Annotated in this window: 116 protein-coding genes, 2 tRNA genes and 1 riboswitch (2 of these 119 running past the window's edge); of the genes, 67 read left to right on the top strand and 51 right to left on the bottom strand. The window is 54.6% G+C overall.

What is annotated here, in order from left to right; all coding sequences use genetic code 11:
- Both ACMZ66_RS12515 and ispH read right to left on the bottom strand, forming a co-directional pair.
- On the bottom strand, nucleotides 1-273 hold the 5' portion of the coding sequence (locus ACMZ66_RS12515; RefSeq protein WP_416937539.1) for a homoserine kinase. 696 nt of this gene lie to the left of the window's left edge; the window shows 273 of its 969 coding nt (coding positions 1-273); it begins with the start codon at nucleotides 271-273; its stop codon lies beyond the left edge, outside the window.
- A gap of 45 nt (nucleotides 274-318) precedes the next feature.
- Nucleotides 319-1,266, bottom strand: coding sequence for a 4-hydroxy-3-methylbut-2-enyl diphosphate reductase (gene ispH / locus ACMZ66_RS12520; RefSeq protein WP_416937540.1), 948 nt, complete (start codon nucleotides 1,264-1,266; stop codon nucleotides 319-321).
- Nucleotides 1,267-1,551: 285 nt separating this feature from the next.
- Between ispH and ACMZ66_RS12525 the strand changes: the two genes are divergently transcribed.
- The 7 genes from ACMZ66_RS12525 to ACMZ66_RS12555 all read left to right on the top strand — a co-directional run bounded on the left by ACMZ66_RS12525 (nucleotide 1,552) and on the right by ACMZ66_RS12555 (nucleotide 8,613).
- The gene (locus ACMZ66_RS12525; RefSeq protein WP_416937541.1) at nucleotides 1,552-2,109 is read left to right on the top strand and encodes a hypothetical protein; all 558 of its coding nucleotides are present in this window, start codon (nucleotides 1,552-1,554) and stop codon (nucleotides 2,107-2,109) included.
- An 89-nt stretch (nucleotides 2,110-2,198) separates the two neighbouring features.
- Nucleotides 2,199-2,299: riboswitch (glycine riboswitch) on the top strand.
- 118 nt (nucleotides 2,300-2,417) lie between these two features.
- Nucleotides 2,418-3,584 carry a glycine cleavage system aminomethyltransferase GcvT gene (gene gcvT, locus ACMZ66_RS12530; protein WP_416937542.1) on the top strand — a complete coding sequence of 389 codons (1,167 nt, stop codon included), beginning with the start codon at nucleotides 2,418-2,420 and terminating at the stop codon, nucleotides 3,582-3,584.
- Nucleotides 3,585-3,652: 68 nt separating this feature from the next.
- Nucleotides 3,653-4,024: a glycine cleavage system protein GcvH gene (gcvH, locus tag ACMZ66_RS12535; RefSeq protein ID WP_416937543.1), complete on the top strand. Its 372-nt coding sequence runs from the start codon at nucleotides 3,653-3,655 to the stop codon at nucleotides 4,022-4,024.
- A gap of 2 nt (nucleotides 4,025-4,026) precedes the next feature.
- On the top strand, nucleotides 4,027-5,382 hold the full coding sequence (gene gcvPA, locus ACMZ66_RS12540) for an aminomethyl-transferring glycine dehydrogenase subunit GcvPA (protein ID WP_416937544.1): 1,356 nt from the start codon (nucleotides 4,027-4,029) through the stop codon (nucleotides 5,380-5,382).
- Complete coding sequence (gene gcvPB, locus ACMZ66_RS12545) at nucleotides 5,379-6,875, top strand: aminomethyl-transferring glycine dehydrogenase subunit GcvPB (protein WP_416937545.1); 1,497 nt, start codon at nucleotides 5,379-5,381, stop codon at nucleotides 6,873-6,875. Before gcvPA ends, gcvPB begins: the two co-directional genes overlap by 4 nt.
- 270 nt (nucleotides 6,876-7,145) lie before the next feature.
- Entirely contained in the window at nucleotides 7,146-7,997 is an 852-nt protein-coding gene (locus ACMZ66_RS12550; RefSeq protein ID WP_416937546.1) for a protein phosphatase CheZ, read from the top strand.
- 211 nt (nucleotides 7,998-8,208) lie between these two features.
- Complete coding sequence (locus ACMZ66_RS12555) at nucleotides 8,209-8,613, top strand: hypothetical protein (protein WP_416937547.1); 405 nt, start codon at nucleotides 8,209-8,211, stop codon at nucleotides 8,611-8,613.
- An 88-nt stretch (nucleotides 8,614-8,701) separates the two neighbouring features.
- Here ACMZ66_RS12555 and ACMZ66_RS12560 read toward each other — a convergent pair whose 3' ends face one another.
- Both ACMZ66_RS12560 and ACMZ66_RS12565 read right to left on the bottom strand, forming a co-directional pair.
- Complete coding sequence (locus ACMZ66_RS12560) at nucleotides 8,702-9,181, bottom strand: peroxiredoxin (protein ID WP_416937548.1); 480 nt, start codon at nucleotides 9,179-9,181, stop codon at nucleotides 8,702-8,704.
- Between the two features lie 211 nt (nucleotides 9,182-9,392).
- Nucleotides 9,393-11,603 (bottom strand): protein-disulfide reductase DsbD family protein, encoded by a 2,211-nt coding sequence (locus ACMZ66_RS12565; protein WP_416937549.1) that lies wholly within the window; start codon nucleotides 11,601-11,603, stop codon nucleotides 9,393-9,395.
- A gap of 362 nt (nucleotides 11,604-11,965) precedes the next feature.
- On the opposite strand from ACMZ66_RS12565, the gene ACMZ66_RS12570 reads away from it, so the two are divergent.
- Nucleotides 11,966-12,544, top strand: a complete 579-nt coding sequence (locus tag ACMZ66_RS12570) for a YqgE/AlgH family protein (RefSeq protein WP_416937550.1) — start codon at nucleotides 11,966-11,968, stop codon at nucleotides 12,542-12,544.
- 67 nt (nucleotides 12,545-12,611) lie between these two features.
- On the opposite strand, the gene ACMZ66_RS12575 is transcribed toward ACMZ66_RS12570, so the two are convergent.
- Nucleotides 12,612-13,424: a hypothetical protein gene (locus ACMZ66_RS12575; protein WP_416937551.1), complete on the bottom strand. Its 813-nt coding sequence runs from the start codon at nucleotides 13,422-13,424 to the stop codon at nucleotides 12,612-12,614.
- A 170-nt stretch (nucleotides 13,425-13,594) separates the two neighbouring features.
- Nucleotides 13,595-13,792, bottom strand: coding sequence for a hypothetical protein (locus tag ACMZ66_RS12580; protein WP_416937552.1), 198 nt, complete (start codon nucleotides 13,790-13,792; stop codon nucleotides 13,595-13,597).
- Between the two features lie 435 nt (nucleotides 13,793-14,227).
- On the opposite strand from ACMZ66_RS12580, the gene coxB reads away from it, so the two are divergent.
- From coxB to ACMZ66_RS12655, 15 genes are all read left to right on the top strand, one after another.
- Nucleotides 14,228-15,079 (top strand): cytochrome c oxidase subunit II, encoded by an 852-nt coding sequence (gene coxB / locus ACMZ66_RS12585; protein WP_416937553.1) that lies wholly within the window; start codon nucleotides 14,228-14,230, stop codon nucleotides 15,077-15,079.
- 11 nt (nucleotides 15,080-15,090) lie between these two features.
- Nucleotides 15,091-16,674 carry a cytochrome c oxidase subunit I gene (gene ctaD, locus ACMZ66_RS12590; protein ID WP_416937554.1) on the top strand — a complete coding sequence of 528 codons (1,584 nt, stop codon included), beginning with the start codon at nucleotides 15,091-15,093 and terminating at the stop codon, nucleotides 16,672-16,674.
- A 79-nt stretch (nucleotides 16,675-16,753) separates the two neighbouring features.
- On the top strand, nucleotides 16,754-17,680 hold the full coding sequence (cyoE, locus tag ACMZ66_RS12595; protein WP_416937555.1) for a heme o synthase: 927 nt from the start codon (nucleotides 16,754-16,756) through the stop codon (nucleotides 17,678-17,680).
- On the top strand, nucleotides 17,677-17,817 hold the full coding sequence (locus ACMZ66_RS12600) for a hypothetical protein (protein ID WP_416937556.1): 141 nt from the start codon (nucleotides 17,677-17,679) through the stop codon (nucleotides 17,815-17,817). The genes cyoE and ACMZ66_RS12600 overlap by 4 nt, the downstream gene beginning before the upstream one ends.
- A gap of 6 nt (nucleotides 17,818-17,823) precedes the next feature.
- A complete protein-coding gene (locus ACMZ66_RS12605) occupies nucleotides 17,824-18,417 on the top strand; it encodes a cytochrome c oxidase assembly protein (RefSeq protein ID WP_416937557.1) in 594 nt (197 codons plus the stop codon).
- 82 nt (nucleotides 18,418-18,499) lie between these two features.
- The gene (locus ACMZ66_RS12610; RefSeq protein WP_416937558.1) at nucleotides 18,500-19,300 is read left to right on the top strand and encodes a cytochrome c oxidase subunit 3; all 801 of its coding nucleotides are present in this window, start codon (nucleotides 18,500-18,502) and stop codon (nucleotides 19,298-19,300) included.
- A gap of 36 nt (nucleotides 19,301-19,336) precedes the next feature.
- Nucleotides 19,337-19,702 (top strand): DUF983 domain-containing protein, encoded by a 366-nt coding sequence (locus ACMZ66_RS12615; RefSeq protein WP_416937559.1) that lies wholly within the window; start codon nucleotides 19,337-19,339, stop codon nucleotides 19,700-19,702.
- 9 nt (nucleotides 19,703-19,711) lie between these two features.
- Nucleotides 19,712-20,455: an SURF1 family protein gene (locus ACMZ66_RS12620; protein ID WP_416937560.1), complete on the top strand. Its 744-nt coding sequence runs from the start codon at nucleotides 19,712-19,714 to the stop codon at nucleotides 20,453-20,455.
- Nucleotides 20,456-20,559: 104 nt separating this feature from the next.
- Complete coding sequence (locus ACMZ66_RS12625; RefSeq protein WP_416937561.1) at nucleotides 20,560-22,047, top strand: carboxypeptidase M32; 1,488 nt, start codon at nucleotides 20,560-20,562, stop codon at nucleotides 22,045-22,047.
- A gap of 125 nt (nucleotides 22,048-22,172) precedes the next feature.
- Complete coding sequence (locus ACMZ66_RS12630) at nucleotides 22,173-22,592, top strand: cyclic nucleotide-binding domain-containing protein (protein WP_416937562.1); 420 nt, start codon at nucleotides 22,173-22,175, stop codon at nucleotides 22,590-22,592.
- A gap of 184 nt (nucleotides 22,593-22,776) precedes the next feature.
- Entirely contained in the window at nucleotides 22,777-24,174 is a 1,398-nt protein-coding gene (gene thrC, locus ACMZ66_RS12635; RefSeq protein WP_416937563.1) for a threonine synthase, read from the top strand.
- A 47-nt stretch (nucleotides 24,175-24,221) separates the two neighbouring features.
- Nucleotides 24,222-25,481 (top strand): M16 family metallopeptidase, encoded by a 1,260-nt coding sequence (locus ACMZ66_RS12640; RefSeq protein WP_416937564.1) that lies wholly within the window; start codon nucleotides 24,222-24,224, stop codon nucleotides 25,479-25,481.
- Nucleotides 25,482-25,602: 121 nt separating this feature from the next.
- Nucleotides 25,603-26,535, top strand: coding sequence for an ROK family protein (locus ACMZ66_RS12645; RefSeq protein ID WP_416937690.1), 933 nt, complete (start codon nucleotides 25,603-25,605; stop codon nucleotides 26,533-26,535).
- A gap of 1 nt (nucleotide 26,536) precedes the next feature.
- The gene (locus ACMZ66_RS12650) at nucleotides 26,537-27,235 is read left to right on the top strand and encodes a copper homeostasis protein CutC (RefSeq protein ID WP_416937565.1); all 699 of its coding nucleotides are present in this window, start codon (nucleotides 26,537-26,539) and stop codon (nucleotides 27,233-27,235) included.
- A 143-nt stretch (nucleotides 27,236-27,378) separates the two neighbouring features.
- On the top strand, nucleotides 27,379-28,803 hold the full coding sequence (locus ACMZ66_RS12655; protein ID WP_416937566.1) for a diguanylate cyclase: 1,425 nt from the start codon (nucleotides 27,379-27,381) through the stop codon (nucleotides 28,801-28,803).
- A gap of 20 nt (nucleotides 28,804-28,823) precedes the next feature.
- Here ACMZ66_RS12655 and ACMZ66_RS12660 read toward each other — a convergent pair whose 3' ends face one another.
- The 6 genes from ACMZ66_RS12660 to ACMZ66_RS12685 all read right to left on the bottom strand — a co-directional run bounded on the left by ACMZ66_RS12660 (nucleotide 28,824) and on the right by ACMZ66_RS12685 (nucleotide 36,360).
- Nucleotides 28,824-30,728 (bottom strand): ATP-binding protein, encoded by a 1,905-nt coding sequence (locus ACMZ66_RS12660; protein ID WP_416937567.1) that lies wholly within the window; start codon nucleotides 30,726-30,728, stop codon nucleotides 28,824-28,826.
- 215 nt (nucleotides 30,729-30,943) lie between these two features.
- Nucleotides 30,944-31,018: transfer RNA gene (locus ACMZ66_RS12665), tRNA-Gln, on the bottom strand.
- A 78-nt stretch (nucleotides 31,019-31,096) separates the two neighbouring features.
- Nucleotides 31,097-32,026, bottom strand: a complete 930-nt coding sequence (locus ACMZ66_RS12670) for a 4-(cytidine 5'-diphospho)-2-C-methyl-D-erythritol kinase (protein WP_416937568.1) — start codon at nucleotides 32,024-32,026, stop codon at nucleotides 31,097-31,099.
- Between the two features lie 21 nt (nucleotides 32,027-32,047).
- Complete coding sequence (locus ACMZ66_RS12675; RefSeq protein ID WP_416937569.1) at nucleotides 32,048-33,763, bottom strand: tetratricopeptide repeat protein; 1,716 nt, start codon at nucleotides 33,761-33,763, stop codon at nucleotides 32,048-32,050.
- A 196-nt stretch (nucleotides 33,764-33,959) separates the two neighbouring features.
- Nucleotides 33,960-34,583, bottom strand: coding sequence for a DJ-1/PfpI family protein (locus ACMZ66_RS12680; protein WP_416937570.1), 624 nt, complete (start codon nucleotides 34,581-34,583; stop codon nucleotides 33,960-33,962).
- A gap of 139 nt (nucleotides 34,584-34,722) precedes the next feature.
- Nucleotides 34,723-36,360, bottom strand: coding sequence for an electron transfer flavoprotein-ubiquinone oxidoreductase (locus tag ACMZ66_RS12685; RefSeq protein WP_416937571.1), 1,638 nt, complete (start codon nucleotides 36,358-36,360; stop codon nucleotides 34,723-34,725).
- A gap of 243 nt (nucleotides 36,361-36,603) precedes the next feature.
- On the opposite strand from ACMZ66_RS12685, the gene ACMZ66_RS12690 reads away from it, so the two are divergent.
- The 3 genes from ACMZ66_RS12690 to ACMZ66_RS12700 all read left to right on the top strand — a co-directional run bounded on the left by ACMZ66_RS12690 (nucleotide 36,604) and on the right by ACMZ66_RS12700 (nucleotide 39,879).
- On the top strand, nucleotides 36,604-37,503 hold the full coding sequence (locus ACMZ66_RS12690; protein ID WP_416937572.1) for a uracil-DNA glycosylase: 900 nt from the start codon (nucleotides 36,604-36,606) through the stop codon (nucleotides 37,501-37,503).
- Nucleotides 37,504-37,735: 232 nt separating this feature from the next.
- Complete coding sequence (locus ACMZ66_RS12695; RefSeq protein WP_416937573.1) at nucleotides 37,736-39,589, top strand: transglycosylase SLT domain-containing protein; 1,854 nt, start codon at nucleotides 37,736-37,738, stop codon at nucleotides 39,587-39,589.
- 17 nt (nucleotides 39,590-39,606) lie between these two features.
- Entirely contained in the window at nucleotides 39,607-39,879 is a 273-nt protein-coding gene (locus ACMZ66_RS12700; protein ID WP_416937574.1) for a hypothetical protein, read from the top strand.
- 30 nt (nucleotides 39,880-39,909) lie between these two features.
- Here the strand turns inward: ACMZ66_RS12700 and ACMZ66_RS12705 are convergent, their stop codons facing one another.
- From ACMZ66_RS12705 to ACMZ66_RS12750, 10 genes are all read right to left on the bottom strand, one after another.
- Nucleotides 39,910-40,626 carry a tetratricopeptide repeat protein gene (locus tag ACMZ66_RS12705; RefSeq protein ID WP_416937575.1) on the bottom strand — a complete coding sequence of 239 codons (717 nt, stop codon included), beginning with the start codon at nucleotides 40,624-40,626 and terminating at the stop codon, nucleotides 39,910-39,912.
- A gap of 46 nt (nucleotides 40,627-40,672) precedes the next feature.
- Nucleotides 40,673-41,173 carry a cytochrome c-type biogenesis protein gene (locus ACMZ66_RS12710; protein ID WP_416937576.1) on the bottom strand — a complete coding sequence of 167 codons (501 nt, stop codon included), beginning with the start codon at nucleotides 41,171-41,173 and terminating at the stop codon, nucleotides 40,673-40,675.
- Complete coding sequence (locus ACMZ66_RS12715) at nucleotides 41,170-41,706, bottom strand: DsbE family thiol:disulfide interchange protein (protein WP_416937577.1); 537 nt, start codon at nucleotides 41,704-41,706, stop codon at nucleotides 41,170-41,172. Before ACMZ66_RS12715 ends, ACMZ66_RS12710 begins: the two co-directional genes overlap by 4 nt.
- A complete protein-coding gene (locus ACMZ66_RS12720; RefSeq protein ID WP_416937578.1) occupies nucleotides 41,703-43,748 on the bottom strand; it encodes a heme lyase CcmF/NrfE family subunit in 2,046 nt (681 codons plus the stop codon). Before ACMZ66_RS12720 ends, ACMZ66_RS12715 begins: the two co-directional genes overlap by 4 nt.
- Before the next feature lie 133 nt (nucleotides 43,749-43,881).
- On the bottom strand, nucleotides 43,882-44,370 hold the full coding sequence (ccmE, locus tag ACMZ66_RS12725; RefSeq protein ID WP_416937579.1) for a cytochrome c maturation protein CcmE: 489 nt from the start codon (nucleotides 44,368-44,370) through the stop codon (nucleotides 43,882-43,884).
- 20 nt (nucleotides 44,371-44,390) lie between these two features.
- Nucleotides 44,391-44,582: a heme exporter protein CcmD gene (ccmD, locus tag ACMZ66_RS12730; RefSeq protein ID WP_416937580.1), complete on the bottom strand. Its 192-nt coding sequence runs from the start codon at nucleotides 44,580-44,582 to the stop codon at nucleotides 44,391-44,393.
- Nucleotides 44,579-45,367, bottom strand: a complete 789-nt coding sequence (locus ACMZ66_RS12735; RefSeq protein ID WP_416937581.1) for a heme ABC transporter permease — start codon at nucleotides 45,365-45,367, stop codon at nucleotides 44,579-44,581. The genes ccmD and ACMZ66_RS12735 overlap by 4 nt, the downstream gene beginning before the upstream one ends.
- A gap of 6 nt (nucleotides 45,368-45,373) precedes the next feature.
- Nucleotides 45,374-46,039: a heme exporter protein CcmB gene (gene ccmB, locus ACMZ66_RS12740; protein ID WP_416937582.1), complete on the bottom strand. Its 666-nt coding sequence runs from the start codon at nucleotides 46,037-46,039 to the stop codon at nucleotides 45,374-45,376.
- On the bottom strand, nucleotides 46,036-46,755 hold the full coding sequence (ccmA, locus tag ACMZ66_RS12745; RefSeq protein ID WP_416937583.1) for a heme ABC exporter ATP-binding protein CcmA: 720 nt from the start codon (nucleotides 46,753-46,755) through the stop codon (nucleotides 46,036-46,038). Before ccmA ends, ccmB begins: the two co-directional genes overlap by 4 nt.
- Nucleotides 46,756-46,966: 211 nt before the next feature.
- Complete coding sequence (locus ACMZ66_RS12750) at nucleotides 46,967-47,626, bottom strand: DUF1223 domain-containing protein (protein WP_416937584.1); 660 nt, start codon at nucleotides 47,624-47,626, stop codon at nucleotides 46,967-46,969.
- Between the two features lie 364 nt (nucleotides 47,627-47,990).
- On the opposite strand from ACMZ66_RS12750, the gene ACMZ66_RS12755 reads away from it, so the two are divergent.
- Entirely contained in the window at nucleotides 47,991-49,331 is a 1,341-nt protein-coding gene (locus tag ACMZ66_RS12755; protein ID WP_416937585.1) for a sodium-dependent transporter, read from the top strand.
- Nucleotides 49,332-49,409: 78 nt separating this feature from the next.
- Here ACMZ66_RS12755 and ACMZ66_RS12760 read toward each other — a convergent pair whose 3' ends face one another.
- Both ACMZ66_RS12760 and acnA read right to left on the bottom strand, forming a co-directional pair.
- A complete protein-coding gene (locus tag ACMZ66_RS12760) occupies nucleotides 49,410-51,956 on the bottom strand; it encodes an EAL domain-containing protein (protein WP_416937586.1) in 2,547 nt (848 codons plus the stop codon).
- 216 nt (nucleotides 51,957-52,172) lie between these two features.
- Nucleotides 52,173-54,860 carry an aconitate hydratase AcnA gene (acnA, locus tag ACMZ66_RS12765; RefSeq protein ID WP_416937587.1) on the bottom strand — a complete coding sequence of 896 codons (2,688 nt, stop codon included), beginning with the start codon at nucleotides 54,858-54,860 and terminating at the stop codon, nucleotides 52,173-52,175.
- 817 nt (nucleotides 54,861-55,677) lie between these two features.
- Between acnA and ACMZ66_RS12770 the strand changes: the two genes are divergently transcribed.
- From ACMZ66_RS12770 to ACMZ66_RS12850, 17 genes are all read left to right on the top strand, one after another.
- Complete coding sequence (locus ACMZ66_RS12770) at nucleotides 55,678-56,487, top strand: ABC transporter ATP-binding protein (RefSeq protein WP_416937588.1); 810 nt, start codon at nucleotides 55,678-55,680, stop codon at nucleotides 56,485-56,487.
- A gap of 2 nt (nucleotides 56,488-56,489) precedes the next feature.
- Nucleotides 56,490-58,439: a long-chain fatty acid--CoA ligase gene (locus ACMZ66_RS12775; RefSeq protein ID WP_416937589.1), complete on the top strand. Its 1,950-nt coding sequence runs from the start codon at nucleotides 56,490-56,492 to the stop codon at nucleotides 58,437-58,439.
- 62 nt (nucleotides 58,440-58,501) lie between these two features.
- Entirely contained in the window at nucleotides 58,502-59,395 is an 894-nt protein-coding gene (locus ACMZ66_RS12780) for a branched-chain amino acid ABC transporter permease (protein ID WP_416937590.1), read from the top strand.
- A gap of 18 nt (nucleotides 59,396-59,413) precedes the next feature.
- A complete protein-coding gene (locus ACMZ66_RS12785) occupies nucleotides 59,414-60,487 on the top strand; it encodes a branched-chain amino acid ABC transporter permease (RefSeq protein WP_416937591.1) in 1,074 nt (357 codons plus the stop codon).
- 106 nt (nucleotides 60,488-60,593) lie between these two features.
- Complete coding sequence (locus ACMZ66_RS12790; protein WP_416937592.1) at nucleotides 60,594-61,838, top strand: ABC transporter substrate-binding protein; 1,245 nt, start codon at nucleotides 60,594-60,596, stop codon at nucleotides 61,836-61,838.
- Between the two features lie 152 nt (nucleotides 61,839-61,990).
- Complete coding sequence (locus ACMZ66_RS12795; RefSeq protein WP_416937691.1) at nucleotides 61,991-62,773, top strand: ABC transporter ATP-binding protein; 783 nt, start codon at nucleotides 61,991-61,993, stop codon at nucleotides 62,771-62,773.
- Between the two features lie 48 nt (nucleotides 62,774-62,821).
- Nucleotides 62,822-64,057 carry a phenylacetate--CoA ligase family protein gene (locus tag ACMZ66_RS12800; RefSeq protein WP_416937692.1) on the top strand — a complete coding sequence of 412 codons (1,236 nt, stop codon included), beginning with the start codon at nucleotides 62,822-62,824 and terminating at the stop codon, nucleotides 64,055-64,057.
- Nucleotides 64,058-64,285: 228 nt separating this feature from the next.
- Nucleotides 64,286-65,449 carry a trans-sulfuration enzyme family protein gene (locus tag ACMZ66_RS12805; protein WP_416937593.1) on the top strand — a complete coding sequence of 388 codons (1,164 nt, stop codon included), beginning with the start codon at nucleotides 64,286-64,288 and terminating at the stop codon, nucleotides 65,447-65,449.
- Between the two features lie 74 nt (nucleotides 65,450-65,523).
- Nucleotides 65,524-66,732, top strand: a complete 1,209-nt coding sequence (locus ACMZ66_RS12810) for an MFS transporter (RefSeq protein WP_416937594.1) — start codon at nucleotides 65,524-65,526, stop codon at nucleotides 66,730-66,732.
- 447 nt (nucleotides 66,733-67,179) lie between these two features.
- Entirely contained in the window at nucleotides 67,180-70,053 is a 2,874-nt protein-coding gene (locus ACMZ66_RS12815) for a monovalent cation/H+ antiporter subunit A (RefSeq protein ID WP_416937595.1), read from the top strand.
- A gap of 1 nt (nucleotide 70,054) precedes the next feature.
- Complete coding sequence (locus ACMZ66_RS12820) at nucleotides 70,055-70,411, top strand: Na+/H+ antiporter subunit C (RefSeq protein ID WP_416937596.1); 357 nt, start codon at nucleotides 70,055-70,057, stop codon at nucleotides 70,409-70,411.
- The gene (locus tag ACMZ66_RS12825) at nucleotides 70,411-71,943 is read left to right on the top strand and encodes a monovalent cation/H+ antiporter subunit D (protein WP_416937597.1); all 1,533 of its coding nucleotides are present in this window, start codon (nucleotides 70,411-70,413) and stop codon (nucleotides 71,941-71,943) included. Before ACMZ66_RS12820 ends, ACMZ66_RS12825 begins: the two co-directional genes overlap by 1 nt.
- A 21-nt stretch (nucleotides 71,944-71,964) precedes the next feature.
- The gene (locus tag ACMZ66_RS12830; protein WP_416937598.1) at nucleotides 71,965-72,453 is read left to right on the top strand and encodes a Na+/H+ antiporter subunit E; all 489 of its coding nucleotides are present in this window, start codon (nucleotides 71,965-71,967) and stop codon (nucleotides 72,451-72,453) included.
- Nucleotides 72,450-72,719, top strand: coding sequence for a K+/H+ antiporter subunit F (locus ACMZ66_RS12835; protein ID WP_416937599.1), 270 nt, complete (start codon nucleotides 72,450-72,452; stop codon nucleotides 72,717-72,719). Before ACMZ66_RS12830 ends, ACMZ66_RS12835 begins: the two co-directional genes overlap by 4 nt.
- 12 nt (nucleotides 72,720-72,731) lie before the next feature.
- Nucleotides 72,732-73,136 carry a Na+/H+ antiporter subunit G gene (locus tag ACMZ66_RS12840; RefSeq protein ID WP_416937600.1) on the top strand — a complete coding sequence of 135 codons (405 nt, stop codon included), beginning with the start codon at nucleotides 72,732-72,734 and terminating at the stop codon, nucleotides 73,134-73,136.
- Nucleotides 73,137-73,229: 93 nt separating this feature from the next.
- A complete protein-coding gene (locus tag ACMZ66_RS12845; protein WP_416937601.1) occupies nucleotides 73,230-73,739 on the top strand; it encodes a GNAT family N-acetyltransferase in 510 nt (169 codons plus the stop codon).
- Nucleotides 73,740-73,798: 59 nt separating this feature from the next.
- On the top strand, nucleotides 73,799-74,422 hold the full coding sequence (locus ACMZ66_RS12850; RefSeq protein WP_416937602.1) for a ribonuclease HII: 624 nt from the start codon (nucleotides 73,799-73,801) through the stop codon (nucleotides 74,420-74,422).
- Between the two features lie 10 nt (nucleotides 74,423-74,432).
- Here the strand turns inward: ACMZ66_RS12850 and ACMZ66_RS12855 are convergent, their stop codons facing one another.
- Nucleotides 74,433-74,642 carry a hypothetical protein gene (locus ACMZ66_RS12855; protein WP_416937603.1) on the bottom strand — a complete coding sequence of 70 codons (210 nt, stop codon included), beginning with the start codon at nucleotides 74,640-74,642 and terminating at the stop codon, nucleotides 74,433-74,435.
- A gap of 10 nt (nucleotides 74,643-74,652) precedes the next feature.
- A complete protein-coding gene (locus tag ACMZ66_RS12860; protein WP_416937604.1) occupies nucleotides 74,653-75,180 on the bottom strand; it encodes an acyl-[acyl-carrier-protein] thioesterase in 528 nt (175 codons plus the stop codon).
- Nucleotides 75,181-75,340: 160 nt separating this feature from the next.
- Between ACMZ66_RS12860 and ACMZ66_RS12865 the strand changes: the two genes are divergently transcribed.
- Entirely contained in the window at nucleotides 75,341-75,952 is a 612-nt protein-coding gene (locus tag ACMZ66_RS12865; RefSeq protein WP_416937605.1) for a TetR/AcrR family transcriptional regulator, read from the top strand.
- Between the two features lie 37 nt (nucleotides 75,953-75,989).
- Here ACMZ66_RS12865 and arfB read toward each other — a convergent pair whose 3' ends face one another.
- The gene (gene arfB / locus ACMZ66_RS12870) at nucleotides 75,990-76,406 is read right to left on the bottom strand and encodes an alternative ribosome rescue aminoacyl-tRNA hydrolase ArfB (protein WP_416937606.1); all 417 of its coding nucleotides are present in this window, start codon (nucleotides 76,404-76,406) and stop codon (nucleotides 75,990-75,992) included.
- A gap of 147 nt (nucleotides 76,407-76,553) precedes the next feature.
- On the opposite strand from arfB, the gene ACMZ66_RS12875 reads away from it, so the two are divergent.
- Nucleotides 76,554-76,958: a YbaN family protein gene (locus tag ACMZ66_RS12875; protein ID WP_416937607.1), complete on the top strand. Its 405-nt coding sequence runs from the start codon at nucleotides 76,554-76,556 to the stop codon at nucleotides 76,956-76,958.
- Nucleotides 76,959-76,978: 20 nt separating this feature from the next.
- Here ACMZ66_RS12875 and ACMZ66_RS12880 read toward each other — a convergent pair whose 3' ends face one another.
- From ACMZ66_RS12880 to ACMZ66_RS12900, 5 genes are all read right to left on the bottom strand, one after another.
- Entirely contained in the window at nucleotides 76,979-77,362 is a 384-nt protein-coding gene (locus tag ACMZ66_RS12880; protein ID WP_416937608.1) for a MerR family transcriptional regulator, read from the bottom strand.
- Nucleotides 77,363-77,400: 38 nt separating this feature from the next.
- Nucleotides 77,401-79,023, bottom strand: a complete 1,623-nt coding sequence (locus tag ACMZ66_RS12885) for an ATP-binding protein (protein WP_416937609.1) — start codon at nucleotides 79,021-79,023, stop codon at nucleotides 77,401-77,403.
- Nucleotides 79,024-79,035: 12 nt separating this feature from the next.
- Entirely contained in the window at nucleotides 79,036-79,659 is a 624-nt protein-coding gene (locus ACMZ66_RS12890; protein ID WP_416937610.1) for a chemotaxis protein CheC, read from the bottom strand.
- Nucleotides 79,656-80,030 carry a response regulator transcription factor gene (locus ACMZ66_RS12895; protein WP_416937611.1) on the bottom strand — a complete coding sequence of 125 codons (375 nt, stop codon included), beginning with the start codon at nucleotides 80,028-80,030 and terminating at the stop codon, nucleotides 79,656-79,658. The genes ACMZ66_RS12890 and ACMZ66_RS12895 overlap by 4 nt, the downstream gene beginning before the upstream one ends.
- A 65-nt stretch (nucleotides 80,031-80,095) precedes the next feature.
- The gene (locus ACMZ66_RS12900) at nucleotides 80,096-82,567 is read right to left on the bottom strand and encodes an EAL domain-containing protein (protein WP_416937612.1); all 2,472 of its coding nucleotides are present in this window, start codon (nucleotides 82,565-82,567) and stop codon (nucleotides 80,096-80,098) included.
- A 324-nt stretch (nucleotides 82,568-82,891) separates the two neighbouring features.
- Here ACMZ66_RS12900 and fdxA point away from each other — a divergent pair, with 324 nt between their 5' ends.
- The 3 genes from fdxA to ACMZ66_RS12915 all read left to right on the top strand — a co-directional run bounded on the left by fdxA (nucleotide 82,892) and on the right by ACMZ66_RS12915 (nucleotide 84,933).
- Complete coding sequence (fdxA, locus tag ACMZ66_RS12905) at nucleotides 82,892-83,227, top strand: ferredoxin FdxA (RefSeq protein WP_416937613.1); 336 nt, start codon at nucleotides 82,892-82,894, stop codon at nucleotides 83,225-83,227.
- Between the two features lie 310 nt (nucleotides 83,228-83,537).
- On the top strand, nucleotides 83,538-84,038 hold the full coding sequence (locus tag ACMZ66_RS12910) for a CarD family transcriptional regulator (RefSeq protein WP_008889261.1): 501 nt from the start codon (nucleotides 83,538-83,540) through the stop codon (nucleotides 84,036-84,038).
- 91 nt (nucleotides 84,039-84,129) lie between these two features.
- Nucleotides 84,130-84,933: a hypothetical protein gene (locus tag ACMZ66_RS12915; RefSeq protein ID WP_416937614.1), complete on the top strand. Its 804-nt coding sequence runs from the start codon at nucleotides 84,130-84,132 to the stop codon at nucleotides 84,931-84,933.
- A gap of 82 nt (nucleotides 84,934-85,015) precedes the next feature.
- On the opposite strand, the gene ACMZ66_RS12920 is transcribed toward ACMZ66_RS12915, so the two are convergent.
- Nucleotides 85,016-86,494 (bottom strand): M48 family metalloprotease, encoded by a 1,479-nt coding sequence (locus ACMZ66_RS12920; protein WP_416937615.1) that lies wholly within the window; start codon nucleotides 86,492-86,494, stop codon nucleotides 85,016-85,018.
- Nucleotides 86,495-86,572: 78 nt separating this feature from the next.
- Here ACMZ66_RS12920 and ACMZ66_RS12925 point away from each other — a divergent pair, with 78 nt between their 5' ends.
- The 4 genes from ACMZ66_RS12925 (at nucleotide 86,573) to ACMZ66_RS12940 (ending at nucleotide 89,392) form a co-directional block, all read left to right on the top strand.
- On the top strand, nucleotides 86,573-87,490 hold the full coding sequence (locus ACMZ66_RS12925) for a hypothetical protein (protein WP_416937616.1): 918 nt from the start codon (nucleotides 86,573-86,575) through the stop codon (nucleotides 87,488-87,490).
- Nucleotides 87,491-87,585: 95 nt separating this feature from the next.
- A complete protein-coding gene (pip, locus tag ACMZ66_RS12930) occupies nucleotides 87,586-88,539 on the top strand; it encodes a prolyl aminopeptidase (RefSeq protein WP_416937617.1) in 954 nt (317 codons plus the stop codon).
- Between the two features lie 90 nt (nucleotides 88,540-88,629).
- Entirely contained in the window at nucleotides 88,630-89,154 is a 525-nt protein-coding gene (locus tag ACMZ66_RS12935; RefSeq protein ID WP_416937618.1) for an acyloxyacyl hydrolase, read from the top strand.
- Between the two features lie 161 nt (nucleotides 89,155-89,315).
- Nucleotides 89,316-89,392, top strand: a tRNA-Arg gene (locus tag ACMZ66_RS12940).
- A gap of 77 nt (nucleotides 89,393-89,469) precedes the next feature.
- Here ACMZ66_RS12940 and ACMZ66_RS12945 read toward each other — a convergent pair.
- The 17 genes from ACMZ66_RS12945 to ACMZ66_RS13025 form a co-directional block, all read right to left on the bottom strand.
- Complete coding sequence (locus ACMZ66_RS12945; RefSeq protein WP_416937619.1) at nucleotides 89,470-89,793, bottom strand: helix-turn-helix domain-containing protein; 324 nt, start codon at nucleotides 89,791-89,793, stop codon at nucleotides 89,470-89,472.
- On the bottom strand, nucleotides 89,790-91,526 hold the full coding sequence (locus tag ACMZ66_RS12950; protein ID WP_416937620.1) for a DNA cytosine methyltransferase: 1,737 nt from the start codon (nucleotides 91,524-91,526) through the stop codon (nucleotides 89,790-89,792). The genes ACMZ66_RS12945 and ACMZ66_RS12950 overlap by 4 nt, the downstream gene beginning before the upstream one ends.
- Entirely contained in the window at nucleotides 91,523-92,557 is a 1,035-nt protein-coding gene (locus ACMZ66_RS12955) for a phage Gp37/Gp68 family protein (protein ID WP_416937621.1), read from the bottom strand. Before ACMZ66_RS12955 ends, ACMZ66_RS12950 begins: the two co-directional genes overlap by 4 nt.
- Nucleotides 92,554-92,928: an ASCH domain-containing protein gene (locus tag ACMZ66_RS12960; protein WP_416937622.1), complete on the bottom strand. Its 375-nt coding sequence runs from the start codon at nucleotides 92,926-92,928 to the stop codon at nucleotides 92,554-92,556. Before ACMZ66_RS12960 ends, ACMZ66_RS12955 begins: the two co-directional genes overlap by 4 nt.
- Nucleotides 92,928-93,602: a hypothetical protein gene (locus tag ACMZ66_RS12965; RefSeq protein WP_416937623.1), complete on the bottom strand. Its 675-nt coding sequence runs from the start codon at nucleotides 93,600-93,602 to the stop codon at nucleotides 92,928-92,930. Before ACMZ66_RS12965 ends, ACMZ66_RS12960 begins: the two co-directional genes overlap by 1 nt.
- A gap of 114 nt (nucleotides 93,603-93,716) precedes the next feature.
- On the bottom strand, nucleotides 93,717-93,911 hold the full coding sequence (locus tag ACMZ66_RS12970) for a hypothetical protein (RefSeq protein ID WP_416937624.1): 195 nt from the start codon (nucleotides 93,909-93,911) through the stop codon (nucleotides 93,717-93,719).
- On the bottom strand, nucleotides 93,908-94,519 hold the full coding sequence (locus ACMZ66_RS12975) for a hypothetical protein (protein WP_416937625.1): 612 nt from the start codon (nucleotides 94,517-94,519) through the stop codon (nucleotides 93,908-93,910). The genes ACMZ66_RS12970 and ACMZ66_RS12975 overlap by 4 nt, the downstream gene beginning before the upstream one ends.
- Before the next feature lie 57 nt (nucleotides 94,520-94,576).
- Nucleotides 94,577-95,527 carry a DUF2303 family protein gene (locus tag ACMZ66_RS12980; protein ID WP_416937626.1) on the bottom strand — a complete coding sequence of 317 codons (951 nt, stop codon included), beginning with the start codon at nucleotides 95,525-95,527 and terminating at the stop codon, nucleotides 94,577-94,579.
- A 36-nt stretch (nucleotides 95,528-95,563) separates the two neighbouring features.
- Nucleotides 95,564-95,920: a hypothetical protein gene (locus tag ACMZ66_RS12985; protein ID WP_416937627.1), complete on the bottom strand. Its 357-nt coding sequence runs from the start codon at nucleotides 95,918-95,920 to the stop codon at nucleotides 95,564-95,566.
- 27 nt (nucleotides 95,921-95,947) lie between these two features.
- Entirely contained in the window at nucleotides 95,948-96,274 is a 327-nt protein-coding gene (locus ACMZ66_RS12990) for a hypothetical protein (RefSeq protein ID WP_416937628.1), read from the bottom strand.
- The gene (locus ACMZ66_RS12995) at nucleotides 96,271-96,630 is read right to left on the bottom strand and encodes a hypothetical protein (RefSeq protein WP_416937629.1); all 360 of its coding nucleotides are present in this window, start codon (nucleotides 96,628-96,630) and stop codon (nucleotides 96,271-96,273) included. Before ACMZ66_RS12995 ends, ACMZ66_RS12990 begins: the two co-directional genes overlap by 4 nt.
- The gene (locus tag ACMZ66_RS13000) at nucleotides 96,627-96,881 is read right to left on the bottom strand and encodes a hypothetical protein (protein WP_416937630.1); all 255 of its coding nucleotides are present in this window, start codon (nucleotides 96,879-96,881) and stop codon (nucleotides 96,627-96,629) included. The genes ACMZ66_RS12995 and ACMZ66_RS13000 overlap by 4 nt, the downstream gene beginning before the upstream one ends.
- A 158-nt stretch (nucleotides 96,882-97,039) precedes the next feature.
- Nucleotides 97,040-97,264, bottom strand: a complete 225-nt coding sequence (locus ACMZ66_RS13005; RefSeq protein ID WP_416937631.1) for a hypothetical protein — start codon at nucleotides 97,262-97,264, stop codon at nucleotides 97,040-97,042.
- A 110-nt stretch (nucleotides 97,265-97,374) separates the two neighbouring features.
- Nucleotides 97,375-97,611, bottom strand: a complete 237-nt coding sequence (locus tag ACMZ66_RS13010; protein ID WP_416937632.1) for a hypothetical protein — start codon at nucleotides 97,609-97,611, stop codon at nucleotides 97,375-97,377.
- A gap of 124 nt (nucleotides 97,612-97,735) precedes the next feature.
- Entirely contained in the window at nucleotides 97,736-98,020 is a 285-nt protein-coding gene (locus ACMZ66_RS13015) for a hypothetical protein (RefSeq protein ID WP_416937633.1), read from the bottom strand.
- A 253-nt stretch (nucleotides 98,021-98,273) separates the two neighbouring features.
- Complete coding sequence (locus ACMZ66_RS13020; protein WP_416937634.1) at nucleotides 98,274-98,936, bottom strand: helix-turn-helix domain-containing protein; 663 nt, start codon at nucleotides 98,934-98,936, stop codon at nucleotides 98,274-98,276.
- 315 nt (nucleotides 98,937-99,251) lie between these two features.
- Nucleotides 99,252-99,449: a hypothetical protein gene (locus ACMZ66_RS13025; protein ID WP_416937635.1), complete on the bottom strand. Its 198-nt coding sequence runs from the start codon at nucleotides 99,447-99,449 to the stop codon at nucleotides 99,252-99,254.
- An 81-nt stretch (nucleotides 99,450-99,530) separates the two neighbouring features.
- On the opposite strand from ACMZ66_RS13025, the gene ACMZ66_RS13030 reads away from it, so the two are divergent.
- The 5 genes from ACMZ66_RS13030 to ACMZ66_RS13050 are packed head-to-tail and all read left to right on the top strand — an operon-like array spanning nucleotide 99,531 to nucleotide 102,601.
- Complete coding sequence (locus ACMZ66_RS13030; RefSeq protein ID WP_416937636.1) at nucleotides 99,531-99,914, top strand: hypothetical protein; 384 nt, start codon at nucleotides 99,531-99,533, stop codon at nucleotides 99,912-99,914.
- Nucleotides 99,911-100,396 carry a hypothetical protein gene (locus tag ACMZ66_RS13035; RefSeq protein WP_416937637.1) on the top strand — a complete coding sequence of 162 codons (486 nt, stop codon included), beginning with the start codon at nucleotides 99,911-99,913 and terminating at the stop codon, nucleotides 100,394-100,396. Before ACMZ66_RS13030 ends, ACMZ66_RS13035 begins: the two co-directional genes overlap by 4 nt.
- A complete protein-coding gene (locus ACMZ66_RS13040) occupies nucleotides 100,393-100,773 on the top strand; it encodes a DUF1653 domain-containing protein (RefSeq protein WP_416937638.1) in 381 nt (126 codons plus the stop codon). The genes ACMZ66_RS13035 and ACMZ66_RS13040 overlap by 4 nt, the downstream gene beginning before the upstream one ends.
- Nucleotides 100,770-101,927 carry a CHC2 zinc finger domain-containing protein gene (locus tag ACMZ66_RS13045; protein WP_416937639.1) on the top strand — a complete coding sequence of 386 codons (1,158 nt, stop codon included), beginning with the start codon at nucleotides 100,770-100,772 and terminating at the stop codon, nucleotides 101,925-101,927. The genes ACMZ66_RS13040 and ACMZ66_RS13045 overlap by 4 nt, the downstream gene beginning before the upstream one ends.
- The gene (locus ACMZ66_RS13050; protein WP_416937640.1) at nucleotides 101,927-102,601 is read left to right on the top strand and encodes a hypothetical protein; all 675 of its coding nucleotides are present in this window, start codon (nucleotides 101,927-101,929) and stop codon (nucleotides 102,599-102,601) included. The genes ACMZ66_RS13045 and ACMZ66_RS13050 overlap by 1 nt, the downstream gene beginning before the upstream one ends.
- A gap of 2 nt (nucleotides 102,602-102,603) precedes the next feature.
- Here the strand turns inward: ACMZ66_RS13050 and ACMZ66_RS13055 are convergent, their stop codons facing one another.
- Nucleotides 102,604-102,939 carry an SWIM zinc finger family protein gene (locus tag ACMZ66_RS13055; RefSeq protein ID WP_416937641.1) on the bottom strand — a complete coding sequence of 112 codons (336 nt, stop codon included), beginning with the start codon at nucleotides 102,937-102,939 and terminating at the stop codon, nucleotides 102,604-102,606.
- A gap of 89 nt (nucleotides 102,940-103,028) precedes the next feature.
- On the opposite strand from ACMZ66_RS13055, the gene ACMZ66_RS13060 reads away from it, so the two are divergent.
- The 9 genes from ACMZ66_RS13060 to ACMZ66_RS13100 all read left to right on the top strand — a co-directional run.
- Nucleotides 103,029-103,244 (top strand): hypothetical protein, encoded by a 216-nt coding sequence (locus tag ACMZ66_RS13060; protein WP_416937642.1) that lies wholly within the window; start codon nucleotides 103,029-103,031, stop codon nucleotides 103,242-103,244.
- Nucleotides 103,245-103,246: 2 nt separating this feature from the next.
- Complete coding sequence (locus ACMZ66_RS13065; RefSeq protein WP_416937643.1) at nucleotides 103,247-104,716, top strand: primase-helicase family protein; 1,470 nt, start codon at nucleotides 103,247-103,249, stop codon at nucleotides 104,714-104,716.
- A gap of 341 nt (nucleotides 104,717-105,057) precedes the next feature.
- A complete protein-coding gene (locus tag ACMZ66_RS13070) occupies nucleotides 105,058-105,690 on the top strand; it encodes a hypothetical protein (protein ID WP_416937644.1) in 633 nt (210 codons plus the stop codon).
- A 364-nt stretch (nucleotides 105,691-106,054) separates the two neighbouring features.
- Nucleotides 106,055-106,255: a hypothetical protein gene (locus tag ACMZ66_RS13075; protein ID WP_416937645.1), complete on the top strand. Its 201-nt coding sequence runs from the start codon at nucleotides 106,055-106,057 to the stop codon at nucleotides 106,253-106,255.
- A 248-nt stretch (nucleotides 106,256-106,503) separates the two neighbouring features.
- Nucleotides 106,504-107,145 carry a hypothetical protein gene (locus tag ACMZ66_RS13080; RefSeq protein ID WP_416937646.1) on the top strand — a complete coding sequence of 214 codons (642 nt, stop codon included), beginning with the start codon at nucleotides 106,504-106,506 and terminating at the stop codon, nucleotides 107,143-107,145.
- 11 nt (nucleotides 107,146-107,156) lie between these two features.
- Nucleotides 107,157-109,118, top strand: coding sequence for a phage terminase large subunit family protein (locus ACMZ66_RS13085; RefSeq protein WP_416937647.1), 1,962 nt, complete (start codon nucleotides 107,157-107,159; stop codon nucleotides 109,116-109,118).
- Between the two features lie 3 nt (nucleotides 109,119-109,121).
- Entirely contained in the window at nucleotides 109,122-109,340 is a 219-nt protein-coding gene (locus ACMZ66_RS13090) for a hypothetical protein (protein WP_416937648.1), read from the top strand.
- Complete coding sequence (locus tag ACMZ66_RS13095) at nucleotides 109,337-110,968, top strand: phage portal protein (protein ID WP_416937649.1); 1,632 nt, start codon at nucleotides 109,337-109,339, stop codon at nucleotides 110,966-110,968. The genes ACMZ66_RS13090 and ACMZ66_RS13095 overlap by 4 nt, the downstream gene beginning before the upstream one ends.
- A gap of 1 nt (nucleotide 110,969) precedes the next feature.
- A protein-coding gene (locus ACMZ66_RS13100) for a S49 family peptidase (protein ID WP_416937650.1) crosses the window boundary here: on the top strand, nucleotides 110,970-112,217 show its 5' portion. The gene runs 69 nt beyond the window's last position; the window shows 1,248 of its 1,317 coding nt (coding positions 1-1,248); its start codon is at nucleotides 110,970-110,972; its stop codon lies off the right edge, out of view.

Raw genomic sequence — 112,217 nt, forward strand, 5'->3', positions numbered from 1 at the left:
CAGTGCCACACCATCGGTGCCATGGATCGGGGTCGGGCAATTAAGGCCCTTGGCCGACAGATGATCCATCAGACCCAGATAAAATGGCAGGTCGTCCGGGTTCACGCGCTTTTCATAAAGGGTCAGGATAAACGGGGCCTGGGTCGTATGAAGCAGGAAGTTGGTGTTTTCTACCCCTTCTGCGATGCCCTTGAAGGACACGACATCACCGATGTCATATTCGGCAACGAAACGGGCGATATCTTCGTCTGAAACGTCGGTATAGACGGCCATAGGCTTTATCTTGGTCCTGACTTGGAATTAAGCGGTTTCGTCTGGTTAGCTTGCCAACTGACGGGGCAGTTTGAAGGTCACGTTTTCTTCGGTCAGCGTGATGGTTTCGACCGTCACGTCATAACGTTCCCGGCAGGCATCAATCACTTCTTCGACCAGGATTTCCGGGGCAGATGCACCGGCTGTGATGCCAAGCGTGCTGACACCTTCAAGTTTCTGCCAGTCGATGTCTTTTGCACGTTCGACCAGAACCGAACGGTCGCAACCTTCGCGCTTGGCAACTTCGACCAGACGGTTCGAGTTTGACGAGTTCGGCGCACCCAGAACCAGAATCGCATCTGCACGTTCGGCAATCATTTTGACTGCATGTTGACGGTTGGTCGTGGCGTAGCAGATGTCTTCTTTTTTCGGGACCGAGATCGCCGGGAAGCGACGCTGCAGGATTTCGATGATCTTGGCGGTGTCATCAAGTGACAGCGTCGTCTGGGTCACGAATGCCAGATTTTCCGGATTGGTGACTTCGAGGCTTTCAGCGTCTTCTTCGGTCTCGATCAGCGTCATGCTGCCAACCGGTAGCTGGCCCATCGTGCCGACGACTTCTGGATGACCGGCATGGCCGATCAGAAGGATATGTTTGCCATCAGCGTAATGGCGTTCGGCGCCACGATGAACCTTTGAGACCAGCGGGCAGGTCGCATCAAGATATTCAAGCTTGCGCGTTTCGGCGGCTTCGGGAACCGATTTTGGCACACCATGAGCCGAGAAAATGACAGGAACCCCGTCAGGAACGGCATCAAGTTCGTCAACGAAAACAGCCCCCATGTCGCGCAGGCGGTCGACCACAAATTTGTTGTGGACGATTTCGTGGCGGACATAGACCGGCGCCCCGTATTTTTCGAGTGCCTTTTCAACGATCTCGATTGCGCGATCAACGCCAGCACAGAAGCCGCGCGGGTTGGCAAGAATGATCTGAAGGTTGGCTTTATCAGGCATGATACAGGTCCGGGTTTCCAAAACGCGCAAATGGTCGCCCCAAAAGGTCGCACCAGCGCAGTTATTCAAACGTTCTCGTTACATAACCTGCCTGATCTTGCGGCGCAATGTCTGAGCATGGATTGGTCAGGTGTGCAGCACGGTGGATTTCAGGTTTCGGTTTTATAACGAAGCGCCAAAGACTGTGCTTAGCGGGTTGTGCGAGCAACGGCGAAAGAATAGACTGCGCGCGGACCGTGCAATCATGGCACAGGTCAGAAAACAGTTGGTTTGATAGAGGCTTGGATGACGATCGGTAACGGACTGCGGCGCGTATGTGCATTGGGTGTTGTATCGCTTGGCGGCTTGTTGGCAGCCTGCAGCGGCGGCAATCCGTTCGAAGAACAGCCCGTCCCGGTATGCCCAGCGGCCTATCTGCCAAAAGACACCGCCAAACTGGTGCAGTTCAACGGTTCGGGCAAGGATTTGACTGACGTCGTCGTTGAAGCCGAATTTACCGGATATCTTGGTGATTGTGGCTATGACCTTGATGACAAGGTGCTTGATGTCATCATCAGCCCGATCATCACAGCCGAGCTTGGCCCGGCGGCACAGGCACGTACCGCCCAGTTCCAGTATTTCGTTGCCCTGCGCGATCCGAACGGCACGTTCGTTCAGAAATCGGTGTTTGACGTCACCATGCCATTTGCCGACAACCTGAACATGGCGCGTTTCCGCGATGAGCAGGTGACCCTTTCCGTGCCGCTGTCTGATGTTTGGACCGGGCCGGATTATGAAATCTATCTTGGTTTCCAGTTAAGTGCCGATCAGGTCGAATATAACCGCCGCTTTGGCACCGAATAGGCGTCTCGGTTGAAAAGCCCCTTCGACCAATGTCCAAAAATTTGGGCTGGTCGGCTGCGGGCGAAATACGTATAAGGACGCATACCCAAGTGATCCCCGTGGGAGAGTGCCGCGGCTCAGGACAGATTGCGCGGACGCCGAAGGAGCAACCACCCCGGAAACTCTCAGGCAAACGGACCGCGGGGAGATGGGACTCTGGAAAGAAGGCGGCATCAAAGCTTTGATGCGGATGTGCGCCTCGCCGAAGATGTAAGCAGATCGACTGCATAAGTCGTCTGTGATTTTTCAGGCTCCAAAGACAGAGGGGGATGTGGTTGGCTTATTGTCGGCTATGTTTCGCAACGACTGTCTCGGAGACCGGAAAAGTGGATCAACAATCCGAACTTCTTAAAACAGCCCTTTACGACCTGCATGTTGAGCTGGGTGCCAAAATGGTGCCGTTCGCAGGTTATGACATGCCGGTGCAATATCCGCTTGGTGTCAAAGGCGAGCATCTTCACACCCGTGCCAAAGCAGGCCTGTTTGACGTTTCGCACATGGGTCAGGTTCGCCTGACCGGTGAAAATCGCGTGGCCGAGCTTGAAAAGCTTGTTCCGGGCGATATCGCGATCCTCAAAGCCGGTCGCACGCGGTATTCCACCTTCACCAATGATGATGGCACCATCCTTGACGATCTTATGATCACCAATGCCGGTGAGAGCCTGTTTCTGGTGATCAATGCGGCCTGCAAGGATGACGATATCGTCCATATGCGCGCCAATCTTGGTGATGGTGTTGCCCTTGAAGAAATCGATGACCGTGCATTGATGGCGCTTCAGGGTCCGGAAGCCGCAAACGTTCTTGCGCGCTTTGCCCCGGCGGTTGCCGAGCTGAAATTCATGAGCTTTGCCGAGATCGAGATTGCCGGTATCGCCTGCTTTGTGACCCGTTCGGGTTACACTGGCGAAGACGGATATGAGATCTCTGTTCCCAATGACCGTGCTGAAGAACTTGCCCGCAAGCTTCTGGCAGAAGACGAAGTCGAGGCCATTGGTCTTGGCGCACGTGATTCGCTGCGTCTGGAAGCTGGTCTTTGCCTTTATGGCAATGACATCGACACCACCACGACCCCGGTTGAAGGTGATCTGAACTGGATCATCAACAAACGCCGTCGTGAAGAAGGTGGGTTCAAGGGCGCTGACGTCATCCTTGATCAGCTGGCAAATGGTGCAGATCGCAAACGTGTTGGCATCAAGCCCGAAGGCAAGGCACCAGCACGCGAACATACCCCGATCCTGAATGCTGACGGCGAAGAAATCGGTGAAATCACCTCGGGTGGTTTTGGTCCGACCGTCGATGGCCCGATTGCAATGGGATATGTGGCAATTGAATTTTCCGCGCCGGGTACCAAGGTCGATCTAATGGTACGTGGCAAGGCCCGTCCGGCAGAGGTTGTCGAACTTCCGTTCGCTCCCCATCGCTATTTCCGCGGCTAAGCGCCGTAACTCTTGAGAATGTGCGACTTCGGTCGTTCGTCAGACTACGATTAACAGGGACAAGTACAATGGCTAAAAAATTCTCGCAGGAACATGAGTGGATTGAGCTCGAAGACGGTGTCGCAACCGTCGGCATTACCGATTACGCACAGCAGTCGCTGGGCGACATCGTTTATGTCGAGCTGCCGGAAGTTGGCAAGAAACTGACCAAAGACGGCGATGCTGCTGTTGTTGAGTCGGTCAAAGCCGCAAGTGACGTTTACGCACCGCTTGATGGTGAAATCGTCGAAATCAACGAAGAACTCGATGCAAACCCGGCACTGGTGAACGAAGCACCTGAAACCGATGGCTGGTTCTTTAAAATGTCGCTGTCTGATGAGTCACAGCTTGATGAGCTGATGGACGAAGCAGCTTACAAAGATTTCGTCGAAGGCCTCTAAGCATGCGTTATCTTCCCCTAACCAGCGCTGATCGCGCGACGATGCTTGAAACCATCGGCGCGTCATCAGTCGAAGAGCTATACAGTGACGTGCCCGAGGGCGCATTGCTGTCCGAACCGGTCGATCTGCCGCACCATCTTGGTGAAATGCAGGTTGAACGCGATATGCTTGCCCTTGCCGGTAAGAACATGGGCGCGTCAAGCGTGCCGAGCTTCCTTGGTGCAGGTGCTTATCGCCACCATGTCCCGGCAACGGTTGATTACGTCATCCAGCGTGGTGAATTCCTGACGGCTTATACCCCGTATCAGCCGGAAATCGCCCAGGGTACGTTGCAGTATCTGTTCGAATTCCAGACCCAGGTCGCTTCGATCACCGGTATGGATGTTGCCAACGCATCAATGTGGGATGGTGCAACTTCCTGTGCCGAAGCCGTTCTGATGGCCTGCCGTGCGACCCGTCGCAAAAAGGCTGTTCTGTCCGGTGGTCTGCACCCGCATTACCGCGAAGTTACGGAAACCTATTGCCAGTACAGCGACACCGAAGTTGCCGGTCGTGACGGTAACCCGGAACAGCAGGCATCGGTTGATGAGCTTGATGAGCTGATCGACGATCAGACTGCTTGCGTTGTTGTTCAGTATCCGGACGTCTTTGGCCGCATTCAGGACCACACCAAGCTGGCAGAAGTTTGCCACGCCAAGGGTGCGCTTCTGGTTGTTGTCTTTACCGAGGCGGTTGCCTTTGGTGCGATCAAGTCACCGGGCAGCTTTGGCGCAGACATCGTTTGCGGCGAAGGCCAGTCGATCGGTAACGCCCTGAACTATGGCGGACCATATGTTGGCCTGTTTGCCACCACCCAGAAGCTGGTCCGTCAGATGCCGGGTCGTCTTTGTGGTGAAACGGTCGATCAGGATGGCAAGCGTGGCTTCGTTCTGACCCTTTCGACCCGTGAACAGCATATCCGTCGTGAAAAGGCGACCTCGAACATTTGTACCAACTCCGGTCTGTGTTCCTTGGCCTTTACGGTGCATATGAGCCTGCTTGGCGAAGATGGTTATCGTCGTCTGGCAGCCCTTAACCACGAATATGCGTGCAAAGCTGCGGATGCGATTGATGCGGTTGATGGTGCATCGGTCGTCAATGACAGCTTCTTTAACGAATTCACCGTGAAGCTTTCCAAGCCGGCGGCTGAAGTTGTTGAAACGCTGGTGGCCAAGGGCGTTCTTGGTGGTGTTCCGCTGTCGCGTCTGTATCCGAACCGTTCGGATCTCGACAATTATCTGTTGGTGGCGGTGACAGAAACCAACAGTGACGAGGATATCGCGGCGCTTGCGTCCGCATTGAAGGAGGCGCTGGCATGACGTTTACGACCCATACCGGCAACCGTGGACTTGTTCTTGAAGAAAAGCTGATCTTTGAACAGGGCCAGCCTGGACGTACTGGCGTTGACCTTCCCGAACCCAAGGGCGGCAAATCGCGCCTTGGCGGTCTTGATCGCGAGAGCGATGTTGGCCTTCCGGGTTTGTCCGAACCACAAGTCGTTCGCCACTTCACCCGTCTGTCGCAGAAAAACTTCGGCATTGATTCCGGCTTCTTCCCGCTGGGTTCATGCACCATGAAACATAACCCGCGTCTGAACGAAAAAGTCGCCCGTCTTCCGGGTCTTGCCGATCTGCATCCGATGCAGCCGGAAAGCACGGTTCAGGGTGCGCTTGAACTGATCGATCAGTGCGCGCATTGGCTACTTATGCTGACGGGTATGCCTGCTGTTTCCATGTCACCGGCTGCCGGTGCACAGGGCGAGCTTTGCGGCATGATGGCCATTCGTGCGGCCCTTGATGCGCGCGGTGAAAACCGTCGTCGTGTTCTGGTGCCGGAATCAGCCCACGGGACCAACCCGGCAACCGCAGCAGCCTGTGGCTTTACGGTTGACTCGATCCCTGCGACCGAAGATGGCCGTGTTGACCTTGCCGCATTCGAAGCCAAGCTCGGCGACGATGTGGCTGGCATCATGCTGACCAACCCGAATACCTGCGGTCTGTTTGAACGTGACGTACGCAAGATTGCTGATCTTGTTCATGCAGCGGGTGGCTACTTCTATTGCGATGGTGCGAACTTCAACGCCATTGTCGGTCGGGTTCGCCCGGCAGACCTTGGCATTGATGCGATGCATATCAACCTGCACAAGACCTTCTCGACCCCGCATGGCGGCGGTGGACCGGGTTCTGGTCCGGTTGTGTTTTCTGATGCACTCGCACCTTATGCGCCGATCCCGTATGTGGTTCGCAACGAAAACGGCTTCCATCTGGTTGAAACCGCAGACGAAAATGACGGCATGAAGCCGTTTGGTCGTCTGAAAGGCTTCCATGGTCAGATGGGCATGTTCATTCGTGCGCTGACCTATATGAAGAGCCACGGTGCGGATGGTCTGCGTCAGGCATCGGGTGATGCGGTTCTGAATGCGAACTATCTGCTTGCACGTCTTAAGGACAAGCTCAGCGTCGCATTCCCGGGCTATTGCATGCACGAAGCCCTGTTTGATGACAGCTTCCTGAAAGATACCGGTGTATCGACCCTTGATCTGGCCAAGGCAATCATCGACGAAGGGTTCCACCCGATGACGATGTATTTCCCGCTGGTGGTTCACGGGGCGTTGCTGATTGAGCCGACCGAGACCGAAACCAAGGAATTGATCGACCAGTTCTGTGACGCGGTTCTGTCACTTGTGGCCAAGGCCGAGTTCGGTGATTCAGAATTCTTCCAAAATGCGCCGTATCTGACACCACGTCGTCGTCTTGACGAAACGGCAGCGGCACGTAAGCCGGTCTTGCGCTGGATGCCGGAAACGGCTTGATAACCAACGCAACCCGCGATTTTCAAACACCCCGGTCTCTTGGCCGGGGTGTTCTTTTTCAAGGACTTGTACTTGAAACCCATTGGACTTGTCGCAATCTGCACCCTTATACTTGCCGCAAATGTAATGAACGATGCCAGAGAATGGTGTGTGTGGGGATTTTGTGATCGGACATCGTCCGTTCCGGAGGTTTGAATTCAGTCATGTCTCGTCGAGTGCAAAAAGTATTCACTGCCGAACGTCGGTTAAAAGAACGGACAGGTGGGGTTGTTGAAGATTGGTCCGAATTCATTCTTTGATCCATCTCTTGAAAGCGGAATAGGCGGTGGCGAAGCCATGCCTGCATCCCTTCCCGCGGCGAGTACTCCTGCCGATAATTCCGGTCTTAGTCAGGCAGTCCTTGACGAAATTCGCGCTTTGCGCGGCGAAGTATCGCAATTGCGTGCAGCGGTTGCTGCGGGCGGCACAGTCAGCGTTGACGCAGCTGTTGCGGCACCTGTGGCATCAAATGATGCGCCGATGGATGAATTACCCGATCCGGTTTCAAGCAACTTTACCCATTCAAACCGACCGGGCGCGTCCGAGCCTGATCGAGACGATCTGGAGCTGATCCGCACCCAGATTGAAGAAATGAACGAACATATTCACAAGGCAAAAATCCAGATCGCATCGCTGCGCCATCCAAAGGCACAGGACGACCGACTGGTCAGTGCTGCCTCTGAACTTGACGCTATCGTCAAGGATACCGAGATGGCGACGCACACCATTCTGGAATCAGCCGAGCAGATTGATGATATCGCGATGACGCTGAAAAACTCGGCACCGAGTGATTTTGTCGCCGATCACGTTGAACAGATTGCCTTTATCGTCACCAAAATCTTTGAGTCCTGCAACTTCCAGGACATCACCGGCCAGCGCATCAACAAGGTTGTCAGTACGCTCGAATTCGTTGAAGAGCGTGTCCACAACATGATCCTGATCTGGGGCGAGGATGCGTTTGCAGACCTTCCGGTTCCCGAAGGTGAGGAGAAAGCCGAGCCAGATGATTCCGATCTGTTGAACGGTCCGCAGCTCGAAGGCGAGGGTATCAGCCAGGACGATATCGACAAATTGTTCGAATAATGGTGAAAAAACTTGGTTTTTTGCCTATATTTAAGGTAGTAGCCGTACCCAACCCCTCCACAGAAGAGGGGTGAGGGCGTTTAGCAAGCGTCCAATATCAACTATTCGTTTACGTATGTTGGGGTAGGTTCTTTAACCTATAAGAATAAGAAGCTCTGTTGGGATGCGTGTGCACACGGTTGCACGTGTTTTAGCGTGCTTGGAGGATGCTATGGGATTTTGGTCTCTTGGGGCTATTCGCCAGCCTAAGGCGCAGGATATTAAGTGGCGAAAGAGCCCGCGTGGTGACTATTACCGTCTGTTCATGCTCGACGATATCAAAGATCTAGGCTTGAACGGAACGGGTGGGGTTTATCTGCTTTGGCATGGCGGTCTGAAACCGTCCTGGCTGGTTGCTGGTGCAACCGAGGATCTTGGACACAGCTTCCAGGAACTCGCACGTGATCCGGACATCCGCGAATATGATGGTCGCGGCGGTGTTTACATGAGCTGGTCGCCAATCAAAGGCAGCTTCCGGGAAGGTGTGGTGCATTTCATTGCCAAGCACACCAATCCGACCTTTGAATGTGATTATGACGAACGCGAAGATCCGATTCCGGTCCTTCTGCCGCGTTAATCTGTCACGTCACCATACAGAAGATTGACTAAAAAAGCTCCGCAGGTGCCTGCGGAGCTTTATGTGCTTCTGCATCAAATTGCGCAGATTAGAGCTGTTTCAAAACAGATTCTGCGCTGGAAACATCAAATGCACCCGGCTCTTCAACAGCGAGATGGGTGACTTTGCCGTCTTCGACGATCATGGCGAAACGGTTGGCACGTTTGCCAAGGCCGCGGCCGGTCAGATCAAGCTCAAGACCGGTCGCATCAACAAAGGCCAGATCACCATCGGAAAGCATGGTGATGTCTTCGGCATTTTCCTTGTCGGCCCAAGCCTGAAGAACGAAGGCATCGTTCGATGCAAGGCAGGCGATCTCATCAACACCCTTGGCTTTGATTTCATCGGACTTGGAGACGAAGCCCGGCAGGTGCTTTGCCGAGCAGGTCGGGGTGAATGCACCCGGAACCGCGAACAGGACAACTTTGCGGCCTGCAAAGAATTCTTTGGAGCTAACAGCTTGCGGGCCGTCGCCGGTGGCACGGAACAGAGTAACTTCCGGGAGGTCAGAGCCGACTGTGATGGTCATGGGTATCTCCGTATGACAGCGCAATCCCTGTGACTGCGCGGTGGATCGCATGGGCGGGAATCAAACTACAATTTTGATGGATGTTCAATGCCATCCAGCAGAGTTTTTACAAGTTTCATCCCGGCGTTTTGTTGTTGCAGTGCGATCAGTCTTTGATACGAACAGATCACGAAAGTGATCATGCAACATTGGGTATGTGACCTAGATGTGATCAGTTGGCAGAACTGGCAAGATTAGATTTGCCAGAAGCATCGCCAAGCGCACGCAAAACCGCATCAGCGCTGAGCAATTCCGACAGAAGAATACCGTCTGGGGCGCTTGGGCCATAGACCGCATTAAACGGAATGCCATAGCGATCATAGGATGCAAGATAATCGGCAATTTTCTGATCCGGGCGTGTCCAGTCGGCCTGCATAAGGATGATATCGGCATCCTGTAAGGCATCCATCACCCCGGCAGTCTCAAGCACAAGCTTCTTATTGACCTGACAGGTCACACACCATTCTGCAGTGACATCGACCAGAACGGTTTTGCCATCCGCCACAAGGGTACTGATCGTTTCGGGTGCAAATGCCTGCCACTGAAGCGTGCCTGCCTTGGGGGCGGTTGCCATAGTTGCCGGCGGGCGGGAAAAGCCGGGGGCAAACAATGCGACCAAGAAGCCAAGAACGGCAACAGCGGTAACCGCAAAGCGCGGACGAAGGCTACTGACCCGCTTGCGAAGCCAAATACCAAGACCGCCGAGGATCAGTCCAAGCGCGACCGCAATCGCACCCCCCAACCCGATCTGAACCGACAGGATACCCAGCAACCAGATCGCCGTTCCGACCAATGCCAGACCCAGAATGAACTTGACCACATTCATCCAGCGCCCAGGCTTCGGCAGGATATGGGCCACACGTGGCTGAACCGCGATCGCCAAATAGGGCAGGGCAAGGCCAATCCCGAGCAGGGTGAAAATCCAGAAGATATCAAAGACGCTGCCAGCCAAGGCGAAACCAACCGCGGTGCCAAGGAACGGCGCGGAACACGGCGTTGCCAAAAGGGTGGCAAACATGCCGGTCAGGAAGTTGCTGCTGATATGGCGGCCGCGGCTTTCATGGCGGGTGATCGCATCATTGGCGGCATTGCCCAGCTGATCGGGGCCGTTGATTTCAAACAGGCCCCACATGTTGAGCGCAAACAGGGCAAGGATGATCGTCATCACCGTCAGGAAAAGCGGCTGCTGGAATTGAATGCCCCATCCGATTGATCCGCCCGCGAACTTGATGCCAACCAAAACGGCCGCAATCAGCCAGAATGAAGTCACAATCCCCGCCGCACTGGCAAGGAAACCGACGCGTACCTGACCAATATCCTGATCGCGTGCGCCAATGACGGACATGACCTTGATCGACAAAACCGGCAGCACGCAGGGCATGACATTCAGGATCAAGCCACCCAGAAGGGCAAACAGACCGATCAACCACAAATCCATGCCTGCGGACGGTGTCGTGCCTGATGCCGCGATCGGGCCTTCGCCACCTGCACCGACAACAAGCTTTTGCTCAACGGAAAGCGGTCCGGCAATGACGGTGATGGTTACGGGAAGGTCTGCAACATCCTTGCCGTCTTCGAGGCCAAAGACCGCCAGATTGAAATACTTGATATCAGCGTCGCTAACCGCATGCTGATCAGCGGGTTTGGGAATGCCAAAGCCAAGACGCTGATCGCTTTCAATCAGGATATCATCAATCGCCACCCCGGCATTCGTCAGTCCCGAGATACCCAGATGAAGGGTGGGCTGATCATTTTGAATGCTGGTGGTCAGGCTGCTGACCTTGATCGGAAGCCCTTCACCGGTAAGCGGGACGCGCGAAACGAACTTTTCGATCTGATGGGCATGGCTGCTGGCCACCGAAGCCGGTTTGCCATCAATGGCTGCACCTGCCGGGATATCAAGGGTGAAGTCGGCGGCCGCCGGGATGCAAATATCGCTGCAGACCAGATAATCGACATTGAGCTGTACCGATACAGGTTGTGCCGGATCATTGAGCTTCACATCAATCGGCAGGATGATCTGGTTTTTATAGCCGAAGGTATCCAGACCGAAGATCGAGAAACGATGCGGCGCAGGCCAAAGGATTTCGGCACTGTCGATATTGGTTGAGCCTGCCCAGTCCAGTTGCGGCGGAAAGCCCGCATCACCGGCACTGCGCCAATAGATTTTCCAATCGGGCTGCAGTTCAAACTCAAGACCAAGTCGAAGGGTATCGGAACTGGTGGTTTGTGTTTGCGCACTGATCAGGCGAAGGGATGTAAAGTCCTCGTCAATCCAGTCGGTTGCCATGTCTGATGCCGCCGCGATTGAGGCAGCCCCGCCAACAATACTGGCGGTAAAGGCAATCAATAAGGTCAGGCGAGCGATCAGGTGGCGAAGCACGTTTGGTTCCTTGGCGTGGGGCTATGGGCTGTATGGTTGCGCATCTTCTGTCAGGCATGTGGCACAAAACAGGCAACGAATTCATGAGAAAAGGCGTAATCCTAAGGGCCGATCAAATCAAGCCACGACTATGTGACCAGCATTTCACTAGCATGCGCATTTTTGCGTCGATATGACATTGCGCAAAAAGCGGTTGTAAAAAGTAGGGGCAAAAATTGGCGGTCGGAGTCAAAGCTTCCTACATTTAAGACATGTGGAAAATCAGCGGACAAAGTTAAATTTGTCGCACTTTCCCGGGTTCTTGATGGAAATGGAAAGGCAATCGCGTTAGGCTTCATGAAACAATACGGAAGAGTGATCAGATGGGCGAACGCATAGACACAGGCGAATATCTGGGCGGCAAGTTGCTTGTCGCAATGCCCGGTATGCGTGATCCGCGCTTTTCGCAAAGTGTGGTCTATATCTGTGCCCATAACAAAGATGGTGCGATGGGGCTTGTCATCAACCGCGTCATCGACAGCATCACGTTCCCGGAATTGCTTGAGCAGCTTGGCATTGCGCGCCCGGCACCAACCATCGAAGACATTCAGGTCCATTTCGGTGGCCCGGTCGAAAGCAGTCGTGGCTTTGTCCTGCATTCTACTGATTTCTCAAACGAAGCGACCTTGCATGTCGATCCCGGTGTGTCGGTGACAGCAACGGTCGATATTCTTGAGCAGATCGCGCTTGGCGAAGGTCCGAAAAGCCGCATTCTTGCGCTCGGCTATGCCGGATGGCGCAGTGGGCAGCTTGAGAGCGAGATCCTTGCCAATGGCTGGCTGCATGTGGATGCGGACCCGGATCTTCTGTTCGATATCGATTGCGAAGATAAGTGGGAACAGGCGTTTTCCAAACTGGGCTTTGCCCCGGAATTGCTGTCTGGCGAAGCTGGCCACGCGTAACGATGCGATTTCCCAAAAGAAAAAGCCTGCCAGTTTGGCAGGCTTTTGTTGTTTCGAAGCTTTTCGATCAATCGAACAGGGCGTCGATTTCTTCTTGTGAGAAGATCTGATCGATCTCGTCCTGTGTGACGCGCTCGGCATTTTGTGGTGCCTTGGTGACCGTCTTGTCGAGATTGTCCAAACCCTTTGGATCGGCGGGCAGATCGAACTCGCCAAAATCATCGTCACCCCAAATCTCGATCACGCGGGTAACGCGTTCCTCGATATATTTCATGGTATTGACGACTTTGGTAATGCGCTGACCGGTCAGGTCCTGGAAGTTGCACAACTCAAAAACTTTAACGACCAGCTCGACAATGTCATCAGCCAAGCCCTGCGTGTAATCATCAGGCGCAGCAGATCGGATGTTATGGGCAACCGCATCGATCTTTTCGACGGTTTCAAGGATGTTTGCCGTCGCATCCTCGGTCGCGGCAACAACAAAATCGAGTTCACCCTTCACGATGTTGATGCGCGTGCCGCTGTCATCTTCAGGTGCTGTATAAAGAGCTGCGATTTCGCGCTTGGTTTCCTGAATGGAGTTGGCCAGCGCGCGGATTTCGGTTTTCAGCAGGCGCAGTTCATTGCGCGCATCTTCCTGATCTTCGGGATCAGGCTTTGCATGCGCCTTCTTCTGCTCTTCGATCATGATGCGAATGTCAGAGAGAAGCTCAAGCTTCAGGTCTTCAATCGCAGTGTGAAGAGTGGACAGGTCCGCACTGCCGCCACCGGTGTCGGTTGGCATGTCGGTTGGCAGAGCGACCATGTCGCTCATGGTTTCGAGCTTGTTGAGCAACCGCATTTCTGCGGTGAACAGTCTTTTGCTTCCTTGGCGTGCCATCGACGAACCTCTGTCTTTTAACGGTCGGCATCCTGCAAGAGGCGATAAAACTCACTTACAATCTTCGGTTAGTCGGATGCATACGTTTGGGTAGAATAGTACCCAAACCTAATATCTCCAACCGAATTCCTATCCGTGATATTGGGGAAAAGCCCACATAATTAAAGGCTTCAGTCGATGTTTTTAGCATCGTCCGCGACGAAACGAGGCGGGGACTTGGGCAAATCGTTTTCCGCGTCAGAGATAATGTGGCGGGCATGATTGCCGCGAAGCTGCAATGCGCTGCAATCTTCAAGATGTCGTAACGGTGAAATGATCGGATTGCGGTTATTGGCAGTAAAACTATTCGCAAAAACGGCTTTAGCCATTGGTTGAAGTGATTTTCAGGTCTTACTACGTCTATATTGCATAGCAACAAAGGTAGGGAAGCCTAGGGTCACTCCAAAGGAATGGCGGTTTTTCTATCCAAGGGTGGGTATTTAGAGCGATTTAAGGCGAAACCAGAACGCTAATTTGACTTCTTATCAAGTACATTTTTTGTGCATTGCAGCGAGGTTTTTTCTGGAACAGGTGCCTAAGATACGCTATTTGCCTGCCTTACTGATGTACTTTCGGGTGCAGGGTTATTAAGAATAAGATATGTCAGAGGAAATACTCCGGTCCAATGGTCAGGGTAATCTTTGGTTGAGATGAGAAAGGTGTCCTTGAGAGGGGGCACTTATTGTCATGTCAGGCAGGGCCATCGGAGGTGGAGAAGATTGAGGCATATCGCCTTGAGATGTAATGCGAGGGGGCAAATTCGCATGTCGATCAAGAAGCTATTTCCCATCTTTCTGTTGGGATTGGCGGTAATCACCGGGTTTGATAGTGCAGCACTTGCTGCTGTTGGTCAGCCCGAGCCGTGGCAGCTTGGGCTGCAGGATCCGGTTTCGCCTGTGGCTGTAGAAGGCCAGAAATTCTTTAATCTACTTACGTGGTTGATGACGATCATCACCGTGATCGTTCTTGTTTTGCTGCTGTATGTGCTTTTCCGCTTCAGCGCGAAACGCAACCCGGTACCGTCAAAAACAACCCACCACACCCTTCTTGAAGTGGTCTGGACGGTTGTGCCGGTTCTTATTCTTCTTGTCATTGCGATCCCATCCTTCCGTCTGCTGTATTTTGCAGACCGCGTTGAGGATGCCGACCTTACCCTTAAGATCATCGGCAAGCAGTGGTACTGGACCTATGAGTATCCGGATAACGGCAACTTCACGTTTGATTCTCTTATGATCGATCAGGAAACTGCTGTTGCCGAGGGCCTGAACCGCCTTCTGGATGTGGACAATCCCGTTGTCCTGCCGGTGGATCAGAACATCCGTCTTATCATGACGTCTGATGACGTGATCCATAACTGGGCCATGCCGTCGCTCTTCATCAAGCTTGATGCCGTACCTGGCCGTCTGAACGAAACCTGGACCCGCATTCCAGGCGAGTATGCCGGTACGACATTCTATGGCCAGTGCTCGGAACTGTGTGGTGTGAACCACGCCTATATGCCGATCGCGGTCAAAGCTGTTACGATGGAAGAATACGAAGCCTGGGTAGCCAAGGCACAAGAACAGTTCGCATCTGCTGACCTGCCGTCCTCGGTATCAGTGGCATCGGCAGAGTGAGGGAGAGACTAATGGCTCACGCTGACACACATGATCACGATCATACCCCCGGCTTCTTTACCCGTTGGTTCCTGTCGACCAACCACAAGGATATCGGGACTCTTTATCTTCTCTTCTCAGTGATCGCCGGTCTGATCGGTGGCGCGTTCTCGGTCTGGTTCCGTATGGAACTGGCACAGCCGGGAACCCAGGTCATTGAAGACCCGCACTTCTTTAACGTGCTGGTCACTGCTCACGGCATGATCATGGTCTTCTTTGTTGTCATGCCCGCCATGATTGGCGGTTTTGGCAACTGGTTCGTTCCGATCATGATCGGTGCGCCGGATATGGCGTTCCCGCGTTTGAACAACATTTCGTTCTGGCTGATCGTTCCGGCCTTCCTGATGCTGATGCTGTCTGCCGTTGTCGGTAGCGGTGCCGGTACGGGCTGGACGGTTTATCCGCCGCTTTCGGGTGTGCTTGGTCACCCCGATGCGTCTGTTGACCTTGCGATCTTTGCGCTTCACCTTGCTGGTGCAAGCTCGATCCTTGGTGCGGTAAACTTCATCACCACGATCTTTAACATGCGCGCGCCGGGCATGACCCTGCACAAGATGCCGCTGTTTGCATGGTCGATGCTGGTCACAGCATTCCTGCTTCTGCTGGCTGTGCCGGTTCTTGGTGGCGCGATCACCATGCTTCTGACCGACCGTAACTTTGGCACGGACTTCTTCAATCCGGCCGGCGGCGGTGACCCGATCCTGTACCAGCACCTGTTCTGGTTCTTCGGTCACCCGGAAGTTTACATCATGATCCTGCCGGGCTTTGGCATTATCAGCCACATCATTTCGACCTTCTCGCGCAAGCCGGTCTTCGGCTATCTCGGGATGGCCTATGCGATGGTTGCGATTGGTGTTGTCGGCTTCATCGTGTGGGCACACCACATGTACACGGTGGGCATGGATGTTGACACCCGTGCATACTTCACCGCGGCGACGATGGTGATTGCGGTGCCGACCGGGGTTAAGATCTTCTCGTGGATTGCGACCATGTGGGGTGGCTCGATCACCTTGCGTGCACCGATGCTTTGGGCAATCGGCTTCATCTTCCTGTTCACTGTGGGCGGTGTGACAGGTGTGATGCTGGCGAACTCGGGCCTCGATCTTCCGTTGCACGACACCTACTTTGTTGTGGCGCACTTCCACTACGTTCTGTCGCTGGGTGCGGTCTTCTCGATCTTTGCCGGTTTCTATTACTGGTTCGGCAAAATGTCGGGTTACGAGATCTCTGACCTTGGTGCGAAGATCCACTTCTGGCTCTTCTTCATCGGCGTCAACCTGACCTTCTTCCCGCAGCACTTCCTGGGTCTGGCCGGCATGCCGCGTCGTTATGCCGACTATCCGGATGCGTTTGCAGGTTGGAACATGGTTTCGTCCTATGGTGCCTACATCTCGTTTGCTGCAACGATCTTCTTCCTCGGTGTGGTGGCGCATGCCTTCATCCGTGGCAAGAAAGCCGAAGCAAACCCGTATGGCGAAGGTGCCGATACGCTGGAATGGACTGTGAGCTCTCCGCCGCCGTTCCATACCTTTGACGAACTGCCGCGTATCAAGTAAGTGACACTGGTTTAAGTCCCCCGCAGTTTTACGCTGCGGGGGGCGCCTTACCGCCCCAAGAAGAGAAGACCAGAGTTCAATGACCAAGCAGGTTGCCAACCAGACCCTAGCGCTTGAAAACGCAGCATCGCTGCCGGTTTCAGAGGTGCGCGACTATATCGCATTGCTTAAGCCAGGCGTGATGACCCTTGTGGTTTTCACCGGTGCGGTAGGTCTGTTGATTGCCCCGGGTTCGATCCATCCATTTTTGGGACTCGTTGCGATCGCCTGTATCGCTATTGCCAGTGGCGCGGCTGCTTCGATTAACATGTGGTACGATCGCGATATCGATATCCACATGAAACGCACCCAGAACCGGCCTATTCCGGCGGGGCGCGTTCCGGCCGACGAGGCATTGTCACTTGGCATTGCATTGTCGATCGTCTCGGTCACCATCATGGCGGTGGCCATCAATTTTGCGGCTGCGGCTTTGCTGGCGGTGTCGATCGCGTTTTACGTGTTCGTTTACACCATGTGGCTGAAACGCAGCACGCCACAGAATATCGTCATTGGCGGTGCCGCCGGGGCCTTTCCCCCGATGATCGGCTGGGCGTCGGTGACCGGCGGGGTTGATATCAATTCAATCGCGCTGTTCTTGATTATCTTTATGTGGACACCCCCGCATTTCTGGGCGCTGGCACTGTTTCGGTGCGGCGACTATGCCAAGGTCGGGGTACCGATGATGCCGGTGGTTGCCGGTGAAGCGGCGACCAAAAAGCAGATGCTGATCTATACGATCCTGCTTCTTCCGGTCACCTTGGTGCCGGTCATGACCGGGCTTTTGGGTGTGTTCTATGCGGTGACTGCGGGCCTGACCGGCCTTTGGTTCCTGCGCCACGCGGTTCGTGTTCTGCGCAATGCCGAAGAACGCGCCCCGCACAAGATGTTTGGATATTCCATCCTGTATCTGTTTGTCCTGTTCGGGGCGATGGTTGCGGATGTTTGGCTTGGTGGATACCTCGCATGAGTGAGCAGAGCAAAATGAGCAAAGCAGAACTCGAAGCGTTTTACGCCAAGCGCAAGAAGAAGAACTGGGCGTTTCTGGTCATTCTGACCAGCTTGATCGTTCTGTTCTTTGCGATCACGATTTTGAAGATGAGCTAGGACGCAATGGCTGATCAGAACCACACAGATAAAACCAACGCCAAGAACAAGCGCGTCTTGTTCTCTTGTGTTGCTGTGGTTGGTGGCATGATCGGCCTGGCTTATGCGTCTGTGCCGCTTTACAAACTGTTTTGCCAGGTTACCGGATTTGGCGGCACCACCCAGGTTGCTGAACAAGCACCGGTCGAGGTGTCGGAAAAGACCATCAAAGTTCGCTTTAATGCGGATGTGAATTCCGGCCTGAATTGGCAGTTCAAACCAGAACAGCGCGAAATCACCGTGCGTCTGGGTGAAGATAATCTGGCCTATTACATGGCCGAAAATATGTCGCTAACCCCAATCACCGGGCAGGCGACCTATAACGTGACACCGCTTAAGGCTGGGCAATATTTCAGCAAGATCGCATGTTTCTGTTTTGACGAGCAGACCCTGGAACCGGGACAGCGCGTCGACATGCCGGTCAGCTTCTATGTTGATCCTGCGATTGCAGAAGACATCAATACCCAGGACGTGAAGACAATTACCCTGTCTTATACCTTCTTCAAGTCGGAAAGCTCGACCGTGGAAGCAAAAGGCGGGGATGAAGATCAGGGAGGCTGACAGAGCGTTAAGTTACGCGCTGTGGCCTTTGTTTAACAAAGCGAACTTGAGTTTCTTTTGTAAGGATTGAGGGGGACAAGGAATGAGTGATCATGCTCAGAAACATCCGTTCCACCTGGTAGACCCAAGCCCGTGGCCGCTGGTGGCGGCTACTGCGGCAGGTATGTTTACCGGTGGCATGGTCATGTTCATGCATTCGGATCGTGCACCAGTTGATTTCTGGCTGGCAGCTTTGGGACTTGCAGGCATTCTGTTTGTGATGTTCCGCTGGTGGAGCAACGTTATTGCCGAGTCAAAGATCTATCATAACAAGGTCGTTCAGATCGGCCTGCGCTATGGTATGTCGCTGTTCATCGCATCCGAGGTGATGTTCTTTGTCGCGTTCTTCTGGGCATTCTTCCACAACGCGTTTGTGATCTTCAGCCCGGGCGTGACCGAATGGCCGCCGGCAGGGGTTGAAGTTCTTGATCCGTGGGATCTGCCGTTCCTCAACACCCTGATCCTGCTGCTGTCGGGTTGCACCCTTACCTGGGCGCACCATGGCTGCCTTGAAGGCAAGAAAAAGGATCTGGTACAGGGCCTGGCACTGACCGTTGGTCTTGGCGTCATCTTCCTGTTCCTGCAGGCATACGAATATAGCCACGCGGCCTTTGGCTTCTCGGATAACATCTATTCTTCGACCTTCTACATGGCGACCGGTTTCCACGGCTTCCACGTATTTGTCGGAACGGTGTTCCTGGCAGTCTGCCTTGTGCGCGCAATGAAGGATGGCTTCAAAGCAGATCATCACTTTGGTCTGGAAGCAGCCGCCTGGTACTGGCACTTCGTTGACGTTGTCTGGCTGTTCCTGTTCTTTGCAGTTTACATCTGGGGCGGCGAATAAGCCGCTCCGACCCGCTGACATATCGGGTCCAAAGATATGGATGATTACTATCCAAACATTTCCCCCATTCGTACCGGGCTGGCATGCAAATGCCCCCGATGCGGTGGGGGAAAGCTTTTTCAGGGCTACTTGACCGTTCGCGAGAAATGCGACGTCTGCGGGTTGGACCTGCGCGGTCATGATGCGGGCGATGGCCCGGCCGTTTTCATTATCTTTATTCTCGGATTTCTGGTCGTTCCCATGGCGCTTTGGGTCGAGATGACCTATATGCCGCCATTGTGGCTGCATGCCGTGGTGTGGGGGCCTGTGATCATTGGTGTGACACTGGCCTTGCTTAGGCCGTTAAAAGGTCTCATGGTGGCGCTGCAATATCGTCATCGATCGACTTCCGAACAGGACTGAAACCTACCTATGTCTCTTCTTAAAACGCGTCCCAGTCTGGCGATGAAAATCAGCGCCGGATTGTCTTTGGTGATCCTGTTGACCCTTGGTACCTGGCAGGTTGATCGTCTGTTCTGGAAACAAGGTCTGATCGATAGCCGTCAGGCCCAGGCAGAAATGCCACCGATTGCGGTGCCGACCGATACGGTGCTTAACCCTGATATGAATTTCCGTTCGGCCTATGCCGAAGGTCGATATCTGAACGATCAGGAAAAATACCTGATGGCGCGCACGCGTCGCGGCAATGTCGGTTTTCAGCTGATCACCCCGCTTGAACAGGAAGATGGCCGCATCATTCTGGTTAATCGTGGCTGGGTGCCGACCGATTTCCGTGAACCCGACACCCGCCCGGAAAGCCTGATTGACGGTCCGGTTCGTGTTACCGGAATCCTGCGCATGCCAGCGGAAAAACATTGGGCGCAACCCGATAACGACCCGCTGAAGAACCAGTGGTTCTATGTCGACGTTAATCACATGGCCGAAGATACTGGTGCTGAACTTGCCAGCCCCTATTACCTTGAACTTGATGATAGCCCGGTTCCAGGTGGTCTTCCGATTGGTGGTCAGGCAAAGGTTGAATTGCCCAACAACCATCTGGAATATGCCATCACCTGGTACAGCCTGGCGCTGACATTGGTGGTGATTTTTGTTCTGTACCACCGTCGTCCAAATGACGATAAATCAAATGGCGATGGTGATCAGAAGGCCGCCTGACCGTGCAGTTCGCATTTGGCGCCACAATCCCTGACCCGACCCAAACGACGACACAAGACCAGATAACAGCGAAGGACGTCTTGTCTGATCGCGCAGGAGCCCCGATGACCGAAGCCTATAAAAAGCTTGAAGCCCGTTTCCGCCGCATGAACGTTCTGTCTGATGTCAGCGGGATGTTGCATTGGGACATGGCGGCCATCATGCCAAATGGCGGGGCAGAGGCACGGTCAGAACAGCTTGCGACGCTTAGCGTTCTCAATAACGAGCTGATCAATGCGGCTGATATGGGTGATCTTTTGGCTGCGGCCGAAGGCGAGGGACTGGATAGCTGGCAGCAGGCCAACCTTGCCGAAATGAAGCGTGAATGGGTGCATGGCACCGCCGTTCCTGCCGAACTGGTCGAGAAGATGTCGCTTGCGGCAACCCGTTGCGAGGTGGCGTGGCGCAGTGCGCGCGCCGATAACGACTTTAAAGGGCTGCTTCCGAAACTTCAGGAAGTGCTGGATCTGTCAATTGAGGCGGGCAAAGCCAAGGCCGAAGCATTGGGCACGTCGGTCTATGACGCGCTTTTGGATCAGTATGATCCGATGATGCGCTCAGAACGCATTGATACCCTGTTTGCCGAGCTTGAAGGCTTCCTGCCCGATTTCACAGCCGATGTGATTGAACGTCAGAAGGCAGAAGATAAACCGATCTCGCCCGCCGGTCCGTTCCCGATTGAGACCCAGAACAAGGTTGGTCTGGATTTGATGAAGGCGGTCGGGTTCGATTTTGACCATGGGCGTCTGGATATTTCGCACCATCCGTTCTGTGGTGGCATCCCCGATGACGTGCGCATCACCACGCGCTATGACGAAAATGATTTTACCTCTGCCATCATGGGGGTTCTGCACGAAACCGGCCATGCAATGTATGAGCGCGGTCTGCCAAAAGACTGGCGCAACCAGCCCGTGGGCAAGGCGCGCGGTATGACCATGCATGAAAGCCAGTCGCTTTTGGTTGAAATGCAGGCCTGCCGGTCAGAAGAATTCCTGACCTATGCCGGTCCGGTCTTCAAACAGGCGTTTGGTGGCGACGACGCGGCATGGAATGCCAATAACCTGCATCGTTTGTACACACGCGTTGAGCCGGGCCTGATCCGTGTGGATGCGGATGAAGTGACCTATCCGGCGCACGTGATTATGCGCTATCGCATTGAGCGTGCCCTGATCGAAGGGGATATGAAGCTTGCCGATTTGCCGGTGGCTTGGAACGAGATGATGCAAAAACTTCTGGGCATCACCCCGGAAGACGATCGTAATGGCTGCATGCAGGATATCCATTGGCCGTCAGGTGCCTGGGGATACTTCCCGACCTACACGCTGGGTGCGATGGCGGCGGCACAGATATTTGCCGCGGCGAAGTCGGCAAACCCGGAAATTCCGGGGGCCTTTGCGCGTGGTGATTTCGCACCGCTGATGGCGTGGCTTGGTGAAAATATCCACGGTCAGGCATCCAGCCGGTCAACAGATGAGATTCTGAAATCTGCAACCGGCAAGGTTCTTGGTGTTGACGCCTTCAAGGCCCATATGATCAACAGATACGGCGCGTAAAACCGATTGAATGCGGGCCGTAATATGCTAGCATTCATTGGCGCGAATGTACTGGATTGTCCAGTGATGCCAATTACTTATACATTGGTTTAGCCCGTTTTAATCTTCACAGGCGTTTCTGTTACATGGGAATAACCGACGGCAACAAGAAGGTCATGGATCGACAGGTCTATGCCATAGATCAGGTTATTTTCCGGGAAGGTAAACCGGGAAGTGCGGCCTATGTCGTTCAGGAAGGCAAAGTCGAAATCTTCAAAACCATCAATGGCAACGAAGAAGTCGTTTTGGGAACGATTGAAGCCGGTGGGCTGTTTGGCGAGTTGGCCCTTGTCGATAACCAGCCACGTATGGCATCGGCCCGTGCAACCGAACGTACCGTTCTGATCGCGATCAGCCGCCAGACATTTGAGAAAAAGATGTCGGGCTCGGATCGCTTTATCCGCGCAGTGTTGCGAATCCTTTTGGGCAACTACCGTACTGTTGTCCGCCGGGCGGCATTGGCAGAGTCCAAGCTTAAGGAACACGGCATTTCGCTTGACGGTTAGGCATACCTGAACGCAAGGCGGAGGGTTGCTTGCGCGATATTGCGTATGGCACGGCAGCGTTGCTTGATTGTCCCTTGACTATATGCGCACAACCCCTCACTAACTCAGGCGTTGGAGTGTATTTGACGCATGCATGCGTCATGATGCACGGTACTGGTTATCGCCTTATGCAGGAGCAGGTCTAGTGCGCTATGTCAGCACGCGGGGAAGCGCCCCCGTTTTGCAGTTCGATGAAGTTCTTCTTGCCGGTCTGGCACGTGACGGTGGTCTTTATGTCCCCGAAACCTGGCCGACTTTTTCCAAGGATGACATTCGTGCGCTGCGAACTCTGACTTACGCCGAAGTCGCTTTCAAAGTGATCCAGCCGTTTGTTGCTGGCACTGTTGATGACGCTGCCCTTAAGGCCATTCTTGAAGATACCTATAACGGCTTTGATCACGAAGCTGTCGCACCGCTCAAGCAGCTTGGTGCGAACGATTGGGTGATGGAGCTGTTCCACGGCCCGACACTGGCGTTTAAGGATTACGCGCTTCAGGTGGTTGGGCGCCTGTTTGACCATGTTCTGGCCAAACGCGGCGAGCGCATCACGATTGTCGGTGCGACGTCCGGTGACACCGGATCGGCTGCGATTGAGGCCTGCCGTGATCGTGAAAATATCGACATCTTCATCCTGCATCCGAAAGGCCGCGTATCTGAAGTACAGCGCCGTCAGATGACGACGATCCTTTCTGATAACGTGCATAATATTGCCGTTGAGGGATCGTTTGATGATTGCCAGGATCTGGTGAAGGCACTGTTCAATGATCATGGCTTCCGTGACGAGGTTGGCCTGTCGGCCGTGAACTCGATCAACTGGGCGCGCATCATGTGCCAGATCGCCTATTATTTCTGGGCCGGTGTTCAGCTTGGTTCCCCGGAACGCGAGATTTCCTTCTCGGTGCCGTCGGGTAACTTTGGCAATGTCTATGCCGGTTATGCTGCGATGCAGATGGGCCTTCCGATCAAGCAGTTCGTGGTCGGTGCCAACCGCAACGACATTCTGGCGCGCTTCTTTGAAAGTGGCGTGATGAAGATGGAAGGCGTTGAACCGTCACTGAGCCCGTCGATGGATATTCAGGTCAGCTCGAACTTTGAACGTTTGATGTTTGATCTGTATGACCGTGATGGTCTGGCAATTGCCGAGATGCTGACCAAGTTCCGCGAAACCGGTGTGATGGAAATGTCGCAGGGGCAGTTCGCCCGTGCGCAGGAACATTTCGACGGTTACCGTCTTGATGATGATGCGACCAGGGCCGCGATCAAGGACATCCTTGAAACCAGTGGCGAGCTGGTCGATCCGCATTCCGTGATCGGCATTGTATCGGGCCGTGAGTGCAACCGTGACAAATCGGTGCCAATGGTGGCACTGGCAACAGCGCATCCAGCGAAATTCCCCGATGCGGTCAAGCAGGCCTCAGGTATCTATCCTGACTTGCCGCCGCGTCTTTCTGATCTATATGACCGGCCAGAGAAGGTCGAACCAATGTCCAACGATGTGGCTGCATTGATGGCGCATGTCCGTAAAAATCGGCGTGCGGCCTGAACGATGAGCGTCGTCGGACAGAAAGTGAAAAACAGGAGTAATGCTATATGACAGTCGAGCTTACCCAGCTTGACAATGGGATGATTGTCGCGACGGACCGCCTTGATCATGTGCAGTCGGTCGCCCTTGGTACTTGGGTTGATGTTGGCGCGCGTAACGAGACGCCCGACATCAACGGCATTTCCCATATGCTTGAACATATGGCGTTCAAAGGCACACGTCGCCGTTCCGCCCTTCAGATTTCCGAGGAAATCGAAGCTGTTGGCGGGCAGATGAATGCCTATACGTCGCGCGAAAATACCGCTTATTACTGCAAGGTCCTGCACGAAGATCAGGAACTGGCCATCGATGTGATCGCCGATATCCTTCAGCATTCGACCCTGGATGCCAAGGAGCTTGAACGCGAACGTCAGGTCATCTTGCAGGAAATCGGTCAGGCAAATGATACGCCTGATGACATCATTTTCGACTATTTCCAGGAAACCGCCCTGCCAAACCAGGCATTGGGACGTTCGATCCTGGGCAGCCCGGAAAATGTGTCGTCGCTTAGCCGTGATCATTTGTTTGATTTCATGTCGCGTCGCTACAGCCCGAAAAACATGGTGTTTTCGGCATCGGGTAAAGTCGAACATGACCGTGTCGTTGATATGGTCGCGAAGAAGTTCGACAGCCTGCCAGCTTACGAAGAACATGAAATCGAGCCGCTGAAATATGAAGGCGGCAGCCGTATTGAAAACCGCAAGCTTGAACAGGTGCATGTAATCTTCGGTCTGCCGACCGTGTCCTACACCGATGACAGCTTCTATGATCTTCAGGTCTTCAACACCCTTCTGGGGGGTGGCATGTCGTCGCGCCTGTTCCAGGAAATCCGCGAAAAGCGTGGCTTGGTATATTCGGTCTATAGCTTCTCGTCGCATTATGTTGATGGTGGATTGTTCTCGATCTATGCCGGTACGGGTGCCAATGACATTGGCGAACTGATGCCGGTCATGTGTGACGAACTGGTTCGCGCAACCGATGATTTGACCGAAGAAGAAGTCACGCGCGCACGTGCACAGCTTAAGGCATCTGTGGTCATGGCGATGGAAAGCAATTCCGGTCGTTGTGAAACCCTTGCCCGTCAGATCCAGATTTTCGGCCGTCCGCAAACGATGGAAGAAATCGTTGCCAAGATCGATGGCGTCGACCTTGAAAGCGTACGCCGTTCCGGCAAGGCATTGCTGGATGGCAAACCGACCATCACGGCCCTTGGTCCGGTTGGCCAGATGCCTGAATATGACGTGCTGGCAGCACGCCTTCGCGGCTAAGCAATAGCACATTTGATGTATTGATGACGGCGCTTGCCCAAATGGGCAGGCGCCGTTTCTTTTTGCGGCTGTAAGCATCCTGGTGTATCCCCATATCAAGCAGGATGATGGGGTGAAGACCATGCAATATGCCTTTGATATTGGCGGCTCAAAGATCGAGTTTGGCGTTTTTAATGATGCAGGGGATATCCTGCTTCACAGCAAGACACCAACGCTCAAAGATGATCGCGATGCCTTTATCGCCACCCTGTCTGATGCCATTTCCGAAGCCGATGCCGAATTTGGTGCGCGTCCCGATATCGGGATCAGCTTTGCCGGTGGACTTGATCCGCAAACCGGTGCGGTGATTTCGGCCAATGTCCCCGCGATCAAGGATTGGAAGCTGGCGACCGAGCTTGAAGCCATCCTTGGCCGGAAGGTGTTGGTTGAAAACGATGCCGATTGCTTTGCATTGGCCGAGGCCATGAGTGGTGTGGCCAAAGACGTGCGTACGGTCTTTGCCATCATCCTTGGCACAGGTGTGGGTGGCGGCATTGTTTACGATGGACAGTTTCTGGGCGGACGCAGTGGTATTCGCGGTGAATGGGGCCATGGCAATGATGTCACCGGCAGCCTGATCCGCAATGGTCTTGCACCCGTGCCATGCGGTTGCGGGCAGACAGGGTGCCTTGATGCCTGGGGCGGTGCACGGGGGCTTGAACATATTCATGCGCAGATCAGTGGCAACCGTATCACCAGCTTTGATATCACCGATGCATGGCGCGGAAATGACGAGATGGCAACGCGCGCGGTCGAAATTTATTGCGAGTTGGTGGCGCGGGAATTGGCCCTGATGGTTAATGTGCTGGATCCAGATTGCATCCCGGTTGGCGGCGGTATTGCATCCGAGCATGTGATTATTTCCCGGATTGATAGCATGGTACGCGAACGCGTGTTGGGTCGTTATGACACGCCGCTTGTGATCCCCGGTGCCTTTGCCAAGGATGGCGGGCTTCGCGGTGCTGCGATGCTTCATCAAATGGCGTCACGCCAGTCGCTGGGGCGGTCGAGCTAGGATGTCTTCACCGTTGCTGGAAGTCTGTGTTGAAAGTTTTGAAGATGCCGAGCGCGCGGTCGCAGCGGGTGCAGGGCGGATTGAATATTGTTCGGCCCTTGCCCTTGGTGGTTTGACGCCAAGCCCAGGTGCGTTGGCCCGCATGCACGATATCGATGCGCCATGCATGGTGATGATCCGTCCGCGACCTGGGAACTTCCATTATAGCCAAAGCGAGCTTGAGACTATGAAGCGTGAGATCGCAATCGCGCGCGATCATGGTGCGGCGGGTGTTGTGTTTGGTGTGGCGAATACCAAAGGTGCGCTTGATATTGCGGCACTTCGTGAATTGATGACCGAATGTTCGGGTTTGCGGACCACTTTGCATCGGGTGTTTGATGAAGTGCCCGATCAGATGGTAGCGTTGGAGCAGGCCGTTGATCTTGGCTTTGACCGTATCCTGACCAGTGGCGGGGCCTCTGATGCCCGAACCGGGGCAAAGCAGATCGCACAACTGATTGCCGCATGCCATGGTCGGATCGCGATATTGCCCGGGGCCGGTATCGGGGCGGAAAATGCTTGTGATATTCTGACAATCACTGGTGCAAACGAGCTTCATGCGTCCTGCAAGATGACAGGGGTCGAGCCATCGGGTCATCCCGGTCGTGTGGCGGTTGATCCTGAACGCGTGCGGGCATTGCGCGCGATAATGGATCAGTAAACGATTGCCCTATGCCTTGTTTCCAGATGGGGTTAAGCTCTAATACCAATGGCAGTAAATATTAACTAAGACGCTGGTAATAAAGGTACAGTTCGAAACGGTGCCATTTCAATCTGGCCGCCTATCAGGGATTTGAATGAGAAATGTCTAGCGCGTTTGAAGAGCAGCAGCAGTTGGATCTGGCCAAGCTTGGTGTGGAGATCTCGGAGGTCTTTGAACATATCGATGCGGCCATCTTGATCGTTGATCAGGACCGTAAAATCCTTGCGGCCAATGGTCTGGCCAATGACATGTTTGGCTATGACGCCGATGAGCTGATCGGTCAGGACACGCGCATTCTGTTTAGCGATCCCAAAGATTATGCCGAGCTTGGAAGTTCGCGGTACAACGCTGATGCAAAGGTCGGTGTGGGCGACAAATATGTCGTAAGCTACCTTCGCAAGGATGGATCAAGCTTTGATGGTGCGACGGTTGGCGGCGTTGTGCGCAATCAGGACAGTAACGAGACGCGCTATTTTGGCCTGATCACGGATGTATCGCGCCAGACGGCGGCGGAAAGCGCACTGAACCGTCTGCATATTATTACATCCTCGCGCGAGCTCAGCTTTGAGCAGCGCGTCGATGAAATCCTGAAGCTTGGGACACGTCAGTTTGGTCTGCCGATTGGCATCTTTAGCAAGATCACCGGGCAAAAATACGAAGTCCAACAGGCCCGTCATCCGGAAAACGCCCTGAAACCGGGGATGGAGTTTGACCTTGGCGTGACCTATTGCAGCCATGTCTTCAATGCCGATGACGTGTGTGCCTACAACCATGTCGCGGAAAGCGAGATCAAAACCCATCCGTGCTACGCCAACTTCGCGCTTGAAGCCTATCTTGGGGCGCCGGTTGTTGTTGATGGCGAACGGTTCGGGACGCTTAACTTCTCAAGCCCCAATCCGGTGCGCGAATTTACCGGGCAGGATATCGAACTGGTGCGGTTGTTTGCGACCTGGATCGGCCATGAAGTTGCCCGCCTGCGCGATTGGCGTGAACTTGAAGCATCGCGTAAGGAGCTTGAGCGCCTGTCGACCATCGATCCGCTGACCGGGCTTTATAACCGTCGTCATATGGAACGATGCCTGCGCACCGAGCTCGACCGAATGAAGCGCTATGACAAACAGTTTGTCGTCGGTCTGCTTGATTTCGATAATTTCAAAGACCTGAACGACAATTATGGCCACACCACCGGTGACGAGGCCCTGAAACTGTTTGCCAAGGTCTCCGAGGAAATCATGCGTGAAACCGATGTGATTGCGCGTTGGGGCGGGGAAGAATTCCTGATCCTGATGCCCGAAACCGGGGCAGCGGGCGCGATCAGCTATTTGCAGCGTCTGACCGATCGTGTGCGTGAAACCGACTTCCATGTCGGTGACGAAGAACTTCATCTGACACTTAGTGTTGGTCTGGGGATTGCCGAGCCGGATGATACGGCCGATGCCTTGATTGCGCGTGCGGATATCGCGATGCAGGAATCAAAACAGGCGCGTAGCGATACCTTGAAGATGCATTCAGAAACGAACAGCTAAGTTTTCTGCTTCAGGTGATTTCAGACCAAGTCACGCAGGGCCCGCGCAAGCGTTTCCTGCGTGATTGGTTTTGACAGATAGCCATCAAATCCGGACGCGGTATATCTTTTCTCGGCTTGCTCAAGTGCGTCGGCGGTGACAACGATGATGCGCGCGTGCTTTGATGGTCCCGGTGTTTTGCGAATGGCATGAAGGGCTTCGACCCCGTCCATCACCGGCATCTGTGCATCCATCAGGATCAGATCAAATTCATGGGCAGCGGCCTTTTCAACCGCTTCGCTGCCATCACAGGCATAGCTGATCTCATAAGGTCCACCTTCAAGGAAGGCGCCAATTACGATCCGGTTGAGTTCCTTGTCATCGACAACCAGTACCCTGATGGTGTGATCAGCCTTGCGTTCGTTGCTAATGCCAATGTCAAGACCTGCGGAATGGTTGGCGGCTGTCAAATCAGTGTCTTCGGGTTTGCTAATGACCGGTGCAAAGGGCAGATCAACCCAGAAATGCGCGCCTTGGCCGGGAACGGCGGCGGCATCGATTGTGCCGCCCATGGCCTCTGTCAGGCGTTTGGCAATCGCCAAGCCAAGACCAGTGCCACCATATTTGCGGGTGGTTGATTGATCGGCTTGGCTAAAGGCTTCGAACAGGGCCTGTTTCTTTTCTTCGGAAAAGCCGATCCCGGTATCCATGACCTCAAGCCGCAACACGACCCGGTCAGCCCAATGTTCGGAAAGCCGATCGCTGCGATACAGATTAACGCTGACCTTACCGTGCTCGGTGAATTTGATGGCATTGGCAACAAAGTTGGTCAGGATTTGTCGCATTCGGGTCGGATCACCAATCACCTCTTGGGGGGTGTCATCGGCAACCGATACCGCCAGTTCCAGCCCTTTGTCAGCGGCAAGGCTGCTAAAGCTGCTTGTTGTGTTGCGCACAACATCACGGGGCGAAAAGGCGATTTGTTCGATCTCAAGCTTGCCAGCTTCGATTTTGCTGAGATCAAGAACATCATTGACGATGGTCATCAGGACCTTGGCCAACTCATTGATCAGAACCGCATACCGTTGCAATGGGGCTGCCATTTCACCTTTTGACAGCAAGCCCGACAGGCCAAGGATACTGTTCATCGGGGTGCGGATTTCATGGCTGACAGTGGCAAGGAATTCTGACTTTGCCTGGCTGGCGGCATTGGCGCGGTTTCGTTCTTCGGCGAACTGGGTCAGGCTTTTGCGGACAATGGCGATCATCGGCCAGAGAATGCCAAACATTACCCCAACAATGCTGAGCAACAGGGCGACACGCATGGCAAGCGAGACTTGTGTACTCACAGCCAATTGGCGTTCAGCATCGCGTTGGTAAATCGATACGGCCTGATCAAGCTTTTCAAGTAACGGTTTGAAGGCGGCCCTTCGGATAAATTCCGCGTCTTCAAACGGGTCCGTGCTGTAGACCGTGCTGGTCAGGACCGTTTTTGCCGCATCAAGGAAGTCATGCACATCCTGATCAAGCGGCGGATTACCGCTGAAATAGTGGCGTCGGATATCGCCTTGAGGTGCGGGAATACCAAGCTCTGCATTACCGTTGGTAAGCGCATTATGCGCGTATTCCATCAGATCGATCGCATCACGCAGGGCCAGACGAATTTCACTATTTTCAGCAGACGATGTTTGATCAGGACGGGCAATGATCTGGGCAAAGCCGCTGATGCGTTGGCTCAGCATGCGCTGACGACCACTCATATTGATCTGAAGCGCGCTTTCCTTACGGGCATGTTCGGTAAAATATTCAACAACCCCGTCACTAATGATCAGGGTGAGGATCAGGACGGTGGCGATCAGGATACGCTTGCGAAACGGGATGACAACGTCACGCGGCCGCAAAAGCGGTCCCGCTTGGACGTCATGTTGATCATCCCCTGTCGTCATACAGTTTCCCCGATGGAACGCCTTGATCAGACGTCATGAATTCAAAAGCAGACCGCTGTCACACACAACTTCTTTTAACGCTACATGTTGGATATGGGGGCTGTCACGCCCAATTCGAATTAGCTGTGCGAAACAAAGATCTGTGATGATTTTTCATGCATGAGGATTGGGCAAAAAGAAAACCGCTTTGAGGAAAACCTCAAAGCGGTTTGTCTTGGCTGGGGCGGTAGGATTCGAACCTACGGTACACGATACCAAAAACCGATGCCTTACCACTTGGCCACGCCCCATCAGCGTGTGTGGCGCGGAAAATAGCGTCACTGCCCAAAGAGTGCAACCCTCTATTTGAAGGTTTTTTCAAACTGTTCCTAGTCGGGGAAAGAAGCGCCGATATCCGACAGCACGCGGGTCTCCTGACAAAGGATTTGCGTGGGGATTACCCACCAATCCGGGCACTCGGCCGCGATCAGGTTTGCAGCCCGTTCTGCCTGCTCTGTGGTGTCGTAAATCCCAAAGCAGGTCGCACCGCTGCCAGACATGCGGGCCAGCAAACAGCCTTCTTCACGGGCAAGCGCGCTTAGAACGTCGCAGATTTCCGGAAGGATGCTTGCCGCGGGCAGGAACAAGTCATTACCGCAATCGGCAAGCGCATCGCACAGGGCAGCACCACTGGCAAATTCCGCATTAGTATTCCAAAGACCCGATTGGCTGTAACCGTCGGCTTCAAGGGCCCTGAAGATTTCCGGGGTTGAGACGGCCTTGCCCGGATTGATCAGCACCATCGGAATGGGTGGCAGATCAGAAAGTTCGGTGATTTCTTCGCCGATGCCGGCCATCAGGCAGGTTTTGCCATGCAGGCAAACCGGTACATCGGCCCCAAGCGACAAGGCAATCCGATCCAGGGATTCGGCATCCAGATCAAGCTTCCACATATCGCATAGAAGTCGTATGGCGGCTGCTGCGTCCGCCGAACCACCGCCGATACCAGATGCAATTGGCAGGCGCTTATCAAGGATAAGGTCAGCGCCCAACGCAGTACCACTGACGGTCTGAAGTGTCTTGGCCGCGCGGGTGACCAGATTGTTCTCAGTATCTTCAAGTGATAGGGGGCCTGCCATTGGGCCGGTGATGGAAAGGGTGATCTTGCCGTCATCACGGAGCTCGCCGCTTAGCACATCGCCCGCCGCAGTAAAGCAGACCAGACTTTCAAGCAGGTGATAGCCATCGTCACGTTTGCCAGTGACATGCAGGAACAGGTTAACCTTGGCCGGGGCCTGTTCGCTATAGGTCGCAGACATGGATATTTCTTCCCAAAAAAGTCAGTTCACGACAATCGGGGCTACGTTTGGCACCTGGCCATTGATTTTGGCTTCGACGGTGGTGCGTAGTTCTTCTGTCGGATTGAACGAAAGGGCGCGGTGCCACTGGAAGCGGGCTTCGTGATAGCGCCCGATCTGCCAATAGGCATCGCCAAGATGATCGTTAATGGTCGGATCATCGGGTTTCAGTTCGACAGCCTTTTCAAGCTGTTCAACCGCATCATCAAACCGGCCAAGCTTATAGTAAACCCAGCCCAAGCTATCGACGATATAGCCATCATCAGGCTGCAATTCGACGGCGCGTTTAAGCATTTCTTCGGCTTGATCGAAATTCATGCCCATATCGACCCAGCTATAGCCAAGATAGTTCAGAACATATGGCTGTTCCGGTTCAATCTCGAGGGCCTGAAGGAAATCGGTTTCGGCCTTTTTCCAATCGCCAGCACGCTCATGGGCAATGCCCCGACGGTAAAGCAAACGCCAACCAACCTGCTCGTTGCCGCCAAGGCGTTCAATCGCCTCGTCATAGGCATCGGCAGCCGCACCATATTCCTGCTGAATGCGCAGGATATCGCCAAGCTGGATCAGGGCATCAGGGCGGTCTTTACGCTCGTTGACCATCTTTTTGAGGATCGCGACTGCCTCATCCGCGCGTCCAACCTGCTCAAGGCTGGATGCGGTGCGAAGGCGGGCGTTCCAGCTGTGCGGTGAAGCCAGCGGAATGGCACTATAAACATCAATCGCGGTATCAAACCGGTTCTGGATTTCCATGATCTCGCCGACCAAAAGGCGGGTAATGTCATCGTCCGGGCGCAGCGAAAGCGAATAGCGCGCCATCAAAAGTGACGGATCAACCGCGTTTTCCTGGCTCAGCAAGGTCGCGATATCAAGATAGGCTTCTGCCAAACCATCCGCCGGGGTCAGCATGGTTGCCAGCGGCGGTTCACCGCGATCAAGCCGTGCAAGGTGATAAGGCATGGCAAGCGACTGCGGATGGCGATCCATATAGCTTGCATAAAGAAGGGCTGCTTTTTGCACCTGACCTTTGCGCTCATAAACCGCGCCAAGCGCCTCTGCCGCACGAAGCGGTGCATCGGCCGGATCGCCATAGGCACTGGCAAGCGCCCGTTCGGCACCAGCAAAATCTTCGAAATAGGCCAGGATCAAACCACGGTGATATTCCGATAGCGGATTAAGTGCGCCATTGCCCTGAATGCCATCAAGGGCAACGAGGGCCTCGGACTTTTCACCCATGCCAGCATAAAGCCATGCCTTTGCCAGCGGTGCGATCAGCGCGTTAATGCCGCGCTGTGGCAGTTCGGAAACAACATCAATCGCATCCTGATACCGGTCTTCGCGGATCGCGGCATCCATGACGGTCAGGGCAGCAAACAGGTCTTCGGAATTTTCCGCCTGAAGGTCGGTTGCGATATCAACCGCGTCGCTGATCCGGCCATCACTGATCAGGGCCAGGAACGCACGACGGCGCAGTTCAACATTATCTGGTTCAAGCTGATGGGCGCGCAGAAGATATTGTGCCGCAAAGGTCGACTGACTTTCGATCTGGGCGGCTTTGCCAGCAAGGAAATTGCCAGAGAACCCGTTTGATTGCGGATATTCAAAGACTGCTGTGTCGGTTGGCTGCGGCATGGTGCCACAGGCCGAAAGAGCAAAAGCCGTCATCGGGATGATGAGTTGTAACAGTTGACGTTTCAAAGGCTTGTCCTGCGTCCGCAATTCGAGTTCGGTGTCGCCTGCTTTGGGCCATCACCATGTTGAATTTCGGGTTTAGCCTACTCAGTCGGCAATTATAAGGCAAAGCATTTGCAACAACGTGATCGCTGCAAACACATAGGTTCGTGCCCGAATGCCGCGAAAGTGCGGATTTTGCGCGGGGGAAGCGATGTAAAGCTTAGCAGTAAAGCGGACGTTTGGCCGGAACATCTAGCTGTTTGCCGATGATTTCGCGGGCCTGTTTGCCAAATTGCGATCGCTGGCCAACCGGTGCGACAGTTTCAAGAATGGACATGGATTTATCAAGCCCGACCGCCTTGGCCAGGAACCAACCCGCCAGATAGCTTGACGACAGGCAGCCGCCACTGGTGACGATATTGCCCTGTGCGACCAAGGGGCGGTCTTCAATAACCGCATCGGTGCGTGACAGAAGCGGACGGGTTTTGGTGTCTGTCGTGACCGTGGCGGGCAGAAGCCCCAAACGATAGAGGAATAAAACACCCGAGCATTGCGTGCCAATCAATTGGCGCGACGGATCAAGTACCAATTCCTTCATGATCGCCGGATCATCAATATGGTCGCGGGTGTGAATGCCGCTTCCAAGCAGGACTGCATCTGCTTCGCGAACAAATGACATCGGTTTCTGTGCGGTGACGGTCACACCATTCATCGATGTTACGGTGTCACCCGGTGCGGTGATTTCGGCTGTGACGCCATCCGCTTTGGCACGATTGAGAATGGACAGGGCAACAAAGCTGTCGATCTCGTTGAAACCATCGAGTGTCACGATTGCAATCTTCATGGCGACCTAACCGCTGCTTGAAAAGGGCGGGTATTGAACGCGCAGATTGCATCATACACAAGGAAAAACTGATCTAAGACGCATTCACAGGCGTGATTATGCAAAGAAAAAGGGCCGCAGCGAACTGCAGCCCTTGATCTTACATGTTCGGATAGTTCGGTCCGCCGCCACCTTCGGGCACAACCCAGACGATGTTTTGGGTCGGGTCCTTGATGTCGCAGGTCTTGCAATGTACGCAGTTTTGCGAGTTGATCTGCAGACGCTTGCCACCGTTATCTTCGTCCTCGACAAACTCGTAAACGCCTGCCGGGCAGAAGCGTGCTTCGGGTCCGTCATAAACAGCCAGGTTGGTGCTGACCGGAACGCTTGCGTCCTTAAGGGTCAGGTGGATCGGCTGATCTTCACCATGGTTGGTGTTGGACAGGAAGACCGAAGACAGCTTGTCAAAGCTGATTTTGCCATCCGGTTTCGGATAGTCGATCTTTGGCATCTGGCTTGCCGGTTTCAGGCAAGAATGGTCGTCATGGTTTTTGAAGGTCCAAGGTGCCTTGCCACCAAACAGATAGGTGTCGACCGCGCTGTAGGCCATGCCACCCCAGAAGCCCCATTTGGCGAAGCTTGGGCGGATGTTGCGCACTTTGTGCAGTTCCGGATAGACCCAACTGTTTTCAAGACGGGTAGGATAGCTTTCCATCTTGGCCGGGGTTTCATCGGCGGTCAGTGCTTCAAAGGCAGCCTCGGCTGCGACCATGCCGGTCTTCATCGCAGTGTGCGATCCTTTGATTTTCGGCACGTTCATGAAGCCTGCCGAACAGCCAATCAGGCAACCGCCCGGGAAGACAAGATCAGGGATCGACTGGAAGCCGCCTTCGTTCAGCGCGCGTGCGCCATACGAAATGCGACGACCATTTTCGAAAATCTTGCGGATCTTCGGATGCGTTTTGAAACGCTGGAATTCATCAAACGGGCTGAGATGCGGGTTTTCGTAATCCAGACCGATAACGAAGCCGACAACAACCTGATTGTTATCAAGATGATAGAGGAACGACCCGCCATAGGTGTCCTTATCAAGCGGCCAGCCAACAGTATGCTGGATCAGGCCTTCGCTATGGACTTCCGGATCAACTTCCCAAAGTTCTTTAATACCGATGCCATAGGTTTGCGGATCGGAGTTTTTGCGCAGATCGAACTTCTTGATAAGCTGCTCGGACAGGGAGCCACGGCACCCTTCGGCAAAGAAGGTGTATTTGGCATGCAGTTCCATGCCCGGTTCATGGTTCGGACCCGGCGTGCCATCACGCTGCAAGCCCATATCGCCAGTAGCGATACCCTTGACCGAACCGTCTTCGTTAAACAGTACTTCGGCGGCTGCAAAGCCCGGGTAAACTTCAACGCCAAGGGCTTCTGCCTGTTCGCCAAGCCAGCGGCAGACATTGCCAAGACTGACAATATAGTTGCCCTTGTTGTGCATCTGCGGCGGGGTCGGGAGCTTTTTCGCGCCCGTCTCGCTCAACATCATGAACTGGTCTTTACCGGCCGGAACGTTCAGCGGTGCGCCACGTTCTTTCCAGTCCGGGAACAGTTCATTCATGGAGCGGGGCTCCATCACGGCACCCGAAAGGGTATGTGCGCCGACTTCGGAACCTTTTTCAACCACGCAGACGGTGATTTCTTTTTCATGTTCCTGGGCGAGTTGCATCAGTTTAATGGCAGCCGACAGACCGGATACACCAGCCCCAACGACAACCACGTCAAATTCCATGGATTCGCGTTCCATTTGGCCTCTCTCCTTTGGCTGCCCGTCTTGTCGAACTGTTTTCGTTCGTTTGACAGCAAGCCGGTATTCACCGATCAGGGTCTCGCCCAAGCCCTGATTTCTCACATTTGGCTTTTAATCGGTAAAGCTATACCGAATTAGCGCAGCTTTGTATATGGTGCAAAAGACCTAAACCCGTTAAGGTCGGGTCAAACAGTTGCACCACGCACCGCGTGCGCCGCAACATACACCGCCTTAGTGTACATGAGCAATCCAATTACAGATTTTGATGTAAATAATCTCGATCCGTTCCAGGCGCTTGTCTGGCAATTTGAGATGGGTGTGGACGAGGCAATCGCCGATGAACCACTCGACCGTTTCAAGGCGTCAGAGAGTCTTAGCCGGAATGCGGCCACCCGTCCGGGATTTGGCGCAAGTCCCGCACAGGCCGGTGGTCAACGTGGTCCGTCTCCTCAGCCGCAGCGCCCGGCTGCTGGGGGAATGACCGGTCCTGCTGTTGGCGCAGCGCCCGGTGCGGATGGTGGTTTCCTGTTATCGGATACCCCGCACGAAGCACGCCAGTCAGCCCGTGATGCCGCCGCAGCAGCCACCAATCTGGACGAGCTTAAGGCAGCGATTGAGAAGTTCGAGGGCTGCGCGCTCAAGAAATCAGCCAGCAACACAGTATTTGGCACCGGCAATGTCGAGGCGAAGCTGGTTCTGGTGGGCGAAGCCCCGGGTGCCGAAGAGGACCGGCAGGGACTTCCATTCGTTGGGCCAAGCGGAAAGCTTCTGGATGCGATGTTGCGTTCCATCGGGCTTGCCCGTGAAGAAGTTTACATCACCAATATTCTGCCATGGCGCCCGCCGGGCAACCGTCAGCCGACCACGGCCGAGGTTGCGGTGTGTGAACCATTTGTGCGCCGTCATCTTGAATTGATCGGGCCAAAGGTTGTTGTCTGCCTTGGCGGCAGTTCGGCCAAGACATTGATGGAAGAAGATCGCGGCATTACGCGTTTGCGCGGTACCTGGAAGGAACTGATGTTCCCCGATGGTGCCAAGGCAGAAGTGACGGCCATGTTCCATCCGGCTTATTTGCTGCGCACGCCCGAGCAAAAACGCCTTGCCTGGCGCGACCTGCGTGCCATTGCGAGCAAGCTTTAAGAAATTGGCGATAAAATTGCCGTATGCATGGGAGATATGCGTGCATACGATGTGGTCACAGGGTGTCACGCCAAGTGATTGATTCCAGATAAATGATTTCGCGGTTTGGGCGATTGCTGATATAAAGTCGTCCGTTGCACCGGGGGGAACACCGCAGGCAACGGGTTGCGAGACCAGACTGCTTCGGGATAAATACGCGGCTTAAACGAAAGCCTCGTTGGGGATACTGAATTTGATCGAAGCAATAAGAACAAGCCTGCCGGGTGTGAAATCCGCACTAAGGCAGGGGCTTTTTATCGCGATGTTTGGCGCCATCACATGCATGGGCGTCACCACACCTGTGTCCGCTGAGACGCAGGAACAGGCAGCCTTGGGCAATCCAGAGCTGGATGACGCGCTTTCGGTCCTTATTCCCAAACCACTTTCAGATCGTGATGCCGAACTGTATGAGCAGATTTTTGCTGTTCAGGAACAGGGCCGCTGGAAAGATGCGGATCGCCTGATCTCGCGCTTGTCTGATGATGTCCTTATGGGGCATGTCATGGCGCAGCGCTATCTGCACCCGACGGCTTATCGTTCACGCTACAAAGAACTTCGTGACTGGCTTGCCAGCTATGCCGATCATCCGCAGGCGCCGCGCATCTATAAACTTGCGCTGACGCGCCGTGGATCGGCCAACTATCCGAAGAAGCCGGTTGGAAGTTATGTCTCCGGTGCCGGATATGATTACGAAGACATCAAGCCGTATTATCACAAATCGACCAAAAGCCTTTCATCCGCGCAGCGTTCGCGTCTTTCGACCCTGAAACGTCGTATTCGTCAGCGCATTGGCGATGGTTGGCCAACCGGCGCACTTGAGGTTCTTGAAAGCCTTGAGGGCAAACGCCTGTTTGATGCCTATGAGCAGGATCACGCCAAGGCAGCGATTGCATCGGGCTATTACTATTTCGGTAAGCCTGATCTGGCATTGAAGTATGCCGGTGATGCCGCCAAGCGTTCGGGAAAATATTTGCCGCAGGCACATTGGACTGCGGGCCTGACTGCGTGGCGTCTGGACAAGATGGATACCGCGCACAAGCATTTTGCGGCCCTTAGCACCAATAAATATGCATCGAGCTGGACCCGTACGGCGGGTGCGTTCTGGGCAGCGCGTATTGATCTTGCTGCAGGTCGTTTTGAAGACGCCGACAAGATGCTTAATCGTGCGGCTGAATATCCGCGATCCTTCTATGGTCAGCTTGCCATGCGTGCGCTTGGCCGTGATGACGTGTTTGACTGGGACAGCCTTGAGCTCGATGAAAACCGTGTCAGCAAACTTAAGCTTGATCCGCATGGCCGTCGCGCGCTGTCGCTTTTGCAGATCGGCCAGCGTGATGAAGCCGAACGCGAATTGCGTAAGGCTGCCGCGAAAGATGATGACTCACTTCGTCGCGCAGTTTTGGCGCTTACCGATACGGCAAACTTTGCGTCGCTTACCATGCGTCTTGGAAGCTATATCGCGCAAAAGACCGGTGATGTATTTGTAAACGCGCTTTATCCGGTTCCGCCATGGGCACCGGAGGGTGGTTATGAGGTTGACCGTGCGCTAATTTATGCATTCATGCGCCAAGAGTCAGGTTTTAACACTGATGCACGCAGTCATGCGGGTGCACGTGGCCTGATGCAGCTGATGCCGGCAACCGCAAGCTATATTGGCAACACCCGTTATCGTGGTGCCAAGCGCGCCGAGCTATATGAGCCGGAAGTCAACCTTGCCCTTGGTCAGAAGTATGTTGACCATCTGCTGGAACAGAACGGCGTTGATAATGGTTTCTTGCAACTGATGGCGGCATATAATGGTGGCATTGGCAATCTTGGGCGTTGGCAGAAGGCGCTTAAAGACAATGTCGATCCGCTCTATTTCATCGAAAGCATCCCGTCGCGTGAAACACGTCTGTTCATTGAACGTGTGATGGCGAACCTTTGGATGTATCGTTCGCGCTTTGGTCAGGAAGCCCCGTCGCTTGATCTTCTGGCAGCTGGCCAATGGCCGACCTATCAGCCGCAGGATGATGAAAGCGACCGCAGCCTGACGGTTGAGCGGTAAGTATCGGCATCCATTTGATGACCCGTCCTGACGCGCCGAAATCAGATCGTAATACACATTCCATCAAGGACCGTAATCCCGATCAGGGAACGGTCCTTGATCGTATCAAAATGCCACCGATGAGCGGCGAAGAAGCTTTGCGCCGGTTTAATGAAGACCGTGCGGATGGCCAAGGATCAAAAAGCGATCTGGCGGATTTGCATCCAGTGATGAAGCTGGTGGCGCTTGGCGGGACCTTGTTGATGATTGTCGCAGGGTTGCTGGGCGTTCTGTATCTGTTCGCGGCCTGAGGTCGCCTGTATCATCAAGTCCACTGACCCTTACTGCGCGTCTGTCATGGCATCTGTTGTTGCCTGAAGCGCCTGAATCTCGCTTGCGGTGGCATTGCCCAGCGGATCGTCCTTGGGAAGATCACGATAAAGGTCGCTCAGCACACGAAGCGCCTGTACGGGCTTTTCGTTCTGTTTGAGCATCATGCCATAATAATAGCGTGCCAGCAGGTGGTTGGGCATCTGTCCCAATGCATGCAGCACCAGATCGCGTGATGTGCTATCGATCTGGCCGTTTTGGGCGGTGATGCGGGTATCGGCATATTCAATCGCCAAAAGCGGGTTGTGACCCGACAGGGCGTAGGCCTGGGCGAAGGCGGCAACCGCACGTTCGATATTGCCAAGGCGCAAGGACCCACGTGCCAGGGCAACCCAGCCCTGAAGGTTTCTTGGATTGACTTCAAGCGATACGACGATCTGGTTTAAAAGACGCCGGATTTGCTGGTCGGTCTTGAAATTGGGATCGGTGACATTGTCCGCAACGGCGGCAGCCGCTGCCAAATTGCGTTCACCGTCACGTTCGGCATAGGGCTTGGCGGGCAGCATTGGATTGCCAAGGATCGCATAAAGCCCAAGTGCTGCAATCACCGGCAAAACGGCAAAACTGATCCGTGCTGGCGACAGGCGAGTGCCAGCGGCCTTTGGCAGGCTGGCATAAATGCCAAAGCCAGCAATCAGTCCCAAGATAATCAGCCCAAGCCAGATCACCGGAAACCTCCGGCCTGCTGTTCATATGTCAGCATCGTCGGCTTCATTACGCCTTGCCGTCATCTTTGGATGTGCCAAGAAGCTCGTCCAGACGGGCCTGTTCTTCGCGGGACAGGGATGCCGTGTTGCTACCACCTTCCCGCTGCTTGCGGCGATAGAATGCGAATACCGCGATCAATGCCAGAAGGGCAAGAACCGCCGGGCTGGCCCAAAGGATATAGGTCTCAGGTTTCAGCGGCGGGCTCAGCAGGACGTAATCGCCGTAGCGCGCGACGATATAATCAATCACTTCGTCATTATCATCGCCTGCAATCAGGCGTTCGCGCACAAGAACGCGCAGATCACGGGCAAGTTCGGCATCGAAATCATCAATCGACTGGTTTTGGCAGACAAGGCAGCGCAGCTCTTTGCTGATTTCGCGCGCGCGTTCTTCCAAGACCGGGTTCGACAGCATTTCATCCGGGTTCACCGCATGGGCCGGGCCAGATGCGATGGCGGGGAACAGAAAACCGAATGTCCCGATCAGAAGCAGAAGACGTTTGGTCATCCCTTTAACTCCGCGATTTTGGGCAGAAGAACCTGTTCAAGCACATCGGTCGTGACCGGCCCGACATGTTTGTATTTGATCTGGCCTGTGCCATCGATGATGAAGGTTTCCGGAACACCGTAAACGCCAAAATCAATCCCGGTACGCCCCGAAAGATCCATGCCAACCGCAGCATAAGGATCCCCCAATTCATCGAGCCACTTCACACCGTCCTGCGGGTCTTTTTCCTTATAGTTAAGGCCATAAACCGCAACGTCGGCCTCACGCGACAGGCGTTTGATCAGCGGATGTTCGGCGCGGCACGGAATGCACCAGCTGGCAAAGACGTTCAGCACTGATACCTCACCTGATGCCAAGTCAGTACGTGACAGGCCTTTGCTGCGGCCCGGCAGCGGTGGCAATGAGAAATCCGGGGCTGGTTTGTCAATCAGGACCGATGGGACAACCGATGAGTCCTTATCAATATTCATCAGGAAGACGCCCGCCAAACCGGCAAACAACACCAGCGGTATCACAGCGATCGAAAATCTCATGAAGTGGAAACTCCAGTCTTCTGTAGGCGCAGGAACATACGCGTAAGGATGCTGATACATCCGCCGATTAACATCAAGATCATCCCGGTCCAGACCCATGGCATCATGGGCAGATAGCGGACCGTCACGACACGACCGCCATCATCATCACGATCGCCGATGGAAACATGAAGGTCGCCATCGCGACCATGCCAAATATCGGCCTCGCGGGTTTCAACACCGCGGATCGGATAGTACCGAATTTCAGGAAACAGTTCTGTTACAGGAAGTGCGTGACGATACAGGATAAAGGTCGCCTGACGGGTGGCGTAGTTTTCACCCGCCAAAAGGGATACGCCTTCATATTGCAGGTTATAAGGGCCTGCCTGAATGCTTTGTCCGGCACGCGCCGAAATCACAACCTGTTCTTCCCAGATGCTGCTTGCTGACCCTCCAGCAATCAAAACCGCCAAACCGATGTGGGAGAGCGTCATGCTGATATAGCGCGGACCAAGCAGCTGAAGATTGCGGTATTTGCTTTCGCCATGATCAGGTTGCCGCCACAGGCGCGCCCACAAATCGCTAAGCGATGCGGCCAATACCCATCCAGCCAAACCAATGCCGATCAGCGGTGTCGGCGACAGATCGATGAAGCGTATTGAGACAAACAGAACCGTGATCAGTGACAGGATGGCAGCAAGCTTCATGCGGCCACCAACCATCCAAAGTTCATCCTGACGCCACCGAAGCGCCGGGGCAAAAGCCATCAAAAACAGAAGTGGGATGGTGATGGGCACCAGCACTTCGACATAGAAGGGGGCACCAACCGTGATGGTTTCACCATCCACCCATTTCAGAACAAGTGGATAGATCGTGCCAATCAAAACCACCGCAGCAATAAGCGCCAGCATCACGCTGTTTAGGAACATGCCGCTTTCGCGAGAGATCAGCTCGAAATTGCGTTGATCGCCCAACTGATCAGAGCGCCGCCAGAACAGGTAATAGGCACTGGCAAAGAAAAGACAGAACCCGACCAAAAGGGCAAAGCTGTCACTGTGCTTCAAAAGCGTCTCAGGCAGTGGCGCGAACAAGTCGGAACGCGTCAGGTAAGCTCCAAACCAGCCAACAGCCAGCGCCGAAATACCAAGAAATGCAGTCCAGCCCTTTAGCGTTTCGGTCTTTTCCAAAACAGCCCGGCAATGCAAAAGGGCGGTGGTCAAAAGCCATGGCAAAAGCAGACTGTTTTCGGCCGTGTCCCAATACCACCAATTGCCCCAGGCCTGCTGGCTATAGGACCGATAGGCATTAATCGCGATGGCGGCCCCCAACAAAACCCACGCACCAATGGTCCAGGATCGCATGGTTTCGGCCGTTTTGCGATCAAATTGCCCCTCCAGAAGGGCTGCAATCGTCAAAGCGCAAATCACACCAAGTCCGGCCAGTCCGAGATAAAGGAACGGTTCACGCAATACCCGCAAAACATCCTGTGCTTGCGGGTTCATGCCACGCCCATCAAGCGGGGCGACATCAACACGCAGGAACGGATCTGCATCAATCAGGGCGGCAATGCCCAGAATGGCGATCAATATGCCAATGACTGAAAGTGCCTGTTGGGCAAACTGGTTGTCATCGCTATGACGCGCGAACTGAAACGCAAGCAACGCGTTGGCAAGTGACAGTGCCACAAGCCACAGCAACATGGCCCCGCCATCGGGCGTAAAGGCCGCGCCAATCCGGAACAGAAGCGGGGTTGATGAGTGGCTGACATCGGTGACAATCGGAAGGCTGAAGTCGCTAACGACAAAGGAATGGATCAGGGCTGCTTCGGCCATGACGGCAAAAGCAAGGATCACCAGCGGCAAGATCAGAAGATTGTTCGGGCGGGGCAGGGCAGAGATACCAGCAGTATCGTGCGATGGTGCGCCATTCGCACTAGCCAATCCCGCAGTCGCACCCCCCGCGCGCAGAGATGATCGCAGCCAGAGCGGGCTGAAAAGAATAGCCTGACCCAGCCCTGTCATCACCATCAGGAACAGGGCAAAATGTCCTAACTCTGCAAGCATCGAAGTTTAAGGCTTCCCCAAAATGTTCCCCAGCAACCTATTGCCTAATCGGTGGGGCCCGGATCAAGGTCGAATGGTTGCGACCATGTTTTTCTTACGCGTATGGTCGGACGTTATGGCGGCAGAATGTGGCTTAATTGCGCATCTGTTCGGCGTTTTTGGCTTCGATTTCTTCCCAGTAGCCACTTTTCTTAAGGGACTCAGCGACTTCTGGTGGCATGTAGTTTTCATCATGCTTGGCCAGAACTTCGGATGCGACAAAGGTGCCATCGGCACTCATATGGCCTTCGGCAACGACACCCTGACCTTCGCGAAATAGGTCCGGGAGAATGCCACGATAGGAAACCGGAACCGATTCTGCCATGTCGGTTACGACAAAGGCGATGGTTTGACCATCATCCATTTTCGCAACCGATCCTTCGACGACAAGGCCACCAACTCGCAGGCGCTGGTCGGGATCAATCGGGGATTTTTCGGCGATTTCGGTCGGGCTGAAGAAGAAAACAACCAAATCTTCAAAGGCCGTCAGCATCAGGGCAGCCGCCCCGCCCACCGCCAAAAGAATGGCGGCAATGGCATACATGCGTTGACGTTTACGGATTTTTGCGCGGGAAAGTGACACCGTTATTCTCCGGTCATGCCTTAGTTTTCGGTCTTTTTGCTGCGGCGTGGGCGGCGCGATTGCAGAACCGCTTCAAGCTGATCGCGTTCGATCCTGCTGCTGCGAAGTCCGCGCAGGGTGGCAACCAGAAGGATGATCATGGCAAGTGCCGTGATACCGTAGCTTGACCAGATATAGCTGCCATAGCCGCCCATTGAGAAGAACTCACTCATTGTTTGGCCTCCGCGTTGTGACCCGCATCATAGCTGCTTTCAGAAGCAACTGCGCCAGTGCGACCTTCGTCAAACATGCCTGAAAGATGAAGTGCACGAATGCGACGTTCATTAAGCTCAAGCCGGACACGCAGGATCAGAACCACAAAATAGTAGCTGGTAAATCCAAGGATCATCAGGGCCAGCGGCAACTGCATGCTGGGATCAACCGCCGGGCCATCCATGCGCACAATCGATGCAGGCTGATGCAGGGTGTTCCACCAATCGACCGAGAATTTGACAATCGGGACATTGACCGCACCAACCAGTGCCAATGCCGATCCGGCTTTTGATCCACGTTCAGGATCATCAAACGCATTCACAAGCGCAATATAGCCAAGATACAGGAACAACAAGATCAGCATCGATGTCAGGCGCGCATCCCACACCCACCACGTGCCCCACATCGGTTCACCCCAAAGCGATCCGGTAATCAGGCAAAGGGCGGTAAAGGTCGCGCCAATCGGGGCTGTCGCGCGGGCGCAGATATCGGCCAGCGGATGTTTCCAGATCAAGCTCATCGCGCCGCAAATTGCCATACCGACATAGCAAAACAGACCCATCCAGGCGGCCGGGACATGGATATACATGATCCGCACGGTATGGCCTTGTTGATAATCAACCGGCGACCCGATCAGGGCAAAATACAGCCCCGTGGCAAGCAATATGGCGGTCAAAGCTGACAACCACGGCAGGAGCGGATCTGTCAGTTTTAAAAACACACTTGGTTTGGCGAAGCGATGCATTCTCTCTTATTCCATGGCCTGTCTAACGGCATGTGCGGTGGCAAAAGGTGCTGCTGCAAGGGTCAGCAACAAAATCGCCCCCATTATTTGTAGCTGGGCTGTTGCGGAAATGCCCAGAAGTGCGGCCTCAACCGCGCCAGCCCCGAAAATCAGGACCGGGATATAAAGCGGTAAAACCAGAAGCGACACCAGAACCCCGCCCCGTCGCGCCCCTAATATCAGTGCAGCACCAATCGCACCAATCAGGCTAAGTGCCGGTGTACCCAGCAACATGGCAATCATCAAAGTGATAAAACCATCCTGATCCATATTAAGCATCACAGCCATAAGCGGGGCGGCAATGATCAATGGCAATCCGGTGGTCAGCCAATGTGCCAGAACTTTTCCCAATATCAGCAGTTCAAGCGATACGGGCGAGAGGGTCAAAAGTTCAAGCGATCCGTCCTCGTAATCGGTCTGAAACACCCGTTCGAGTGACAGCATAGCCGCCAAAAGGGCCGAAACCCATATCACACCCGATGCGATGCGGGCGAGAATGTTGGCCTCAGGCCCGACACCAAACGGGAAAAGCGTTGTCGTGACGATGAAGAACGCCACAACCATCACGGAATCAGCCCCCTGACGAAGGGCCAATCGCAAGTCACGCTGAAGGATTGCAAGGAAGCCGTTCATTGGGCGGCCTCCGGCGATGGGTTTTGACGGATCAGATCATGGTCATCGTCCAGATCATCATCACCATGTTCGGCCAGCCATTCGATCATCGGAATGGCAAATTCATCGAGATCAAGAATGCTCGGCGCATCGATATCAAGATCGACATGGGTGGAATAAACAACAATGCCGCCGCGTTTCCGGAAATCGGCAATCAGCTTGGCCAGTTCCGCACAGCTTTCGCGATCAAGCCCGACGGTTGGTTCATCGAGCAGCCAAAGATCACTTTGCCCGATCAGGATGCGGGCAAGGGCCGTGCGGCGTTTCTGACCACTTGAAAGATAACGCCCGGTGATGCGCGATAAATGATGGATATCAAGCGCATGAAGCGCATCATCAATCGCCTGATCAAGGTTTTTGACCCCGCGCAATTGCCCCCAAAGGCGTAAATTGTCGCGCACGGATAGAACCGGTTTGATGGCATCCTGATGACCCAGATAATGGGTGCGGGCATGGTGGGCAGTGCGGTCATGGGCGATGTTTTCACCATCCCAGGCCAATGTGCCAGAACGCGGCGCCAAAAGCCCCGCCATCAAGCGCAGCAGACTGGATTTTCCTGCACCATTGCGGCCGCGAAGCATGATGGCATCGCCGGATTTGGCAGCAAAGGACAAGCCACCAAATACCAATCGTTCTCCGCGCAGGCAGGTCAAATCAGAACCGCTAAAATCAGCCATATAACCCGTTAAATTGTCTGCATCTCATACCAGGACACGTCATTCTATAACGTGTTGCACTTTATTATTCATGCAATAACCGACAATGGTGTGTCTGACTTTGTCACATATCAATCCCAACCAAGCATATTTATTGCCACAAACGGCAGTGACCGCACGGTGAAAGGCCGCGCGGTCAAAATGTTTGGTGATGTCGGGTTGGGTAATGGATCTAGAATCGGATCATGGAGGCGGCCGTGATCGGACCACCCCGGCCATCTTGCACCAGAACGGCAACACCACCATTCCAGGCATCATGCATGGCAAAGGATAGCTGTTTGTTGCTGCCATCCCAATTGCCCAGATTGACCATTTCGCGCACGACATTGGCATGAACCAGTCGCTTGCCAGCATTCTCACCCGATAGGACATCGCGTTGATGTTCACGGTCAAAACCGATCAACCAGATCTGTGATGCGCGGTTTGGGGAAGGCTTTCCATTGGCGGAAAGGGTGATGGTTCCGGTTGCTGGTTGGCCGGGATTGGCGGGATTAAGCGTTATGTCGGCAATGTCATCCAGCGGCGCGATTGTGCTGCTGGCCGACTCGATTCGGCCCTTTGCTGTGGCGCGGATCACTTCGTCGCCGTTGATAATCACTTGGGGCGTATAGACATAGCGTTCGCGCATCCGGTTGGCATAGTCGCGTTGACGCGCGCTATAGCGTTCATCGGAAAACGGATCGGTCCAACCCAGATAGTTCCAGTAGTCGACATGATAGGACAGGAACAGAACGTCACTATGTTCCTGATTTAATTCATAAAGAACACGATCCGCAGGCGGGCAGGAGTTGCAGCCCTGTGATGTGTAAAGTTCGACAACAGCACGCGGCATGGTGCTTTCCGCCGCCTTTGCGGTGTGTGAGGCGGCCATCATCATGAGGGCTGTGGCATATATGAGGGGGCGAGCATTTTTCATGTCCACCATGATGCCCGAAAAGACCCATCAACCCCTAATCACAAGGCCTTGAAAGGATGGGGAGCGCAGAAATGGCAGATTTTTGCGCGTTTGCGCTGATCTTTGAAAGGAGATTTCCAAAGATTGATGTTATGAGCTGCGGACCAATCGGGACCAGTTCTAGGGAGCTGTCCAATTGCAAAGAGACAAATCACCTTTGCGTTAAATGAAAAATGGGGAACCGATCTGTCGGCGGGAGCTTAATCCGGCAAGATCGGTCCGAAACGAGGTTTGCAGGCTAATGATGAAACGCGAACACTGGGGCTCACGCCTCGGATTTATTCTGGCTGCCGCGGGGTCGGCTGTTGGATTGGGGAACATCTGGAAGTTCCCGTATATGGCTGGCGAAAATGGTGGTGGCGCCTTCTTGGTGATCTATCTTGCGCTGGTCTTCACCATCGGTCTTTCGGTCATGCTGGCTGAATTCGTGATCGGTCGCATGTCTGAAAAGAACGCGATTGGCGCATTTGCCAAACTCAAGGGCGGCCTGTGGCCGATCGTTGGTTTGTTTGGTGTTGCTGCCGCCTTTATCATTCTGTCGTTCTATTCGGTCGTTGCCGGCTGGACGCTGTCTTACATGATTAAGGCGATCACCGGTGCGCTTTCGGTTGAAGACCCGGCTGCACTTGGTGACATTTTTGGTGGTTTCATCAGTGACACCACCTCGCCGCTGATCTTCCATGCGATCTTTATGGCGCTGACCATCTTTGTCGTTCTGTCGGGTGTGGGCAGCGGCATTGAACGTGCGTCGAAAATCCTGATGCCAGCACTGTTCGCGCTTCTGATCGTTCTGATCGTGCGTTCGGTAACGCTTCCGGGTGGTATGGAAGGTGTATCGTTCCTGCTGTCGCCTGACTTCTCGAAAGTTACTTGGGCGACTGTTTCGGACGCGCTGTCACAGGCCTTCTTCTCGCTGTCGCTTGGTATGGGTGCCATGATCACCTATGGCTCGTACCTGTCGAAGAAAGAAAACCTTCCGGGTTCGGCTGGTTGGGTGACGCTGCTTGATTCCGCTGTTGCGGTTCTGGCTGGTCTTCTGGTTCTTCCGGCTGTGTTCGCATTTGGCTTTGATCCGAGTGCCGGTCCGGGCCTGACCTTTATTACGCTTCCGGCTGTGTTTGCGCAGATGCCGCTTGGCTCGTTCTTCGCATTCCTGTTCTTCCTGCTGCTTGCGATTGCCGCACTGACTTCTGCTGTTTCGATCCTTGAAGTGGTTGTGGCTTACTTCGTTGATGACCGCGGTGTCAGCCGTAAGGCTGCTGCTGTGGTTCTTGGTTTCATCATCTTCCTTCTGGGTATTCCGTCGTCGCTTTCGATGGGTGTCATGGGCGATGTTGAAATCTTGTGGGGCAAGAACTTCTTTGACCTGATGGACTTCATCAGCTCCAGCCTGCTTCTGCCGGTTGGCGGTCTGTTCATCTCGCTGTTTGTCGGCTGGGTCGTCTGGGGCAAAGCCCAGGAAGAAATCGCAGCGCATAACGGTGTTGTACCGGCATGGATTGGTGCATGGGGACTGATCGTCAAGTTCGTCGCACCGGTGGCGATTGCCTTTATCCTTCTCAAAGGTCTTGGCGTTTTCTAAGCCAAACTTTGTGAGATAGATTTGCGAAAGGGCGGGGATTTCCCCGCCCTTTTTTTCAAGTGCACTGATTAAATCAGATCAGGCAGCGGCTGCTTTGGCGATTTTCGAGATATCCTCAGCGGCCATCGGACGACCCAGAAGATACCCCTGAATAAGCTCGCACCCGGCATCGCGCAGCACATCAAGCTGGTTCTGGTTTTCAACACCCTCGGCGACGCAGGTTTTGCCAAGGTTGTGCGCCATATTGATGATGGTGATGGCCAATGACTTGCCCTCATCGCCTTCGTCAATGTCGGTGACAAAGCTTCGATCAAGCTTGATCACGTCAAAAGGCAGGCGACGCAGATAACTCAGGCTGGAAAAACCGGTGCCAAAATCATCCAGTGAAATGCTGACGCCAAGGTCACGCACCCTTTGAAGCTTGCTGCGCATGTCATCGATATTGCGCATGAACAGGCTTTCGGTGATTTCAATCTCAAGCCGGTCAGCAGCCAATCCCTTATCAACGATAATCGCGCGGACCTGTTCGGCGAAATCCACCGTGCCATAGAATTGCTGGACGGACACATTGACCGCAAGGCGCAGGTTATAAAGCCCTTCCTGACGCCAGCTGACCAACTGACGGCAAGCTGTGCGCAAAACCCAACGACCGAGCTGGCCGATCACGCCCATTTCCTCGGCAATCGGGATGAAGGTCGATGGCGGGATGTTTTTGCCCTCTGGCGTGGTCCAGCGCACAAGTGCTTCGACGCCATAAAGTGCGCCGGTCTTGGCATCAAATTGCGGCTGATAGACAAGGTGAAGCTCGTCATTATCAAGTGCTCTGCGCAGCGCATTTTCAAGTGCTAGATCGGCACCCTTTTGGCTGTGCAGATTAACGCTATAACGCCCGACCCGGTTTCGTCCCTGTTCCTTGGCCTGCATCATGGCCATTTCGGCACAGCGGATCAGGTTGCTGGTGTCGTTGGCATCTTCGGGGAAGGCAGCAAGTCCGATACTGGACGACAGATAAAGGTCTTCTCCCTTGCGGGTCAGATGGGGCTCACCAAGCCGGACCAGAAGCCGTTCAGCAAGGTTAAGGGCCTCTTGTTCGGTCTTAACGTCGGACAGGATGGCGGCGTATTCATCCGCACCCACGCGGGCCATCACCGCGTCATGTCCGAGCTCACGGCTGATACGGCGCGATACTTCGACCAGAACATCGTCACCGGCATTGTGACCAAGTGCGCTATTGACCCGTTGGAAATTATCGATATCAAGCAACAGCATCGTCAAACGCCGACCGGCACGACGTGCGCGCCCGATATGAAGCGATAGCAACTCCGAGAACCGGCGACGGTTGGGCATGCCGGTAAGTTCATCGGTGAACGCTATCCGCAGGACATCCTCGCGGCTTTTTTCCCGGCCGCTGATATCGGTAAAGATCGAGGCGTAATGCGTGATCGTACCGTCACCATCACGGATTGCCATGATGGACAGCCATTCGGCAAAGGTTTCACCGGATTTGCGGCGGTTCCAAATCTCGCCTTCCCATTTGCCGGTACGCGCCAGATCAGTCCACATCTTGGTATAGAAGGATTTGCTTTGGCGGCCGGATTGCAGGATGCGCGGGTTCTTGCCAATGACTTCTTCGGCCTGATAACCGGTCACGCGGGTAAAGGCAGGATTAACTGCCTCGATCTCGCCGCGGGCATTGCAGACCATCACGCAGTCGGGCGAGTTTTCAATCAGCTTGCGGGCCAGCGCCAGGGACTGGCGTGCCTGTGCCAACTCGTTACTACCGTCCTGGGTGACGTTGCTGAGATAAACCAGGTAGTCCTGTTCGATAAACTCCAGCAGATCGGCAAAGGACAGAACTCCGATGACCTCGTTGTGCCGGTTATGGACAACAAGGTGACGGATCCGCGCATTGATCATGATGTTGCGCGCGTCGTTCAGGTTCATGTCCTGCTGGATGATTGTCACCGGACGGGTGGCAAGTTGTCCTGCGGTGACTCCATCATCGCCATCGGCCAACTGACGCAGGATATCGCGTTCGGTGATGATCCCGGTCTGCATTTTGGGATCAGAAGAATCGGTAAAGCCGGTGACGATCGCGCTATCGCATTTTTCAGAATGCATACGCTGGCGTAATTCCCACACCGGCAGGTCGACATCGGCAAAGATGGTTGATTGACGCACCGCATCGGCGACATCATTGGCGATGAAGGGTTTCTTGTTGCTGACCTGACGGATCAGATCGGTTTGGCTGATAATGCTGACAAGGCAGCCATTTTCATCGACCGTAACCAGATGGCGCACATCGCGTTCGCGCATGCGCACGATGGCGGATTGCGGGCTGGCATGGACGGAAATGGTGTGGACCGGTTTGGACATGATCGTCTCGACCGGTTGCGCGCGGGCTTTTGCACTTGATGCCGGAAGGCGTAGTAAATCATGTTCTGTGACGATCCCGGTGGGGCGGTTGGCTTCGACCACAATGATGGAGCTGCTGTTGGCGTGGCGCATTTTTGTAATGGCCTCAGCCAGTGGCGTTTGCGCGCCACAGCTTAAAACTGTTCCGGGGGAAAGTGTTCCGACCGTCAATCCAAAGTGACGATCGTCCGACGGTGAGGGGCGCATCATTCTCGTTGGCTCTAGTGTCCTGGTTTCTTTTGCTTTTCGTCTTGAAGGCAAGGCGACTTGCTCCATACCTAGCAGGTTTGCAATTCCCTGGAATTGTTCTGGATCAAGGTTACATGTAAGAGTTGAACATCAGGATTAAAGATATTCTAAAACAAAAAAGCGCCCCGCTGAAAACAGCGGGGCGCCAGAGACTTCACTAACGATTTCAGGTTGAAATCAGGCAGCTCTCATCATGTTGCGCAGAACGAACTGCAGAATGCCGCCGTTCTGGTAGTAGAGAACTTCGTTCTCGGTATCGATGCGGCAGGTGGCAACGCACTCAACGGTGCTGCCATCTTTGCGCGTGATGCGGACCGTAACGTCCTGAAGCGGGGTGATACCATCACCGATGCCCAGTACGTCGAAGGTTTCCGAACCATCAAGCTTGTAGGTCTCACGACCTTCACCGTCTTTGAACTGCAGCGGCAGAACGCCCATGCAGACCAGGTTGGTACGGTGGATACGCTCGAAGCTTTCCGCGATCACAGCTTTGACGCCAAGCAGGTTGGTGCCTTTTGCTGCCCAGTCACGCGACGAACCGGTGCCGTATTCTTTACCAGCGACAACAACCAGCGGGGTGCCTTCTGCCTGGTAACGCATGGCAACGTCGTATACCCAGCCCTGATCGCCCGACGGATAATGAACCGAAACACCACCTTCGGTGCCCGGAGCCATTTCGTTACGGATACGAATGTTGGCAAAGGTACCGCGCATCATGACTTCGTGGTTACCACGACGTGCGCCATAAGAGTTGAAGTCACGGACTTCTACGCCGTTCGCCTTGAGGTATTCACCTGCCGGGCTGTCAGCTTTGATCGAACCGGCCGGAGAAATGTGGTCGGTGGTGACAGAGTCACCAAGGATCAGAAGCGGGCGTGCGCCATGAACTTCTGCGAAATCACCCGGTTCTTTCGCCATGTTGACGAAGTACGGCGGGTTCTGAACGTAGGTGGATTTACCATCCCACGAGAAGGTTTCGCCTTCGGTGATTTCGATTGCCTGCCAAGGCTTCGGACCTGCAAAGATGTTGTCATAACGATCTTTGTACATCGCAGCCGAGATCGAGGACGCAATGGTGTCAGCAATCTCTTTGTTGGACGGCCAGATGTCTTTCATGAAGACGTCATTGCCATTCTTGTCTTTACCGATCGGATCGTTGTTCAGGTCGATCTTCAGGTTACCAGCAAGAGCATAGGCAACAACCAGCGGCGGGGAAGCAAGGTAGTTTGCTTTCACGTGCGGGCTGATACGGCCTTCGAAGTTACGGTTACCAGACAGAACCGCCGTTACCAGCATGTCCTGATCTTCAATGGCACCGGCAATCGGACCCGCCAGCGGGCCGGAGTTACCGATACAGGTGGTGCAACCGAAACCAGCAACGTTAAAGCCAAGCTGATCCAGGTAATCCTGAAGGCCTGCTTTTTCGAGATAGTCGGCAACAACCAGCGAGCCCGGTGCGAGCGAGGTTTTCACCCACGGTTTGCTCTGAAGGCCAAGTTCGACAGCTTTTTTCGCCAGAAGACCTGCTGCGATCAAAACGCTCGGGTTCGAGGTGTTGGTGCAAGAGGTGATCGCGGCGATCACGACGTTACCGTCTTTCATTTCGAAGTTTTCGTTCGAAACCGGGACAGAGCGGTCGGTGTCTACACCCGGTGCCATGTCGGCAAAGGTGCTGTTGAAGCTTGAAACGGCATCTTTAAGCAGAACACGGTCCTGCGGACGCTTCGGACCCGAAAGGGCCGGCTCGACGGTCGAGATGTCGAGTTCAAGCGTTGCGGTGTATTCAGCTTCGAAGCCCGGCTCACGCCACATGCCCTGTTCTTTGGCATATGCTTCAACCAGAGCAATCTGGTCTTCGTCACGGCCGGTCGAACGCATGTAGTTAAGCGTTTCGTCATCGATCGGGAAGAAGCCACAGGTCGCGCCGTATTCCGGTGCCATGTTACCAATGGTGGCACGGTCCGGGAGGCTCATGTGGTCAAGGGCTTCGCCGTAGAATTCGACGAACTTACCAACAACGCCTTTTTCACGCAGCATCTGAACGACGCGCAGAACGAGGTCGGTTGCGGTAATGCCTTCTTTCATGGTGCCGGTCAGCTTGAAGCCAACGACTTCCGGGATCAGCATCGAGATCGGCTGACCAAGCATCGCTGCTTCAGCTTCCAGACCACCAACACCCCAACCAAGAACAGCAAGGCCGTTTACCATGGTGGTGTGGGAGTCGGTACCAACCAGCGTGTCCGGGTAAGCAACGGTTTTGCCGTTTTCGTCTTCGCCGGTCCAAACGACCTTTGCAAGATGCTCAACGTTCACCTGGTGGCAGATGCCTGCTCCCGGCGGGACAATGCGGAAGTTGTTGAATGCGTTCTGGCCCCAACGCAGGAAGCCATAACGTTCGCCGTTACGCTCGAACTCGACTTCCATGTTTTTGTCGAGTGCGTCGTCGGTGCCGAAGAAGTCGATCATGACCGAGTGGTCAATGACGAGGTCAACCGGTGAAAGCGGGTTCACCTTCTGGGCGTCGCCACCCATTTTAACGACAGCATCGCGCATTGCTGCAAGGTCAACGACGGCGGGAACGCCGGTGAAGTCCTGCATCAGAACGCGGGCCGGACGATAGTTGATCTCGTGGCTGCTCTTGCGCTCTTTGAGCCAATCAATAACAGCTTTGACATCGTCGGTTTTAACGGTGAAATCGTCTTCGTAACGCAGAAGGTTCTCAAGAACGACTTTCAGCGTGAACGGAAGTTTTGAAACGTCGCCGAATTTCTCGGAAGCAACTTTGAGGCTGTAATAGTCGACGGACTTGTCCCCGACATTCAGCGTGCGGCGCGTTTTCAGGTTGTCTTTGCCACAAATGGACATCAGACCCTCCTCAAGGTGGTTAAAAGGGCTTGTCGTGACAAGACACCCCGACCGTCGGAGCGCCGAGCGGTGGGCTATCTGTGTTGCGTGACGCGGGTCACGGCTACATATCTATGTGCAACGGGGTTACACCACAAATCCCTGTGAAAGTCCAGACCCTCAGAAGGGGTATTAGGGAAAACCCGCTGATCACAGCATATTGGCAAAGTACAACAAGCGTTGAAAAACCTTTAGTCGATATGTGGGAGCGCTTTTCGCCTTTCAATAGGTGCGGTTGTGGTCCGAGTCTGTTTTTCACACTACCCACATGCGTGTGCGGAGTCCAAACCATCACCGCCATCACACCGGCGTCCTGAGCGACGCCGGGTGGCCCCGACTCCGAGCCGATTTCATCAAATCCTGATCACCTGTTCAGGTTCGCGAACCGGGTGTTCAACCATCAGATATTGTGCAGCGCATGATTGCAGGAAATTTTTGCGATGCGGTGATGGTGCGCGTCATCAAATGTTCACGCCGTCAGATAACGTTACGTAATCAAGGGTAGAATGAGGGGCGGAAATCGGATGCGTCAAATTGTGCAGTGCGAATTTGTATAAAACAGCCAATCCCTTATGGATCATTGCATTGACGCGATATGCTGAAATTGGTACTTAAATGCCTATTAAATGTGTCAAGCCCGGTTTCCGTAAGGTCAGGGTTACAAAATAAACCGACACATCATCAGGGAAACTGAACAGCGGTTTGCAATTTTTGCGCGATGGAACCCGAAATGCGGTTCTGCGGCATTGCGGCCCAAGTCAGGGAGGAATGCGACGGTATGACGTCACAGAGTCCTATTTTGCAGATCAGCGACGTGTCGCTGGTTTTCGGCGGTGTACGTGCGCTGAGTGATGTCAGCTTCTCCGTCCAGCCGGGCGAGCTTTTTTCAATCATCGGGCCGAACGGCGCCGGTAAAACATCCATGCTGAACTGTGTGTCGGGCCGCTATTCGCCAACGACCGGTTCGGTGTCCTTCAAGGGGCAGGATGTAACGGGCCTTAAGCCGAATGACCGTGCCGAACTGGGCATTGGTCGTACGTTCCAGAACCTGGCGCTGTTTGGCCATATGAATGTTCTTGATAACATCATGGTCGGCCGACACCACCTTCTGAAGAACAACTTCCTGAACGGTCCGCTTTACTGGTTTGGCGGGGCTCAGAAAGAGGAACTTGAACATCGTCGCTTCTGCGAAGATGTCATCGACTTCCTTGAAATTTCCCACATCCGCAAGGCAACCGCCGGGACGCTGTCCTATGGTCTGCGCAAGCGTGTCGAGCTTGCGCGTGCTGTTGCGTTGCGTCCTGATCTGATCCTGCTTGATGAGCCGATGGCGGGCATGAACCTCGAAGAAAAAGAGGACATGGCGCGCTTTATCATCGATCTCAATGAAGAGTGGGGCATGACGGTTGTGATGATCGAACATGACATGGGCGTTGTCATGGATATCTCCAACCGGGTCATGGTTCTTGATTTCGGTCGCAAGATTGCCGAAGGCCTGCCGGAAGAAGTGATGGCCAATTCGCACGTCAAGAAAGCCTATCTGGGCGAAGAAGACGACGAAACCGATGAAGACGAGCAGGTGGCCTGATCATGAGCAGCAATATCCCGGAATATGCCGACGTTCAGTCGCTCGATACCTTCCCGAAAGTGCTGGCCTATAATGCGCGCAACTGGGGCGGTGACGTTGCCATGCGCGAAAAGGAATTCGGCATTTGGCAGGAATTCACCTGGAAAGATTATAACGACCGCGTCAAATGGATGACGCTTGGCATGCGTGCGCTTGGTCTTGGTCAGGGCGACGTTGTCGGCATCATCGGTGAAAACCGCCCGGAATGGGTTTGGGCTGAAATTGCTGCCCATGCAATGCGCGGCATGTCGGTTGGTCTTTATCAGGACAGTCTTCACGAAGAAGTCGCCTATCTGATTACCTATTCTGGTGCGCGCATTCTGATCGCCGAAGACGAAGAACAGTGTGACAAGCTGATCGAACTTGGCGAAGACATTCCGACTGTTGAGCACATCATCTATTGCGACCCGCGTGGCATGCGCAAATATGATGACCCTCGCCTGATGGATGTTGAAAAACTCTATGAGATGGGCCGCGAGCTCGAAGCAAAGAACCCGGGTATCTATGACCAGATGGTTGCCGATACCAAGGGCGATGAATGCGCGATCCTCTGCACGACGTCGGGCACCACGTCCAAGCCGAAAATGGCGATGCTCAATTCTGGTGATTTTCTTGATCACTGTGCAGCCTATCTTCGTGCTGACCCGAAATATCCGGGTGATAACTATGTCTCAGTTCTGCCGCTGCCATGGATTATGGAGCAGGTCTATGTGGTTGGTCAGTCGCTGATCAGCCGCCAGATCGTCAATTTCGTCGAAGAGCAGGAAACCATGATGGCGGACCTGCGCGAAATTGGTCCGCACTTCGTGCTTCTGGCGCCACGCGTTTGGGAAACCATCGCGGCCGATGTTCGTGCACGCATGATGGATTCCACGCCCTTCAAGCAGAAGATGTTTGATTTCGGTATGGCCTTGGCGCGTACCGCCCTTGATAACGGTGGTCATTCCAAGATGGCTGATGTCATCTTGATGAATGCGCTGAAAGACCGGCTTGGCTTTACCAATCTGCGTTCGGCTGCGACCGGTGGTGCGGCGATTGGTCCGGAAACCTTCAAGTTCTTCCATGCGATGGGTGTTCCGCTGCGTCAGCTTTATGGCCAGACCGAGCTTTGCGGCGCCTATACCATTCATCAGCCGGGCGATATTGATTTCGATACCGTTGGTGTTGCCTTTGATAATTCCGAGATCAAAGTCATCAATACCGATGAAAACGGTGTTGGCGAGATCGTTGCCCGTACGTCGGGCATGTTCACCGGATATTACAAAAACCAGGCGGCCTATGACGATGACGTCAAGGATGGCTGGATGCATACCGGTGATGCCGGTTACTTCAAGGACGAGAACAAGCACCTTGTGGTGATCGACCGAATGAAGGATCTGGCGGAAACCTCGACCGGGGTGCGTTATTCGCCGCAGTTTATTGAAAACAAACTGAAATTCTCGCCGTTCATTGCCGAGGCCGTGATCCTTGGCAAGGACTTGCCGTTCCTGTCGACCATGATCTGCATTCGGTATTCGATCATGGCCAAATGGGCCGAGCAGCGCGGTATTGCCTTTACCAACTACACCAACCTGTCTGCGCAGCCGCAGGTCTACGACATGATCACCGAGGAAATCCGTGAAGTGAACAAAACACTTCCGGAAGCCCAGCGCATCAAGCGGTTCCTTCTGCTTTACAAGGAACTTGATGCCGATGATGGCGAGCTGACCCGTACGCGCAAAGTACGCCGCGGCGTGGTTGCCGAGAAATATGCCGACATCATCGATGCGGTTTATGCCGGCAATGAAAAGGTTGATATCGACACCATGATCACCTTCCAGGACGGGTCGAAAACCCGCATCCAGACGAGTGTGAAGGTCGTTGATCTCGAAAATAACAAGGTCGCACAGACGACCCCGAAAGCCGCCGAATAAGGTAGCAGCAAAACTGTGGTCCCGATCATCGGATCGCGGGCCGCCATTACAGGGATGGCAACATGAATTTCGAACTTCTGTTCCAGCTTCTGCTGAACGGGTTGATCGTCGGAACGCTCTATGGCGTCGTCGCCATGTGCTTTGTTCTGATCTATAAATCGACCCAGATCGTTAACTTCGCCCAGGGTGAGTTTCTGCTGATCGGCGCATGGGTTTGCTATGCGTTCCTCGTGGAAATGAGTATGCCCTTCTGGCTGGGTTTCCTGTTTACGCTGCTGTTTATGATGGCGTTTGGCATCATCCTGCAGATGGTGGTTTTGCGCCCGATGATTGGCGAACCGATCATCTCGGTCATTATGGTGACCATCGGTCTTTCGATCTTCTTCCAGGCGGCAACCAAGTGGATCTTTGGCGCAACGACCGCGACCTATCCGCAGGTGTTTGAAACCCGGTCAGTCAACCTGCTCGGCATGCAGATTGAAACCGCCTACATCATGAGCTTCGTGATCTCGTTGTTCATCATGGCCGGTTTCTACTGGTTCTTTAAATATTCCAAGCTTGGCCTTGCGATGCGTGCAACCGCGTTTGATCAGCAGGTCGCACAAAGCCTGGGGATTTCGGTTAAAACCGTGTTTGCCATGTCTTGGGCGATTTCGGCCCTGGTGTCGGGCATTGCCGGCATCGTGATTGGTATGGTCAACGGTGTGTCTTCGGCCCTGTCCGTGATCGGTATCAAGGTGTTCCCGGCGGTTATTCTGGGCGGCCTTGATTCCATCGTCGGTGCAATCGTTGGTGGTGTGATCATCGGTCTTCTGGAAAACACAGCCGAGTTTGTCGATGGCCAGTATCTGCACTGGGGCAACCTGTTCTCGATCGCGCCGTTCTATGTGCTGATCATTATCTTGTGCATCAAGCCGTATGGCCTGTTTGGCACCAAAGATATCGAACGTATCTAAGGGACGAGGAAGAATACTATGGCTGGATTTTCGATACGTCCCTGCGGTGATTTTCGAACGACCTATCGTCAGGATACCCGCATTTTCGATACGACCTATATCCGCAATGCCGCGATCCTTGGCATCATTGCCGTCGCACTGATCCCGTTTGTTCTGGATGGCTATTACGTCAACCTGTTCATCCAGATTTCCTACTTTGCCATTGCGGCACTGGGTTTGAACATTCTGGTTGGCTTTACGGGCCAGATTTCACTGGGGCACGCAGCGTTCTTTGGTTTTGGTGCCTTTGCATCAGCCTGGATCAACAATACGACCGGCATTCCGGTCTTGCTGTCGATCCCGTTGGCCGGTGTGATGACGGCGGCTGTGGGGATGCTGTTTGGTTTGCCAGCAGCACGCATCAAGGGGCTTTACCTTGCGATTGCGACACTGGCTGCACAGTTCATTCTTGAAGACTTCTTTGCCCGTGCCGAGTGGTTCACTGGTGGCTCCTATGGTGCGGCAGCCAACCCGATCAACGTTTTTGGCTATGAAGTTCTTGATGATTTCAGCTTCTTCTATGTGTGTCTGTTCTTCCTGGTGGTGATGTATCTGCTGGGTACGAACCTGATGCGTACCCGTGATGGCCGTGCCTTTGTTGCGGTCCGTGACCATTACCTTTCAGCTGAAATCATGGGCATCAATCTGACGAAATATCGTCTGATGAGCTTTGCAATTTCATCTTTCTATGCCGGTGTCGGCGGGGCGATGTATGGCCATTATCTTGGCTTTGTCTCGGCTGAAGGCTTCACCATTCTGCTGTCGATCCAGTTCCTGGGCATGATCATTATCGGTGGTCTTGGCTCGGTCAAAGGAACGCTGATGGGCACGGTGTTTATGGTGCTGTTGCCAGAAGTCATGGAAAGCGGTGTTAGCGCGCTGAGCGTTTTCGAATGGGCAAGCTCCACGGCTGTGACCGATGGACTGGCTTATATCAAGGAGATGGCAATTGGTCTGGCCATCATCTTGTTCCTGATCTTTGAACCCGATGGCCTGGCCCATCGTTGGCAACAGATCAGGGCGTACTGGAAGCTTTATCCCTTCTCGTACTGATAAAGACCCCCGAACCCGGCCCGCACAAAAAACAAGAGGGCCGGGACCAAAAAACGGGGAGACCGGGAGGCTATCTTTGATGAAAACGTCCAAGGGAGACGTCGTTATGAAGAGACTAATTGCTGCAACCGCCATGGTTGCGACCGGCCTGTCATTCTCGGCAGCCCAGGCTGATGACGATATGGTCTTTGTCGGCCATCTGATGGATATCACCGGCCCGACCGGCTTTATCGGCAAGTTCTATGCTGATGGTGTGCGTGATGCGCTGTCTTACATCAACACCCATGGCGGTATTGATGGCACGGTTCTGGATTCTGAATCCATCGACTATGCCTATAAAGTTCCGCAGGCGATTGCGAACTACAAAAAATGGCGTTCGCGTAATGAAATGGTCGCGATGCAGGGTTGGGGCACGGGCGATACCGAAGCTCTGATCAGCTTCGTTGCCAAGGACAAGGTTCCGGTCTATTCCGCGTCCTATTCCGGTCACCTGACCGATCCGACCGGCAAGAACCCGAAAACCGCAAAACCGGCACCGTATAACTTCTTCTATGGCGCATCCTATTCGGATGGCTGCCGTGCGCTGGTTCAGTGGGCATCTGAAGACTGGAAGTCTTCGGGCGCTTCGGGCAAGCCGGTCTTCTCGCATATCGGTGATAACCACCCGTATCCGAACGCACCGAAAGAAGCGTGTGCTGAATATGCAACCGAGCTTGGCTTTGAAGTAACCGCACCGGTCGTCGTTTCGATGAAGCCGGGCGACTTCAAGGCACAGTGCCTGACGCTTAAAGAAGCCGGTACCAACTATGGTTACCTTGGCAACCTCGGTCCGTCGGTTGTGTCGCTGGTGAAATCCTGTGACACGGTTGGCGCAACGCCGAAATGGCTCGCCAACATCTGGGCAGGCGATTACGAGACCCTGAAAACCATCGGCGATGTCGAAAATTATGTCTTCCCGGCTATGACCAGCTTCTGGACCGACGAAGGCGTTCCGGGCATGGAACTGGTACGCGAAGTTTCGAAAATGTCTGATAGCTCGGGCGAAGAATTCCGTACCCACCACTATATCCGTGGCATCTGCTCGGCCTATTACATGAAAGAAGCCATGGAATGGGCAAAGGCGAATGGCGGGATCACCGGTGAGAACATCAAGGCTGGCATGTATGCCCGCGAGATGTGGGTACCGAAAGGTCTTGAAGGTGTGTGCATGGAAGCAACCTGGACCGCCGAAGATCATCGCGGCATCAACACCGTCAACATCTATAACGGTAGCGCCAAAGGTGGCGAAGTAACGGTCGAAAAAGTAACGACCGTCACCCTGCCGCGTCGTGACGACTGGCTTGGTTACTAAGACCAACCGGTAAGACGAATGTCTCCCAGACTGTTCGGAGGCCGGGCATAATACGCAAGATGCCCGACCTCCGACAGCGGGGGATCACGAAGATCAAATTCGAAGGGGACACCATGGCAGAGCCCGCCCGCAAAATTGACACCGCTGAACCGATGCTGTCGGTCAATAACATCGAAGTTGTTTATGACGAGGTGATCCTTGTCCTGCGCGGGGTATCGCTTGAGGTTCCGCAAGGCAAAATCGTGACCCTTCTTGGCCCGAACGGGGCTGGGAAATCCACGACACTTAAGGCGATCTCGGGCTTGCTTAAGACCGAAGATGGCGAAGTGACCCGTGGTGACATCAATTTCATGGGCAACCAGATCGCCAATGGCAGCCCGGAAGAAATCGTGCGGTCCGGCCTGTTTCAGGTGATGGAAGGCCGCCGTATCATTGAAGACATGACCTGCATCGAGAACCTGCGTCTGGGCGCCTATACGCGCAAAGACAAGGGCGTCAAAGACGATATCGAGATGGTCTTTGAATATTTCCCGCGCCTCAAAGAACGCACCGGTCTTGCCGGTTACCTTTCGGGCGGGGAGCAGCAGATGCTGGCAATCGGGCGTTCGTTGATGGCGCGTCCGAAAATGATCCTGCTTGATGAACCGTCCATGGGCCTGTCGCCACTTTTGGTGAAGGAAGTGTTCGGGATCATCGAAAAGATCAATCGCGAGCAGGGCATCACCATGCTGATCGTTGAACAGAACGCCAACTTTGCGCTGAAGGTTGCCGATTACGGCTACATCATGGAAAGCGGCAAGGTGGTTCTGGATGGCACCCGCGACGAGCTTTTGAACAATGAAGACGTCAAAGAGTTCTATCTTGGCGGTGGTTCGGAAGAACGCAAAAGCTTCAAGAACATTAAATCTTACAAACGCCGTAAACGTTGGCTGTAAGAACCATATAATGATGTGGTTGCCAAAGTAGATGGAAAGACAGGTGTGATGCTGACGACTTATTACGATGAACGCGAAACCCGGACGCCCGAAAGCCGTGAAACCGGCCTGATGGCAGCATTGCCGCGTATCTTGCATCACGCCAAAACCAAGTCGGCAACATATGGCCGCATCCTGGCTGACATCGACCCGCAGACCATCACATCACGCGAAGCACTGGCATCCTTGCCGGTTACGCGCAAATCCGATCTGATCGATGGCCAATCCAAAGAACCGCCACTTGCGGGCCTGAACGCTACACCGATCCCGGCCATGGCGCGCATGTTCCAAAGCCCCGGACCGATCTATGATCCGCAGGGTAAGGGCGATGATTGGTGGCGGATGGGCCGCGCGTTCTTTGCTGCCGGTTTTCGCCCGGGCGATATCGTTCATAACTGCCTGTCTTATCACCTGACACCGGGTGGTTTTATCTTTGACAGCGGTGCGCGTGCCTGTGGCTGTGTTGTGGTTCCGGCAGGCGTTGGACAAAGCGAAGCACAGGTCAAAGCGATCAGTGATCTGAAACCAGCCGGTTACAGCGGTACGCCATCGTTCCTGAAGATCCTGATTGAAAAGGCCGAGGAACTTGGTGCAGATATCTCGTCGATCAAACGTGCATTGGTGTCGGGCGAAGCATTGCCTGAAAGCTTACGCGACTGGTTTGCCGAGCGCGACATTGCCATGCTGCAATGCTATGCTAGTGCGGATCTTGGCCTGATTGCGTATGAAAGCGACGCCAAGAATGGCATGATCGTTGCCGAGGACATTATCCTTGAAATCGTCCGTCCCGGAACGGGCGAGCCGGTCCCGGCAGGCGAAGTTGGCGAGGTTGTCGTCACCACGCTTAATATGGATTACCCGCTTATTCGGTTTGCGACTGGTGATCTGTCGGCGATTGCGGTGGGGCAAAGTGCCTGTGGCCGCACCAATGACCGTATCAAGGGCTGGATGGGCCGTGCCGATCAGACCACCAAGGTCAAAGGCATGTTTGTGCATCCCCAGCAGGTTGCCGAGATTGTTAAACGCCACGATGCGATTGCCAAAGCCCGCCTTGTTGTGACGCGCGAAAACGACAATGACGTCATGACCCTTCTGTGCGAAGGCAACGAGGGTGCGGCTGATTTGGCCGCCATTGGTGAAACCATGGCCAGTGTTTGCAAATTGCGCGGCGAAGTTGCCTTTAATCCGGCCGGAACCCTGCCAAATGATGGCAAGGTGATCGATGATCGCCGGGATCATTCCTAACGCGTTAACTTCCCGTAACGCTTCATTCCCGCTCGGGAAACTTGATGCCGCCTGGTTTCGACCGGCGGCATTTCTTTTGCTTTGAATAGGATACAAAGATCGACCTTTGATATCCGGATTACAGCCCGGCATACGTTTTAGGAAATGTAAGACACTGTTGATTGTTTGCGATTAAGGTCGCAGGCATGGCCAACGCACTGCAAATCAAAGCCAAAAGGAGCCGCCCGCATGAGTGATGAAACAACCTGTGTTCGGGCCCCGGCAATCAGCGACGACGGCTATGTCAGTTTGGCACCTTCGGTTCACCGCGTATCAACCATCGTCTTTCCCGATAGTGCTGACTATGCCAACCGGGCAGAGCGCGGTGTCGATGGCTATAGCTATGGTCTTGGCGGCACGCCCACGACCCGCAAACTCCAAGCCGCAATCAATAAGCTTGAAGCAGCCGAGGGAACCTTGCTTTTGCCATCCGGGCAGGCGGCAATCATGTTGGTGTTTGTGTCAGTCTTAAAACCCGGAGATACGGTGCTGATCCCTGATTGTGCCTATCCGCCGGTACGATCCTTCTGCCAGGATTTCCTTGCACCACGCGGGATTGAGCACCGCGTTTATGATCCGCGCGCTTCGATTAATGAAGTATCATCGATGTTCGCTGAAAATGTGCGCTTGGTCTGGATCGAGACGCCTGGCTCTACCACGATGGAAATGACGGACGTTTCGGCACTGGTTTCCAGCGCACATGCCAAGGGTATTTTGGTGGGCTGTGACAATACATGGGCGACACCACTCAACTTCAAGCCGGTCTCAGCGGGTGTGGATTTCGTGGTCGAGGCATTGACCAAATATGCAGGCGGGCATTCCGACATCTTAATGGGGTCGGTTTCTGTGGGCCGTCGTGATTGGTATCTGTCCCTGAAATCGATGATGAGCATGATGGGACTGGGCGTGTCGCCCGATGACTGTGCGCTTGTTCTGCGTGGTATTGAAACCATGCCGCTTCGTTTGCGTCATGCGGAAAAGATCGCATTCGCATTTGCCAAACGGATTTCTGAGACAGTTGCGCCGGAACTGGTCCTGCACCCGGCCTTGGAACATGATCCGGGCCATGCCATCTGGAAACGGGACTTTGCCGGGGCGAGTGGCGTGTTCAGCATCATCATCCCGGATGACAAGGCATCCGCTGTGATCGCAGCCGTCGATCATGCAGAAACCTTTTCGATCGGGGCATCATGGGGTGGGACGCACAGCTTGTTGGCGCCGATGTCAATTGCAGCTGATCGGACCTTCCCTTGGCCGGGAAATTCCAACACCATTTTGCGGATCAGCATTGGCCTTGAAGACCCCGATGATCTGTGGCGTGACTTGTCCCGCATTATTAATGCATTAGCATAATAGAAATATGATTGCGGCTGTTTATGATGTCGCCGTCGCAGCTGAATGAGCTGTGGGATGAGCTTGGGGGAAGAATGGCACGAACTGGCAAGAGCTTTGCCGTTTCAATGATAACGGTCTGTCAGTTGATGGCGCTTGCCCTGTGGTTCTCGGCAACGGCGGTGCTTCCGCAATTGCGCGCCGAATTTGACATCAGCACGCTGCAATCATCCCTGTTTACCAGCTCTGTCTTGTTGGGGTTTGTGCTTGGCACTGTCATCAGTGCCGCATTGGGGTTGGCGGATCGGATTGAACCGCGTCGCTTTTGGGCCGCCTCCGCAATGATTGCCGCGACCGCCAATATCCTGATCCTTACGGTTCCGGTGGATGGCGTTGTTGTCATTCTGTTGCGCCTGATGACAGGTGTTTGCATGGCGGGGATTTATCCGGTCGGCATGAAGATGGTCGCAACCTGGTCACGTGGCGATACAGGTTTCCTTGTTGGACTTCTGGTCGGTGCGCTGACCATGGGATCAGCGATGCCCCATCTGTTTTCGGTTGCGGTTCCGCTTGATTGGCGCTGGGTGATCGTGATTGCCAGCGTTTCAGCTTATATCGCAAGTGTCGCAATCCTGTTTGTCCATTTGGGTGGAACACCGGGCAAATCGCCGCGCTTTGATCCGAAAATGGTTGGCAAGATTTGGGCGAACAAGCCGCTTCGTCATGCGTGCTATGGTTATTTCGGGCATATGTGGGAACTCTATGCCATGTGGGGCTGGATCGGATTGTTTCTGTATGGGGCCTATTCAGATCGCATGATCGACAATCCCGGCATCTGGTCAGCGCTTTCGACCTTTGCCATTGTCGGTGTGGGCGCGTTTGGATCACTTGCCGGCGGATACTATGCAGACCGGATTGGTCGCACGACGGTCACCATCACCGCCATGGTGATCAGCGGGGCCTGTGCGATGGTGGCCGGGGCATTTGGTGATGCACCCTTTGTGATCCTCCTGGTCATTTGCATCATCTGGGGCATTTCGGTGGTGGCCGATTCAGCACAGTTTTCATCCTGCGTGATTGAACTTGCCGATCCACATCAGGTCGGCACGGCCCTGACACTGCAAAATGCCATCGGGTTCATGATTGCGTTGGTTTCGATCCATCTGGTTCCCATTGTCGCCGAGAATTTCGGATGGTGGGGCGCGTTTGCGATGCTGGCCATCGGACCGGTTCTTGGTACCGTCGCGATGTTGCGTTTGCGCATGATGCCAGAGGCGATACTGCTTGCAGGTGGTAAAAAGTAATCAATACCCGTGTCGGGGTTGTAAACACGGGTGATCGTCTTCACTTGACAGCGGCAAGGTAAAAAGCTGCGCTGTTTGGGTTTTCTTGACCATTCTAAGGCCAGGACCTATTAATTTGATTGGAGTGGCAGTGTTTGTATTGGCAAAATCCAAGGAAAAGCCCGCTGGGCGGGTTGGTATCCCGGCAAAGGGATTTGACGTGGGAGTTTGCCAATACAAACACTGTCCGTCGGATCGATCAGATTTGCACGGGCGACTTTGTCGCAAAGACTTGAAAGATGCATATCTTCCTGCGCCTTTGCTTCGCGTATCCGCACAAATCTGATCGACCAGTCAAACCAAATTAATAGGTCCTGGCCTTAGGTACAAATATTAACTTCTGCCGGAATTTTCTTGCTGTCTCGCGTTGGGGGCGATGCGGCGAATATCCAAAAATAAGGGTCTTTCATGAGTCTCACCCTCATTGTTTTGCTTCCCTTCATTGGGGCGGTGTTACCCGCCATAATGATCAGGGCCGGGCGCAATGCATGTGCCACTGCTACCGGTTCTGTGACGCTGCTTGCCCTGATCCTTTTGATGGCAAAGGCCCCTGCGGTCATTGCCGGCGAGGTGTTTCAGGTCAGTTATAATTGGTTGCCGGAATTAGGTTTGAACGTGACCTTCTTCCTTGATGGGCTTGGGTTGCTGTTCGCAACATTGATCCTTGGCATCGGCTTGCTGATTATCATCTATGCGCGGTTCTATCTTTCAAAGAACGATCCCATGGGCAGGTTCTATGTGTTCCTGTTGCTGTTCCAAGGCGCCATGGTTGGTATCGTTCTTTCCGATAACATTCTGCTGCTGCTGATTTTCTGGGAGCTGACATCGCTGTCATCGTTCCTGTTGATCGGTTATTGGAAGCATCTGCCAGAAGGGCGTCAGGGTGCACGCATGGCGCTTGCCGTCACCGGTGCGGGTGGCTTGGCAATGATTGCCGGGATGTTGATCTTGGGCGACATTGTCGGGTCCTATGATCTGACCGTGATCTTGCAAAATGCCGATCTGATCCGGGCATCGCCGCTGTATGTTCCGGCATTGATCCTGATCCTGCTGGGTTGCTTTACCAAATCGGCACAATTCCCGTTCCATTTCTGGCTTCCGCATGCCATGGCTGCACCGACCCCGGTTTCGGCCTATCTGCATTCGGCAACCATGGTCAAGGCGGGCATCTTCTTGATGGCGCGTATGTGGCCGGTTCTGTCGGGCACGCCGGAATGGTTCTATATCGTTGCGACAGCCGGTCTTGTGACCATGGTGCTTGGCGCATGGATTGCGATCTTCAAGCACGACCTTAAGGGGCTGTTGGCGTATTCGACGGTCAGTCATCTTGGTCTTGTGACCATGTTGCTTGGTTTCGGAACGCCGATGGCAGCCGTTGTTGGGGTGTTCCACATCATCAACCACGCGACATTCAAAGCAGCGCTGTTTATGACGGCCGGTATCATCGACCATGAAACCGGGACGCGTGATATTCGTCGCTTTGGCGGGTTGCTCCATCTGATGCCGATTGCCGGGACCATCGGGATTGTGTCGGCGGCATCAATGGCCGGTATCATTCCGCTCAACGGCTTCATTTCCAAGGAAATGATGCTGGAAGAAGCATGGCACACCATGTGGCTTGACCAAAGCTGGGTGGTGCCGCTTCTGGCGACTGTGGGTGCGTTGTTCTCGGTGGCTTATTCGTTCCGCTTTATTTTCCATGTCTGGCTGGGCAAACCGCGTGATGAGCATCTTCCGCATCATCCGCATGACCCGCCCTTTGGCATGTGGGCACCGCCGGCATTGCTGACGGTTCTGGTGGTTCTGATCGGTTTGTTCCCGCAAACGATTGCGGGTCCGCTGGTTGCCGCAACGTCGGGTGCGGTTATTGGTGGTCCGTTGCCTGATTACTATCTGGCATTGTGGCACGGCCTGACCCCGGCATTGGGTATGAGTGTGATTGCGATTATCGGTGGTTCGCTTTTGCTGATGCGTCACGGTGGGCTGATGAAGGCAACGGCCAACTTGTCGCGCCCGGATGCCAAGGCGATGTTTGATTGCGGGATTGCCAAACTGGTCGCACTGAGCCGACTGATTTCGGACAATCTGCATAACGGATCACTACAGCGGTATCTGTGCATCATGGTGGTTGCCTCGGTCGCGATTGGTCTTTCTGGTTTCTATGCGAAGCCGGATTACCTTTCGGGTTCGCGCGAGCTGCTTGACGTTTCACTGCCCGCAGCCATTGGCTGGTTGTTGCTGGTTGTTACCTGTATTGCGTCGGTCTTTATGCATCATAACCGTCTGCTGACCTTGCTTCTGGTTGGTGTGGTTGGACTTATCGTGTCACTTGGTTTCATTTACCTGTCGGCACCGGACTTGGCCCTGACCCAGATCTCGGTTGAGGTCGTGACAGTCATTCTGATGTTGCTGGCCCTTAATATCCTGCCAAAGGAAACGCCAAAGGAAAGCATGCCGGGGCGCAAATTGCGTGACGGATTTGTTTCCATCGTGGCGGGTCTTGGTGTTGGTGGGGCGATCTGGGCGATCATGACGCGTGATCTTCCCAACTCGATCTCGGCCTATCATCTGGCGAACTCGAAAACCGAAGGCGGCGGGACCAACGTTGTGAACGTGATCCTCGTTGACTTCCGTGGCTTTGATACCTTTGGCGAGATCATCGTTCTGGGTATTGCTGCCCTATCGATCTTTGCGTTGATTGAAACCGTGACCCAGGGCGAGGCGGCAAAACGTCTGGCAAACTGGGTGGTGGATAATCGCCGTTCGGCAGACCGCCATCCGATGATGATGGTTGTTGCCACACGGGTGATGTTGCCGCTGTCGCTGATGGTGGGTGTTTACATCTTCCTGCGCGGTCACAACGAACCGGGCGGTGGCTTTATCGCTGGTCTGGTCGTCTCGGTCGCACTCGTCATGCAATATATGGCGTCCGGCTTTGGCTGGACCCAGAACCGCATGAAGGTCAACTATCACGGCATGATCGGTCTTGGTGTAATTGCAGCTGCGATTACGGGTATTTCGGCATGGGTCGCGGGGCTTCCGTTCCTGACCAGTGGCTTTACCTATCTTAGCCTGCCAATCATCGGCAAATTCGAAGTCGCGTCTGCGATGGGCTTTGACCTTGGCGTGTTCCTGACCGTGGTCGGCGCAGTGATGCTGGCCCTGGCCAAGCTGTCACAGGTCGAACGCATGGCAGAACATGTCGATATAAATGCCGAACCGATGGACCATGATCCTTCTGCACCGGCGACGCCGGTGGCAACGCCGGAAAAGGAGGCCTGATATGGAATTTCTTGTAGCAAGCAGTATCGGGCTTTTGATCACGTGCGGCACATATTTGTTGCTGCGTGGTCGAACCTTCCCGGTCGTGGTCGGTTTGGCGCTTATTTCCTATGCGGTGAACGTGTTCCTGTTCGCCATGGGACGCCTGACGATCAATATGCCCCCGATCCTGCGTGAGGGTGTCACCGAATATACCGATCCGTTGCCTCAAGCACTTGTTCTGACGGCGATTGTGATCTCGTTCGGGATGACGGCCCTGATCGTTGTTCTATCGATCCGGGCTTTCCTTGAAATCGGTAATGACCATGTTGACGGTCGCCCGGTGGGTGAGCCATCCGAAGCAGGAGATAAAAACTGATGGGTGACTGGATTGTTGTTCCCATAGTGCTGCCCGCCGTGATGGCCGCTCTGATTGTTTTGGCGGTACGTCACGACATTATCCTGCAGCGCGTGTTTTCGATTGCAGCCACGGTCGCCCTTATTGCGGTGACCCTGTCGCTTCTGATCTTTGCCAGCGGCAATGATCCGGAAATGTATGCGTTGTCGGATTGGCCGGCACCGTTTGGCATTGTTCTGGTTCTTGACCGTCTCTCGGCGATGATGATCTTCCTAACATCGCTTCTGGGACTTGGTGTTGTTCTCTATGCATCAAGCGAATGGGATCAGCGCGGCAAGCATTTCCACGCCCTGTTCCAGTTCCAGCTGATGGGGGTGAATGGTGCGTTCCTCACGGGCGACGTGTTTAACCTGTTCGTGTTCTTCGAAGTCCTGCTGATCGCGTCTTATGGCTTGATGCTGCATGGCGCGGGGGCGGAACGTCTGAAGGCCGGCATGCAATATGTCGTGATCAACCTGACGGGTTCGGCTTTGTTCCTGCTTGGTGTTGGCATGATCTATTCGGTCACGGGCACGCTGAACATGGCCGATCTCGCCATTCAGGTTGCCAATGTTGCGCCGGGCGATGCGGCGTTGCTGCGTGCAGGTGCGCTTGTTCTTTTGCTGGTATTCTGTGTGAAGGCGGCGTTGGTTCCGATCCATTTCTGGCTTCCGGGTACCTATGCCAATGCACCGGCACCGGTTGCGGCCCTGTTTGCGATCATGACCAAGGTTGGTGCCTATTCCGTGCTGCGCGTTTATTCGCTGGCATTTGGCGATACAGCAGGCGACATGGCCTGGATTGCAGAACCCTATATCCTTCCGGCCGCACTGATCACCCTTGTTCTTGGGATGACCGGTGTTTTGGCGGCAAAGCGTTTGAATACGCTGATTGCCTTTGCCGTGATTGGATCGATGGGCACGCTTCTGACAGCGGTTGGTTTGTTCACACCAGAAAGCATTGCCGCAGGTCTTTATTATCTGCTGCATTCGACCTTCTCGGCAGCAGCGCTGTTCCTGATTGCCGATCTGGTGGTGTCGCGTCGTGGCGCGTTTGCCGATAGCCTGCATACCGCCCCGAAATTCCATCAGTCCGGTTTCCTTGCCGTTCTGTTCTTTATCGGGGCGATCGGCATGGCCGGGATGCCGCCACTGAGCGGCTTTATCGGTAAGCTTCAGATCCTTGATGCCGCGCGTTCCAGTGATGCGATGGTGTGGGTCTGGGCGATTATCCTGATCACGTCGCTGATGTGCATCATCGGCTTTGGCCGGGCAGGCAGCGTTCTGTTCTGGAAAAGCGCATCGGTCGAGGGCGAGATCACGGTTGAAGGTGCCAAATGGCCCGTTCTTCCGATCATTGCCGGCTGTGGCATGTTGACCGCCTTGATCGCCTTGACGGTCTTTGCCGGCCCGATCAGCGATTACCTAAACGGTGTGGCTGCCCAGTTGTTTGACACATCCGACTATATCGAAGCGGTGCTTGGGCAAGGTGCCCTGGCACAGCTTGGCCAGTAAGGGGGGACCAAGGATATGATGATGAAACGTTATCTGCCTCATCCGCTGCTCACGCTGGCTTTGCTGATTGTCTGGGTGTTTCTGGTTAATGAAATCTCGGCTGGTGCCGTGGTTCTGGGTCTGATCCTGGCTGTGATCATTCCGCTGATTACCGCCAATTTCTGGCCGAGCCGTCCGAAAGTGCGCAATGCCTATGCCATTTGTGAATATGGTCTGGTGGTGATGTGGGACATTCTGGTCGCCAACGTTGTGGTGGCGGGCTTGATCCTGTTTCGCAAGGCCGAAAGCCTTGAGTCAAAAAGTGTTGTCGTGCCGCTTGATCTGACCTCGCCCGAGGCGATCACGACCCTTGCCGGAACAATCACCATGACGCCGGGAACCGTGACGATTGATCTGAGTGCAGACGCCAAGAGCCTTTTGGTTCACTGCCTGCATGCACCTGATCCGCAAAGTGTCGTGGACGAGATCAAGGACCGCTACGAACGCCGTCTGAAGGAGATTTTCGAATGATCGAATATGCACTGAATTTCGGCTTCGTCTGTGTGGCTTTGGCGCTTTTGATGAACCTGTATCGTTTGACAATGGGGCCGACGACCGCGGATCGCGTGTTGGCGGTGGATACCATGGCGATCAACGCGATTGCGCTGCTGGTCCTGTATGGGATTGGTCAGGCAACGGCGATGTATTTCGAAGGGGCGTTGCTGTTTGCGATGTTCGGTTTTGTTTCCACCGTGGCCTATTGCAAGTTCGTCTTGCGCGGCGACATCATCGAATAAGGGAGCGATAAGATGCCATTTGTTGTTGAACTTATCATTTCGCTTCTGATCGTGATTGGCGGGGCGTTCCTGCTGGTCGGGTCATTCGGGATGATCAAGCTGCGCGATCTTTTGCCGCGTCTGCATGCGCCGACCAAGGCCAGCACCGTCGGGTTGGGAAGCCTTTTGATTGCATCGATGCTGTTCTTCTGGATCGAGCGCGGTCATTTCACCATCCATGAATTGCTGATCACGCTGTTCATCTTCCTGACTGCACCGATCACGGCGAACCTGATTGCCAAGGCCTATATGCTGCTGAATGTCGATCCGCATAAGGATCTGCCACCAAGCAAGCAGGATGAAGGCTGGGCAACCTTTGATCCGGTCGGGCCAGAGGGTTACGATCCGAGCGAGGAATATCAGAAAAAGAAAACCTGAAAGGACGGGGACCTTTGATACGACAAACGGCACCGATCATCCGGTGCCGTTTTTGTTAGGATCAACTCATCACCTCGCAATATTGGATACCCGATGCAGTTTGAAACCAACCGCCTGATCTTGCGCCCGCGTAGGATGGATGATTTTGATGCCTGCCTTGCCATGGATAAGGCGCCCGGTGTCCTTGATTTCATCAGAGGGCCGTGGGATGACGAAGATGCGCATCGCACTTTCATTGCGGCACGGATTAAACAGGATTACGGCAAGGGGCTTGGCTATTGGTCAATCTTTACCAAACACAACCCGGATCATTTCATGGGCTGGATGTTGCTGATCCCGGAAGACGCCGTTGGTCCCGACATCGAAATCGGCTGGCGGTTACATCCCGACCATCATGGTAAAGGTATAGGGTTTGAGGCAGGATGCGCAATTGTGGATCATGCCTTTGCGAATGTCGGTTTGGATCGCATCGTGGCCAGGATTGATCGGCGGAATCTGGCATCCTGTCGTTTGGCCGAAAAGCTTGGTATGCGGGCGCGCAACCAAGACGATGGTGACGTGTTTTATGAACTGACGCATGCCGAATATCGTGCCAAACGATAATGCCATTGTCTGGCCAAATCCTGCTTGCTATGACGGTGTAAAGAGAGAGAACACCGCCCATGCCAGACTTTTCCATAGAAGACCACTATGCCGGACGTATCGCCGGGATTGATGAGGTTGGTCGTGGCCCGCTTGCCGGGCCGGTGGTTGCGGCTGCGGTGATCCTGCCACGCGATGAACGGCTTCCTGACGTTTTGGTCAATGAGCTTAATGATTCCAAAAAGCTGTCTGCCAAAAAGCGCCATCGCCTGTTTGAGGTGATCATGGGCTGTGCAGAGGTCGGCATCGGTGCGGCATCGGTCCGAGAGATTGATCAGATCAATATCTTGCAGGCGACCTATGTTGCCATGCGCCGCGCGGTTGATCGGCTCGATCGTGTGCCTGATCAGGCATTGGTGGATGGCAACCGTGATCCCGGATTGCCGTGTGATGTGGAAACCGTGGTAAAGGGCGATAGCAAGTCGCTATCGATTGCTGCGGCTTCGATTGTTGCCAAGGTGGTACGTGATCGCGCCATGACACGCCTTGCAGTGCGCTATCCATTCTTTGGCTGGGAAGGCAATGCGGGCTATGGCGTCAAAAAGCACATGCTGGGGCTTGATGAAGTCGGACCAACCCCGCATCACCGCAGAAGCTTCAAGCCGATTGCTGATCTGTTCGAAGCAATGATGGCTGAGCGCTAACGCCGAATAACTAAGCCAACGCGATCCGGATACGTGGTTCGATATGCGCGCGAACCAGATCGGTTTCATCTTCTTCACGTGTCACTGCAGCAAAGCCGTTTGCGTGACGAATTTCGACGCGTTCGTGAACCCGGCATTCGGTGCGGAACTGGATATCAAGGCTTTCAGGATGGAAGTCCGGCCGGTTGTTTGGCCCAGCCACGCCGAGCACCCATTGCATCAGACGGACATTATTGACGTGCCCATAAAGGTCGAGGTCCGATGGGCGTGCCTTGATGGTGTCGCAAGGGCGGCTCGATCAATTTCGGGCCGGGCGGATTGGGCAGGCGTTCAGAAATCCAGTCTGGCCATTGCGCAGCACGGCGTTCGCGCAGATCAAACATCACCCAGAAGCTTTGTGCGACACCAATGACCTCGCCCTTACTGTTGCGCAGGCGGAAATCACGGGTGGCAACCCGACGCGACACACCTGATGGCCATGTTTCGACAAGAATGTCTTCGCCATTACCGGGATAATCGCGGACATGGATCACCATTCGGGCAAGTACCCATGCGATCCCCTGATCCACCGTATCGTCATAGGCCAGCTTCAGGATGCGTGCCCCCCAACCTGCGGCGTCCTGCATGTAATCAGCCAGTGCAGGCAACATCACCTTGCCATTGTCACCGATCTCGGAATAGCGCACGCGATAGGTGCCAGCCCAGCCACAATTGGCGGGACGTTCAGCAGTTGCGATCTTGTTCCAGTCGATAGTCATTGTGGGGCACCTCGGTCAATGTCTGTCTGCATGTATATGGCAAAAGTGTGCTGACAGGCAAATCGCAGTGATCCAAATTAAATAAACATAATTGCATATTGAAAATATTGATGTGTGCGCGTTCGATCATGCGCTAGGCTGTATAGATCGGGGAAATCAGATGGTTGAGGCAGACGTTATGGCGGCTCGGTCCTACAACAAGACAAAGCGATTGACCAAAGAACAGGAAACCCATCGTAAGATCATGGATGCGGCATTGTCCCTTTATGGTTCTGTGGGGCCAGCAGCAACCACCATTAGTGCTGTTGCCGATAAGGCATCTGTTCAGCGCCTGACGATTTATCGCCATTTCCCGCAGGAAACCGGCCTGATGGATGAAGCCATCACGACCTGGTTTGCGGAAAACCCGCTACCCGATCCATCGGAATGGCGTGACGGGGTTGCGCGTGATAACTGGCCGATCGCGATCCTGAGCATGCTGTATAGCTATTTCAGTGACACAAGTGATGTGCTGCCGGGTTTGTTGAATGATCGATCCAAGCTGGCGCATCTTGATGATTTGCTGAGCAGCTTCGATCAGCAGATCAATGTGATGTATTCCGATATTCTTGGTTGTCAGTCGGCAAAGCGTCAGGCGAGTGATCTGGTGAAGTCCGTGGTGCGCCACGCCGTAACATTTTCAACATGGCAAAGCCTGTCGCACAACAGTCTTGATACGGTCGAAATCGCAGCCCTGATGGAAGATTGGGTGCAGCGGTGCCCACATGGATAACTTGCTGTTATCATTTTAAATAAACAATGATGTTCATTTAAAATGATGGTTTCTGGCGCATCTTCTTGGTGTCGCCGCGCTTCTTCTTTGTATCAACACGTTTGCGCTTTGCTGACAGGCTGGGGCGGGTTTTGACCCGGAATTTCTTGCGCTCGGCTGCCTTGCGCAACAATGCCACAAGCCGTTCGATGGCATCCTGCTTGTTGCGTTCCTGAGTGCGGTGACGCTGGGCATCAAAAACAATCTCGCCATCATTGGTCAGCTTGCTTCCGGCCAACTCACGCAGGCGGGTTCGCACACGATCTGGCAGTTCGGTCAGATCATCAATGCGCACGCGCATTTGCACGGCACTGGATACCTTGTTGACGTTCTGACCACCCGGACCGGACGCGCGCACAAACTGAAACTGCAGATGGCGTTCATCCAAATACAGGCCATTTTCAATTTCAATCATGGGAAATCGCGCGGTTTTGCTGTGTCATCGGGACGGTAAAAATAACTGAGTGTAATGGTCGGCTATTGATTGAATTTCAGAATTTCTGCGCCTACATTACAGGCGTCTAACCTGTCAGGGGTGGGACGGACTGTAAACAGGAAATCAATGCTGCGCGTATCGCATATCTATCTTGCCCTTGGATGGCTTTCGGTTGGGCTTGGCGTCATCGGCATCTTTTTGCCGTTGCTTCCAACCACACCTTTCATGTTGCTGGCGGCCTGGCTGTTTGCCAAGGGATCGCCACGGCTTCATGACTGGATTTGCAACCATCCGCGTTTTGGCGAACCCATCCGTCAATGGAATGAGCATGGCGTGATTAATCGTCGGGCCAAAACCCTTGCGATGGTGGCGTTTCTTGTTGTGATTACTGCATCACTTGTTTTCGTCGAAAACCGCTGGGTGGTGATGATCCAGCTTCTGGTCGCGATCCCGGTCAGTTGCTTTATCCTGTCGCGTCCATCTGAACCACGTTTGGCGAAGGCGTCCGGATCGGTCGGCACGGGCCAGTAGATTTCAGGGTTGCGACAGGCTTATCCGGTCTTCTTGCGCTTCAATTCGTCCTGACAGGTTTCTTCCAGCTTATCGAGCTCATCAAGTGTCGCATCGATGTCTTCGCGCTGTTTGCGAAGCGTTTCGCGGCGCTCGTTGACCTTGTCGACAAGGGTGGTCAGCTGGGTGATCTCGCTGCGGTCGCCGTCATAAAGATCCAACAAATCGCGGATTTCCTTAAGCGAGAAACCCAAACGTTTGCCGCGCATGATCAGACGCAGGCGGACGCGATCGCGCTGGCTATAGATACGGGTTTGACCCTGCCGTTCGGGCGAAATGAGTTCCTGATCCTCATAAAACCGGATGGTTCTGGTGGTGACTTCGAACTCACGGGCAAGGTCGGTGATGGAGTAACTGTCAGTCATGGTGGCTCAATCATCTTTACGCTTACGTAAACTGAAAGCTACATGCTTTCGGAAGCGGCGACAATCGACAATTCCTTGGGCAGCTCGACACAGAATGTGCTGCCTTCGCCCGGTGCGCTTGTGACATCAAGCGTTCCGCCATGGCGATCAGTGATCTTTTTACAGATCGCAAGACCAATACCGGTCCCGGCATAGTCGCCATACCCATGCAGGCGTTTGAAGATTTCAAAGATGGTTTCGTGATATTGCGGTTCGATCCCGATGCCATTATCGGCAACAAATACCCGGTAACTGTTGGGGGTCTCGGATGCAAATATCCGGACCTGCCCTGTTTTGGGATCGCTATATTTAAGCCCGTTTGAAACAAGGTTTTGAAACAGGAGCAGCAACTGGCTGGCATCGCCCATGACGGTGGGAAGCGATCCTTCGCGGATGATGTTGCCTTCGGGTGCGGAGCCCGCACGTTTGAAGTTGGTCATGATAGCATCAAACAGATCATCCAGCGGCACAGGATGGAACGGTTTGCCGTGACGACCAACCCGTGACAGGGTCAGGAGATCATCGATCATGCGCTGCATGCGCTGGGTGCCATCAACGGCATAATGAATGAATTCATCAGCCGTATCGTCAAGCTGCCCCTGATAGCGCCGGGCAAGAAGCTGGGTATAGCTTGAAACCATGCGCAGTGGTTCTTGCAAGTCGTGCGACGCCGCATAGGCAAACTGTTCAAGTTCGCTGTTGGAACGTTCAAGTTCCTGCATGGTGCGCTGAATTTCCATCTCGTGGCGTTTGCGCTGGGAAATATCGCGCAGCGTAATGATGTAGTGATAGCGCTGATCAGCGGAAAAATGACTGATCGCAACTTCAAGCGGCACGGTTCGCCCCGAAAGCGTGCATGCCAGAACCTCGATCACGCCGGTACCAAGATCGGTCAGAAGGCGATCTGCTGGTGGCGGGGTGAGGGGCGTGTGTTCACTGTCAGGCAGCAGGAAGCGAATGATATTGCGCAGTTCCGGATCACCCGTCGGGTCGCAAAGTTCCTGCGCGCGTGCATTCAGCGGCTCGATCGTGCCGTCATCAGATGCCACCAGGATGGCGTCAATGGTGTTTTGCAAGATGGCGCGCGTACGGTCTTCGCTGCGCTTGGATTGGGTTACCAGATCGGCCAGTTCGGATGCCTGTTGACGCAACAGCCGGTCACGCTGAACTGCCAATGTCACATCACGAATGATCAGCGAACAGAGCGTTCCGTTATTCTTGGTTTTGATCGGATGAACGCGAATGGATTGCTCCATCCGCTCAAAGGTCGCGGCAAATTGCGGCAGCGGGCGCAATGGCAACGCCCCCTGATTAAGTGACGGCGAAATCACCGCGGGCATACCAAATTTCAGGCAATCATCAATCGCCAGACTAACGCGGCCAAGTTTGGTTTCAGGAAAGACATCATCGAGATGTTTGCCAATCACATCATCAGCAGGCAGACCCGACCTGCTTTGCATCCATTGGTTCCAATGGCAGATGGTGCGGTTTGGCGCCAAGGCCACCAATCCGGTATCGGCAGTATCAAGCAAGGCCGCAAACAGCTCGGCCGCATTCCCCTCACGATCAAGGTCGAAGGTGGTATCGGCTTCTGTGGTTTGCGTTGCCTCAGGCTTTTTCATCTGCCGTTCCCGTTAACCGAGCGAGTTGGCGATAAAGCGCCGGACCAGTTCGCGCAGCATCTGAATGGAATCAAGATCCATGACAAACAGGACATAGCCATCAATATCATTCTGACGCAGCATGAACTGAACATGCAGGATCATCAGGACCGGCTTTTTACCGGCATCACCATTGGTGGCATCGTCATCAAGCAGTGATCGTGTTTCACGCTTGCGGAAGGTTGGCATCGAACAATTGATCGGCTCGCCCAACACATTTGAAATGCTGCCAAGGCAGGCATTCAAGATGATGTTGCCAACTTCCATCAGGGCTTCTTGTTCGAGATCGGTCAGGGTGTTGAGCGGTACATCGACCTTAAGCAGGCTTCGGACCAGTTCAAGACTGCGTTCTTCGGGGAAGACCAGCATTGCTTCGCCCTTGAACGGACCATCGAAGCTTTGGCTGACGGCTGAAACAACGTCGGTTGCGGCCTTTGCCAGTTCGGTATCGGAAAACCGTTCGACAAAGGTGATGCGCGGCACGGTCAGTTCGACCGGCTGTTCAACCATTTCAGACAAAGAGGACGCAGCACGACCGACACCGATATTGATCAGTTCACTGATGGTGTCATGTTCAAGTTCGCTCAGATCGATCATTGGGCAGCTTCCTGTGCCGCAAGATAGTCGCGAATTTTCTCTTCAGTCGGCGGCTTGGCGATGAAGTCCAGTCCGAGGCTTGCGGCTTTTTTCTGGATTTCCTGCTGAATATTGGCAGTCAGAAGGGCAATTACAGCATCGGGGAAACGCGCGCGCAGCTTTTCACCCAGTTCCAGCCCGTCCATGCCCGGCATGTTGAAATCCAAAAGCAGGTAATCATAAGTCTTGCCGTCGACCAGGGCGAGGGCCTTGTCAGCATCTTCTGCCTCGTCAATTTCCCAATCGGTGAAGTTGCTGGAAATAAATGCCTTCACCAGAAGACGGGCAAATTTGCTGTCATCGACAAGCAGGACGGATCTTTTGTGGGCCATGTGTTTTCTCGGTTATCGTTCTTTTTGGTTCGTTTATCTGCGCCAATTGTGGGGTTTGCAGAGCTCTAGCTTGTTTGTTCTATGGCGGACAGGCGCCGTATGTGATGGACGATCTCGGATGGTGGTTGCGGTGTTGCGATCAGGAAGCCCTGTACTTCGTCGCACCCGCTTTCACGCAGGAAGTCCATTTGTTCATTTGTTTCCACACCTTCTGCCACGACATTGAGGCCAAGGTTATGACCCATCGCAATGATGGTCTTGGTAATAGCGGCATCATCGGTATCGATCGTCACATCACGGACAAAGGATCGGTCAATCTTGATCGAATTGATCGGCAGACGCTTGAGATAGGCCAGTGACGAATATCCCGTGCCAAAATCATCAACCGCAATCTGCAGGCCCAAATGGCGCAACTCGTCAAGAATGGTCGCGGCCTTTTTGATTTCCTGCATCATGACGGTTTCAGTGATTTCAAGGACAATCCGCGCAGCAGGGGTGCCGGTTTCACTTAATATCCGCGAAATGGTTTCAGTGATGTGGCCTTCGATCAATTGCCTTGGAGACAGGTTGATTGCAATGGCAAGTGGCGGCAGTGATTGGGCATCCCATTCTGATATCTGACGGCATACTTCACGGATCACCCATTCGCCGATTTTGCCGATCAGACCAGTTTCCTCAGCCACGGGGATGAATTGCATCGGCGAGATATAGCCACGACCCGGTTGCTTCCAGCGGATCAGGGCTTCCATGCCGCAAATACGGTCCGTGCGAAGATCGACCTTGGGCTGGTAATACAGTTCGAACTGATTGTTGGCCAGTGCTTCGCGCAGATCGTTTTCGATCACCAAGCGCGCCATCGCACTTTCATTCATGGTCTTGGTGAAGAAGTGATATGTCCCGCCGCCACCGGACTTCGCACTATACATCGCCGTATCGGCATTGCGCATTAGGGTCGGGAAGTCTTCCCCGTCAGATGGATAAAGGGCAATACCAATCGATGGGGTAACAAACAAAACGCGCCCCTTGATGTCAAAGGCTGGTGCCAGCGCATCAAGCACGGCTTGGGACAGGATCGCCGCGTCCTGGGTTTCCTTCAGGTCCGGGATGATGATCAAAAACTCGTCGCCGCCCAAGCGCCCAACAACTTCCTGACGGCCAATCACCTTTTGCAGGCGCAGGCCAACAGCCTTAAGCAGCAAGTCACCCACACCGTGACCAAGGCTGTCATTGATCACCTTGAACCGGTCGAGATCGATGAAAAGAACCGCTGTTGCACCACGACGGACCGCAATATTGTCGCGATGGGTTTTAAGTGCGTTTGATAGGCTATGTTCCAGCATGCTGCGGTTGGGCAAGTTGGTCAGCGTGTCGTGGTTGGCCATATAAACCAGTTGTTCTTCGTAGCGCTTGCGCACCGTGATGTCGTTTAAAACGGCGGTCATCAAAGGTGTGGCTGTATCCGGGATCATACGAAGAGCAACCGAAACGTCGATTTCCTTCTGATCGGCGCGCACGATGGGAAGGGTGATGCGCTTTTCCACAGCACTGCTGCCCGGTGCATGGGATGCCAGGTCTTCGAGTGTATGTTCGAGAAGCGGGATCGCGCGCGGCATCAGGAATTCATGCAAGGTACGGCCTTGCGGTGTTTCATCGCGCATCAGGCCAAGGAGCTGTTTGGTAGCCGCATTATATTCAACAATCCGGCCCGTTGGCGTGATGGTCAGGATGCCGTCGGCGACGTTTTGCACAATCGCGTTCAGCTGACTTTCGCGGTCGCGCACCTGTTGCTCAGTGGTGCGAAGCTTCTCAAGCGTGGTTGAGATGCGATCTATCAGATTGCGCGTCGTCTGCAAGATCATGCCAAGTTCGTCGCGGGCATGAGAAGGCGGGATATCAATGGCTTCGGGATCGGGGTTCTGCGGATCAATTTTGCGCAGTTGTTCGGAAATGCGCAGAAGTGGTTTGGTCAGGGTGGCATAGAAGAACGCGACAAGTACCAGACCGAGCAACAGGTTGCGCAAGATGCCCGATGTTAAGATGCGCGTTGCACGGTTGAGGAAGCCACCGGCAATCATGTCTGTATCGATCTTGACGCTTAGATGGCCAACAAGGTCCCCGGCGTTTCCAGTCAGAAGCTGAATTTCATATTGCTGATTTTCGCCAAACATCAGTTTGGTCAGGAATGATCGGCTTGAGCTGATTTGTTCTTCGGATTGTTTGGCGAGGATATTGTTGAAGTTGTCACGAAGGACAGCTTCATAGACCGGTTCATATTCAAAAATGCCTGAAACAACCCGCGCGGCCAGCGTTTCATCCAGGCCATAGGCGGCCTGGGTCGCGGATTCGCGCAAAGTTGCCAAAACCTGTTTTACCGTGCGGTCAATCAGGTTCTGTTCTTCACGTAAATCCCAGGCAATTTGGATGGCGCTAAACAGAAGTCCAATCAGCAAGGTGAGGGCGACCGCAATCCTTGCCTGTTTGACAGACAACCGGTCACGCCACTTAAGCCGTTGCTGATCAAGGCTTTTGTCAGGCACTCTGCACCCCAAGTTTTCGCAAATCCCAACTGACCCAAAGCACACTATGGCTTTGCGGGGTCAAAAGCAATTCTCGCACGGTTCTGGGAGCTGGAAAAACACAAAGAAATCTGTATGGTCTGCGCTGCTTTGCCGCAGTTATTTGATCGATCCCAATCCGGATCGGTGCTGCATTGCGACAAAAACAGAATACTACGCAAAAAATAGGGGTTTTATTGGAGTTGCACACAAGAGCTGTGCGTGATAACCCAATCCCCGAGAGAGAACAAGGCCGAACGCGGGTGCAGCCGCAGCCCGGCCCAGCAACCTGTACGGAGTTACACCATGACCTATGTGGTGACGGAAAACTGCATCAAGTGTAAGTATCAGGACTGCGTCGAGGTTTGCCCCGTCGATTGCTTCTATGAAGGTGAAAACTTCCTGGTGATTCACCCTGATGAATGCATCGATTGTGGCGTGTGCGAACCCGAGTGCCCCGCTGAAGCGATTATTCCTGATACTGAGCCGAATCTGGATAACTGGTTGGAACTTAACCGCAAGTTCGCCGAAATCTGGCCGAATATCACCCGCAAAGGCGATGCTCCGGCAGATGCTGACGAATGGAACGGGAAAACCGGCAAGACCGAAATGCTGTCCGAAGCACCGGGCGCAGGCGACTGATTGTCGGACTAAACCCCGAGATTTTATACGATTTTTAACCCGCTGGCCTTTGCCAGTGGGTTAAACGCATGGCTGCATTGAGCCATGTGCCGGGAAATTTTCTGTGAACCGGTGGCGTGTTGTGCTATGTTGGTCAACTCGCGTTAAGGGCTCGACAGGCTCGTTCCGAATTGTCGGATCTCCGTTTTTTGTAATCCCTGTCTGAAACCGCGACTTCGCCAAAAGCTTGGTCGTGTGCAGCTCTTCGCGTCACTGGGTCTATAGTGTTACAGTTGAATGACCAGACCTGTTTTGGTCGGAAGGATGCTTGATGTCGGATAAGTTGCCCTTTGCTGTTGGCGATTACGTTGTTTACCCCGCGCACGGTGTTGGCTGTGTTGACGGCCTGGAAACCCAGGAAATCGCGGGTCAGGAATTACGCCTTTATGTGATTACCTTTGAATCCAGCCGCATGACTTTGCGTGTGCCGGTGAACAAGGTGGGTAACTCTGGTCTGCGCAAGCTGTCCTCGAAAAAGCAGATGGATTCTGCGCTCATTACCCTTAAGGGCCGTGCACGTGTAAAACGCACCATGTGGTCGCGCCGCGCGCAGGAATATGAAGCAAAGATCAATTCCGGTGATCCGGTATCCATCGCAGAAGTGGTTCGTGACCTGCATCGCAGCGCGACCCAGCCGGAACAGTCCTTCTCCGAACGTCAGATTTACGAAGCAGCTTTCGAGCGCCTCGTTGATGAACTGGCTGCGATCGAGAAGATCGACAAGGACAAGGCTTCGGGCAAACTCGAAAAGCTTCTGCAAAAAGCTGCCTGATTGCATAAGTCAGCTATACAACTATTTATAAAAACCGGCCCACAAGGTATCCTTGGGCCGGTTTTGTTTTTGTTTTAGGCAGGTTACAGCGATGAGTGCAGTTCTGGCGCCGATTAAGCCGGCCGATAGAATCTGGGTTGTCGGCGCAATCAACGGTGATTACCGCGCATTGCGTGTCGTCCACCAAAAGCTTGCAGAACGTGTTCGCCCCGGCGACCGGCTTGTCTATCTTGGCAATTACTGGGGCGATGGATCGGGCGAACATGTTGTCACCACGATCAACGAGCTTCTGCTGTTCCGCCGTTACTTCATTGCCATTGATGGCGTTGATATTGCCGATATTGCGTTCCTGCGCGGTGCTGCTGAAGAAATGCTGTCCAAACTCCAGCAAATCCAGTTTGCCCCGAATCCGGGTGAAGTTTTTGACTGGATGCTGTCGCGCGGTGTTGCCGGAACAGTGCGTGCCTATGGCTTTGACCCGGCCCATGTTCAAACCACGATGCGTCAGGGCGCACATGCGATTTCTCAATGGACATCGATGTTTGGCGATGCGCTTCGCCGACACAGTGGCCATAACGCGTTGATGTCTGATCTCAAACATGCGGCATATTCCACCGATGGTCGTTTGATTTTTGTGCATGCTGGACTGGATGGTTCGCGTCCACTTACCGGGCAGACCGACACATTCTGGTGGGGCGGTTCGATGTTTGAGGCAATTACCGAACGTTATTACGACTGCGCACGTATTGTGCGCGGTTCTTCGCACGGGCAGGCCGGATTGCAGGAGCGTGAATTTACCCTGTCAATTGATGGCGGAGCTGGCCGTGGTGGTCATTTGATTGCTGCGGCCCTTGATGGTCATGGCAAGATTGTTGATCATATCACGAGCGCATAAGCCGCTCATCTTGAGTGGATTAAAAGAAAAGGCAGCATTTTCATGCTGCCTTTTGTGTTTTTGGGTGTTGATCGCAGTCGGATCAGTTACGCACGACCTTGACCAATGATCCGGTCGCCGGTACCTCTCCGTCATCAAGGCCATTGATGGTGGCAAAGACTTCGGCTGGCGCGCGATCGACCTGCATGTCATCGATAAATGTCTGCAAGGTGTATTCCGGGTTCACTGCACGGACCTTGATGCGAAGTGGTGTGTATATCTGCTTTTCACGGCTGCTGAGCGGGCGGAAGCTATAGGTCGTTCGGCGAAGCGGCAGGTTATAACTATCGGCCTGATCAAGTGGTGTGATGAACAGGAACTGATAAGCGGACTCGCCATGACGGATCACAACAACGCGCAGGCGCGCTGATCCGGAACGTAGCGATACATCGGCATTGCCCGTGGCGGCTTCTTGGCCATCAATATCAATCATCTCGATATTGCGGATGGCAATCTGGCGCGAGAAGCCATTTTGCAGATACTGATCCAGCCGCATGTCTTTTGCCCCGGGCGCACCTTCAAAGATGATCTGCGCACCTTTGTCATCCTTGGCGGTAACAGCCGTTGGCTGGTTGGTCATGGTAAAGCCTTCCGGGACTTCAAATCGGAAGTCCAGCGGCACATGCACAAACTCGCGCCCACGCACATAGCCCTGATCCGGGCCGTCGCCATAAAGGATGCCGTCAATCGCTGTCATATAGCGCACGGTGCCAAGTTCCGGATTGGCGACTTCGGTCACGTTGGCGCGCTGATGGGCGAGTTGAATGCGATCAAGAGTACGCGGGTGGGTTGCCATGAAATCATATTGGTCTATAGCATCTGGCGATCGTCCGGCCATAACGGCTTGTAGTCTTGAATGCGCGCGAAGCTTCTCAAGGAAGGTTGCCATGGCATCGGGATCGTACCCGGCCTTGGTGATATAGCGCACGCCAAGCATATCGGCTTCAAACTCATGCTCGCGCGAGAAGGATTTTAAATAGGCATTGGCACCTGCACCAATCAAATCACCCGCGCCATTGCCAATCGCGATCGATAGACCACCGGCAAGAATTTGCGTCAGGACGCCACGGCTGTAACGTTGCGCTGAATGGCGTGCGACCACATGGCCAATTTCATGGGCGACCACGCCGGCAAGTTCGGCTTCATTGGTGGCAAGGGCAGCCAAGCCACGCGTGATATAGACATAACCACCAGGCAGTGCGAAGGCGTTTACAACCGGGGAATCAAGGACGGTGAAGGTAAACTTTTCGTTCGGGGTTTCTGATACGGCGACCAGTTTTTCACCGATTTCAGTGACGTATTTTTGCAGGTCTATTTCGGTATATTGACCACCGAATTCCTTGACCATTTTCGGATGTTCTTGCGACCCGATCTGCTTTTCTTCGTCGGGTGACATGAAGGCGGTGAAGCTGTCTTCGCCGGTGGCGCGGTTGGTCGAGCAGCCTGCCAATGTGGTGCTTAGTGCAATTGCTGCCAGTATGGCGACAAGGTGCTTGTTATGTCCGAACTTCAACCAGCCCATTGATATCTTTCCTCATCCTGCTCTGCCGCGTAAGCTGCAGAAAGCTCCCCGGCGAAACCAAACAGGAATTGGTAACGCGTGTTTCAGGATCATTCAACACATTCAAACAGCACAATTGAACCTGTCAAATGGGGTGATTTTGCGACCAGATTGCTATCAGTGTTCGTTTGGACGTTGGGTCTGTTAGTCATCGTGTCCGCATCCAACGTCTCTGCCAGTGAATGGCGATGCGGAACCGAGATCAATGGCAGCGCCTCTGCTGACCAAGCTGTGACTGAGCCTGCCTTGCGCACCAGTCTGTCGGTCGAGGCTGTCGACGCATTCACTTCCGTCGATCTGCCGGGTTTGAAGCTCAAATTGCCCGACGTAACCTTTGTGCCTGAGGTGGAAGCAGAATCACTCGCTTGGCTACGGAGCGCCAGTGCTGCGAAGGTCTCTGTCACATTGCTCGCTGATCGCCCAGACTTTCTTGGCCGAACAATTGCGGAGGTAAAGGAGAGTTCGAATATCACGGCTTCAGACTGGCAATTGCAATTATTGAATGCCGGGTTGGCGATGCTATTGCCGCAAGGCTCGAGGGAATTGAGGGCGCTGGTCCAAGCAGAGGATCAGGCAATAAGTGCAGAAATCGGCATGTGGGCAGACCAGAATGCTGCGACGAGCTATCATGTCTCGACATTTCCCGCATCAGCCGGGATAAACTTGCCAAGCGTTACGGATGCAGTCGGGCGCTTTGTTGTCGTGGATGGGATCATCCAAAGCATCGAACATCAGGAATGGCGCAGCTACCTTAATTTCGGCAAGGATTGGCGTCGCGATTTCACGATTGCCTTGGGTAAAGAAACTCGTGAGTCTCTGTTTGGTGCTCAAGATTTTCAATCCAGGTTGGATCGTTTGGTTGGCGCGAAAACACGGGTGCGCGGTGTTATCGAAAATCGTGGGGGACCTTATATCGCCTTACACAATCTTGCGTGGTTTTGTGTGATGTCCGAATAGAGACTTGTTCTCGTATCCGTAATCATGAGATTGATTTTACTGCGCTGCCACCATTCAGACGCAACTGTCCAAAGAACACCGATGAGGTAATTCGCGTGCTGTATCCAGAAATTACGCCCCGTCATTCCGGTTGGCTCTCCCGTGATGGTCATGAAATCTATTGGGAAGAAGTTGGTCATCCCGACGGTATCCCGGTTGTCTTCCTGCATGGTGGGCCGGGAGCTGGGATATCGCCCAATAGCCGACGTTTCTTTGACCCGGAAAAGTATCGTGTAATCCTTCTCGATCAGCGTGGTTCTGGTAAATCGCGCCCGTTCGGTAGTCTTGAAAACAACACCACCGATCATTTGATTGCCGACATCGAAGCTCTGCGTACTGAGCGCGGTATTGATAAGTGGCTGGTATTTGGTGGGTCTTGGGGATCGACGCTGGCACTTGCTTATGGTCAGGCATGTTCAGATCGGGTTTTGGGTTTCATCCTGCGCGGTATTTTTCTTGGAACCGAGCGCGAAATTGCCTGGTTCATGGATGGCATGGGGCGTTTCTTCCCTGAAGTCGAGCGTACTTTCCTTGATGCTGCAGGATATGAAAAACATCCGGGTTGGCAGGCGCTTCTTGATCGATATGCAACGATCTTTTCCGGTGCCGAGGGCGAGGATAAGGCAATTGATGCAGCACGCGTCTGGTCGGCGTATGAAGCCACCTGCTGCACGCTACTTCCTGATGATGGTTTGGTTGAAGACTTCGAAGGGGATCAGATCGCCTTGGCGCTGGCCAAACTTGAGCATCATTATTTTGTGCATCGGTGCTTCTTTACGCCTAACCAATTGATCGAGAATGTTGGGAAGATTTCTAATCTTCCTTTGGTCATCGTGCAGGGGCGTTACGACGTCGTATGCCCGCCGGTATCGGCCGTTGCATTGCATGAGGCTTGGGTTGGGGCAGAGCTCGTAATTGTTGATGACGCAGGCCACGCCGCGAGTGAACCGGGCATCATTCGCGAGCTTGTCCGGGCGACTGACCGATTTAACGGCCATGGCTTTGTGTAAAAAACTTAAAAACACACACCAAAGTGTAGTTGAGTTTCATATGCCTATGGGTAGTATAGCGCACCGATTGATCTAGTGGGGACTTGATTAATGAAGTTGGCTCTGGGGAAACTGCTCGCAGTTTTTGTATTTTTTGGACTTCTCAATACTGCGCATGCGCAGGAAATTCTTGGAAATGATAAAGACTCTGGCTTGCTGGAATTCTCAACCGGTATGGTTGATATCACGCAAGACGAAGAAGCAGCCGAGTTCCGCCTGAACTATCGTGCACAACACGCGATGTATGACGTAGCCCGACCGATTGGCGGTGTAATGGTGACGTCAGAAGGTGCTGTTCATGGCTATGGCGGTCTTGCTGTTGATGTTCTTTGGGGCGATCATTTCGTTTCAAGCGTTTATACCTCTGTTGGTGCATATCATCAGGGTAACGGCGAAGACCTTGGCCACTGGATCGAATTCCGCTCCGGTCTTGAGCTGGGCTTCCGTTTTGACAGCCATGAACGTCTCAGCCTTGGCATTGCGCACATTTCCAATGCAAGCATCGGTGATGAGAACCCGGGTACCGAGATCCTGTCTCTGACCTATTCCTTCCCGATTGAACGCATTTTTGACTAATAGGCATTGCCAAGTGCTCGTTAGAGAATGGAAACCGTCAGCCAAGGCTGGCGGTTTTTCTTTTGCTTAGGTGAGATAGGCGAAGGTCCCATGAGGCGCGAAGGCTCTTGGATTGATCCTCGACGCAATTACTGCTAATTGAACCCTGCTTTTGCATGTGTGCGCCCGTAGCTCAGCAGGATAGAGCACCAGATTCCTAATCTGGGGGCCACAGGTTCGAATCCTGTCGGGCGCGCCATAAAAACAAGGGGTTAGAGAATTTCTCTAACCCCTTGTTTTTGTCTAGGTAGCAAATAGGTAGCATCTTTATTGAGATTATGCGGCTGTTTTCCTGAGTGCGGCATCCCCTGAAAATCCTTGCGTTTCCAGTATCTCGGTCGGCGTCAAAGACCGCAGTGTCTTGCTTTCGGGGCTGTCGCATACCTGTCCGAAATTCTTTTCTTCGTACTTTTTGAGGTCTTCGAGGCGGTACCGGACCTTGCCCATGATCCGGATCACTGCTTCTTGCGGACCTTCCCCGTTTGACCGCCAGCATGCCAAGGTTTTGACGGATATCGGGTTGCCGCCAGATCCGGTGATGCCGACTGCGGCCCAGCGATCTGCTACCTGTTTGGCCGTGAGAAATAGAAGGTTGCTCATGCTGATTTCTCCATTGCTGGTGAGAGAAGGGCGGTCTGCGGGACATTGGCGCGAACCAAGGCTGCAGCGACCGGCGGGCAGACTGCGTTGCCGCATTTGGCAACCTGCTGGTGCTTGGTGAGGGTGAAGCCGTCGCTTTCGCGATCGCCGATCTTGTAGTCAGGCGGAAAGCCCATCGCGGCGAAGAGTTCGCGCGGGGTGAGCATCCGCATGCCGATATCAACGATCTGATACAGAATGCCTTTGATGACGATCAGCCCGAAGCGATCGCGGCTGGTGACCGTATCAAGCGGCTCGTGCATATCCTGTCCGACGGCGGTGCCATAGTATTTCATCAAGAATGCGCGACACTCGGCCAAGTGGGTTCCGCCTGCTGTGATGGTCGGGGTTGGTTCGTCTGTTGCTTGCCCGTGTTTGCATGTGCCGCGCATCTTGGTCAGGAACGACGCGCAAAGAGCGGTTTTGCCGCCTCCACCTGCTGTGATGGTGCCAACGGGTTCGTCAATATCGCCGCCGTCGCTATTGCCAAACTGGCGGTCAAGGTGGGCGACTACCACGCCTTGTTGCGATCCGGTCTGGGTAATTGTCGAAACCGGATCTTCGATCGATCGGGAATTTGCCGACGTGTTGTTGTGCTGCGCCATGAAAGCGGCCTGCAGGTCGTCGTCGGTTGGTTCGATTTTGGCTGTGGTGACGGCGAATCCGCCACCCTTCGGATGGGCGGTGATGGTGCGCAACGGTTCGTCTGCCGGCATGGTGCCGTTGGGCTTGGATGAATGCTGGACGTGCTGGACATACGGCATGACCAGCCCCGTCGCGTCATAGGCCGATGTGATGGTTTTCATCGGATCATGAAGATCCTGCCCGCGAAAGTTCTCGCCGGCATGGTTCACTGTGACAATGAACGGTTTCTTTGCCCTGAAAACAAACTTCACCATGCCGCGATAAATGCGGCTGAGCGTGTTTTCCTTGAGCGGGCGCTTGACGCGAAGGCCAAGGGCGCGCGCCTCGTCCTGATCGAGGAAAATGGACGGGCAGGGCAGTGACCAGTCGATGATATCGGCGGCAACCCCCCAAGGCTTGAGGCGTTTCTTTTTGACCTCTTCCGACTTCGGGTCGCCATGCGTTGCTTCTGGCCAGACGATATCCTTCCCGTCCCGTCGCGCGATCACATAAAGCCGTTTACGGATGGTGGGTGTGCCAAACATACAAGCCCGGATCTGGCGAAACTCGACGACATAGCCGAGAGCTTCAAGGTGGCTAATCCAAAGATCGAACGTCTCGCCTTTGCGCTTTTTGCAGGGCTTCCCGTCCTTGGTCAGCGGTCCCCAATCTTCGAACTCTTCGACGTTTTCAAGCATGATGACCGTCGGTTTAACGGCGGATGCCCATCGCAGCACGACCCATGCCAGTCCCCGGATCTTCTTTGATCTGGGTTTGCCGCCTTTGGCCTTGGAATGGTGTGTGCAATCCGGGCTAAACCAAGCCAGGTCAACTCGACGGCCTTTGCAGACCTTAACCGGATCTACCTCGAACACGTCCTCGCAAAGATGGCGGGTGTGCGGGTGATTGGCTTCGTGCATTTTGATGGCTTCGCGGTCGTGGTTGATCGCGATGCTCACGGGGCGATTGAGCGCCATTTCGATGCCGGTCGATGCGCCGCCGCCGCCAGCGAAGTTATCGATGATCAGTCCTGCATCAAGTCCCCATTGTTGGGCGTGAATGAAGCTCATGCTGCGTCTCCCGGCCATGCGTTGTGTTCGGTCCCGTCAAGGGTGCGACCATTTTTGGCTTTGCTGGCTCTTTCCATGAAAACGACCCGCTCGCCGTGGAAGCCTTGACCGCCTTCAAGGTTTACAAACCGTTGGTGGTTGCCTTCTGCTTTGGGGATATTGCGCCAGTCAGGGTCGTCGCGGTCGCGGTCATAGGTGGTTTTCCATGCTCCCCATTGTTTGAAGAAAAACGGGGTTCCATTTTTTGCGCACTGGTCGCGCAATCCGCGCGCCCAATCCGGGTGCATCGGGTTCGCGCTGTTGCCGCTCTCGCCGCCGCAGATCACCCAATTGACGATGTTGGCCGGTTTTGCCTTTCGTATGTCGCCATCCCATGCGGGCGTTATGAAGGATTCGATGTTGATCGGGCCAAGCAGCGGCTCGGCACTTACAAACCGTTTCTCGGCAGGCGTGCCAAGCAACAGCGGAATCCGTTCGTCTGCCGTTGCTTGGTCTTCAATGCTGACGCCAATCCAAACGTTCGAAAGCGGCCATATGCCGTCCTGATTCGGGCATTCATAGCAGGTCGCGCGCGGGTATATCTGGCGCATGATTTCCCCGATCTTTTCCTGCGTTTCTGCTGACTGCAGGAATGCCTTTGCGCGCTCGGGCCGCTTGGTCAGAACGATGAATGTGTCGGGTTTCTGCAGTGCCATCACGGCAAACACCTTGCAGATCATTTCATCGGTGTAATGCCGCAAGAATAGGTCGGTTTGGCTGCAGACAAATGCGGTCCGGCGCTTGCGCCATTTCAGGGGGTCGCGAAGGGTTTTCTCGTCGAGAAACGCTTCAACCTGATCTGCATCCTGCGCAGCATACCGCACAGGGTTTTTGAACCGTTTTTGAAAGGTCTCAGCGTAGCAGTTTTTGCAGCCTGCTGAGACCTTCTCGCAGAAATGCCCGACACCGCCGGTTTTTTTGTTGCGAGCGCGGAGGGGGTTCCATGTGGTCCCGACCGTTCCCGGGCGGTGTGTCCATTCGATCTTGGTCATGCGGCTTTCTCCAGAGGCTGGATCTGGTCGAGGTTGATCTTTGGGGTGAAGAGGCCGAGCGCGCCTTTGCAGGTGATGGGCGTGATCAGGCGTTTGTTTGCCATCACAAACCCGTAAGGCCCAAAGAACCACTGGCTGTCCATTTCGGTCACGCAGTCGGTGATCTCGACAATGCCAACAATCGCCCCGAACGGCGCGTGTGGATGGTCGATCAGAAATCTGCGCTTTTCGGCGGCTTTCCCGTCAAACGCTGAGCTGGCATGGATAAGGACGTCGCCGCGATAGTCCGTGGGCCATTTCCGGTTTTCGACGTCCTTGCCGTCTTGAAAGATGTGTTGGACCCACGGTTGGCGAATTGATAGCGCTTTCATTATGCCGCCTCACTGTTCTGGGTTTCGCCTGCGGTGATTGCCTCGACGTGTAGCGGGGTGAGCTTGAGGCATCGGTTTGCCGCGTTCGCTATCCGCTGCGCTTCGGTCCGGGTTTGCCTCGGGTTGATCAGTGGGCTCGCTGTGTCAATCCCGCCTTCGGGGCTGTGGGTGTAAAGTATCGGCCATGATCCGTCCGGAGACTGACAGTCTGCAGTGAACGCAATTTTGAACTCTTTGGCGTCTTGCAAACGATGGGCAAACAGAAGCTCGCTGCCCCAGATCTCGTTTGCGAGCCGTTCAAGCGGTTTGCGGTACCGGTCGGGATTGATACCCGTTTCCGGGCGTGCAACCCGGGCAGTGTGGTAAAGATCGCTTGCGATCGTGACCAGAAACCGGACAAGGCGTGAGGATTGTTCGCCGTCATCGGCAATGGTGACCTTTGTGGCCAGCTTGCAGAACGTTTCGAGCTGATCAAGAAAGCCAGGTCCCGGTTCGTGGCTGGCAAGGTCGGCTGCGTCGAGCGCGTCATAGAGTGCCGCGACCGGATCGGTCTTGATCAAGCGTTCGGCGGCAAGGATCTTGAAATCATCGGCGATCGTGGTGCCTTCGAACTCGGCAACGGTGCGCTTGGCGTCCTCATAGGCAAGAGCCTTGGTCTCAAAGATATCGGGCATGGTTCTGTTTCCTTTCGTTCTCGTCGCGAAGGACGGCGGCACTGGCGGATTTGGGGTTGAGGGATGCCGGTTGGGGGAAACCGGCGTGCCGCCGTCCTGCGGAACGAGGCGGCGCTAAGCCGCGTCGTCTTGGTTGGTTGCTCGACGTTCAATGCGATCGATAAAATCGTCGCGCGTGACGCCAGAGTTGGGGAAGCGTTCGCGATAGGCGTCGAGGCTTTCGAATGCTTCCCGCATCGCGCTTGCTGCTTTGATCTCGGCCATAAGCAGGATCTCGTCGCCGCGCATGTGTTTGGTTTGATCGGTCATGCCGCAAGAACATCGTTTAGGGTTGGCAGCATCACCTGCAGGCGGTTGGCAAACAGGTGTTGCGCATCCGTTGCGGACATCGGTTTAATGGTGAGCGTGATCGGTTGGATCGATGGGTCGCCAACCTGCTCGGGCAGGTTGTCCCGGCTTTCGGTCGCCAGTGAAACCAGATCGAAGCGTTTGATCTCGGCAGCGATTTTGGGCGGCACTGGCCATTCCAGACCGGCGGCGGCGTGAATGGCGGCGTCAACCCGCTCCTCGATGATCTCGCGCCCCATTTTGAGGTTGGGAAACGACTTCTTGAGCATGTCGCGGATTGCAGGCGGAAACTGCTCGAAAAACGCGATTTCCTCGGCTTCCTGCTTGGGGGTGCTGTCGTCGCCTTTGATGTATTCCTTGGCGTCATGGATAAGTGCGTGTGGCTTGGCGAAGTCAGCGACCAGATCGCAGACAATGACGGAATGCTGCGCGACCGGAATGGTCGTGTGTCCGGTAAACCGGTTGATGTTGGCAAGCGAAAAGCAAACGTCCGGCCAATAGATGTCTTCCGGGCGCGGTGCCAGAAGGTCGATTTTGCGGCCATGTACGGTTAGGACAAGGGTGTTCATGATCGGTCCTTTCGGGTGTCCCGGCGGCGCGGTGCCGCCGGGGAATATTGACCTGGCTTACTCGGGGTAGCCGATAAACAGGGGAAGCTCGGTTTCGGCTTTGACCTTCGCGCAGCCTTCCTCGAAGGCGTGGTTCACGATCAGCTCGGTCCGGTGTAGTAGGAACTTCCAAACAAGATTTGCGCCGTCCTTGCGGAAGCGCAGGCGTACCGGGATCAGGTAGTTGGCGCCGTTCTTGAAAACCGGGATGTTGATCAGGAAAAGGTCCGGCACCTTGAGCTTGCCGCCTTGCTCGTCCCGGTGTTCGTTGCTGAACGTGATAGCAAGTTCGCCGGTCGCGAGCTTCTGGCGGGATTCGAATTTTTCCTCGGTCCGGATGATCAGCCCCCGGGAAAGCTCAAGGATGCCGCTCGGCCCGGTGAACTTGCTTTCAAGCGTCGAAACCAGATTAAGCAGATGCTTGTCGAACTCCGTCATGTCCGGTTTGCTGTCAAAGGCGGGTGGTGCCGCGACATCGATAATGTGTTCTTCGAGGAACTCGGCAAACTGGTTCTGATCAAGCCATTTGTCGTTCATCGACATCCAAGCTTTCCACTCATCGGAGACCGGGAAGCGGTAAATGCATTTGTGGTCCATAAAGCGCGGGATGCCGTCCTTGTTTTCGGACGGATCGTGGTAGTCAAACACGGTGGTTAGTGACAGATCGGCGCTTTCCGCGTTGCAGGTACCGAAAACAGCGCTGAAATCGCTTTTGAAGCGGTTGGTCATGGCGACAAAGCTGTCGAGATCCTGCATCGCGCTTGTGCCTTTGCGGCGCTTCGGGTGTTCGCGGGTCTCGTCGATAAAATGCTGGATGCTGGCTGCGTTGCGGCCATCCGGCAGGATCAGAATCGGGACGTTGTGTCCGTCGTGTTCAAGGTTGACGACCTTGTGTTCGCCAAACTTGGCGGTCAGCTTGTGCGCCGCCTCGGTTTCGGTCTGGAAAAGTGGTTTTGCATCGGTGGTCATCGTGATGTTCCGTTGTCTCGGGTTGGATGGTTGCGCCTAGACGGCGCGGGTTTCTGCCTCTTCGGCGTTCACGTCGGTGAACATGTCGCGCTGTCGTGGGTTCTGGCGGCATAGGTTGCCTTTGTCGTCGGCCCAAAGGATCGACTGGCTGCGCGGCGCAACCGGCAGGCTGGTACTGGTGGTGGTGCTGATCGTGATGACGCCGCTCTTGAGTTGGAACTTTAATGACAGGTCCAGCTTCCCTTTAGGGGAGCCGCCATGGTTCATGACGTGGTTCTGCAGGGCCTTGGTGATCGCCGTGATTTCGTCGGTCAGGTCGCTGTGAAACTGTCCTTCTTCAAGCGATTGAATGAGCGTGCCAAAGCTTTTGAGTTCGCCGTTGCTGTTCGACATTGGAATGCCTCCTATCGGGTGTTGTGATCAGGCCGCAGCCGGCGGGAATCCGTCGGGCTCGGTTGGCGGTTCGATCATTTCGGTGTTGGGTGGGGTGAAGATCGCGTGGGTGCGGATCTCATTGCGCGCGATCCAGATCTTCTGACCGGATTTCGGGTGGCGGGTGTTGTCCTCGACCTTGATCATGATCTGGTTGTTGGGCAGGGCGACAATCACGGTGCCAGCCCCCATCTTGCCCTCGGTCATGAAAATCAGGCTCGACCCGGGTGCGGGCAAAAGGGCCAGGTTGGCAGCATGCTGCTGCATGCGGACAATGTTGGTCGGGCTCGGGAAAGGGGTGATGGATGCGGTCATTGTGCGGTCTCCTCGCGGTTGGCGCTTTCTGCCTGCGCGATGGTTGCGTGGTAGGTCGCGGTGAAGTTCGAGATCGCGCGTTCGGTTTTCCCCGACAGGCGCATGTTTCCCTCGATGTGGTTCACGAGGAATTTCAATTGCGCGAGTAGGGAGGGGGCTGCTGAAATCAGACGAGCAAGGTCCTCGGCGTCGTCACGGTCATTGTCGACGGTCACGATCGTGTTGATCAATTTCTGTTCATCGAGTTCCGTCGGGCCGATGATCCAGTATTTGACAACGCCGTCGGTTTTCTGACCCCAATCGTAGTCCCAAGGGGTTTGAGTGGCCTTGCGTTGCTTTTCTATGGTGGAGGTCATTGTGCGGTCTCCTTGGCTTTGGTCAGCGCTTCGCGGAATCTGCGCATGGCGGTTTTTGCGGTCGGGTTTTCGACCGTGATGCATCCGAAAGCGTCGTAATGGTGAAGGACGTCGGTCGCGGCGGTCGCTATGGCTTCAAGATGCGATGCGGCCTGTTCGAGTTGTGCGATGCGCGCCGCCTTGGCTTCGTTCTGGCGTGACAGCCAGCGAATGCGTTCCTTTGCGGCATCAATCAGTCCGATGCTGCTCAAACTTGTCCGGTGGTCGCAGAGGTAAACTGCGTTCGCGAGTTCATCATCCGTGAAGTCGCCATACGTTAGTTCGCCCCTCTTGCAGTCGTACTTTCCTGCGTGCGGATCTTGATCGCCTTGTTCTCGCCAATGCGCTGCCGGGGTTTCGGTTTTAGTCGTCATGCCGCAACCCTCCGCTCGGTCATCTTGGCGCGAGCGACGCGGAGCTTTTCGCGGCTGGCGGCGATCGCGGTTTCGAGTTTCTCGGCGGTGTTTTCGTCGAGCTGCAGCGAGATATCGCCAAAGCGGGCGGAGATAAGGCCGCTCATGCCGTTGGCGCCGTGACTAAGCGTTTCGGTCACGGTCATTTCGCTGTCGGTGTGGATGCAAATCATCATGGACATATCAGCGGCCTCCCTTGGTGCGGGTGGGCGCGGGATCGTCCCAGATCGCACGCAGGAAGTCGTCGATATGGTCGCGCCAGCGGCGCAAGGTGTGACGGGTGATGGCCATATCAAAAGCCCCCGTCGTCACTGCGACGGACAAGCCGCGTGACAGAGGTCCGCGCAGGGCGCGGGCGGAGGATGATGTTTGATGATGGCATGACGCTGTGCGCGCTGATCAGGATCAGCAGCAGGGCCATGATGATCATCCAACCCGGAAAATGCGGATGGCCAAAATCGGCGATCAGATCGGTCGGGTCGGGTGCGGTCGCCGTTAAGGCGTCAAAAGTCGGATTTGAGAGAGACATGGGCGCGTTCTCCTGTGTCTGGGTAACGCGCCCATTTTCGGGATTAAATCCGATTAGTCAACATAAAATCGGGATTTAACGGGATAAGTGCCGGTATTTGAATTCCGGTGATTAATGATTATTGTTATTTTTCAAAGGAGTAGTCGATTACGGAAATATCCGAAATTTTTGTAATCCCGACCATTTCCGTCTCAATCGGGTTGTATTGTTTTAGTTTGATCGTGTCCCGTTCGATGGAAGCCACTTCACGTATTGTTTTTGTGCCATTGGTATATGTAATAAGCACTCTGCTCCCTATCTTGGGGCGGCGTGATTTGGTGGTTACAACATAAGACCCCACATCATAACGTGGATGCATGGTGTCGTCGGTGATCAAGACTGGTCTGTCAAACGGGATAAGCTGGTTCATGGTTGTCTGCATACCTTGCATTTAAGCAGCCGAGTTCGCGGACGCGCGACAGGGCCGGCGAGTTGGATCGGTGAACTCAATGGTTGCATGGCTGCGGTTTTGCAGACGGGCCATGTTAGCAGCAGGTGGTTAGCGCCACCTGTTGCCCCTGCCTGAATGCTAAGTAATTGAAAATCTGTGTCTACTGGCTGTTAGAGCAGGGTGGGATAGGTTTCCTATCCCACCCCTTCAGGTAGTATTCTGTGATAACTGCTTAAACTTCCAGTGCGCCAACAATCCGGTGGATCTTCTTGACCTGGCTTTCTGGATACTCCTTAAAGTCGTGGCCCTCGGCGACGTTAAGGTATTGCAGGGTAATGTTTCCTTCGCCGTCTAGGGCTGCGACGCGCCCGATCCGCGCGGTGCCATCGGTAAACTCGACCAGTGCGCTGTTGCCTTGTCGGACAGGCTGGGTCGGGTTGATGTAAACAATGTCGCCCTTGCTGTAGCGCAGCTCCATCGTGTCATCCATGACATAGGCGGCAAAAGCATCAAGGACGTCTACCAGCGGGTCAATGCGCAGCACGTGCTTGCACGGGTTCCCGAAGAACAGGCCGTATTTGCCATCTGGTCCGGTGTATCCGATTACCGGGACTTTTGCGCTTGCCGAGTTGGTTGGTTCGCTGGTGTGGGTGGTTGCCTCTGTAGGGCTCGGGGGTTCTTCGCCGAGCATTTCTTCGACTGAGGTTCCTGCGATGCTGGCGAGTTTTTCAAGTGTGTCGTAGCGAGGTGTTGTCTTTGTTGTGCCCTTTAGGATCTTTCGCAGAGTGCTTTCGTCAACTCCCGCGTCCGTTGCCCACTTCGTTTGTTGTAGCTTGTGCTTCCTTTGGAAAGTCAACAGCGCCTGACGGATCTCTTCGGTGGTTCTCTGTTTCATAACGGTTCCGTTTAATTCTGGGGCGTGGATATGTTACCGGATCGTCGGAAGGGTTTCCGTCGGCGCAATTCCCGAAATATCCGTTGACATCGGAATTAATTCCGGTAATGCTTTCCCGTATGAACACGATAAAGGACGTCATAGCCCGCATTCGGGGGTTCGCCACGGTCGAACGCATTTCCAAAAGCGCTCTGGCTGGTTTGGCCGGTTTGGATGACACAACGCTCAAGCATTTTTGGGATGATTGCTGGAATCCTACTGTCCGCACCATCCGCGCTTTGGAGAAAGTTGTTCCGGCGGATTTCCAAGTTCCGGCTAATGATCAAGGTCCGGATCGGGAAGAGGCGGCTTGAACGCGCCGTTACCGTCTTTCTTCCATCCGGCGCGTCGCAGGGTGTTTTCCGCGTGTTTACGGTCTTTTGGGTCATTGCTTTGCTGCAGGACCTCAAGGGCTTCGCGGAAATCCTCGGTGGCACTGATCAGCGCGTCTCGTCTTTCTGATTTCGTGGTCATGTTTGTTGCTCCGTTGCTGTCCTTTGTTATGGGGTCTCCCCTGATAGGCGGCAACTCCCAAATGGGGAGGGTTTGATAGCCGTGTCTTATCAACGATCAGAAAACAGTTTCGCCGATGCGACCACCAAGGCCATGCATGCCGTGGGTGGCGAGGTGCTTGCCGGTGCCTGCGGGGTTTCATATTCCCGCCTGCGTCAATGCGCCAATCCGATGCGCGGTGATGTGATCAACATGCAGGCTGCGGTTGATGCAGATATCGCCGCCGCGCGTGCCGGGGCCGGTTGTCCGCATTTTGAAAGCTATGCCGCACAGCTTCACAAGGCCGGGGTTCTTGGTGGGTTTGACGCCGAACGTGCCGGCATGCGCGCCCTGATCCGATCGATCGCCAGCCTGCTTCGTGAGGCGGCAGACCGGATGACGGCAGCACTTGAACCGCAACCGCGTCTTTACGGGGTGGCAGCATGACTTACCTTTCCGATCGCCATCGTTGCGAGTTCGCCATTCCTGCCGTTTTGATGCAGCGGGTCGCGGGCGTGATATTGGAGCCAGGTCAGAAAGAGGGCCATGCCGAAGTGCTTGAATGCCTCGATCGGGCTTGTGATGAACCGTTTTCGGATCTGCCCAAGGCAAAGGCTGATAAACTGCGCAACCGCGTGATGGCCCTGCAGGGCGAGCTGCTTCGCGAATATGAAGATCGCCCCGTGATCACGGTTTTCCTGATGGTGGTGATCTGGCTGCGCGACGCGCTTGATGACGGCACGCTGACCCTGATCGAAGGGTCTGACTTTGATCAGGCCGCAACCTGCCTGATTGATCGGATCTCGGAATATGATGATCTGGTCGATGGTGCCTATAACTCGGGACGCAAGAACGCGACCAAGCTGGCGCAAAAACTTGAAATGCGTGGCTACTACCAAGGGCGCGCTGCGCGGAAGGTGGCGGCATGAAGGTGATCGAAGCAATCGCACGGCACTTGGTCGATCTTGATCTTATGTCCCGCTCTTTCGGGCGTGGTAGCACCGCCTTTCCAGAGATTGCGAAGGAAGTTTTTTGGCCGACAAAAGAGCTTGAGGCTTCCCGGGTGCTTCGGTCATTCGGTCTTTTGACCGGGGTTGGCCCGCTTATGATCGGGTCGTTGTGGCGGCACGTTAAATCGGGTGGCGAATATCAGGTCATCGGTGCCTGCCGGATCGAGGCGACAAACACCCCGGCGTATCTTTACCGGTCAACTGAGACGGGCCAAGTCTGGTGTCGTCCGCTTGATGAGTTTCACGACGGTCGTTTCGAGCGCATCCCGAATGTAGATTCCGGTGGCTCAAAATGACCAACCGCATCCCGATCCCGCAATCAGTCATCGACGATGTAAACGCGCGAATCGATCTGGTCGAGCTGGTCGAAAATTCCGGCGTCAAGCTCGTGAAGTCAGGCCGCGAATGGATGGGGCTTTGTCCTTTTCATTCCGAACGCACGCCATCCTTCACGGTTCGCCCGGACAAGGGGTTTGCGCATTGCTTTGGCTGCGGCGCGCATGAAAGGCCGATCGGCTATCAGATGCGTGTCTATGGCCAGACATTTATCGAGGCGCTCAAGGATCTGGCGTGGAAGGCCGGTATTGACCTGACCGAATATGTCGGGCGGGCCGAAAAGCCTGCGCATAAGCCCAAGCCCAAGATCGCCAGCCGAGCCGATGAAAAGGACCGCGTGTCCGAAACTGAAAAGCGGCGCAAACGCGGTCATGCACTTTGGTTGCGTGGCCTACCGATCGCGGATACCGAGGCCGAGGAATATCTTGCGAATTATCGCGGGATCGATCGCGATCTTTTCCTGCATAGCGGGGTGCATCGGTTCGTGCCGGATTATGAGTTCTGGTACCGCGCCCGTGATGCCAAGAAATCCGAGGCGATCTGGACCGGTCCGGCGTTGCTGAGCGTGATGCAATATATCGATGATCGCTTTGCCGCCTGTCATGTGACCTGCATCGATCTTGATCAGCCAAAGGGGCGGCTCAAGCTTGTAGCGCCCGATGACGGGCGGGACCTCAACACGAAGCGCGTGATGGGCGACCCGTCCAAGGCCGCGATCCGCCTCGGCAAACCTGCCTTCAAGATGGTCGGCGGGGAGGGGTTGGAAACGACCTATTCCGGCATGATGGTTTCCGGCCTTTCTGGCTGGTGTTCCTACTCGCTTGATAACCTTGTCGGTGCCTGTCTGATGGACGCCAAAGGGGAATATCATCCGTTTGATGGCCGCAAAAAGCTGCCCTCGGTGGTGCCGGATATGGCCCGCCCGGGGATGATCTGGCCGCGCGAATGCCATGAGCGGATCTTTCTGGGCGATGGCGACACCAAAGACATTCACATGCTCAAGGCGAAGCTTGAGCGCGGGTGCCGCCGCGCAGCGGTCGAGGGCCGCGTCGGGCGCATCGCCATGTCGAGGCCAGGTACCGACTTCAACTCGATGATTTTGGGGGCGGCGTGATGGCGACAAACCGCAAGGTCAATAAAGGCGCGATGATGGTTGGTGGTCAGTCTGGGCCAGTTGAATGGGATCGACCGGATCACGAATTTTACCCGACGCCGCCAGAAACAACCGAGGCGCTGATCCGCGCCATGCCGCATCTTGCGGGGCAGAAAATATGGGAATGTGCCTGCGGCGATGGCCGATTGGCCCGGGTGCTAGAGCATCACGGGTGCGAGGTCATCGGCACCGATTTGATTGATCGCGGCTATGGCCAAGGCGGGGTGGATTTTTTGGCCACACACCGTCGCCGCGCTTCGAAGGTTATCACCAACCCACCTTTCACGCTGGCACAGGCGTTCATTGAGCATGCCATGCGTCTGCATCTGGAAGAGGTCTGGGTGCTGCTGAAAACCAACTATTACCAAGCTGCGAGACGCACCGGTTTCAAGCAGCGCATTCGTCCGAAATACAAGCTCGAACTGTCATGGCGCATCGATAGTCTTGGCCTTGGAAACGGCGCGCTCGATTGCGCATGGTTCGGGTTCGAGCGCGATTTCAATGGCCGCACGATCTGGGACACGCTGTCCAAGCCCAAGATGGATAACCTTGACTTGTTTGTGCCTGAGCGCGTGGCGCCAACCGATCGGTCAACGCTGACCGTCGTTGCTGAAAATCAGGGGGTGCTGCTTTGATGTTATCGCAGCATTGCCCTTGCCAGATCCTTCTTGGCGCTCGCGATCTGCTTTTTGATGTTCGCGGCCTGCGCTTCGAGGTCGAGGACGTGATTGTAGGTGGCCTCGACGTCCGATCCACTGACCATTTCGGCGAGTTTTGTCAGGTCGCTTTCGTTACCGCTCACAATGCCTTTGATCTCGCCGTTCAAAAGGTTGACGCGGTGCTTGCAGTATTGGCCGTTCTGGCCTGCAGGGCATGTGCAATATGCGTTCAGATTCCCGGGGGCGGGGCGTTCAAACCGGACCGTGTAGGGTTCGTCCGAGCTGCCTTGGATGGAAAATCGAAGTTCGTCCATATCGGTGTCTCGTTTCTGTTGGGCGTTCGGAGAGTGTTTTTTCAACCGGTCCGTGTGTCAAGTAAAACCACAACCTTCGGAGGTGTTGTGTGAAGCACAAGCCCGCTGTTTTGCCCTGTGATGTGAATGGCTGCAAGCGCGCCGGGACGCACATCATGGTCAACCACGGGCGCTGGTGCCGCCGTCATATCCCGTCTGAGTTCTTCCGCTACAAGCGGATCGCAGCGGGCCAAGAGCAAGAAATTGAACCGATCGGCCCGTTGCCCGCCGATCAGCGCAAACCGAAACAGGGGAAACTGTTGTAGCGATGGCTGAGAACGAGAACAACGACCCGCAAGCCAATCTGGCAGGGTTTCACGCCGCCAAGCAGCTTATCGAAGGGGCCGAGATATTCGGGATTGATGGCCAGCGCATCGATCCTGAAGACGTTGCCTATGACGCCGAGGCGATGAACGAATATTACGCGCTGGTAATGATGGGCGGGCGTCCGCTGATCCTTGAGGAAAACTTCAAGCGCGGCGATTGTCCGGTCGAGGAGCGGCTCAATTTCATGCCGGTTGATGCTTTCCATGCGTGGTTTGCCAATCAAGAGCAACGTCTTGCAAGCGACAAGAGCGTTTCGTGGTCGAAAATCTGGTTCAAGGACCCGATCCGGCGCCAGTATCGCGGTGTCTCGTTTGCCCCGGGGGGCATGCCGCCATCGGGCTATTATAACCTTTGGCGCGGTTTCAGCATGGTCGCCGATTACGAGGATAGCGAACAGAAATGTTCGATCTTTCTTGATCATGTCCGGACCAATATCGCAGGCGGGGATGAGGCGCATTTCAAGTTCATCATGGGGTGGGCGGCGCACATGCTGCAAAAGCCGACGGACCGCATCGGAATCGCGATCGTATTGCGCGGCGGTCAGGGTAGCGGCAAGACGGTGTTTGGCAAGACGATCGGCAAGCTGATCGAGGATCACTATGCGCTGGTCGATGATCCGCGCTATGTGGTCGGGAACTTTAACGCGCACCTGGCCTCGACATTGTTGCTGCAGGCTGATGAAGGTTTCTGGGCCGGGGACAAGCATTCGGAGGGGCGGCTCAAGGGGCTTGTGACCTCCGACTATCACATGATCGAGCGCAAGGGCGTCGATCCCTTCCGGGTCAAGAACTTTGTCCATTTGCTGGTGACATCGAACAACGAATGGGTTGTGCCGGCAGGCCATGATGAGCGCCGGTTCGCTGTCTTTGACGTCCAGAACGCAGCGCAACAAAACCGACAGTATTTCGCCGACATGCACGACCAGCTTGAGGCGGGCGGATACGAGGCGTTGCTTGGTTATTTGCTGAGCTTTGACCTTGATAGCGTCAACCTCAATGACATTCCGAAAACGGCAGCTTTGGCAGACCAGAAGCTGGCCAGCTTGTCGCCCGAGGAATCGTGGTGGCTCAACTGCCTGCGGCGCGGGTTTGTCCAATACAACAGCGAGGGCGGCGGTTCGGCGATGTGGTCTGACTATGTCGCGGTCGAGGATGCCTATGCGAACTATCTGGCATGGGTCACGGCGCGCGGTCGTCGCTTCCCGCTGACCGAGGAAATGTTTGGTCGCACCATCAACAAGCTGGTCCCGGGGATCGAGAAAGGGCGCAAGCGGATCAGCGGGAACCGAAAATACGTCTATCACATGCCCAAGCTTGAGGTCTGTCGGGATGCATTCGCGGAAATGATCCGCACGCCGATCGATTGGTCAGAGGTCGAATTTGATGAGGAGATCGGCCCGGATGACCTGTGAGTTCTTCCCAAAATCATCACCGATATTGGCCCGCACTGGTGGTCTGTCCCGGGTGTTGTCCCGGGTTGTCCCCCGTGAAAATCGGCAACGGGGGACAGCGCGACGCGCCGGTTCTCTAGGGGTGTCCCTAGTGTCCCTAGTGTCCCGGGCAAATTCCCCGTGTACGTGCGCGGGCGCGCCTATTGCACGGGATTATTTACATAGGACACTAGGGACACTAAGGACAAAACAAATAAGTTACTGAAAATAAACAATAAAATAATCAAATCCCTGTCCCCCGCAGGGAAAGTTAACGGGGGACAACATAGGACAGCAAGACGGCAGCAAAAGGCAGGCAGGCAATGGATCAGAAAAACCAGCTAACACCGATCGGGATCGAAGGGCTTGTAAATTGGGCGTTTGAGGAACAAAAGGCCGCACTCATGGCGGGGCGCGACCGGGGGATTGGCGCGATCCTGTCTCAATTGCAGCGCACCACGGTCAGCTATGGCGAGCGGGTCGGCGGCGGCGGGTCGGCCTTCTCGGGCGGGTATGACATGCATGATGATGCCTCGATCGTTTACGGCGCATGGCTTGAGGTTCGCGCCGCCAGTCCGGAAGGGGCGTGTTTGATCCGGTCTTATGGCGAGGCGGGATATCGCCCGGATTGGGTAGCGGACGGCGTGTTGCGGTTTGTTGCTGATGTTGATCCGGTCACCGGCCTGCCAAAGCCTGCCCGGGATCAGCACCGTAACCTTGTGAAGGAAAGCTGCCGGATCAAACAGGTTGGCAAGTTGTCCGATATCGTTCGGGTGGCGCGCGGGGAATATCGGGTCTGGTGGGCGGCACTTCACTTCCTGCAGCAATTGGTGCTTGATGTTGAGGCCGCACAGGGCGGTTTGACCCGTTGGAGGCTGACCAAGGAAATGCCGCCGCAAGACCCTTGGACCATATCGGGTTATGGAAATGGTCTGGCCTATCAGAAAGTGGCTTGACTTACGCAGGCGGATTTGACAACCTAGCAGCGAACCAAAGAACGCCTGTTCGGAACTTTCCGGCAGGCGTTTTTTCTTGCCTCGATTGCTGTTGCGTGCGCCCTGCCTTGCTTTGGCGGGGCGTTTTCGTTTCAGAATCGGGATCGTTGAAGCAAGGTAAATTCCAGTCGAAGGTGCTTGTGATGAACTCGTGATGTTTCTTTTTCCTCCCTGTTTGACCTGACAGCCCGTTCGCATCCATCGCGGCGGGCTGTTCTTTTTGGGTGTTGACGCGGGCGGCGGAGCGCCGCTTACCGGTTGGGCGTGGCTGGTATCTGGGGCAACCGGCGAACCGCCGTCCTCGTCAGCATCGAAAGGGTGAGCCATGCAGATTGATCCTGCTGACGCGGATGCGCCCGATGCATCCGACCCGGATGGGGCCGAGGGCGCGGCATGTTGCCAATGCGGCAACGATGATGTGGCGACCTTGATGGCGGTGCGCCTTGGTGAGCAAGCTCGGCCAAGGCGCTACCGGATGTATTGCGGGTGCTGCGGAACGCAGTGGACCCGCCACGTTCACGAATAGGTGCGCGATGTTCTCGATTGATCGGTTTCTGACCTGGCTTTCGGACTGGTGGGCCTGTCTCGACTGACAGAAAAGCGCACGGGTCCTTCCCGGGAAGTAACGCCAAACGGGTAAAGCGCCCCGCAGGTGTTCGCTCTTCTTGCGGTGTTTCGAGAGCCTTAACAACTTAACAATCACCTTAACTCAGGGGGTTAACTGACATCATCTGCGGTTAACTCGTTGGGTTGATCGCGTAATGTGGTGGCGAAATGGCAGCATCTTCTGACGTCGTTTCGAAGTCGGCATTTGCCCAGATCATCGGTGTGTCGAAGCCGCGTGTTTCGCAATTGATCAGCGAGGGCAAAATCCACGGGGACGCAATTCAGGGTGAGGGGCGATCGGCAAAGATCGTTGTGGCGATCGCCAAGCAGCAGCTCAATGCTGGCCTTGATCTTGACCAACGTGCTGCGAACGGCACGGCGGACCTAACCGGTGCAGACCAAGAGACTTTCCAGTCCGGTGCACCGCCGATCGAAGCCGTTCCGCGCGAACCAACGACAGATGATCTCTATAAGCAGGAGCGGTTGCGCAAGATCCAGCGTGAGAACGAGGATCTTGAGGAGAAGCGCCGTGAGAAGAACGGGATTTATGTTCGGGCTGACGCGATGCGCTCTACAGTGACGCGCCACGTCGCCAACATGATTGATGGATTTGAGGCCGACCTAGGTCATTGGGCCGAAGAGCTTTCGGCAGAGACGGGCGGTTCGGTCAAAGAGATCAAGCACAGTCTGAAAAAACTGTTTCGAGGCACACGCGAGAAGCTGGCGCGGCACAGCCGTGATCTGGTCAACGACCTTCCCGAGCATGATGAGGAAGCGATCGATAGCGAGGATGACAGCGGCGCGGCCTGATAGGAAACGCGATGTCCATTCTTTTGCGCAACCCGGATCATTTGGTCGCGGATAGTCTTGCGAGCATCCTTGAGCCACCAGAACCGGTCGATCTCAACAAGTGGGCGACCGATAATGTGTCGTTCGGATCAGACAGCCCGTTCCCGGGGCCGTGGAATGGCGACCTGTTTCCGTTCTTTGCAGAAATTCTAAAGGCACTTGGGCCGGATGATCCATGCCGGACAGTGACTTTGCAGAAGTCAGCGCAGATTGGTGGAACGATCTTGGCGCAGGCGTTCATGTTGGGGACCTCGCTCCAAGATCCGGGGTTTTTCCTTTACGTCCATCCGACGGAAAGTAACGCTTCACGTTGGGCGAAAACAAAGCTTCGCCCGATGATCATGAAAATGCCAGCAGCGATGCTCGCGTTCTCTTATGGTCGCAACGAAGGAACGTGGGATTACATCGAACGTCGCGACTTGCGGGGCGGCATTCAGGTTTCGGGCGCATCATCATCTGCAAGCCTTTCGATGATCTCCATGAAACGGCAGGTGCAGGACGATCTGGCGAAGTGGGAAACTGATCCTGTCGCTGGTGACCCGGAAGTGTTGGCAAATTCGCGCTCTCAGGCGTTTGAAGAGGCCAAGATTTTCAAGAACTCAACGCCTCTGGTATGGCCGGGGTGTCGTATTACGAGGAACTTTCGAGCGGGATCGCAGGAATATTATCATGTCCGGTGTCCGTACTGCGGCCACATGCATCCGCTTGAGTGGAACAATTTCACCGTCGACTTTGAAAACCCTGCCAAGTCGCACTTTACCTGTCCAGAAGAAGGTTGCGTTATTGAACAACGGCACCGCCGTGAGATGACAAGGATCGGCGTAGCGGAGTGGGTCGCAGAACGACCGGACCGCAAAGCAATTCATCGTAGCTTTCATCTATGGTCTGCATACGCACCGTTGATGTCTTGGGAACGAATTGCAGAGGAATGGATCAGGTCTGCCGGCGACCCGGATTCCGAGAAGACGTTCTTCAACGATGTTCTCGGGTTGGCTTATGAAGTGCAGGGTGAAGCGCCGCCATTTGATGAGCTGAAAAAGCGTGCTGATGAAACGGGGCACCGCCGGGGCATTATTCCTTGGGGCTTCCCGCTTCTGACATTGGGTGTCGACGTGCAGGGCGATCGCCTTGAATGGCACCTGCAGGCGTTTGGTCCTGACTTGCGGAAGGCGACGGTTGAATACGGCACGATCGATGGTTTCATCGGTGAAGAAGAAACCCAGAAGCGGCTTGATGAGCTGATCAAATCGACCTGGCCTAATGCGGCGGGCAACAAAATCGCCGTTGATATGATGGCGATCGACGGCAATGCCTACACCGAGGATGTGTTTGATTGGGCAAAATCGCATTCCCGCACGAAAGTCATGGTTATCCGTGGCCGTCGTGGGGAAACAGCACCGCTGATCGCGCAGGTAAAGGAAGAGCGAGATCGCAAGGGGCGCAAGAAAAAGCGTCGTGGTCGTCCGTTCTATAACCTGTGTGTCAGCAAGTTCAAGCTGGCGCTCTACCGCAACTTGGAAAAGACCGATCCTCTGCAGCGTGGTTACGTTGCACTGGCTAGCGGTTTTGATGAAGAGTGGTTCGAACAGTACACATCGGAAAAGCGCGTTGCAAAGAAGTCAAAGACGCTTGGCGCTCCACCTGAATATGTGTGGGTCAAAGGCGACGGGGTTCGAAACGAGGTTCTTGATACGGCGATCTATGGCGAGGCGGCGGCGATCACCAAAGGGTGGCGCGATATGCCGCCCGAAACGTGGGATCGTATGATCAGCGAGCGCGAAACTCGTGCGGACACCGGCCAAATGGATCTTGAGGATCTGCTTCTAAAACCGCCAGCACCACCGGTGCCGGTTAACCAGAACACTGAGACGCCGACGAAGAAAGAGCCGGAACTTTCCCCGGCCGTGCGTCGGGCTCGGCAATATGCGAGCTGATCAATGGCGACAAAAGCAGAAATGCAGGCGGAGCTTGCTCAGCTTGAGGCCCGGAAAACCGAGATCATCACCGGGGAGTGGTTGACGGGCGTTGGGTCCAACGGTCGATCGGTTCAATACGCGGACCGGGACAAGCAGATCGATCGTATCGATCGTCGTATTCATGAGCTGAAACTCGCTTTAGGGCAGGTTCGGCGTGGGTATCTGGTAGGTCGCCGATGACTAATCCTGTCACAATCCTTGGTGCAGACGGTTTGCCGATGAAAAAGTCGGCTTCAACCTTTGCCGTCCCGCGTTCGGGTGGGGGTGGTTCAGTTGGTGGTTCGCTTGCTGGCTGGTCACCACGGCTGCGCTCGGCTGATGATCGGATCTCATCAGGGCGCGACCGGATGGTGGCCCGTGTTCGTGATCTCGTCGACCGCAATGGTTGGCTGTCGGGGGCAGTGCAGCGCCAAGTCGATGAGGCGATCGGCGCGAGCTTCCGCTTCAATTGGAACCCAGACTTGAACGCACTCGGTCTTGATCGAGATTGGGCAAAAGAGTTCGTCGCAGCAACGGAAAACGCTTTCCACAACTATGCGAATGACCCGCGCCGCCCGCTGGATGCTGGCGGGCGGCTGAGCCTTGCCGGCATTCTTGGTCTGGGCTTTCGCCATCGCATGGGGGAGGGTGACGCGATCTGTCTGGCTCATTGGCTTCCGAAGCGATCGGTCGCCTATTCGACTGCAGTGCAGGTTGTTGACCCGGATCGCCTATCGAACCCTTATGGCAAGTTCAATGGTGAAGATCTGCGAAACGGGATTGAGATCAATGGATATGGTGCGCCGATCGCATACCATTTCCGGTCTCGTCATCCGAACGATCCTTGGTCCCTGAATAACCAGACTTGGCAGCGTGTGAAGGCGCGCACCAAGTGGGGGCGGTCCCGTGTCATCCACTTCTTTGAAGTCGAACAAGCCGGCCAAACGCGGGGCCGGGGGCTGCTTGGGCCTGCGATCGAGAAACTCAAAGTCGCTGATGACTATGAGCGTTCGGAACAAGAGGCCGCTTTGATCAACGCGATCTTTGCAGCCTTCATCGAGAGCCCGTTCGATAAAACCATCATGGATGAGGTAAGCGAAGACGAAGGTGCGATCTCGCAGTATCAATCTGAGAGATCTGCTTTTGCCGATGCTAACCCTGTTTTGTTTGGTGGGTCTAAGGTTCACCGATTGTTTGCAGGGGAATCCTTCAATTTCAACCACGGTAACCGCGATAACGCAGCTTTTCAGGTTTTCATCCAGAATGCACTGCGTCACGCCGCGACTGCTTTGGGTCAGTCATACGAAGAGTTCGCCAACGACTGGTCGGGGACCAACTATTCCTCGGCTCGCGCGGCGATGCTCAAGTCTTGGAAGTTCCTGACAACACGCCGTGGTCACTTTGCCAATGGGTTTGCAACACCGATCTGGGCGCTTTGGCTTGAGGAACATATCAGTCAAGGGAACATCGACCTTCCATCGGGAACGCCGCGTTTTTGGGATAACCCTGCAGCTTGGTGTCGTGGCAATTGGATCGGGCCAGGTCGAGGTTGGGTTGATCCGGTCAAGGAAGCGAACGCTTCACAGATCCGGATGGAGAACAATCTCTCGACCTTGCAGACCGAGGCCGCAGAACAAGGGCAGGATTACCGCGAGATCCTTGACCAGCGGGCGCGCGAAAAAGACGAATTCGAAGAACGCGGCTTGGTCTATCCGGGCTCCGGTCAGACCGAGGTTGTCTACGTCGAAGATCAGAATGGCGACACTGTAAACGCGCATGTCTCGCGTCTCGAAGATATCGGGCGGCGGGCTCAGTTGCGGGGAAAGTAGAATGAATCCTGTTTTTGCAAACCTTTGGGGGCGGCTTATTGGTCGCCCCCTTCTTGTTACGCCTGAGCGCGCGCGTGACCTAACCGCCTATTTGATGACGCGATCGAATATGTCGGATGGCTTCATCATCGATGAGGATGCGGTTCATTCTGTGACCGACCTGATGGCGGGTGTAACCGGTGTCAAAGCGCGATCCGATCAGCACGACAATTATTATCGTGTGATGGATGGTGTCGCAGTGATCCCGGTGCGGGACACGTTGGTTCATCGGTTGGGGCTTCATCCTCACTGCGGCATGACTGGTTACGACGGTATCGCATTGAAGATTGATCGCGCGATCGAAGATCGCGCAGTCAAAGGGATCATGCTCGACATTGATAGCCCGGGCGGTGAAGTGTCAGGTGTACTTGAGTTGGGTGAGACCATCCGCGCGGCTCGCGATAAAAAGCCGGTATGGGCAGTCGCTGATGAAAAAGCTTACAGCGCAGCTTACTGGCTTGGAGCCCAAGCGAACCGATTGGTGATCCCCAAAACGGGCGGCGCCGGATCAATCGGCGTCATTACAATGCATGCTGATCACTCAAAGCGCCTTGATGAGAGCGGCGTCAAAGTCACGATCATTTCAGCAGGTACGCATAAGGCGGACGGTAATCCGTTCGAGCCGCTGCCCGATGATGTGCGTGAGCGTGTCGAGGCGAGTGTCGAGGATACCCGCCAGTTGTTTGCTCAGGAAGTTGTCAAAGGTCGTCCCGGGCTTTCGGTTGACGATGTTTTGGCTACAGAAGCGCAGTGTTATTCCGCCGATGAGGCGGTCGAAATTGGGCTCGCCGACGTGGTGCAGTCCAGTAAGTCGGCGATGTCCGACTTCATTGAGAAGCTGTCCGGACGGACAGTCATTGGACCTATTCAAAGCAAAGGTGCTTCTGAAATGGATGAACCGAACGACGGTAACCGTCCGGGCGATATCAAACCGGATGATGCCAAGGCGGATGCCCCGAAAGGGGTCGATGCAAAAGATGCAATCGGTGGTGAGCGTAAGCGCATCGCCGGGATTATGACCAGCAAAGAGGCCGAGGGGCGCAAGGATCTTGCGGAACACTTCGCCTACGAAACCGATATGTCGGTTGAGGCTGCGGTTGCGGCTCTGGCAAAGGCCCCTGTGGCTGCTTCTGATCCCCTCGGCGCTGCCATGAATAACGAGCCGAACGATGTCATCGGTGATGACGGTGGCGACGACGGCAAAGAAAGT

Source organism: Thalassospira sp. (assembly GCF_048059015.1).
In the GTDB taxonomy this organism is placed as follows: domain Bacteria; phylum Pseudomonadota; class Alphaproteobacteria; order Rhodospirillales; family Thalassospiraceae; genus Thalassospira.

Excerpts from the sequence above, each read along its gene's own strand:
- ispH (WP_416937540.1), bottom strand. The coding sequence starts at position 1,266 with ATGCCTGATAAAGCCAACCTTCAGATCATTCTTGCCAACCCGCGCGGC.
- ACMZ66_RS12525 (WP_416937541.1), top strand. The coding sequence starts at position 1,552 with ATGACGATCGGTAACGGACTGCGGCGCGTATGTGCATTGGGTGTTGTA.
- gcvT (WP_416937542.1), top strand. The coding sequence starts at position 2,418 with ATGTGGTTGGCTTATTGTCGGCTATGTTTCGCAACGACTGTCTCGGAG.
- gcvH (WP_416937543.1), top strand. The coding sequence starts at position 3,653 with ATGGCTAAAAAATTCTCGCAGGAACATGAGTGGATTGAGCTCGAAGAC.
- gcvPA (WP_416937544.1), top strand. The coding sequence starts at position 4,027 with ATGCGTTATCTTCCCCTAACCAGCGCTGATCGCGCGACGATGCTTGAA.
- gcvPB (WP_416937545.1), top strand. The coding sequence starts at position 5,379 with ATGACGTTTACGACCCATACCGGCAACCGTGGACTTGTTCTTGAAGAA.
- ACMZ66_RS12555 (WP_416937547.1), top strand. The coding sequence starts at position 8,209 with ATGGGATTTTGGTCTCTTGGGGCTATTCGCCAGCCTAAGGCGCAGGAT.
- ACMZ66_RS12560 (WP_416937548.1), bottom strand. The coding sequence starts at position 9,181 with ATGACCATCACAGTCGGCTCTGACCTCCCGGAAGTTACTCTGTTCCGT.
- ACMZ66_RS12570 (WP_416937550.1), top strand. The coding sequence starts at position 11,966 with ATGGGCGAACGCATAGACACAGGCGAATATCTGGGCGGCAAGTTGCTT.
- ACMZ66_RS12575 (WP_416937551.1), bottom strand. The coding sequence starts at position 13,424 with ATGGCACGCCAAGGAAGCAAAAGACTGTTCACCGCAGAAATGCGGTTG.
- ACMZ66_RS12580 (WP_416937552.1), bottom strand. The coding sequence starts at position 13,792 with ATGGCTAAAGCCGTTTTTGCGAATAGTTTTACTGCCAATAACCGCAAT.
- coxB (WP_416937553.1), top strand. The coding sequence starts at position 14,228 with ATGTCGATCAAGAAGCTATTTCCCATCTTTCTGTTGGGATTGGCGGTA.
- ctaD (WP_416937554.1), top strand. The coding sequence starts at position 15,091 with ATGGCTCACGCTGACACACATGATCACGATCATACCCCCGGCTTCTTT.
- cyoE (WP_416937555.1), top strand. The coding sequence starts at position 16,754 with ATGACCAAGCAGGTTGCCAACCAGACCCTAGCGCTTGAAAACGCAGCA.
- ACMZ66_RS12600 (WP_416937556.1), top strand. The coding sequence starts at position 17,677 with ATGAGTGAGCAGAGCAAAATGAGCAAAGCAGAACTCGAAGCGTTTTAC.
- ACMZ66_RS12605 (WP_416937557.1), top strand. The coding sequence starts at position 17,824 with ATGGCTGATCAGAACCACACAGATAAAACCAACGCCAAGAACAAGCGC.
- ACMZ66_RS12610 (WP_416937558.1), top strand. The coding sequence starts at position 18,500 with ATGAGTGATCATGCTCAGAAACATCCGTTCCACCTGGTAGACCCAAGC.
- ACMZ66_RS12615 (WP_416937559.1), top strand. The coding sequence starts at position 19,337 with ATGGATGATTACTATCCAAACATTTCCCCCATTCGTACCGGGCTGGCA.
- ACMZ66_RS12620 (WP_416937560.1), top strand. The coding sequence starts at position 19,712 with ATGTCTCTTCTTAAAACGCGTCCCAGTCTGGCGATGAAAATCAGCGCC.
- ACMZ66_RS12625 (WP_416937561.1), top strand. The coding sequence starts at position 20,560 with ATGACCGAAGCCTATAAAAAGCTTGAAGCCCGTTTCCGCCGCATGAAC.
- ACMZ66_RS12630 (WP_416937562.1), top strand. The coding sequence starts at position 22,173 with ATGGGAATAACCGACGGCAACAAGAAGGTCATGGATCGACAGGTCTAT.
- ACMZ66_RS12640 (WP_416937564.1), top strand. The coding sequence starts at position 24,222 with ATGACAGTCGAGCTTACCCAGCTTGACAATGGGATGATTGTCGCGACG.
- ACMZ66_RS12645 (WP_416937690.1), top strand. The coding sequence starts at position 25,603 with ATGCAATATGCCTTTGATATTGGCGGCTCAAAGATCGAGTTTGGCGTT.
- ACMZ66_RS12650 (WP_416937565.1), top strand. The coding sequence starts at position 26,537 with ATGTCTTCACCGTTGCTGGAAGTCTGTGTTGAAAGTTTTGAAGATGCC.
- ACMZ66_RS12655 (WP_416937566.1), top strand. The coding sequence starts at position 27,379 with ATGTCTAGCGCGTTTGAAGAGCAGCAGCAGTTGGATCTGGCCAAGCTT.
- ACMZ66_RS12660 (WP_416937567.1), bottom strand. The coding sequence starts at position 30,728 with ATGACGACAGGGGATGATCAACATGACGTCCAAGCGGGACCGCTTTTG.
- ACMZ66_RS12670 (WP_416937568.1), bottom strand. The coding sequence starts at position 32,026 with ATGTCTGCGACCTATAGCGAACAGGCCCCGGCCAAGGTTAACCTGTTC.
- ACMZ66_RS12680 (WP_416937570.1), bottom strand. The coding sequence starts at position 34,583 with ATGAAGATTGCAATCGTGACACTCGATGGTTTCAACGAGATCGACAGC.
- ACMZ66_RS12685 (WP_416937571.1), bottom strand. The coding sequence starts at position 36,360 with ATGGAACGCGAATCCATGGAATTTGACGTGGTTGTCGTTGGGGCTGGT.
- ACMZ66_RS12690 (WP_416937572.1), top strand. The coding sequence starts at position 36,604 with ATGAGCAATCCAATTACAGATTTTGATGTAAATAATCTCGATCCGTTC.
- ACMZ66_RS12700 (WP_416937574.1), top strand. The coding sequence starts at position 39,607 with ATGACCCGTCCTGACGCGCCGAAATCAGATCGTAATACACATTCCATC.
- ACMZ66_RS12710 (WP_416937576.1), bottom strand. The coding sequence starts at position 41,173 with ATGACCAAACGTCTTCTGCTTCTGATCGGGACATTCGGTTTTCTGTTC.
- ACMZ66_RS12715 (WP_416937577.1), bottom strand. The coding sequence starts at position 41,706 with ATGAGATTTTCGATCGCTGTGATACCGCTGGTGTTGTTTGCCGGTTTG.
- ACMZ66_RS12720 (WP_416937578.1), bottom strand. The coding sequence starts at position 43,748 with ATGCTTGCAGAGTTAGGACATTTTGCCCTGTTCCTGATGGTGATGACA.
- ccmD (WP_416937580.1), bottom strand. The coding sequence starts at position 44,582 with ATGAGTGAGTTCTTCTCAATGGGCGGCTATGGCAGCTATATCTGGTCA.
- ACMZ66_RS12735 (WP_416937581.1), bottom strand. The coding sequence starts at position 45,367 with ATGCATCGCTTCGCCAAACCAAGTGTGTTTTTAAAACTGACAGATCCG.
- ccmB (WP_416937582.1), bottom strand. The coding sequence starts at position 46,039 with ATGAACGGCTTCCTTGCAATCCTTCAGCGTGACTTGCGATTGGCCCTT.
- ccmA (WP_416937583.1), bottom strand. The coding sequence starts at position 46,755 with ATGGCTGATTTTAGCGGTTCTGATTTGACCTGCCTGCGCGGAGAACGA.
- ACMZ66_RS12750 (WP_416937584.1), bottom strand. The coding sequence starts at position 47,626 with ATGCCGCGTGCTGTTGTCGAACTTTACACATCACAGGGCTGCAACTCC.
- ACMZ66_RS12755 (WP_416937585.1), top strand. The coding sequence starts at position 47,991 with ATGATGAAACGCGAACACTGGGGCTCACGCCTCGGATTTATTCTGGCT.
- ACMZ66_RS12760 (WP_416937586.1), bottom strand. The coding sequence starts at position 51,956 with ATGATGCGCCCCTCACCGTCGGACGATCGTCACTTTGGATTGACGGTC.
- acnA (WP_416937587.1), bottom strand. The coding sequence starts at position 54,860 with ATGTCCATTTGTGGCAAAGACAACCTGAAAACGCGCCGCACGCTGAAT.
- ACMZ66_RS12770 (WP_416937588.1), top strand. The coding sequence starts at position 55,678 with ATGACGTCACAGAGTCCTATTTTGCAGATCAGCGACGTGTCGCTGGTT.
- ACMZ66_RS12775 (WP_416937589.1), top strand. The coding sequence starts at position 56,490 with ATGAGCAGCAATATCCCGGAATATGCCGACGTTCAGTCGCTCGATACC.
- ACMZ66_RS12780 (WP_416937590.1), top strand. The coding sequence starts at position 58,502 with ATGAATTTCGAACTTCTGTTCCAGCTTCTGCTGAACGGGTTGATCGTC.
- ACMZ66_RS12785 (WP_416937591.1), top strand. The coding sequence starts at position 59,414 with ATGGCTGGATTTTCGATACGTCCCTGCGGTGATTTTCGAACGACCTAT.
- ACMZ66_RS12790 (WP_416937592.1), top strand. The coding sequence starts at position 60,594 with ATGAAGAGACTAATTGCTGCAACCGCCATGGTTGCGACCGGCCTGTCA.
- ACMZ66_RS12795 (WP_416937691.1), top strand. The coding sequence starts at position 61,991 with ATGCTGTCGGTCAATAACATCGAAGTTGTTTATGACGAGGTGATCCTT.
- ACMZ66_RS12800 (WP_416937692.1), top strand. The coding sequence starts at position 62,822 with ATGCTGACGACTTATTACGATGAACGCGAAACCCGGACGCCCGAAAGC.
- ACMZ66_RS12805 (WP_416937593.1), top strand. The coding sequence starts at position 64,286 with ATGAGTGATGAAACAACCTGTGTTCGGGCCCCGGCAATCAGCGACGAC.
- ACMZ66_RS12810 (WP_416937594.1), top strand. The coding sequence starts at position 65,524 with ATGGCACGAACTGGCAAGAGCTTTGCCGTTTCAATGATAACGGTCTGT.
- ACMZ66_RS12815 (WP_416937595.1), top strand. The coding sequence starts at position 67,180 with ATGAGTCTCACCCTCATTGTTTTGCTTCCCTTCATTGGGGCGGTGTTA.
- ACMZ66_RS12820 (WP_416937596.1), top strand. The coding sequence starts at position 70,055 with ATGGAATTTCTTGTAGCAAGCAGTATCGGGCTTTTGATCACGTGCGGC.
- ACMZ66_RS12825 (WP_416937597.1), top strand. The coding sequence starts at position 70,411 with ATGGGTGACTGGATTGTTGTTCCCATAGTGCTGCCCGCCGTGATGGCC.
- ACMZ66_RS12830 (WP_416937598.1), top strand. The coding sequence starts at position 71,965 with ATGAAACGTTATCTGCCTCATCCGCTGCTCACGCTGGCTTTGCTGATT.
- ACMZ66_RS12835 (WP_416937599.1), top strand. The coding sequence starts at position 72,450 with ATGATCGAATATGCACTGAATTTCGGCTTCGTCTGTGTGGCTTTGGCG.
- ACMZ66_RS12840 (WP_416937600.1), top strand. The coding sequence starts at position 72,732 with ATGCCATTTGTTGTTGAACTTATCATTTCGCTTCTGATCGTGATTGGC.
- ACMZ66_RS12845 (WP_416937601.1), top strand. The coding sequence starts at position 73,230 with ATGCAGTTTGAAACCAACCGCCTGATCTTGCGCCCGCGTAGGATGGAT.
- ACMZ66_RS12850 (WP_416937602.1), top strand. The coding sequence starts at position 73,799 with ATGCCAGACTTTTCCATAGAAGACCACTATGCCGGACGTATCGCCGGG.
- ACMZ66_RS12855 (WP_416937603.1), bottom strand. The coding sequence starts at position 74,642 with ATGCAATGGGTGCTCGGCGTGGCTGGGCCAAACAACCGGCCGGACTTC.
- ACMZ66_RS12860 (WP_416937604.1), bottom strand. The coding sequence starts at position 75,180 with ATGACTATCGACTGGAACAAGATCGCAACTGCTGAACGTCCCGCCAAT.
- ACMZ66_RS12865 (WP_416937605.1), top strand. The coding sequence starts at position 75,341 with ATGGTTGAGGCAGACGTTATGGCGGCTCGGTCCTACAACAAGACAAAG.
- arfB (WP_416937606.1), bottom strand. The coding sequence starts at position 76,406 with ATGATTGAAATTGAAAATGGCCTGTATTTGGATGAACGCCATCTGCAG.
- ACMZ66_RS12875 (WP_416937607.1), top strand. The coding sequence starts at position 76,554 with ATGCTGCGCGTATCGCATATCTATCTTGCCCTTGGATGGCTTTCGGTT.
- ACMZ66_RS12880 (WP_416937608.1), bottom strand. The coding sequence starts at position 77,362 with ATGACTGACAGTTACTCCATCACCGACCTTGCCCGTGAGTTCGAAGTC.
- ACMZ66_RS12885 (WP_416937609.1), bottom strand. The coding sequence starts at position 79,023 with ATGAAAAAGCCTGAGGCAACGCAAACCACAGAAGCCGATACCACCTTC.
- ACMZ66_RS12890 (WP_416937610.1), bottom strand. The coding sequence starts at position 79,659 with ATGATCGATCTGAGCGAACTTGAACATGACACCATCAGTGAACTGATC.
- ACMZ66_RS12895 (WP_416937611.1), bottom strand. The coding sequence starts at position 80,030 with ATGGCCCACAAAAGATCCGTCCTGCTTGTCGATGACAGCAAATTTGCC.
- fdxA (WP_416937613.1), top strand. The coding sequence starts at position 82,892 with ATGACCTATGTGGTGACGGAAAACTGCATCAAGTGTAAGTATCAGGAC.
- ACMZ66_RS12910 (WP_008889261.1), top strand. The coding sequence starts at position 83,538 with ATGTCGGATAAGTTGCCCTTTGCTGTTGGCGATTACGTTGTTTACCCC.
- ACMZ66_RS12915 (WP_416937614.1), top strand. The coding sequence starts at position 84,130 with ATGAGTGCAGTTCTGGCGCCGATTAAGCCGGCCGATAGAATCTGGGTT.
- ACMZ66_RS12920 (WP_416937615.1), bottom strand. The coding sequence starts at position 86,494 with ATGGGCTGGTTGAAGTTCGGACATAACAAGCACCTTGTCGCCATACTG.
- ACMZ66_RS12935 (WP_416937618.1), top strand. The coding sequence starts at position 88,630 with ATGAAGTTGGCTCTGGGGAAACTGCTCGCAGTTTTTGTATTTTTTGGA.
- ACMZ66_RS12945 (WP_416937619.1), bottom strand. The coding sequence starts at position 89,793 with ATGAGCAACCTTCTATTTCTCACGGCCAAACAGGTAGCAGATCGCTGG.
- ACMZ66_RS12950 (WP_416937620.1), bottom strand. The coding sequence starts at position 91,526 with ATGAGCTTCATTCACGCCCAACAATGGGGACTTGATGCAGGACTGATC.
- ACMZ66_RS12955 (WP_416937621.1), bottom strand. The coding sequence starts at position 92,557 with ATGACCAAGATCGAATGGACACACCGCCCGGGAACGGTCGGGACCACA.
- ACMZ66_RS12960 (WP_416937622.1), bottom strand. The coding sequence starts at position 92,928 with ATGAAAGCGCTATCAATTCGCCAACCGTGGGTCCAACACATCTTTCAA.
- ACMZ66_RS12965 (WP_416937623.1), bottom strand. The coding sequence starts at position 93,602 with ATGCCCGATATCTTTGAGACCAAGGCTCTTGCCTATGAGGACGCCAAG.
- ACMZ66_RS12970 (WP_416937624.1), bottom strand. The coding sequence starts at position 93,911 with ATGACCGATCAAACCAAACACATGCGCGGCGACGAGATCCTGCTTATG.
- ACMZ66_RS12975 (WP_416937625.1), bottom strand. The coding sequence starts at position 94,519 with ATGAACACCCTTGTCCTAACCGTACATGGCCGCAAAATCGACCTTCTG.
- ACMZ66_RS12980 (WP_416937626.1), bottom strand. The coding sequence starts at position 95,527 with ATGACCACCGATGCAAAACCACTTTTCCAGACCGAAACCGAGGCGGCG.
- ACMZ66_RS12985 (WP_416937627.1), bottom strand. The coding sequence starts at position 95,920 with ATGTCGAACAGCAACGGCGAACTCAAAAGCTTTGGCACGCTCATTCAA.
- ACMZ66_RS12990 (WP_416937628.1), bottom strand. The coding sequence starts at position 96,274 with ATGACCGCATCCATCACCCCTTTCCCGAGCCCGACCAACATTGTCCGC.
- ACMZ66_RS12995 (WP_416937629.1), bottom strand. The coding sequence starts at position 96,630 with ATGACCTCCACCATAGAAAAGCAACGCAAGGCCACTCAAACCCCTTGG.
- ACMZ66_RS13005 (WP_416937631.1), bottom strand. The coding sequence starts at position 97,264 with ATGTCCATGATGATTTGCATCCACACCGACAGCGAAATGACCGTGACC.
- ACMZ66_RS13010 (WP_416937632.1), bottom strand. The coding sequence starts at position 97,611 with ATGTCTCTCTCAAATCCGACTTTTGACGCCTTAACGGCGACCGCACCC.
- ACMZ66_RS13015 (WP_416937633.1), bottom strand. The coding sequence starts at position 98,020 with ATGAACCAGCTTATCCCGTTTGACAGACCAGTCTTGATCACCGACGAC.
- ACMZ66_RS13020 (WP_416937634.1), bottom strand. The coding sequence starts at position 98,936 with ATGAAACAGAGAACCACCGAAGAGATCCGTCAGGCGCTGTTGACTTTC.
- ACMZ66_RS13025 (WP_416937635.1), bottom strand. The coding sequence starts at position 99,449 with ATGACCACGAAATCAGAAAGACGAGACGCGCTGATCAGTGCCACCGAG.
- ACMZ66_RS13035 (WP_416937637.1), top strand. The coding sequence starts at position 99,911 with ATGACTTACCTTTCCGATCGCCATCGTTGCGAGTTCGCCATTCCTGCC.
- ACMZ66_RS13040 (WP_416937638.1), top strand. The coding sequence starts at position 100,393 with ATGAAGGTGATCGAAGCAATCGCACGGCACTTGGTCGATCTTGATCTT.
- ACMZ66_RS13045 (WP_416937639.1), top strand. The coding sequence starts at position 100,770 with ATGACCAACCGCATCCCGATCCCGCAATCAGTCATCGACGATGTAAAC.
- ACMZ66_RS13050 (WP_416937640.1), top strand. The coding sequence starts at position 101,927 with ATGGCGACAAACCGCAAGGTCAATAAAGGCGCGATGATGGTTGGTGGT.
- ACMZ66_RS13055 (WP_416937641.1), bottom strand. The coding sequence starts at position 102,939 with ATGGACGAACTTCGATTTTCCATCCAAGGCAGCTCGGACGAACCCTAC.
- ACMZ66_RS13065 (WP_416937643.1), top strand. The coding sequence starts at position 103,247 with ATGGCTGAGAACGAGAACAACGACCCGCAAGCCAATCTGGCAGGGTTT.
- ACMZ66_RS13070 (WP_416937644.1), top strand. The coding sequence starts at position 105,058 with ATGGATCAGAAAAACCAGCTAACACCGATCGGGATCGAAGGGCTTGTA.
- ACMZ66_RS13075 (WP_416937645.1), top strand. The coding sequence starts at position 106,055 with ATGCAGATTGATCCTGCTGACGCGGATGCGCCCGATGCATCCGACCCG.
- ACMZ66_RS13080 (WP_416937646.1), top strand. The coding sequence starts at position 106,504 with ATGGCAGCATCTTCTGACGTCGTTTCGAAGTCGGCATTTGCCCAGATC.
- ACMZ66_RS13085 (WP_416937647.1), top strand. The coding sequence starts at position 107,157 with ATGTCCATTCTTTTGCGCAACCCGGATCATTTGGTCGCGGATAGTCTT.
- ACMZ66_RS13090 (WP_416937648.1), top strand. The coding sequence starts at position 109,122 with ATGGCGACAAAAGCAGAAATGCAGGCGGAGCTTGCTCAGCTTGAGGCC.
- ACMZ66_RS13095 (WP_416937649.1), top strand. The coding sequence starts at position 109,337 with ATGACTAATCCTGTCACAATCCTTGGTGCAGACGGTTTGCCGATGAAA.